The sequence below is a fragment of the Sphingobium sp. 15-1 genome (assembly GCF_013375535.1).
Taxonomy (GTDB): domain Bacteria; phylum Pseudomonadota; class Alphaproteobacteria; order Sphingomonadales; family Sphingomonadaceae; genus Sphingobium; species Sphingobium aromaticivastans.
In genome coordinates, this window is record NZ_JABXJG010000003.1 from 173,015 (window position 1) to 288,357 (window position 115,343).

Below are 115,343 nucleotides of genomic sequence, written 5' to 3' on the forward strand. Positions count from 1 at the left end.
GCGCATGCCTGCGCGTTCAATCGCGGTTATGTGCACGAAGGCGTCGCCGCCGCCGCTTTCCGGCGCGATGAAGCCATAGCCTTTGTCGGCATTGAAGAATTTGACTGTTCCGATGACCATATTGGGGCTCCTTGTCCAAATTTCATGGGTGCACGCGACAATGCGGGCATCCCGGCTTCGAGAGGCAAATGTGGGACAAGGGAGAGCCAAAGCGGCCCGATATCCGTCTAAGCGCGACGTTCAGCGAGGCGTTGATAGCACAAATCGATGGAAATACAAAAACCAATCCGGCGACCGAGCGACTATTTTTCCATCTGCCGGTAAATCCGTCTTCAGATTTCTTCGATTTCGCACCTGTGATACGACCAAATGTCGCGGCGCGCTAATCACTTCGAGCGCGCCGCCTCATCGCGCCTGGCTTGAGCAAGTACATCGTCCAAGGTCGAATATCGCCAGTCACGATAATGGTAGCGATATGCCGGCACCTTGATGATGCCATAGCGAGCCATGAGTTCCGTTTCGTCTGTCGGGACAACGGTCATCTTTTGTCCAATCTGGTGAGCACGGGTTGACGAGCAAGATTACTGCCGGCCGCCGGCTGCGGGGCGGGCAAGGAGCTGGACCGCACCTTCCACCCTTGAATATCCCGCTGCATCGGCAATTGCCAGATCGAGGGGCCGGGCGCCCAGCGAGGCATTGTGGGTGTTTAGAAAGCGGATTGCCTCCTCCTGCCCCAGAAGCACGAAAGCAAGATGGGTGATCAAACCCTGCCGTCTCGCCTGATCAGGAGAGATCCGTGGCTCGCGGCTAACGAACGCTCGTCTTCGCGGGCGCCCCGGTGTGGTCGCGTCCGCGGTCATGCCGACCCAACCAAGCCTGCTCCCAGGCGAGACTGATCCGTCCAGGGCAGCCAGTTCACCGATGCAGCCGCTTCTTTCGAGGAAAGCAGGTCGAAGATCTTACCGCCGATAATGCCCGCTGCCGCCAAATGCTGGCGGCGTGCTGGCTCACTGATCGCATCGGCGGCGTGCATGAGCGAAATCTGATGCTCGGAATAAAGCTGATTGATATCCATGTACGACTCCCTTGGTAAGCGGGAGCGCGATGGTCTCTCAGTCAAGAACGCCTACATTGCTGTGCACTTGATGATTTGTTATATAGGCTTAATCGACAATCATACAACATTGCCGCGTCCTCAAAAATTCGAGAGAAAAAATATCCTCACGTGAGTGCCTGTTATTCCACCTTCGACACACCATTTCCGCTCATGGCCTGCAACGGGGCCACCCCGTTCTAAGGGATCGTTGATCGGCACCGACATATTGCGTCCAGCTTGTCTTTGGTTGCCGCAGAGCGCATATCAGGTTCATCGGCGGTCCGTTCTAGGACTGCCAGCTCGCAATTTGGCAGCGCTGGCTTCCGCTTGTGAAAGCGACATTCCGTCGCAGACCAGCGCCAGGAAAATCGGACCCAAACCATGACTGCCAAGGACCTGAAATTCGCGCACGAGGCCCGCGAAGGCATTGCGCGCGGCGTCGATATTCTCGCCAACGCCGTGCGCGTGACCTTGGGTCCCAAGGGGCGCAATGTCCTCATTGACAGGAGCTTTGGGGCGCCCCGGATCACAAAAGACGGCGTCACCGTCGCAAGGGAAATCGAATTCAAGGACAAGTTCGAGAATATGGGCGCGCAGATGATCCGCGCGGTAGCGTCCAGAGCGCATGATCACGCCGGAGACGGCACCACTACGGCGACCGTCCTTGCGCAGGCGATCGTTCGGGAAGGGATGAAGTCGGTATCGGCGGGCATCGATCCGATGGATCTCAAGCGCGGCATCGACCTCGCCGTTGCCGCCGTGGTCACCGAACTTAAGGCACGGTCCAAGCCGGTATCGAACAATCAGGAAATAGCCCAGGTCGGTATCGTTTCGTCCAATGGTGACGAGGTGGTGGGCAACCGGATCGCCGAGGCGATGGAGAAGGTTGGCAAAGAAGGCGTCATCACCATCGAGGAGGGAGCGAGCGTCGAGTTCGAGCTGGAGTTGGTCGAGGGCATGCAGTTCGATCGCGGCTATCTGTCGCCCTATTTCGTCACGGACAGCGAGAAGATGACGGTCGAGTTGGAGGACCCGGTCATCCTGATCCATGAGAAGAAGATGGGCAATGTGCAGGCCATGCTACCCTTATTGGAAGCGGTCGCCAAAGCGCACCGTTCGCTGCTCATCATCGCCGAAGATATCGAGGGGGACGCGCTGTCGACGCTGGTCGTCAACAAGCTGCGCGGCGGGCTGAAGGTCGCCGCCGTGAAGGCACCGGGCTTTGGTGATCGCCGCAAGGCGATGCTGGAGGATATCGCCATATTGACGGCAAGCGATGTCGTTACGGAGGATCTTGGCATCAAATTGGAGGATGTCACGCTGGACAGGCTCGGCACCGCCAAGCGCGTGACGATCACGAAGGACAATAGCACGATTATCCACGGTGCCGGCATCGCGGAAGCCATCAAGGCGCGCATCGCGGAGCTCCAGGCGCAGATCGAGGCCAGCAGCAGCGACTATGATCGCGAGAAGCTCCAGGAACGTCGTGCCAAGCTATCCGGCGGCGTAGCCGTCATCAAGGTCGGCGGATCTTCGGAGCTGGAGGTCAAGGAACGCAAGGATCGGGTGGAGGACGCTCTCCATGCGACCCGGGCGGCGGTGGAGGAAGGCATCCTGCCGGGCGGCGGCACGGCCCTTCTTTATGCGTCGAAGGCGCTGGATAGCCTTGATCCCGTCAAGGACGACCAGCGGCGCGGCATCGACATCGTCCGCCGGGCACTTCAGGCGCCTCTCCGCCAGATCGCGGAGAATGCAGGATATGATGGTGCCGTGGTTGCCGGTCGTTTGTTGGACGAGAGAGACGAAAATCTGGGATTTAACGCGCAGAACGGGCAATATGAAAACCTCTTCCAGTCCGGCGTCATCGATCCTACCAAGGTTGTCCGCGCGGCTTTGCAGGATGCGGCCTCCATCGCCGGGTTGCTGATTACGACCGAAGTGGCAGTTGCAGAATGGGTCGCCAACAGCGACGGCCCGCGGATGAAAGCTTCCGGCGGAGGATTTTGAGGACTTCTCAAGCCCGGTCGCTCACCGTTCACCATGCTTGACGAATTGATGCATGTGTCCGGGCGTTTCGTGTTACACTCCCTCATCACCCCGATCATACCGCAGGCATGTTGTGACAGAGAGACCATCGTGCTCCCGCCTGCAATCGGGAGCAGCCTATGCCTGACCACCTGACCCGAAGCCACCCCGCCAGTGCGAAGCTGTCGTGACCATACGCTCGACACGGAAGCCGGTGACATTTTCGGCCCCTTTCCGCCTGACTGGTTTCCAGAAGCTTCTGTCTGCGGGCACCTATATGGTGGAAACGGAGGAAGAAGCTCTGGAAGCTCAATCCCATACAGGCTTCCGTCGGATTGCGACGACCATAGGTATCCGAACAGGCGCGATCATCGAGCATCACCAGATCGATCCTCGGGAATTAGAGGCCGCATTGCAGCGGGATCAGGATGCGGCTCGAGACAGGCCCGGTCGATTTGAACAGCCAGCTGAGCCGTCCGGACGCTCCGATGATCGCCCGACGACCGATTGGCGTTGGGTGCCTTTGTGGGTCCGCAACACGCCCTCCCACCGCCGTCGCTAGACCAGCCATGTTCAACAGCTCAGCCATGTGCAGGCAACAGGCAGCTCATCATCGGCAGGTGGCTGCCGTCTCTGACCTTGAAAAGGTACGGAGGATCGCGCTCGCGGCGGCGAAGGCATGGGACATTCAGGCCAGGGAGGCTGAGGCACGCGAAGCGGGAAAGCGGCGCATCCTCAGCGCCGAAGACGCAGCGATCGCTCGGGAATTTACGCGGGAGGATGAGGAGGAGACGCAGATGCTTGCCGGCGACAAGTCCGACCCAGTCGATTCCGCCCGCGATGAACCATTGTGATGGATCAACATATGGAGTTTCAGATCGAACAATTTGGCAGTTGGTTAATAGGTCAGCAAAGCCGACCGGGATGGGTTGGATATCTTGCGCGGGCAGCGGCGGCCGATCGGACATTTCCTCGCTCAGGAAATCCCGAGGCAGTGCGTGGTCATCTCAATCGGATGCACGCGGAAGCAGACATGTTCGAGGCATTGGAGGACGCCGAATCTCTCTGGTTTGGATTTGGGCGGAACTGATCGCAGCCCCAGCGGCTTCGGCCAATCCGGATTGATGCACATGCCCTGTAGTGCACAACCCATGTAGCGTCACAAAATCACAGCGAATTTATTCGAAGGAATATTCAAATGGCTAAAAGTCAGAAAAGATCCAACCGCGAATTTCGTAAGCCCAAGGCGGAAAAGCCGAAAAAGCAAAATGTCTCCAATCCTTCACAAAAGCCTGGAGGAGTGAACCTGGCCACTTTGAAGAGCTGAATACTTGAATGATCTTACAAGTGAAAACAATCATGGTAGCTCGAATTTTCAACTCTATTCGCATGCCCCATCGCACTAGCTGGTAGCAGCCCTATAATGAGAGCCTGAGCACCCTTGCTCGCGGAGAGTCCCGCGTCCCCGACAGGACGCGGGGCTGTTCCTATGTTCACCCAAGGGGCTGACATTTAGAGCGGTTAGCGATTAGTTGGACGCATATCCGGCAGCCTTGAGGTATGCGGGGCATTTCTCTGGGGAGTAGAGGTCGCATATGTGTCCGAGAGCCATCCACAGCTCGTCGATTGTCCGAGCTCCGATGCGCGGCAGGTGCGATTTCAATTTGGCAAAGGCCATTTCAATCGGATTGATATCGGGCGAATAAGGGGGAAGGAAAAGGATCCATGCGCCCCGCTCCTTAAGGCAGGCTTTGACATTTTCGCTCTTATGGCTGGGCAGGTTGTCGAGGATAACGACATCACCCGGGCTGAGCGTCGGCGCCAACTGGGTTTCGATGTAGGTCTCGCACAGGAGGCGATTCATTGGCTGGTCGATCACCCAAGGGGCGACCAGGCGATCGCAACGCAGACGCGCAGGAGCAACGTCATCGCGTCCGCACTCGCTGGCCAGCAGCGTTTTTTTTGTCCGGTATCCGGCTAGGATCAGCACCCGAGAGAGCGATGCCGGGTGGGCGACTATACCCATCTTCGCTGCAAGCTTGCTCGACAACTCCGACATCGTGATGTCGGCTTCCCTATCCACCCAGGCCGTCAGTTGAGCCATATAAGGCGCCAACTTCCCGGCGCCACGTGGCCATCCGATTTGTGACGGAGCAGCGGAACCCGTGCGCTTCACCCGCTGCAACAACTTCACCGCGCAACTCGCGCTAACGCCAAAATGACGGGCCGCCGCCCGGTGTGAATGTCCGGCCGCTACGTGCGCCGATATCCGTTCCCGCAAATCACCCGAATATGCTCTGCCCATGGTCCACCTCCACAAGAAGGCGAATCATAAATTTCAGCCAAAGGGAAGCGTACACGATTCCTTCTTCGCGCTCACCGCTCTAGCCCTGCCGCTCGCGGAAGTCGGGCGCCGGCTGGCCTGACGAGCTGGGCCTGGGACTTTCTGCTCTGTCTGCTTGGGAGGAGGCAACTGGCTGTAGCTACTTGCCTTGAGTTTTTCGTGAGCGGCATAGCTGGTCGTTTTCGGTGGGGGTTTGCGTAACCCGAAACCGGTCATTTCAGGTTGCTCGAACGATGCGAACTCGGTCCACCCTGTTGGGGGTGAGCCGAGTTCCTGTAATCAGATTTCCACTCCCTCAGCCATATCGAAGCACTTTTTGGTCGTCGACTTAGGCATTGGGGAATCGTGTCAGTTAAACGGAAACGTTATGGATCGCTGCCGGAATATAATCAGAACTTCATCGTAACTTCGGCGCCGAAGGTCTGAGGTTCACCAGGGATGACTGTGTTCATGCCACCCGAGGCGCCGAGGACATAGCCTGACTGATAATATTGACGATCGAATAGGTTCTTCGCATAGATGCCCAAGGAAAGTGGGCTGCCCATGATTTCGTTCCAGCTCAGGCGCGCGGCAATGGTCGTATATCCCTTGATCTTGGTGCCCGGCGTGATCGAATAATTATTATTCGAGAAATAAGATGAGGTTTGGGAGAAACTGTCGACCCGGAAATGCATCTCGCCCCACTGTGCCGGTGCCGGCAGGGTCAGATCGGCATAGAGAGACCCCGACCATTTGGGTGCATCGGGATAGGAATCGAACGGGACGACGAAGCCCGGTGTGCCGGTCTGCACAGACAGGTCGACAATGTTCTTGGTGTATTTCGCGTCCGTATAGGCGCCAGAGAAGCCCAGTTTCAACCAATCGGCCGGCATGATGTCGCCGTCCATTTCGACGCCCTTCACTTGCGCTTCGGGCACGTTGACGGTGAAGGCGGACGGCGCGCCGGCCACCACGGCGTAGAGCGAATGCTGCGCATTCTTCACGATCTGCTTATAGGCGGCCACGTTGAAATGAGCACGCTGACCGAGCAGCATCCCGCTGAACTTGTAGCCCAGTTCGAAATCATGGGTATATTCATTCTTGAAGAAATTCGCGAGACCATAGGGCACCACGGCGCCGTTGAAGTTGCCGGCCCGGAAGCTGCCGCGTTGCGTGAAGTAGAATTGGCTCGCCGGACTGGCCTGCCATTGCAGGGTGCCGACCCAGCTTGGCGCTTTAAGTGTCGCCTTTTCACGGGGGAAGCCGACGAAGAAAGCATGATCGTCATAGGAAGTCATGCCGACCGTTTCCCAGGTGTAGCGGGCGCCAGCCGTGAACTTCAGCCCTTCCAGCACGGCGTCCGACAGGTCGTAGGTAGCCTGTCCGTAAACCGCGCGCGAACGCGTGGTGCCGTGGGTATGGTACAGAACCTCGCCTGCCGGGGTCGGGAGTTCGGCCCCGACGATGACGGGGATGGCTTCTTCCTTCGTGGCGTAATTGTAGAAGCCGCCGATGATATATTCGAGCTTGCCGTCGGCTGATTTTCCCTGAAGCTGGAGTTCTTCGGAAATGCTCTTGTTGCGGAAAACCTGCCCGCCCGGAGGGCCGGTATAGTTACCAGAGCTGTTATAGAGGTCGAGCGAGGCGAAGGGCGATCCGCTCAATATGCCTGCGGTCCGGGCGAAGGTCTTCTGAAAGCCGAAGATATTCTTGACCGTGAGATTGTCGTTCAACTCGAACGTTGTGGTGTTCGACAGGAAATAGCTGCTCGCCTTGTGGGGCAGGTCGTAGGACAGATAGGTTTCGTAGGGATGGGCCTTCTGCCAGGCGAGATAGCCGGCGACCGCGCCGGGAAATGTGCCGGGTCCGGGCGGGCCGTCGCCTACGCCGGGGAAGAAGCCGTTGCCGTAGAGTGCGTCCAGCGTCGCCGTCAGATTATAGGTGATGCCGGTCTGGCTGGAAGTGTTGGTCGAGCCGAGCGGATAATAGGAATAGAGCTGGCCGTTGGATTCCGTACCGCGAAACCGGCTATATTGGAAGACGGTCGTGTTCTCGATCGTGTCGGTCGGGCGCAGGACTGCCGTGATGCGGCCTGAACGGTTGTCGACGTCGCCCAGCGTATTGCCCGTCAACAGGTTGTGGACATAGCCGTCCTGCTTCTGATAATCGCCGGCGACACGGAGCAGAATCTTGCCCGGTATGACCGGAATGTCGACCGCGCCCTGCAGCTGGATGAGATCGCGTTCGCCCGCGCGGATTGTGCCGAAACCGCCGAAATCCTCGCCCGGCTTGGCCGATGCATAGAGAACCGCGCCCCCGGTCGCGTTGCGGCCGAACAGCGTGCCTTGCGGCCCCTTGAGCACCTGCACCGACGAGAAGTCGTAAAAAGCCGTAGCCGAATTGCCGCCGGTGAAGGGGACTTCGTTCAGATAGGTGAGCACGGCCGGGCTGGCGCCGGAGAAGGGGTCCAGCGTCTGGCCCCGCATGGTGAAGCTCAACTGGTTCTGGTTCTGGCCGTTCTTGACGATCAGGCCGGGGACGAGCGCCGCCAGATCCTGCTCCTTCGTGACCACCCGGTTCTGCAAGGTTTCGGAGCTGAGCGCCGCGACGGAGAGCGGGACCTTCGACAGCGATTCCTCGCGCCGTTGCGCGGTCACGACGATGTCGGACATGTCGGCGGGCTGTGGTGCACTTTCGGTTACCTGCGGGGCGCTGGATGCGGACTGGGCAATGGCGACATTGCCGGCCAGTCCGAACAGGGCGATGGCGGCCGATCCCGCCGATGCCATCAATATCCGACGATAGAGAGGGGAAACGGCCTGGCCGACATCATAGGCCCGAAGTTCGTCTTGCCTCATATTCTACTCCTCACCTGATTATTGTTCGTTGATCGCCGCTGGGCGCGATGATTGCCGTGGACAGGATGGGCATGGTGCAAAGATGTCGTGATTTTCATTCATCCTTATCTCCATGGCCGCGATTGTCTCGACAGGTTCATCGACCGGCGCTCTGCGACGCCTACAGGCTTTGCCTAATCTAAATTAGGGCAGTGTGCAAGAGGGATAATGCGGCACATGTTGCGTTCGTTCCGCTGTTCCTTTTTGTCGCAATCGGAGCGGAATGCGCTGATCTATGCGAAAGAATTACTGGAAACATGGCATTATTAGGGAATTATCCGCCCGGCGCACATAATGCTGACCGCGATAGGAAAATTGGGGACCGCACTTTTTCAGGAAAGGATTTTCTGCTTTTAGCAAAAAATTTCGAATTTAAATTAGGATTCCGATTCTATCGCCCAAGCCATTGGGGCGCCCGCCGTTCCTTCCATGCGACCGCCGCTTCTGCACGATCCTGTGTCGCCTGATAGCTTTTGATCTGAGGGTAGGAAGCGGACAAAGCGTCAGGCAGTGAATGCCTCAGCCCGTCCAGCGCTGCCTCTTTGCCCGCTTGTGACACCAGTGGCGAGCATTCCAGCAGTCTTGCGATCCAGCGGCTTGTCTCTGCGGGCAATGCGTTGCGGTCGACGCAGGCATTGATCAGGCCAAATCGCAACGCCTCCTGCGCGGTCAGCGGTTCGCTGGCGATGATCATGGCCATGGCGACATGATGCGGAAGCTGCCGGATGGCGCGGTGGACGACGCCGCAATGGTCGATGATGCCGGCTCGCGCCTCGGGCAGACGGAACACAGCATCCTCGGCGGCGATGATGATGTCCGCGCACATCGCCAGCTCGAAACCGAGTCCGAGGACATGGCCCTGGACTGTGCAGACCAGGGGTTTGCGCAAGGGGTTGAGCCGCCCCCCTATGCCCGTCAGTCCGCCGCCGAAGGAAAGGCCGTCATGGCCCAGCGGTGGGTTCGCCATGTCTGCCCCGGCGCAAAAGGCCCTGTCGCCGGTGCCGGAGAGAACAGCGACCCGGATATCCGGATCGCCGTCCACCCGTTCCCAGGCATCCGCGAGCGCCCGGTCCATCTCATCGTCAATGGCGTTGAGCGAGGCAGGCCGGTTGAGCCGTATCTCGGCAACATGGCCGCTGCGGTGAAACTCGACCGTTGGCACGGCGCCTCCCTCCCGGTCAGTGCGCCAGCATGCCCGCGTCGACCAGATGTTCCGATGCGGTGATGTAGGATGATTCATCCGAAGCCAGGAACAGCACGAGGTTCGACACCTCGGACGGATCGGCGATGCGGCCCAACGGGATTTGGGCCAGCGCCTCGCCGCCGACCTCGTCGGTCGCCTCGACCATCATCGGGGTCTGGATGAAGCCGGGATGCACGGAGTTCACACGGATATTATTCTTCCCATATTCCATGGCCGTGGCCTTGGTCATGCCGCGCACGGCGAACTTGCTCGCGACATAGGCCAGGCTTGGGAAGCCATAGTTCGCCGCCATGCCGGCGATGGAGGAGATGTTCACGATCGAGCCCTTATTGGCCTTGACCATGGTCGGCAGCACGGCCTGCATGCCGTAAAAGACCGAATGCTGGTTGACCGCGCAGACGAGCTGATAACCCTCTTCCGTCAGGTCGACCGTATTGGCCATCGGGCCGAGGATGCCGGCATTGTTGACGAGGATGTCGATCGTTCCGAAGGTTTCGACCGCCTTGGCGACGATGCGCGCCCAGTCGTCGGCCTTGGTCACATCATGCGCCAGGAATATCGCCGCTTCGCCGATTTCCTTGGCCAAGGCCGCGCCCTTTTCGACGTTGAGGTCGGTGAGGACGAGTTTGGCGCCTTCACGCGCGAACATGCGGGCGTGGGATTCCCCCATGCCGCGAGCGGCCCCTGTGATGATGGCCACTTTGCCTGCCAGACGACCCATATGCTCTCCTTCGCGATTCTGCATTTGCCTAATTTTGGTTATTGAATATTTCTGGCGCGTGAATGTCAATAGGGTGGGCTTAAGGCGGCTGCCTGAGCGCCCGCGACTCAATTCAAATACTCGGAAAATATCATGTAAAAACAGATATTTGAGAAGAAATACATGGTATCTTTGCGGGTTGTCACTTGATGCCGCCTGCAATCGGCTCTTGCATCGATGGGCTAATTTTGATTAGTTTAATTTCAATAGCGGGGACGTCGACCCCGCAAGTGAGTTAAAGTCGTTCGAACGCCGGAGCGACGGCTACGAAGGTAAAGCTGAGAGGATGAGGGATGCAGGGCAGAGCTGCGGTGATGGTGGAGAAGAACCGCCTCGAAACGTGGGACGTGGATATCCATGCGCCCGAAGCGGGCGGCGCGCTGGTGCGCACGATATTGGGCGGCGTGTGCGGCAGCGACGTCCACATATTGAGCGGAGAGGCGGGCGAGATGCCCTTTCCGATCATCCTGGGCCATGAGGGCGTCGGGCAGATCGAGCAGCTCGGCGCCGGTGTGTCGACCGACTATGCGGGCGTGCCGGTCAAGCCCGGCGACCTTGTCATCTGGTCGCCCATTGCGCTCTGCCATCGCTGCTATTCCTGCACCGTCCTTGAACAGACGCCGTGCGAGAACAGCCAATATTTCGAGGATGCGGCCAAGCCCAATTGGGGCAGCTATGCCGATTATGCCTGGTTGCCCAATAACATGCCCTTCTATCGCCTGCCGGACCATGCGCGGCCGGAGGCGGTCGCGGCGCTGGGATGCGCCTTGCCGACGGTATTGCGCGGCTTCGACCGCTGCGGTCCGGTGCGGTTCGGTGACTCCGTCGTCGTTCAGGGGGCAGGACCGGTGGGCCTGTCCGCCGTGCTGGTGGCGGCGCAGGCGGGGGCGCGCGAAGTGATCGTGATCGACGGCGCCCCGGCACGGCTGGAGGCCGCCAAGTCGCTCGGCGCGACGGCGACGGTGTCGCTCGACCTGCCCGCCGAGGAGCGCAAGCGGATGATTTACGACCGTGTCGGCCGTCAGGGTCCGGACATCGTCATCGAAGCGGCCGGCGCCCTGCCCGCCTTTCCCGAAGGCGTCGATCTTAGCGGCATTCACAGCCGCTACATCATATTGGGCCTGTGGGGCGCGATCGGCACGCAGCCGATTTCCCCGCGCGATCTGACGCTGAAGAACCTGACGGTCGGCGGCGCGTCCTTCCCGGCGCCCAAAAATTATTATCAGGCGATGCAGTTTGCGGCGCGCGTTCAGGATGCGGTGCCGCTGGGTCAGCTCGTCAGCCATCGCTTCGGCATCCATCAGGCGGCCGAGGCTCTCCATGTCACGAAAACCGGCGTCGCCACCAAAGCGGTGATCGACCCGACCATCCGTTGAAAAGGAATGCGGCCATGAACACCGATCTGCTGACCCCGGCCCCCGCGAAACCACGCGTTCCCATGCCCGACCATGTGCCGTCGGCACTGGTCCGGGACATCGATATTTACGGACTGGACGGTATAGAGGAAGGCTTTCACGAGGCATGGAAGCGCGTGCAGCAGCCCGGCACGCCGCCGCTGGTCTGGACGCCGCTGACCGGTGGCCATTGGGTCGCGACGCGCGGTGTAGTGATCGACGAGGTCTATCGCAGCCCCGACCGCTTCTCCAGCCGCGTCATCTGGGTGCCGCGTGAGGCGGGCGAGGCCTATGAGATGGTCCCGACCAAGATGGACCCGCCCGAGCATACGCCCTATCGCAAGGCGATCGACAAGGGGCTGAACCTGGCCCAGATTCGCAAGCTGGAGGCGGATGTGCGCGCCGTCGCGGTCGACCTGATCGAAGGGTTCGCAGACAAGGGCGAGTGCGATTTCGCGCGGGATTATGCCGGGGTCTTTCCGGTCAAGGTGTTCCTGGCGCTTGCTGGCCTGCCGATGGACGATGCACCGATGCTGAACGCCCTGGCCAAGGAGATGACGCGTCCTTCGGGCAACACGCCCGAGGAGCAGGGCCGGTCGCTGGAGGCCGCGAACAAGGGCTTTTTCGCCTATGTCGCGCCGATCATCGAGGAACGGCGCGGCGGCACCGGGACCGACCTCATCACCATGATGGTGAATAGCGAGATCAACGGCCAGCCGATGCCGGAGGACAAGATGCTGGGTCTTGTCTCGCTGCTGCTGCTGGGCGGTCTCGACACGGTGGTCAATCTCCTCAGCTTCATGATGATCTATCTGGCTCGCCATCCCGAGACGGTGGAGGAATTGCGGTCCGACCCGATGAAGCTGCAACGCGGCGTCGAGGAGATGTTCCGCCGTTTCGCCGTCGTTTCCGACGCGCGCTATGTCGTGTCCGACATGGAATTTCACGGAACCCGATTGAAGGCCGGCGACCTGATCCTGCTGCCCACTGCGCTGCACGGGCTGGATGACAGCGAGCATGCCGATCCGATGAAGGTCGACCTGTCGCGCCGCAACGTCGGCGCGCATTCCACCTTCGCCCAGGGACCGCATCGCTGCGCCGGCATGCATCTGGCCCGGATGGAGGTGATCGTGACCTTGCAGGAATGGCTGGCCCGGGTTCCAAGCTTCTCGATGAAGGATGGAGCGAATCCGACCTATCATGCAGGGATTGTCGCTGCTGTCGAAAACATCCCTCTCGTCTGGAAAGTCTGATTCTCCATGACCGTCACGATCGACCCGCACGACTTTCGTCGCATATTGGGCCACTATCCGACCGGCGTCTGCGCTATCACCGCGGTTCAGCCGGACGGCGTTCCCGCCGCCATGATCGTCGGCTCCTTCACCTCGGTATCGCTCGATCCGCCGCTGGTCGCCTTCTTTCCTGACAAGGGATCGTCGAGCTGGCCCAAGATCGAAGCGGCGGGGGGCTTCTGCGTCAATGTGCTGGGGGACGGGCAGGAGGGACTCTGCCGTATCCTTGCGTCCAAGGACCCGAACAAGTTCGAGGGCGTGCCGCATCACCTCTCGGTGCTCGGATCACCGGTGCTGGACGGCGCGCTCGCCTGGATCGATTGCACCATCCAGGCCGTGCATGAAGCGGGCGACCATTATATCGTGCTCGGCGCGGTCCATTCACTCGACGCCCACCATCCCGGCGCACCCTTGTTGTTCCACAAGGGCGCCTATGGCCGGGTCATGCCGCTTTGAGCGGATCTGCGAGCAGGGACTGACGCAAAATATGGCGAATTTGATTATAGTCGACCGCCTCGGTCGCGAACATGCGCTTGAGGTTCAGGGAGGGCTCTCGGTTATGGAGGCCATCCGCGACCACGGGTTGGACGAGCTGCTTGCCCTTTGCGGGGGATGCTGTTCGTGCGCGACCTGTCATGTCTATGTCGCGGAGGAACATGCCGATCTCTTTCCGCCGCTGACGGAAGATGAAAACGACCTGCTGGACAGTTCGGATCACCGCACGCCGGCAAGCCGGCTGTCGTGCCAGCTCGTCGTCGATGGCTCGGCTCAAAATATCAGGATCGCCATCGCGCCAGAAGATTGAAGGATAGGGCGGAGCTTGCGCGCCGCCCTTTCACTTCATGCTTGCGAGGCTGAGTCCCGCAGCGGAACGCGTCCCACAACCGTCAGTCCGAATCCCTCCAGTGCCGCCAGTTTTGCCTTGCTGGATGTCAGCAGGGTCATCTGACACACGCCCAGATCAAGCAAGATTTGGGCGCCAATCCCATAATCCCGCGTTGCGTTGGTATCATGATAGGTCTTGCGGCCCCCCTCGATCCGCTTGGAGATGGAATCGGGGCTTGGGTCGCGAACGAAGACCGCTACGGCCTGTCCTTCATGGGCGGCGATGGTCTGGAGCGCCTGGGGTACATATTCCGGATGGGCTTGCGACCAGCCCAGCAGGTCAGCCGTCAGGTCCACCTGATGCACGCGGACCAAAGTCTCGCGATCGGATCGTATTTCTCCCTTTACCAGCGCGACATGTTCCCCGCCGTCGATCTGGTTGCGATAGACATGGATGGTGAGGTTGCCGCCGTAGAAACTGTGGAACGGAGCGCTGGCGACGCATTGCACCAGCTTTTCCGACCGGCGGCGATAGGCGATGAGGTCTGCGATGGTGCCGACCTTGAGGCCATGCTCTTTCGCAAAAACCAACAGCTCCGGCAGGCGCGCCATGGTTCCATCGTCGTTCATCACCTCGCAGATGACGCCTGCTGGCGTGAGGCCCGCGAGGCGCGAGATGTCGACCGCCGCCTCCGTGTGGCCAGCCCTGACCAGCACGCCGCCGTCGCGCGCCGTCAGCGGGAAGATATGGCCGGGCGAGACGATGTCGGCGGCGGTCTTGGTGGGATCGACGGCGACGGCGACGGTGTGGGCGCGATCCTGCGCCGAAATGCCGGTGGTCACGCCTTCGCGGGCTTCGATCGATACGGTGAAGGCCGTGCCATGGCCGGACTGGTTGTTGACCGTCATCGGCGGCAGTTTCAGATGCTCCGCCCGCGCCTGCGTCATGGCGAGGCAGATGAGGCCGCGCGCATGTTTCGCCATGAAATTGATTTGGCGCGGCGTCGCGAACTGGGCCGGGATGATGACGTCGCCCTCATTTTCGCGGTCGTCGGCGTCAACCAATATATAGGGGAGTCCGTCGATGGCATCCTGGATGATGTCTTCGATCGATGAGATGCCTTCGGTGCTCATTGCTTTTCTTTCCATTTGCCTGTCGGTTCAGGCTGCGCCCTTCGCCGCAGCGAGCTGTGCCAATGCCATGTCCTTGAGGATATTCTTCTGCACCTTGCCAGTGCCGGTCTTGGGCAGTTCATTGTCGGCAATGAACCATATGTCGCGCGGCAGCTTGTAGCCCGCCACTTGCGGAGCGAGCCAGGCGAGCAGTTCTTCGGCGGTGAAGGACTGGCCGTCGGCCAGCACGATCCACGCACAACCGCATTCGCCCCATCGGTCATCGGGCATGCCGATGAAAAAGGCCTGTGCGATGGCTGGATGGGCAGTGACGAGTTGCTCCAGCTCCTTGGGGGAAACCAGTTCGCCCTTGCTCTTGTAGAGTTCCTTCGACCGCCCGGTGAGGAACAGATTGCCGTCGGGCCTGAATTGTCCAAGGTCGCCCGTGCGAATCCAGCCACCCGGAAGGAACAGCTTCGCGCTTTCCTCCGGACGGCGGAAATAGCCGAGGCTGTTCATCGGCCCGCGGGTGCAGAGTTCGCCCGCCGCGCCGTGCGGCAGATCCTCCCCGGTTTCCGGGTCGATCGTCTTGAACTCGCAAATCCTGCCGCCCAGCGCGGGGATTCCGGCAATACCGGCCTCGACGATGCAGCCCTGCGTTTCCGCGACGATCTCGATCGGATCGCCCGGCTTTGTGCACACGATGGTCGCGGTCACTTCGGTCTGGCCGTAGCTGGTGAAAATCTCCTCGCAGCCGAAGACCCGCTGTATCTCGCGCCAGACCCAGCTCGGCGTCGGCGCTGCGGCGCTGTGCACGGCGGTCAGGGAGGACAGATCGTAACTTTGCGTCTTCGCCTGCTCCATCATGGCGATCGTCATGGTCGGAACGCCCATGAGGTAAGTCGCGCTGTGGCGCTCGGTCGCGCTCAGCAGGGCGTGCGGATCGAAGCGGAGCAGGGGGATGATGGCGCCGCCCACGATCATCCCCGACAGCAGGCCCACGACAAGGCCGAAGGAATGATAGAGCGGCAGCGAGAAGACCGCGCGCCGACCGTCCTTGAACGCCTGATGATAGGCGCCGGCATAAGCGGCCCGCAGCAGATTGTCATGGGTCTGCATCACCCCCTTGGGCGATCCGGTCGTGCCGGAGGTGAACATGATGACGGCCGGATCATGGGCTTCGGCGCCCTGTTCGGGCAGTTCCCCGGCCGGTAGCGCATCGAAAAAATGCTGGGGCGCGTTGATGTCGTACACCAAGCCCCGGCGCAATTCCGGCAGGGGGGCATAGTCGCCGGTCCGCCATCCCGGCATGCGCTCGTCCAGTTCCCGATCGAAGCGGCGGGAACCGAAGCCGGCCATGCTGACGAGCAGCGCGCATCCGGCTTCGCGGATGACATATTCCAGCTCCTTGGGGCCGTAGAGCGTGTTGATCGCCACGGCCACGGCCCCGGTGCGCCAGATCGCGAAGAGCAGGGACACAGTGACGGGATAATTGGCCATCATCAGGCCCACCCGTTCGCCGCGCTGGATGCCGAGGGCCACGAGGCCCGCCGCGATCTGCCGGGATTGCGCCTCCACCGTGGCATAATCGAGCGTTTCGCCATCGGTGATGACGAGCGGGCGCGTGCCATAATCTTCGGCGGCGCGTCTGAGATAAGCGTCCAGCGTCATCTCCTGCCAGACAGGATGCCGGTCTGCCATGGCCTGGCGCCGCGCTGCGATGGACTCACTCACAGGTCGAAATCTCCTCTGCCTAATTTCTGTTATGATGCAAATTTACGCCATGTTCGTCAAGGGCGACAGTTTTTCGCTGTCGTTTCCTGTCTCTGCCTTCGATTTTTAAGGGAAAGAGAAATATCATTTAAATAACAGAAATATATGGATAAAATTATGGCAGAAAACCGAGTTTCGAGCTTTTTCAATGGCTGAAAATGGCCGCGTGGGCAGCTTTGCCGTGCGAAGGGGCTTGCCAAATCAACCTAATTGTAATTAGTTTAATTCCAAGAGATGCGATTTGGAGGCGAATATGGAAGTGGGATTGGGGCTGACGTTCCAGAATCTGAACGACAAGGTCAGCGATATCGACGTGTTCCGTCACGAACTCTCGCTGGCGGCGCGCGCCGAAGATCAGGGCTTCGATTCCGTCTGGACGCCGGAGCATCATTTCACCGGCTATATGATGACGCCCAACGTGCCCCAGTTCCTGTCCTGGGTGGCGGGCCAGACCAAGCGGATCAAGCTCGGCACGACCGTCACCGTGCTGCCGTGGCAGAACCCGGTTCGCATCGCGGAAAGCTTCCTCCTGCTCGACCAGTTCTCCGAAGGGCGCGCGATCCTGGGTATCGGCCGGGGTCTGGGCAAGGAGGAGTTTGACGGCTTCGGCGTGCCCATGGGCGAGGCGCGCAAGCGTTTCCGCGAATATGCCGAGGCGTTGCTGGAAGCGCTGGAAACCGGCGTCATGGAATATGACGGCGACTATCTGAAGCAGCCCCGCGTCGAGCTGCGCCCGCGCCCCTATGCCAGCTATCGGGGTCGTGTGTTCGCCTCCGCCGTGTCGCCGGAATCGGTCAAGCTGATGGCCAATCTGGACGTCGGGTTGATGATCATCGCGCAGAAGCCCTGGGACCGGGTCCAGGAGGATATCACCAGCTATCGCGAGCGTTTTTTCGCGATGCAGGGGCGTCCTGCACCCAAGCCGGTGGTCGTCGCTTTCGTCGCCGTCAATGAGGATGCGGCGAAGGCGCAGGAAATGCGCGACAAATATCTGCTTGAATATGCCCGCTCGACTTCCTCCTTCTATCAGTTCGGCAACAAGGAATTCGCCTCGATCGAAGGCTATGAATATTATGGCGCGCTGGCGGCCAGCGTGGAGAAGAACGGCATCGAGAAATTCAACAACTTCCTCGCCGATCTCCAGATATGGGGCCGCCCGGAAGAGGTGCTGGAGAAGCTGAAGGCGATGGTCGATCGCTTCGACGTGGGCAGCTTCATCATCTATACCCAGTTCGGCGACATGCCCTTTGAGGTGGGCCGGGAGAATTACGAGCTTTTCGCGCGCAAGGTTCTGCCCCATCTCAAGGACATCGATGTGTCCGCGCCGGTCGCTCCGGTCGGCGTGCAGACTTTGGCGTGATGCGGCGGCCGATCAGGATCGGCGCCTTTTGAGAGGATGAGGACAGGATGAGCGAGCCATTGCTCCTGTACGATGTGCGTGACGGCACCGCGTGGATCACGCTGAACCGGCCAGAAAAGCGCAACGCGCTAAGTGAGGAGTTGCAGGAGCAGCTGAATGCGATGCTGTGGGACGCCGATGAGGATGTTCGCGTCCATGCGGTGGTCCTCAAGGCGGCGGGTCCGGATTTCTGTTCGGGTTATGACCTTCAGAAATATGACCAGCCGATCCCCGGACAGGTGGATCACCGGCGCGGCCGGGCGAAGTTCGACGATGACAGTTGGCATCAGGAACGCGCCCAGCGGCTGCGCATGGCGCTGTTCGACATGCACAAGCCGGTGATCGCGCAGGTCCATGGCCGTTGTCTGGCGGGAGGGACCGATCTGGCCCTGCTCTGCGACATGGTGATCTGCGCGGACGATGCGATCTTTGGCTTTCCGCCCGCGCGGTCGCAGGGGTCGCTGCCGAGTCATATGTGGCTCTATCTGGCCGGGCCGCAATGGGCGAAGCGGCTGCTGCTGACCGGGGATTCCATTCGGGGCGAGGATGCGGCCCGGATCGGCCTGGCGCTCAAGGCCGTTCCCGCCGACCAGTTGGAGGCGGAGGTCAAAGCGCTCGCGGCACGGCTGGCGCTGATCGACCCCGATCTGCTGAGCGCCAACAAGCGGATCGTCAATATCGGCCTCGAACTGATGGGCGCGCGGACCTTGCAGCGCATGGCGGCGGAAATGGACGCGCGCGGGCATCTGGCGGCCAGCCGGACGCGCTTCAACGAAACCGTGCGGACGCAGGGCCTCAAGGAAGCCGTGCGGCAACGCGACGAACCCTTTGGCGATCCGATCGTAAAGCTCTGATAGAAGGACGGGATGAGGCTATGATGGAAGGCGAAGGCTGGCGCTGCCTGTGGGACGCGAAGGCGATCCTGGGTGAAAGCACCATCTGGGACGATCGGGACGGCTGCATCTATTGGGTCGACATCGAAGCGCCGAGCGTCAACTGGTATCATCTGGAGAGCGGCGAGAAGGGCCGGTGGGACGCGCCAGCCTGGATCAGCGCCATCGCGCCGCGGGCCAGCGGCGGCTTCGTCGCCTCCTGCGCCGACGGTTTCGCCCATGTCGATCCCCGGCGGGGGATTTACCAGCCCTTCATCCATCCCATCCCCAATCCGAAAGTTGCGCGCCTGAATGACGGCGTCACCGATCGCAAGGGGCGCTACTGGTCAGGGTCCTGCGATTCCAGCCAGTGGGATGAAAGCACCACGGCTGAGGACAAGGAAAGCACGCTCGGCAATTTCGAGGTCCGCAGCACCGGCGAACTCTACCGGCTCGATGCCGATGGAACGGTTAGCACGCAGGAACGGAATATCGTCACCGCCAATGGCCCGGCCTTCAGCCCCGATGGCAGGATCGCTTATGTGAACGATTCCATGCCGCTGGTAAGCTGGGCCTATGATGTGGCGGAGGATGGCACCCTGTCCAACCGCCGCGATTTCCTGACGTTCAAGCCCGAGGATGGCTATCCCGACGGCATGGCCGTCGATGTCGAAGGCTGCATCTGGATGGCCTTTTACGAAAGCTGGATGTTGCGTCGCTTTGCGCCGGATGCCACCTTGCTGGAGGAACGGCGCCTGCCGATCCGGCGCGGTCTTCGCCCGGCCTTTGGCGGTACAGATTATAGTCGGCTGTTCCTGATCACCGGCTCGCAGGGCTTCACGCCCGAAATCTTCGCGGAGCAGCCGCTCGCGGGCGGTCTGTTCGAGATTCTCGATCCGCCGGCCGCAGGCGTCCCCAACACGCCTTTCGCCGGATAGGCTCGCCATAGGCGAAAGGGCTGTATTTCGCTGAAATAGCGGTTAAGAGGGCGCATGGCACAAGCAGATAATGGCCGAACGCGCATTCTGGATTCCGCCGCCGCGATCCTGCGGCAAAAGGGGCTGGCCGGCGCCAAGCTGAGCGACATTGCAAAGGGGGCCGGCATGCTGGCCCCCAGCATCTATCATCATTTTCCGTCCAAGGACCATCTGGTCGAGGAAGTGATGATGGAGGGCATCTATCATAACAACCGCCACATCATGGCGCGCGTCGAGGGGCTGGGGTCGGGGGCATCGCCCATGGTGCGGCTGCGCGCGGCCATCGTCGCGCATGTCGACTTCCTGTTGACCGGAGACGATTATTCGTCCGCCGTCTCCCGCGTGTTCGATGACTTGCCCGATGAGATGCGTCAGCGCGTGCTGGCGGCCTATTCCAGCTTCGACAATTATTGGCGCGATTTGATCGTCGCGGCTCAGGCCGACGGTAGCGGCGCCAAGGCTCTGGACGCCACTGTCGTTCGCAAGTTCCTGATTGCGATGCTCGATTCCTGTTCGTCCTGGTATCGACCGGGAAAGCTGGGGCCTGCGCAGATTGCCGAACAGGCGGCCGATCTGCTTCTCTACGGGTTCGCGGTCGAACATCCCTGATCTTTAGTGGTGCGCACGGCGCGTATCACGCTTTCGGACATAAAAAAGGGGTGAGAGATCGATGATCTCCCACCCCTTTTTGCGTTGCGATCCGAAGATCAGGCGACCGCCGCCTCACTCACCGCTTCGCGCGTGCCCGGCAGCTTCACGCGGGGGGCGACTTCCTTGGCGAGCAGTTCGAGCGAATAGAACCAGGGCGACGGATCGTCATAATAGTCATGGGCTTCGACCTGGAGCGTGCCCCAACCGCCACATTGTTCGAACAGGGTGTTGAGTTTGTCGACGACGGTGTCGGGCGAGCCGACGACGAAGACATTGTCGACCAGAAATTCGAGGTCGGCGTCCTTGGGATCGATGCCGGCGTCCTTGGCGAAGCCATCCATCATGCCGAAGCGGTGCCAGATCGGGATCAGATATTTGTTGAAGCAATAACCGATCGGCCCCTCCATCACGAGCCGCTTGGCCTCTGCGTCGGTGTCCGCGCAGAAGACGGTCTGCGAGACGGCATGGCGCTGGCGGTTCGGCGTGAAGCCCGCCTTGATATTGGCTTCGGAATAGATTTCCCAGTGACGCTTGAGCGCGTCGAGGCCGGAGAAGATCGATACCGGCTTGAAGTTGCGCTCACCTGCGAGCTTCATCGATGGCGAATTCTGGCTGAACCCGGTGACGGCGAATTCGGGAAAGGCGCCGTTCCAGGGCGAGAAATCGGCGAGCATATGCTGTTCGTCTTCCTCGGTTTCCGCCGGGGTTTCCTCGGGGAAGCCAGCGTCCCAATATTTGCCCTCGTAGAAAAAGGGCTCGCGCTTCCAGATCTTCTCCATGATGGTGAGGGATTCACGCACCATGTCGTTCAGCATCTGCGGCTCCGCTTCCCTGATGCCGTGCATGTAGGACGCCTGCGGATAGGCGCCGGCGCCGATGCCCATGAAATAGCGGCCTTCCAGAATCTGCGACAGCCAGCCGACCATGATGGCGAGCTTGGCGGGATGCTGGTGGGGCAGGATGTGCGCCATCGGAGCGAATTTGATCTGGCTGGTCTGCAACGCGGCGGCGGCCATGATGAGTTCGGGGTTGGGGATATTCTCCCAGATCTGCGAGGCATGCTCGGAGATCATCATCGAGGTGAAGCCTGCCTTGTCGCAGGCCACGCTGTTCTGAACGCCCCATTCGAAGGTCTGCCGCGCCGTTCGGCCCGGGCGCATATAGGGGTGGAAGATGAGGCCGGTTTCCATCGCCATGAAAGTCTCTCCTTGAGCGTAATCGCAACGAGCCGATGGCTGCCGTCTTTGGGCGGCATATGGGCCAGGGCTGTCTAACGGTGATTAGGGATAATCCAGCGCGGGAATTTAAGTCAAGTGTAATTTCGCGTCTGGGCTAGGGTTTTGGCCCAGCGCGCAGAGGTTGTGAGCGCGGTGCGTCGACATATTGTGCCGAAATACCGCTAAAATTCTTGCAATATGCCCACTTTTCTGCGATCGGTTTCGGCGGTTGGGAAGAGGTGGTTTCTGGAAATATATTTTTCGGCTCGCCTTCAATGCCGGGTATTTCTAAAACAGATGTAATAAGGAATGTGGGTGGCGGGCATGGATAACCAGCTGGAGGATGGGGCGGCGACCGAAAGTCTCGACGGCAAGACCCGCCTCATCCTCGCCGGTGAGCGGCTGTTTGCGAAGGGCGGCATCCATGGTGCCTCGATGCGCGAGATTGCCGCACAGGCCGGGCAGGGCAATCACGCGGCGGTGCAATATCATTTCGGATCGCGTGAGGGTCTGGTGCGCGCCATCTTCGACTTTCGCATGGATCAGATGGAGGACGCGCGCGGCGCCCTGTTGCGCCGGGCAGAAGCAAGCGGGCGGCTGAAGGATGCGCGCACCATATTGGAGATCATCCTGCTGCCGCAGCTCGACCTTCAGGACGCCGATGGCAACCATAGCTATGCCAGCTTCCTCAGCCAGTATCTGCTGCAAAGCCGGTCTCCGGAATTTGGCGATTTCAGCGGATCGGAGCCGCCCCATCTGACCCGCGCGCTCCATCTGCTGCGCGATCGGGTCGATTATCTGCCGCCGCATGTGGCCCAACGGCGGCTCATCAGCATCAGCCTCATGTTCCTCAACATACTGGTCCGCCATCATGGCACGGACGGGGAGATGTTCGGGGAGACGTTCGAGGAAGCGCTGGAGGACACGATGGAGCAGATCGTGGCCGTCATGTGCATGCCGCTGAGGCTTGGGCCGGCACAGGCCTGAAGCCATATCCACAGGAGAGAGAAAATGCGGATCAAGGACTTGCCCGCCGTCGTGACCGGCGGAGCATCGGGATTGGGTGAGGCGACGGCGCGGGCGCTGCGGGGCGCCGGGGCAAGAGTCGCGATCTTCGACGTGAATGTCGAGCGCGGCGAAGCGCTGGCGGCCGAGATTGGCGCCCTGTTTTGCGCCGTCGATGTGACCGACGAGGCATCGGTCGACGCTGCCTTTGCCAAGGCGCGGGATGCGCAGGGGCAGGAGCGCATTCTCGTCAACTGCGCGGGCATCGCGTCGGGCGAAAAGACGGCCAGCCGCGACAGGGAAAGCGGCGCGCCCGTCGCCCATCGCATCGCGGCCTTCATGCGCACTGTGAACATCAATCTGGTGGGAACCTTCGCCTGCATCGCCAAATCGGCGGCGGGCATGCTGACGCTCGATCCGCTGGAGGATGGCGAGCGGGGCGTCATCATCAACACCGCTTCGGTCGCCGCCGAAGATGGGCAGATCGGACAGGCGGCCTATGCCGCCTCGAAGGCCGGGGTGAAGGGCATGACCCTGCCGATCGCCCGCGATCTCATGGGCGACGGTATTCGCTGCAACGTCATCCTGCCGGGGATATTGGGCACCCCGATGCTGGCCGGGCTACCGCAGAATGTACAGGATTCGCTGGCCGCGACGGTGCCCTTTCCCAAGCGTCTGGGAAAGCCGGAGGAATATGCCGAAACAGTGCTGTTCCTGATCGGCAATGGCTACATGAACGGCGCTTCGGTGCGCCTTGACGGCGCGCTGCGCATGGCGCCGCGGTGAAAGGAGAGACTATGGAACCGATTTACATATTGTCAGGTGTTCGTACCGCCATCGGCGATTTCGGCGGCAGCCTGAAGGACATTCCGCCCGCTCGCCTCGGCACACTGGTCATTGCAGAGGCCGTGCGGCGCGCCGGACTGGCGCCCGATGCCGTGCAGCATGTCGTCATGGGCAATGTCATTCTCAGTGAGCCCAAGGACGCCTATCTCGCCCGCGTCGCTGCGGTCGAGGCGGGCGTGCCTGTCGAAGCGCCCGCGCTGACGCTCAATCGGCTGTGCGGATCGGGTGTTCAGGCCATTATTTCCGCCGCGCAGATGATCGCGCTTGGGGAATGCGGCATTGCCGTGGCGGGGGGCGCCGAATCGATGACGCGTTCGCCCTATCATGTGGCTGCGGCGCGCTTTGGGCAGAAAATGGGCGATGCTGTCATGGTCGACGCGCTGACGGCTGTGCTGTCCGACCCGTTCGAAGGCATGCATATGGGCGTGACGGCGGAGAATGTAGCGGCCGACCATCACATCACGCGCGAGATGCAGGATGAACTGGCGGTGCTGAGCCACCAGCGCGCGGCGACCGCGCAGGTGGAAGGTCGCTTCAAGGAGCAGATCCTGCCCGTCGAGATCAGGAGCCGCAAGGGCGTGCAACTGTTCGATACGGACGAGCATGTCCGCGCCGAAGCGAATGTGGAGGATATGGGCAAGCTTCGCGCCGTGTTCCAGAAGGACGGCACGGTGACGGCAGGCAATGCGTCCGGCATCAATGACGGTGCGGCGGCGCTGGTCCTTGCCTCACAGGCGGCGGTCAGGGAAAAGGGGCTGATGCCCAGGGCCAGAATATTGGGTTGGGGCCATGCCGGGGTCCAGCCCGATCGCATGGGCATCGGGCCGGTCAAGGCCGTGCCGATCGCGCTGGAGCGGGCTGGCGTGACGCTCGATCAGGTCGATGTCATCGAATCGAACGAAGCCTTCGCGGCGCAGGCCTGCGCCGTCGCCAATTTGCTGGGCTTCGATCCGGAGAAGGTCAATCCCAACGGGTCCGGCATTGCGCTCGGCCATCCGGTTGGTGCGACGGGCGCGATATTGACGGTCAAGACCCTCTATGAGCTGGAACGGATTGCGGGGCGCTATGGCCTTATCACCATGTGCATCGGCGGCGGGCAGGGGATCGCCTTGGTCATCGAGCGAGTGGACGACTAAGACGGTTTGGAATATTTTCGGACAATAGGTTTAGCAGGTCAATGGCGTGGCGGGAATCCGCCATGCCTGATCTGCCCCAACCGAGTGGACCGATAAGTTTGTTAGTGGATTAAGCCCTTGAAGCGCTTGGGATTGGTGGACCAGGCCCAGCGTTAGTTTCCGGCTTGGCCTGCCCCGCTCGGGGCAGGCCAAATTCCTGATCCGGCAAGATATTCCGCCGGCGTCAGATTGCCAAGAGCCGAGTGAGGACGGCTCTCATTATACAACACGGCGACGCAACGCCCACGGGACCGATATCCGGGAAGTTATCTATCCATGGCACCCCTGGAGGGGTCGGCAGATCCACGTGCATCAAGCCGTGGAACGCGCCGGGGCGATTGTTTTTCGGTGCAACCTCACAGGTACGACGTCCGATCGCTTGCTTGAGATTCCGGCGTGGATGTTTGACCGCGCTGTTTGCACCATGACGTGCCTTGAAGCTGCATCTCGCGTGGATATCGGCGCGCTGAGCGCGCTGTCCAGACTCCTGCAGGTGGCAGCCAAGAAGATTTCGGCTTCATCGGTTTCGAGCGCAGCATTCAGCCCTCACGACTCGTATTCGGGAGGTCTTGATGGCACGCAAGCCGATGACAGTGCAGCTCGATCTGTTCTCCAGCCCCAGCGGTTCCGGGATCGCGCAGCTTCCGCGATGGCAGACCCTGCCGCCGCCGACACGCCAAGCGTTGATGCCGCTGATCGTACGCCTGCTACTCGAGCATATCGACAGCGATCCCGTCGCGGAACCACGGGAGACGTACGATGAACTTTGAGAAGATCGGCCCGCAGCATCTCGAGCGCAAGGCGATCCTGTATGTGCGGCAGTCCTCCCCCATCAGGTGCTTCACAACCGGGAGAGCAGCGCTCTGCAATACGCAATGCGCGATCGCCTGGTCACTCTGGGATGGTCTCGCATCGAGACCGTCGACGAAGATCTTGGCCGATCAGCCGCAGGAGGTGTGACACGCGCCGGTTTCGACCGGATGGTTGCCGAGGTCTGCCTTGGCAAAGTCGGTGCAGTCGCTGCACGGGAAGTTTCGCGCTTCGCCCGCAACAGCCGTGACTGGCAACAGCTTATCGAGATGTGCCGGGTCGTCGACACGGTGTTGATCGACCAAGAGACCGTGTACGCCCCGCGCCAGGGCAATGACCGACTGCTGCTGGGCCTGAAGGGCAGCCTCAAAGAGTATGAACTGGATCTTCTGCGCCAGCGTTCGCTCTCGGCCCGCTACGAGAAGGCTCGACGCGGCGAACTGATCGTTGCGGCCCCGGTCGGCTTCGTGAAGGTCGGCGACCGGATCGAGAAGGATCCTGATCGTCGGGTCCAAGAAGCCATTGCCCTGGTGTTTGACAAGGTCGCCGAGCTCGGCAGTGCACGGCAAGCGCTGCTCTGGTTTATCGAGCATGGGCTGGACCTTCCCGCCAAGCGCAACAACGGCGATGTCGAGTGGCGCAAGCCGAACTACGGTAAGCGCCGACGGAAGCTTTCAATTACCCACAAGTGCGCCCGGCGAGATCGATTCCAAGTTTCATGTCCATCAGGCGGGACCAGCCGCGCCATATGACGGTGTTGCCGGGAGGCGGGTCGCGCTCGCGACTGCACCAATTCCAAATGCGCCGAGCAGAAGGTCGAACACGATTGGTCCTCCTTCGAGCAGGCGCGCCAGAAGCTCATGGGGAAAGCGAGATGGGTAACAAGCCTCTGCCTCGGCATTCGCGAACAGCAGGGTCCAACTAACGCGGAACATCCCTCCAGCCTTGGTTCTGGAGTGATATGAGCTCGTCAAGCTGTTTGCCCCCCATCTACGACGAGTTCCGATCCGCTCATGAACGCCGCCTTGTCGGATGCCAGGAATACCACGGCGTGCGCGATGTCGGCTGGCGATCCGGCGCCGGCCAGTGGTTCACCTGCATTGATCTGGGCAGAGATGCCGAGGTCGCCGCCGTCGCGCTGTGCAACTTCGGATACAAGCTGTCGCCCCATGGCGGTTTCGATCAGGCCGGGATGGACCGAGTTCACCCGGATCCTGCGATCCGCAAGTTCCAACGCAAGACACTTTGTCATCAGGCGCACAGCGCCTTTGGACGCCGCATAAGCGGTAAACCCCGGGCTCCCTCGCAAGCCTCCTATCGAGGACATGTTGACGATCGAGGCACCCCCATCCCAGCGGGTGGCGCCCTCAGACAGCAGCGGCACGGCGTGCTTGCACCCCAAGAAGACGCCTTCCACATTGACGGCTTGCATCTGCCTCCAGTTCCCGAGTGTCATCTCGATGACGGGGCTAATCGCAAAAACGCCCGCATTGTTGACAAGTATGTCGAGCCTTCCGGCCTCTTCTCGGGCAAAGATCATCACTTCGATCCAGGCGCTTTCCTGCGTCACGTCGAGCGCCCTCGACAGGCCACCGATCTCCGCCGCCAGCGCATCAGGCGCCACGATATCGGTGGCAATAACTCTGGCACCGGCGGCGGCAAGCGCGCGCGCCGTAGCGAACCCGATGCCACGTGCGCTGCCCGTAACGAGAGCCACCCGTCCTTTGAGCTTGGCCATCAGACGTCCTCTTCGCGGGCGAGAACGAAGTTCCAGTCGACCCTCCAAAAAGGTGTGGCGAAGCCAAGCTGTTCGGCTTCTACTGGATCGTCGACTTGGCGGAAATCGGCGATGAGTGAGTCCTTGACGCCGAACACAGTATCTTCCGCCAGGTACTGGCAGTCAGGCGTGAATATGTGGGTGACGACCGTGTCGTAGCCGGGCGCCTTCACGATGAAGTGGAGGTGGGCGGCACGGTTGGGATGGCGGCCAAGCGAAGCCAGGAGTTTGCCAACCGTGCCATCGTCAGGGATGGGGTAGTAGCGGGGCTTCACCGTTCGGAACCAATATTCGCCGTTGCTGTCCGTGGTGAAGACGCCACGGAGATTGTGGTCCGGCTGGATCCCCCGTTGCTGCACATCGTAGAAACCGTCGTCGTTCGTCGCCCAGACATCGACGATCGCGCCAGCGACCGGACTGCCCTCATTATCGGTCACGCATCCGCGAACGACCAGCGGTTCGCCCTTGCCATCGAGACAGATATTCGCGCCGTTCTCGTAACGCGGCGCGCCCGCCACATAGAAAGGCCCGAGCACCGTATTCTCAGTCGAACCTTCTGGACGATCGTGGTTGAGTGCGTCGACGAGCATCGACACGCCAAGCACGTCTGAGAGAAGAATGAACTCTTGGCGCCAGTCGGAGCACATCTGCCCGGTTTTGGTCAGAAATTCTATGCCAGCCATCCATTCTTCGGAGGTCAGCCCCGCCTCTTTTACGGCCGCGTGGAGATGGTTGACGATGATCGTCATGATCTCGCGGAAGCGTGGGGAGATATCCGGACCCGCGCGGGCGTTCACGACGTCCGCCGATCGCTCGGCGTCAAAAAAGGCGAGGTGGCGTTCCGATCCCATGATCTCGATCATATCTTTGCTCTCCATCCTGTCTTGTCGGTACGTCAGCGGTCTCGCGGCGGACCGCCTGCCCATGCCGCAGCGATACAGGCCCGCACGGCCTCACGTTCGAGCGGGCGGGGGTTCCAGTAAGCATTGGACAGCGCCAGGTCGGTCGCCCGGTCGATCCCATTCTCCGGCATACCGAGGTCTTTCAGCGCGCGAGGTGCGCCAAGGGCGCCGCCAAGATCGTAGAGAGCTCGGGCTGGATCGTGATCGTCAAACACGCGCGCGAGTGCGGCTATCGCGCTTGGCACCGCCGGCGCATTGTACCGCAGCGCGTGAGGCAGAACGATCGTGTGCGTCTCCGCATGCGGAAGGTTGAATGTGCCGGCCAAGGTATGGCACAGCTTGTGGTGGAGCGACATGCCGACCGATCCCAGGCAAGTCCCGCATAGCCAAGCGCCGTATTGCGCAGCGGATCTGGCCTCCAAAATGCCGGGGTCTTCGAAGATCTGCGGCAGGCTGTGGATGAGGGCCCTCACTCCCTCCTCCGCCATCATGTCGATTATCGGGTTGCCGTCCTTGGCATAGAGCGCCTCGACAGCATGAGCGATAGCGTTGAACCCGCTCGTAATCGACAATCCGACGGGCAAGCCGAGGGTCAGGTCGACATCGTAAATCACGACTTCGGGCAGAACTTTGTGCGTTGTTTGCGTGGTCTTCAACCCATCCCTGGTCTCGCCGATGATGGGTGTAACTTCCGATCCCGCATAGGTCGTCGGAATGACCATCTGTGGCATGTCGCTGCGCAATGCTATCGCCTTGCCTAAGCCGATGGTCGAACCGCCGCCGATCGAGACGATGCCGTCGATGTTCTTGACGGCCACAACCCCCATCGCTTCTTCGGTCACGGCGACCGGGGTGTGCATCACCGCGTCGGCAAACACATCGGCGCACAGCCCGCCGAGCAAGTCTGCGGCACGCTCCGCAGATCGCCTCTGCCCGGGTGTCGAGAGCACCAGAACGCGTTTCATGCCAAGGCGCTGCGCTTCATCCTGAACACGACCAAACGAGCCGGGGCCGAAGATCACGCGGGCAGGTTGTGCAGTGTAAACGAACTCACGCATTGCCTGCGTCTCCATGCATGATCTGATGGCATCTGGCCAATAACTCGGCATCATGTTCGTCCGTCCTGCCGATGACACCCCAAGATGGAGCCATTTGCCGCGACTTCGGGCGAAATGCTTTGACAGGCCTAAGCTTCGCAAGCGACACGAGTAGCGAGTAATCTTCGAGATGGTGCAGGGGCACGTCGTCGGCTGAGGCAGCGAGAGCGGTCACGGGCTGAGCCCAACAAGCGCAAGCCTCAGCTCATCTTGCTCGGCGTCCGATTTTTGGCGGACAGCCTCAAGTATTCCCACCGCATCGTCTCCTATCGGAGCCAAACTGGCCGGAGGGTCTTCCTCGGCAGCTTTGACAACTGCGCGCGCGGCGCTGAGAGAGTCAAGGCCGTTCCCTTGCATACTATTGAGAACACGTGTGAAAGTGGCGAATTCGTCGCCATACAAAGCACGTTCTGCAGCGCTCATGCCGTCGGCCACATGCGCGAGCGCCGCTGCGGTCTTGGCCGGGCCTCCAGTCTGCATATTACCGGCCGGCACGAGCACGACATCGATACCGAACTTTTTCAACTCGGCCCGATAGACCATGGCGAACACATCCATTGCCGCCTTCGACGCGCCGGACGGCCCATTGAAAGGCAAAGGCAGTCGCGCCGACCAGGTGCTGATGTGCATGATACGGCCGCGCGCATTTCGCAGCGCTGGCAGGAAGCCATTGATAACAGATAGTGGACCGAACGTGTTCACTTCGAATTCGTGCCGGATAGCATCGAGCGGCACAACTTCCAGCGGTCCCGGCGTCAGGATTCCGGCGTTGCTGACAAGAAGATCAAGGCCATGATCGCCCAGCGCCTGAGATACACTCGAAGTCCAGCTCTTTACAGCCTGCTCATCAGTGATGTCACAAACCGTCAGGATTATATGCCCGTTCGATTGCTCTGTCAGCGCCGCACAAGTGGACTCGGACATCGCGGTGCCGAAGACGGTGTAACCCTTGGCTGCTAGTTCGAGTGCAATATCACGCCCGAGGCCTTCCGCCGCGCCCGTGATTGCCGCCGAGCGTGAATGATGGGACGATGGAGCGATCATATCGAGTTTCCCTTAGACGGACGCTTCTCTGCATGTTCCTTCGGTAGCCTCGAGGGCACGACCGCCTGCCAACAGGTCCCTGGTCGCGCATCGCAAGTCCCGCTCGTTTCCGATCCGCATAATAAAGCATCACGTGTGGTCGTTCGGCTATTATTCTCATCCAAGGCTAGAGTGGCCGTAGCCGCGCGAAATCGCCGTCGATCCAACCCAATGGGTCTGCGGGCCGATCGCTGCCCCGAACATCGAACACCTCTGTTATGAATATTTCATGTGTCCCGAACATCACTGTCGTGCGGGTCCGACAGAAGATATTGCTGCATGAAGACAGCAAATATGGTATACCCTCACTATCCGACCAGAGCGTTCCGGAGAACCTCTGATCCCTTTGAAGAGGATCAGTGAATAATTTAACGAGCTCGGCCTGTTCGATCGACAGAAGATTGATGCAAAGCTTTCCAGCCCGCGCTATGAATTGGTGAGCGCTGGCGCTGCGATTGATCGAGATCAGCATTGATGGTGGATCCATCGCAACGGGAATGACGGCTGATGCTATCAACCCCGCAGAGAGCCCCGTGCCTGGATCGCGTGTGCTGATCAGTGCGACGGCGCTTGGCATTCGTCGCATGGCGCTTTTGAGGCAATCGGCCATTTGCAACGTGCCCGCGGGCATGGTGGCGTCGCTATCACATGCGACATCAGGTGCTTGGCGTATCATCGTGTGACTGGCTCGTCACGGTTGTTTTCGACATGAACACGGATGGCTCCCATACTATCTACCCAACCCTTTCCGCTGGCATAATCCTTCATTCCTTGGAACAAGTTCAGCCATTCAGTGGCGTCGGCACATGGCTGCGCCAGGAACCACGACTCCCTAACCCACACATGGTCGCCTTCGACCCGGCCAAGCTGATCTTCAACCGTGCTATTTGGCAGGGGCGCCCCCGCGACCAGCTTCATCTCTCTGAAGTTGTTCGGATCGACCAGTTCGAACCGCTCGTCGGCCAACATTATAATCACTCTACCGATCCTTTCGATACATGGACGGCGGCAACTTCTATCCCACGCTGCTATCCGCAACCGGCGCATTGGATCACCGGATCTCACTCTACCTGCCTCTGCCTAGACCAGTATGGCGCGGCACGCTCCGAATCTCAGTGCAGGATCATTTCGATTTTCGAAAACCCTCGAAGCCCCAAGTTATTGCTACGATCGACGGACACCAGTTCGAGACGGTCGATTTGCTTCACGAGCTCTTCAAGGACGGTCGCGAGTTCCAGCATCGCAAGATTACCGCCGGCGCAGCGGTGAATGCCTGCGCCAAATGCCAAGTGGTCCCGCGCGTCGCGCTGAATATCGAAAAGATCGGGATTTTCGTACCGTCGTTCATCCCGATTAGCCGCTCCGAGTAGCACCATCAGCCGCGCGCCCTCGGGAATGGCGATGCCGCTGACTTCCACATCTCGCGTTGCTTGCCTTACAAATCCCAGCACAGGCGACTCGAGACGCAATGCTTCATTGATGCAGCGCGGCACAAGGGCAGGCTGCGATTTCAGCAGCGACCACTGGTCAGGATTACTTGCGAGCAACCAGATGAGGTTTCCCATACCGTAAATGGTCGTGTCGAGCGAGGGCATGACATAGGCTTGGACGACGGATGAGTAGTCATCGGGGCTAATCTCGCCCCTTTCTACCTCAGACCATAGAGCGGCTGCCCAGCTTCCCGGCCTTAACTTGCTCGGCAGTGACGGATCGGTCAGATATTTCACCATCCCTTGGATAACCGAAAATGCGGCATCTGCTTGGGGGTGTCCCACGGGCGCTACTGTGTTGAAGGAGGCGGCAGCCCAGTCGAGCATGCTTTCGCGGCCCTCTTCGGGAAGGCCGACCAGCTCCGATACCACACTTACCGGCAGCAAGGTCGTCAGGTGGCGAACTGCGTCTACTGGCCCCTTGCCCTTTAGCTGCGAAATCCGCTCGCGCGTAAGTTCGGTAAGCCGCCCTCTCAGGCCACTCAGTTGCGTTGGCGCCAGGGGCCGCATGACGACCTTGCGCATTTTGGTATGAACTGGCGGATCACTCTGAAGCAACGACCCCTTCATCACGTCATTCGTGATGCTGTTCATGGTAACACCACTTGCGGAACTGAAGTCCGCCCAGTTCTCCAAGACTGATTTCGCCTCGGCATGCCGCGCCACGCAGAACACGCCATGGCGCGTCAGGGCGCAGAGTGGGCCGCTGTCCCGGATCTCTTGGTAAATTGGAAACGGGTCCGCTCGTATAGCGTCATCGAATATGTCGTAATCGACCGGCGTAACGCCTAGGGGGTTTCCGGCCGATAAGGTATCGAGGTCGGTCATTGGAATTTCTCCAAAGGAGCCTGTGAAAGGATCGAAGGCCGGCGTGCCGCACTTCCTGGGCGGTCCCCACCGTTGCAAATGGATTGTTCGAGGGCCACGTCGTTAGCTCCCAAGTTTCGGCACTTGATCATCAGTAGCGGTAGCTTAGCGTGATGCCGTACGTTGCCGGCATGCCGGTGGTCCGGGCGACGGTGTCGATCACGCGCGATACGTGAATCAGGTGAAACTTGTCGAAGACGTTCCTGCCCCAGATCTGGGCCCGCCAATTCTTGTCGGCGCTTTCAATGCCGGCGCGCAGATCGACGATCGCATAACCGGGAATATCAAACGCCTGCACCCTGCCAAAGGCGGCCGTCGATTTCGACCGATAGCGCGCATTGCCTCCGAGAAACGCATTAACGCTGCCGGAAAGCGCAAACTCATATCCCGCGTCGCCAGAAATCTGGAATTTCGGTGTGCTGGGAAATGCTTCTCCCTTCACATCGATGACCGCGCCAAGAGGGTCGTTCGTCGCAAAGCTGCTGTCCACCCGCGATTTGATGTAGGTCGCGCCGCCATTGAACGTGAAGCCGGCCACCGGTCGCCAGTTGATGCCGATTTCGGCGCCGCGCACACTCGACTTCGGGATGTTCACAAGCCCTGGCAAATTACCGAAGGCGCTCGGGATATAGCCGAGAATCTGCTTGTTCTTATAATCGTAATAAAATGCGGCTCCGGTTAGCTGCATGGCGCGGTCAAACAACGATATTTTGAAACCCGCTTCATATGCGACCACCGATTCCTGCGGAGCGGGATCAAACTGGATCGGTGTAAGGCCAGGTACCGTCGGGAAACTCCCCGCCTTATAGCCCTTGGTGACGTTCGCATAGATCAAGGTGTCGCGGTCAGGCTTCCAGTTCAGCCCGGCGCGCCAGGAGACATTGTCCTCCTTCAAACTCTTCTGGACGATGGGCACAGGCACACCGAGCGCGCCTGTTGTGCCATCGCCGAGGGTGACGCACGAGCCAGGAGCCAGCGCCACGACCGGTGGCGTGAAGCCGCGCGAAACATTTGACAGGAAGCTGAAGGCGTTCGCCAAGGCGCCATCGCCCGGATCATAGAGACATCCGGTAAAGTCCCGGGTCTCCTTGTTGTACCGAATAGATCCTTGCGCCGTAATGGTATCGGTCAAGCCATAATCTAAACTGGCGAAGATCGCTTTGCCTTCGATTTTTTGATGATTGCTGTTGAGGAATGCGTTCCACCGGAACGGGCCAATCCCATTATTTGAGGAGGTATAACGACCTAGCTGATCGTCTTTGCTGTTATAATGGCTATAGTTCCCTCCAACCATCCATTTGATCCTGTCGTCCCCCGATTGTCCGGCCAGCCGGAGTTCCTGCGAAACGCCGTCGATCTTGGCATCGACCGTATAGAGGAGGTTGTTCTCATCGACGCCGTCACTGTCCGTCGGGGCAAGCTGCTTGAGACGCGAATAGGCGCTGATCGACGTCAGCGTGACGGCATCTGAGAGATCGAGGTCTGCCCGCAGCGAAAGCTGATAGAAATTGTCGTCGCGACGTAGACTGGTGTTCGGATCCCAGTCCGCAGCCCTGTTGTTGCTTGGTGCCGGCCTGTCGGCCAATATCGCAGCCTGCAAATCGGTATAACCACCATCCGCCGGCAGCTTCGTCGGAGCATAGGACACATATTGCGCCGCTTGGGTGTCGCTCTTGTCGATCCAGCCATTAGCATTGAATTCGAAGCGCAATGTGTCGCTCGGTTCCCAATCAAGGAGCAGGCGCCCGGAGGTGAAGTCGCGTGTTCCGAGCCGATCGTTCGGGCGGGACTGGTTGACCTGCCAGCCGTCCCGATATTCATGGCGTACCGCTACTCGACCGGTCAGTGTGTTGGTGATCGGACCGCTTACATAGGCTTGCCCGTCGATTTGGTTGAAGCGACCGTAGGTCAAGTCGAAGCCCATTTTGGGGTCTTTGGTGGGCTTGGCCGCGATATAGTTGATGGCGCCACCAGTCGAGTTCTGCCCGAACAACGTGCCCTGCGGGCCTTTGAGCGCTTCCACGCGCTCAACGTCGAGTGACGCTCCGGGCGTCATCGCGAGGAAGGGCAGTGGCACCTGATCGACATAGACGCTCACGGCTGGAGCCACGGCCACGGCCGTGTCGAAGAACCCAATTCCACGGATCGTGAAGACCGGCGTGCCGTAGGTGCTTGGTTGATAGGTGAAGCCCGGCACGATCTTTTCGAGATCGGCCGGACCGTTGACGCCAGCCTTGGCCAGTTGCTCTCCCGTCGCTGCGGTTATTGATAGTGGCACGTCGTTCAGTCGCTCGCTGCGCTTCTGCGCGGTGACAATGATATCCCCGAGTTCCGACGGCGCTGATGCCGAGCTGCTCGAGGAAGCCGCCTCCTGGCCATACGCCGCCGAAGAAACGATAGCCGAGGTTGTCATCAGCACTGATAGGATTGCGATGTTCTTCATAACCTCTCCCAGTATTTCGTATTATTGTATAAGTTGTGGATGCGTACTTCTTGAATGCCAGAATATACCAAAACAACTAGAGAGTTAACGCGGCGCCGCCGCCTCAGATACTTCGGCCGTCGCAAGCCGCGTGCCAATCCTTGAAATCGCACCGTTTCGTCTGACCCAGCTACCCTCAAAAAAACCTGGGCGGTTTTCGGACCCAGAGATAGCAACGTCTATGTTTCGTGTCAAATTAAACTTTACAAATGTGCTGAATAGATGGCTGAGAGGAATGTTGGCAGCTTAAACACTGTCCCAAAGTCGCGATGGGGGCGCCATGTTGGTACAAGAAACTATACGGGAATTAAGAAACGCGATCGCAACACTCCTCGCCGTCTGCAAAGCACTCTGGATGCTCTCCCGACTTTTCCACCCTATTGTGCGAGAAAGCCGCCATCGACGGCGACGATTGACCCGCACATGAAACTGGATGCCGACGAAGCCAGATAAATCACCGTTCCCCGCAATTCATCAGCGTCCGCAATGCGGCCGGCTGGCGTATGGCTGGTCATGAGCCGCGCAAATTCCGGGTCATCGAAATTGCCCAATCCTGTCCTGTGAAAGCCGGGACAGATGGCGTTGATCTGAATACCGTATGGCGCATATTCGAGTGCCATTTCACGCGTAAGATTGACCACCGCGCCTTTCGTGGTGGCGTATCCTGCCGCAGCGACGAAACCACCTCCTACGAGCCCCCAAATCGAGGAAATGTTGATGATTTTTCCTTTACGCCGCGCGACCATCTGCTTGAGCGCCTCGCGTGAGCAGTAGAAGACGCTATTCAAGTTGACGTCGATCAGCCTATGCCATTCACTCGAAGGGTATTCATGGATCATCCCTTGATAGGCCTGACCGACGCCGGCGTTGTTCACGAGAATGTCGATATGCTCCACGGTCTTTTCTAATTCGGCAAACGCGGCCACGACCTGAATTTCGTCCGCGACATCAACGGTATATGTATAGGCGTTGCGTCCCAGCGATCGGACATGCTCAGCCGTTTCATTCAATCCCCTCGCGTTGATGTCGAAAAGCGCGACATCCGTCCCGGCGCCGGCTAGTGCATAGGCGAAGACGCGACCCAAGCCGCCAGCGGCCCCTGTCACCACCGCGACCTGGTCCGCCAAACTGAAGACATCTTCCAGTACCGGCATGACCATCTTTCCTTCTAAGGCAATTTGACGAGTGAATTGATGCCCCAGACTTCATCGGTCGCGAGGCCCGCTAACTGGCGGCCGCAGGATTGCATGACAGTCGCCGAAGATGTGATATGCTGGCTACCGGAATGTATGTCCCGATAAACGCGTTGCATCGTGCTTTGCCGCAATGATTCACCGCCCGCGATGCGGTAGGCAAACTCACCGGCCTCGACAGCGGCATAAGTCATATTGCTGAGTGCCAGTCGAATCATCGTGATATCGCGCGTAGACAGAGGCTCGAGCGAAGCTCTTTTGGCTTCGATATCCGCCCATATCTTGTAGAGAAATGCGCGCGCCGAAAGAGTCCGAGCTTGCGCCTCTCCAAACCGTTCGGCGAACGAGTCGCTCGACGCAAGCGATCCCGCGCGCATCCCCTTCGTCCGAACGTAGTTGGCGAGTTCATCGAGGATGCGGCGAGCAACACCGGCTGCCCAAGCGGCATGCCCGATCGTTACAATCGGCATCATTCCGATCCCGAAAATCTCGGGTCGACTTGCTATAGTGGGATTCGATGGCGAATATGTATGCGCATGTGGCACAAAGACGTCCGAAATTGCGTAGTCGACGCTTCCAGTCGCCCGCAGCCCGAGAACGTCCCAGTTTCCACTCAGCTCAACATCGGCAATCGGCACATGGAGTATGATGTGTTCAGGCCCACCATTTTGATCAAGGCGCATCTTGCCGTTTTCATGCACAAACGCGCCTGAGTGGGACCAGTCCGCATGCAACAAGCCGCTGCCGTAACTCCATTTTCCGGTCAGCAAATAGCCACCGTCCACCACTGTAGCTACGCCGGTCGGGCCCCCCGCGCCCGCGACGAACCCGCGTGCGTCTGAAGCAAGGATATGATTTGCCGCAGTCGTGCTCAGATATCCGGCAGCTGTCGCGGTTGAGACCCCGCTGGCAAATACGACCCATCCCGTCGAAGCATCGGCATAAGACAATTTTTCGATGATATCGATATGCTCCGTAATCGAGGCCCCGATCCCGCCTAAGCTTTTTGGCACTAGTAGTTTATGCAGGCGAAGTTGTTCGATCTTTTCGAACACCTCTGGAATAAGCATGCGCGCCTTCTCGTTTTCGGCGCCCTTCTCCATGAAGAACGGTAGAAGGTCATCAACCTTCATATTTATTTCTGAAAGAGTCGGTGCTTCTTTCGGTATGACCTGAAATTCAGCTGAGACATTGTGTTGCACCATGTCACTCCCCATAGGATCTAGATTGATAGCCTAGTGCGGCACTTCGGCCTTCTCATCCAGTTGGCCGGCTGCGAGTGCGCGGACACGCCCTGGCATGTTCCATGCAGCGGAAAGCCCCGCACTCCGCCCATTGACCTCAGTCCTGTGAGCTTGGTGGTGACTTGATTACGCTCGACCGGTACGGCCCGCGTGCCACGTGCCTGCAACTGAAGGGCGGTCACAAGACCGGCCAGCCCTTCACCGACTACTATGCTCGGTACGTCCACCAATGCACCTCTCCGGAAGCGTTAGCCTGCGCCATCTTGTTAAGTGGAGCGGTATCACCTCGATCGGAGGCTGTCCATAAAAACTCCACGTTCGTAGAACTTATTCCCAAAATTGGTTGGCCCGAGGACTGATATGGGCTTATGCCGCGAGTAAAGCCGCATGAGCTTCGCGGCTGGCGGTCGTCAGCGTCGGCATGATCTCGCGTGTGAAAAGAGCTATGGAAGATCGCGCTTCGTCGAGCGACATATCCCCATAGACAAATGTCGCGCTGAGGAAGTTGGCACCGCTGATCTGAATTTGCTCAGTGAGCTTGGCGCAAACGGTGTCCGGCGATCCAACTACGGCTGCGCCGGCAGCCAGCATCTGATGGAAATCTTCAGGTAGCTTATTATCCGGCGTTCCCCCGTGGCGGCGCCACAGCTTGATGAAGTTGGCGTAGAATATGGTCCAGGCTCTGTGCGCGATCGCCTCCGCCTCCGCGTCGGTCTCCGCCACGACGATCCAGCGATTGAGACCCATCAGGGGCGTGGCATTGCCATGATCGGGCGCCCTGACGCGCTCATTCAAATAATGTTGAAACACCGCGCGTGCCGGGGTGGCGGGCGCTCCGCAGATGATGTTCGCCCCATGGCGGGCCGGCCAAGTGGCCGATTGCGGCGATCCGCCCATCGCCACCCACAAGCGCGGGTAGGGAGCCTGAATCGGACGAACCGAAAGCTCCACTCCGGAATAGCGCCAATACTGCCCTTGATAGTCGAGCGTTCCTTCAGAAAGCCCGGAAAGAATTATATCAAGCGCTTCCTGGTACATAGGCTGCATGTCTTCAGGCGCGATACCTAGATAGCCCATCTCGTGCGGAGAGGCGCCGCGCCCAGCTCCGAACTCGAAGCGTCCGCGACTCAGATTGTCGAGCATCGCGATCTCTTCGATCAGGCGCAGTGGATTATAGCCCGGGAGCAGGTAAACCAATGGCCCGAAACGCAAACGCGTTGTCCGCTGCGACATCGCCGCCAGGAACACACTCGGAGACGGGGTGGTGCTGAGCGGCGTGCCATGATGCTCGCTCATATGATAGCAATAGAAACCGCTTTCCTCATAAAGAGCGGCCAAACTGAGCCGTTCTTCATATTGCTCTACAATGGGTCGACCACTCCAGTCGTTTTGATCGAACGCGCCAAACTGCATAGTCTTTCTCCCATAGGTCGAAGGCACGTCTTTTTTCTCGCTTGAGCGATGGAGCAGAGCTGCGTGCCGACCGGTGGCAGCGTGCGAAGGTCCGCCGCCACCCGCAGCCAATCAACCATCGAATAGCGCTGGAGTCAATATTAAACCATACGGATGTGCTGATTTATTTCAGCGGCTCGCTACCGAAGATGAGCCGGGAGAAGATATCCTCATAATCCTTTGCGACCGCGGGTGTTTCCGCGAGAAAGTTGGTCATGATATTCAGCTGGGGTCGCAGGGTGGATAATGCCGATGTGGCGCCGATCAGCATAAAAACAATCAGAATGGGGCTCCCTTCAGGCAGATCCCCCGCTTGCTGCGCGGCACGGATCTGGTTCAGCAGACGGGAGACTATAGGCGAGACTACGGCCTCGACCAGCCACGGCAACCGCGGGTTGTTCGGCCTGTTCTCGCGCAACATGAAATTATGAAAGTCCGGATGTTCCATCGTAAATCGAAAGAAGGCACGAAATTCCTCGTGGACCCTTTCCTTGGCACTCATTTGGCACGTGTCTGGAATGTTCCGATCCCATTTGTCCTGTATCTCTGCGAAAAAGTGTTCCGCAACCGCGCGCCACAGCACCTCCTTGTTTCGATAATGATAAGTGATCCGCGGATGCTGGATATTCGCACGTTGAGCTATGCCACGGGTGGTGGCAGCGTCGAATCCCTTTTCCGCGAACTCGCTGAGCGCGGCCTGAAGAATGACTTCGCGGGTCTCGATGGCGCGCTGCTGCTCCTTACGTTTCTGAAATTCGCGGCGCGGTTTTTTATCGCCGGGTACCCGACCAGAGGAAGAAGATTTCGGAGCGGGGATCATTTCCTTAGACATATCCTGCCCATAACATATGCGCTGCCACAATCCATAGCGTCGATAGGGATGACGGCGGTCAGCACGGCATCGCAATTGATTAATTGCCCGCATGGGCGCCAAAGACGGATTGAGGCCCGCATGCCTTGTCAGGTCGGCCGCCCATTACTTTGTGACGGTGGGCGACAGTTCTTTCACCATGGCATCGCGCATCGCGAACTTCTGTATTTTACCGGTAACGGTCATCGGAAAATCAGTCACGAACCGAATGTGACGCGGAATTTTATAGTGGGCGATTCGTCCGCGGCAGAACATCCGCAATTCCTCTTCGTCAAGCGAAGCGCCGTCATGACACCTGATCCACGCGCACACCTCTTCCCCATAGTGATCGTCGGGAACACCGATCACCTGCACGTCCTGGATAGCCGGATGAGTGTAGAGGAACTCTTCGATCTCGCGCGGGTAGACATTCTCACCGCCACGGATGATCATGTCTTTCGACCGACCGACGATTTGACAGTAACCCTCTTCGTCCAGAATGGCGGTGTCGCCCGAGTGCATCCACCCCTCTGCATCGATCGCGGCGGCTGTTTGCTCGGGATCACCCCAGTAACCGATCATGACGGAATAGCCCCGGGTGCACAGTTCGCCCGGCTGTCCTCGCGGTACGATCTTCCCGGTTTCATCGATGATCTTGGATTCCAGATGCGGCTGTATCCGCCCGACCGTGCTTACGCGGCGCTCGATCGTGTCGGCGGTGTCGCTCTGGAAGCTTACCGGGCTGGTTTCCGTCATGCCGTAGGCGATGGTGATCCCGGTCATGTGCATTCTCTCGATTGCCTCGCGCATAACCTCGACCGGACAGGGCGAGCCGGCCATGATTCCGCCGCGCAACGTGCTGAGGTCAAATCGCGCGAATTCCGGATGGCCGAGAGCGGCGATGAACATCGTCGGCACGCCATAGAGGAAATTACAGCGCTCGGCCTCGATCGACGATAGCACCGCGCCAGGATCGAAAGCCTCGCTGGGGTAGACCATGGTGGCCTGGTGGGTGAGGCAAGCCATGTTACCCATCACCATGCCGAAACAATGATAAAGCGGCACCGGAATGCACACCCGATCGCCTGCTCCGATACCGGCCGCCCGGCCGACTTCATAGCCGTTATTCGTGATGTTTCGGTGGGAAAGGGTCGCCGCCTTTGGCAATCCCGTCGTGCCGCTGGTGAACTGAATATTGACTGGATCGCTCGCACGCGCCGCGTCCTGCGCCTGACGCACGAGACGGCGATGCTCCGCAGTCCCGAGCGTCGCCACCTCGGCGAACGGCAAGCAACCAGGATGCCTGGCGTCGCCGATTGTGATGATCGTTCGCAACTCCGGCAACCGCTCCAAACGCAAGCGTCCGGCTGGCTGTTCGCCGAGTGTCGGCTCGATGATTTGCAACATGGCGACATAGTCGCTGGACTTGAAGTGCTGGGCGGTGATCAGGGCAACGCAGCCAACCTTGTTGAGCGCATGTTCGAGTTCGGAGGTCCGGTAGGCGGGATTTACGTTGACGAGGACCAGCCCGGCCTTTGCGGCAGCAAGCTGGGTGATCGTCCACTCGGCATTATTAGGTGACCAGATGGCAATACGGTCTCCGGGTCGTATGCCGAGCGCGAAGAGGCCTGCGGCAAAGGCCTCCGCCTGATCCCTCAGTTCCGCGAAGCTGAGGCGAACGCCCTGATCACAGACGACGAGTGCCTCGCGCTCGCCGGCCTGCTTCGCTGCCTGGTCAAGCAGCGCGCCGATCGTTTCCTCGATCAGCGGACGATCGGTCGCACCTTTTACGATACTCAGCATTGTCATGCCGCGGCCTTTGGCGCGGTGCTATTCAGGGTTGTATCCAAAAACCGGCTGAAGTCAGCGATTAGCTCACGAGAATGTCGGAGACCGCCATCAAGTTCGAAAAACCCGTGAAAGGTGCCGAGATAGCGCTTGGCCTCGCTGGAAACCCCGGCTGCGGCGAGCCGCTCCGCATATTGCTCCCCCTGATCGCGCAGCGCGTCGTACTCGGCCGTCGCGACGAAAGCAGGCGGCAGACCTCCCAAATCTTTCTGCTCAAGCGGCGCAAAGCGCGGGTCGGATCGCATTTTCTGATCGGGAACATACTGATCGAAAAACCAGCCAATCGCTCCCGGCGGCGGAAAAGGAGACTCGATACTGCGCATGGATGGTGAATCGGTATAGGATGCCACGCAGGGGCAGGCCAGCAGCTGCGCCGATATATCGAGTCCAACGCTCCGCGCCAGCTGACTGACCACCGCTGCCAGATTACCGCCCGCGCTCTCTCCGCCTACCAGCAGGGGAGCGTCCCAGCCGGCAAGCTCCTCGCGGTGCCCCGATGCCCAGCGCGCGGCAGCGAGCGCGTCCTCTACGGCAGCCGGGAAGACGTGTTCGGGTGCGAGCCGGTAATCAACCGACAATACTGCCAGGCCGCTTTCTTTGACGAGGCGCCGTATCGCGCCGTCGATGAGGGCGATTCCGCCGAGCGTCCAGCCTCCGCCGTGATAGTAGACCATGAGCGCGCGTGGCTTGGGGCTGTCGCGGTAGAGACGAGCTGCAATAGGGGCAGCGTCGGATGGGATCGCGATGTCGCGCACGACCTCCAACGTGGGACCTGACGGCATCTGCTCGGCCATCGCGGCCTCAACGGCACGTATCTCCGCGGCGGAGACCTCTCCTAGCCGAGGCCCGGGGACCGCAGCCATCGCGGCGAGTAGCTTTTCAACTTCATTATCAAGCGGCATCGTCTCTCTCCGGCGATCTTATAACTTCGGGCGGCTGCTTAGGATCAATATAAACGGTACATTTGTAAAGTGTTTTATTCGCTTCCTGGAGGCAATCGGCGGCCACCTCGCGAAAACGAACCACTGCGCCGAACGAAGGCGCTCGACCGCACCCCGGCCGGACGAAATCTGGGGCAAAGCGACTTGCGCTCAAGCCTTATAACTGCGGCGATGTGCAGCCTTGTAATGCCGTAAGAGCCGCGAGAGAGCGTGAAAGGAAGGAGACGAGACGCGCGCCGCCGTCGGGTTCGTTACAGCCGGGCAGCTTCTCTAGCGGCGAAAGGTCCTTCGCCCACGCTCCGGAAACGGGCAACCATTGTGCATCGGTGCACCTCTGGGGGACGGAACTGCTAGGGCTCGAACCCGCCGATCGTCAGCCCGCCATCTACGACGACCATCTGCCCTGTGACATAGCTCGCGGCGGGCGAGCACAACCAAACCGCGGCAGCAGCCACCTCATCGGGTTGCGCCGCCCGCTTCATCGGAACCGCCGTCCGCGCCATATTATCGAAAGCCGCATTTTCGACGCGGGTCGTAGCCACCATCGGCGTGTCAGTCAGCCCAGGCGCCAGCGCGTTTACGCGAACACCCTTGGAAGCATTCTCCATGGCGGCAACCCTGGTCAGTCCATGAACGCCGCTTTTGGATGCCGCATATGCTGACAAGCCGCCAGGACCTGTCAGCGCGGCGACGGAGGCTGTGTTGCAGATTGCGCCTCCGTTTCTGCGCATCAACGGTATCTGATGTTTCATACATAAAAAGATGCTGAAAAGATTTATCGAAATCACCTGTGCGAACAGGTCCGAAGGATAGTCCTCCAGGCGATGGTTGCCACCAGCAATTCCCGCATTGTTGAATGCCGCATCGAGGCGGCCCGCCTTGTTGTCGATCGTCTGCATGAGTTCGGCAATGGCAGACTCGTTGGACACATCGACTTTCACCGCATCGAAGCGATGGCCGGATGCGGACACCGCCTCGCTCGTCTCGGTCAGGCCGGCTTCGTCGCGGTCAGCCCCGAACACCCAGCCGCCCTCTTTGGCGAAATGTATCGCTGCAGCTCGTCCGATACCCGACCCTGCCCCCGTGACCAGGATCACCTTATCGTCAAACAACATCTTTCACCTCATTTTCTTGTTGGAGGGCATCAACTCACGCCATCTGCCTCTAGCGGTTATATCCTTTACTATTGTAAAGGTTATTTGCCTTCTTGCAAAAGGTTTGAGCGGCCTATCGCGGGTCGCGCCTACTGGCCCGCGTCCTGCCCGGACGCTATGGAAGCCCGGCCACGAAAGATCGCAACGCGCCATCGGCCCTGCGCTTAGAAAGCGACGTTGTCGCCGCCCTTAAGTGCGAGGAGCTCGCGTGCTTCTGCGGGCGTGGCGATTTCCAGTGACAGCGGCTCGAGGATCGATCGGATCAGGCGCACCTGCTCGGCATTAGAGGCGGCGAGGCGCCCCTTGCCGGCGAACAGCGAGTCCTCCAACCCGACGCGGACATTGGCGCCATTGATCGCGCCCAATGTAATAAAGGGCATCTGATGTTTGCCGGCTGCCATCACCGACCAGCTATATTGATCGCCAAACAGCTTATCGGCGATCCGCTTGGCGTGAAGCAGGTTCTCGGTGTCTGCGCCGGCTCCGCCCAAAATGCCGAAGATCGATTGCACGAAAAGCGGCGGTGTCACCAGTTTGCGATCGAGGAAATGCGCCAGTGTGTAGAGATGGGCGGTGTCATAGCACTCAAATTCGAATTTTGTGCCATGGCCCTTGCCTAACCGTTCGAGGATTTCCTCAATATCCTTGAAAGTGTTACGGAAAATCCAGTCGCGCGACACCTCCAGATGTTCGGCCTCCCACGAATGCTGGAAGCTCTTATACTTGTTCAGCATCGGATACATACCGAAGTTCATCGATCCCATATTCAGCGAGCACAGCTCGGGCGATGCGCGGAGGGGAGCCGCGAGCCGTTCGTCGATCGACATACCCTGCCCGCCGCCCGTGGTGATGTTCACGATCGCATCGGTCGACTGTTTGATACGGGGAAGGAACTGCATGAACACGTCGGGATCGGGCGTCGGCCTGCCCGTTTCCGGATCGCGTGCATGGAGGTGCAATATCGATGCGCCAGCCTCCGCGGCCTCGATCGCCTGCATGGCGATCTGGTCCGGCGTTATCGGTAGGTGCGGGCTCATCGTAGGCGTGTGAACTGCGCCTGTGACCGCGCAACTGATGATAACCTTCGACATGGGATCAATCCTGTGCTGCGGGAAGGCGGATAAGGAGCTTGCCCGTGCTCTTACCCGAGTAGAGGTAGGCGATTGCGCCAGGGACCGAGCCGAGCCCATCGAGGATGTCTTCGCGGTAACGCAGGCTGCCCTCGTCCACCCAGGCAGATAGCCTACTGACGATCTCTGCATGGCGGTCGTGGTAGTCGGTGGCGAGGAAGCCGCGCATCATTGCCCGCTTGATGAGCAGGTGACGGTTCGGTCGTTCGCCAAGGGGCCACGGGGTCCAGCTCTCTATCGCCGCCGTGCCACAGATCGCGATCCGAGCGCCGATGCGGATATGCCGCAGCACCGCATCGCTAATCCCGCCCGACGTATTGTCGAAATAAACGTCGACCCCGTCTGTACAGGCGCGCGTGATCGCGGCGTCGAGATCCCCTTCGCTCCGATAATCGATCGCCACATCATAGCCGAACTCGTCGATGCATTGGCGCGTCTTCTCCGGGCCGCCCGCGATGCCAATCGTGCGACCACCGAACCGCTTGGCGATCCGGCCGACACAAGAACCGACCGATCCCGCTGCCGTTGAGACAACGACGGTGTCGCCGCGCTGGGTCCGGCACACGTCTGTCGTCCCGAAATAAGCGGTGATGCCGTTGAGCCCAAGGACGCCCAGATAGGGCGACAGGCACCGCGCGTCAGCGTCGATGCGCAGCATCACGGCCTCGGGTACGACGATCGCCTCCTCCTGCCAGCCGAAGAGGCCCATCACGGGGTCACCCTCGTGGAAGGCAGGCGCGCGCGAACGGACGACCACGCCCACGGCGAACGCGCGTATCACGTCGCCGATCCCGATCCGGTCGGCATAGCCTTTGGCATCGCTCAGCCAGCGGCGCATCGCCGGATCGACAGAGAGATAGTGGTTGCGGACGTGGATCTGCACCTCGGCAAGGTCCGGCAATGTCACCGTGCGAACGGCAAAATCCTCCGCCTGCGGGATCGCGACCGGACGCCGGGCGACCGTCACCGCGAGATGTGTCGACTGGCTCAAGCCGAGATGATCCGCGAATATTGTCCGCCCAGATCGCTATCTGCGCCCGCATCCCTCATTCGCAGGCTCAGGACCTCGCCGGGCTGCAGGAAATTGGCGAGCCGCTTCATCTCGAACCGCATCTCATCGCGGCGGCGGATATCATCGAGCAGGAACGTTTTCAGCGATTCGATCAGCTTCGGCGTTCCTTGCACCACGACGCCGCCCGGCGTGCCGGTGAGTACCATGTCGCCGGGCTTCAGATCCATGATCTGGCCCAGCTGGGTCAATGTTTCGGCAGGGCCATAGATGAGATCCGCCGTGCTGGCCGACTGACGGACCTTTCCTTCGTAGGTCAGCTTGATCTCCAACTGGCGGAGCGCCGCCGCTGCGTCCGCAGCGTCGAACAAATAGAGAACCGGGCCGGTCGGGCAGAAGCCGCGATAACTCTTGCCCTGATACCATTGCATGAAGGACGCGCCGAACATGATGTCGCGTGCCGAGATGTCGTTGCACAGCACCGCACCGGCGACATAGGAGCCGATCGTCTCGGACGTCACCACCTCGCCGGCCTTGATGGCCCGGCGCAACACGATGCCGACCTCGATCTCATAGTCGAGCAGTTCGACGCCAGCGGGGCGGACGATGTCGGCATAAGGGCCGGTCAGGCTCGAGCTGGCCTTGGCGAAGAACAGATTGGCCTTGCGCTCGTGATGGCCGGCCTCGGCGGCATGTTCGCGATAGTTGAGACCCTGGCAAACCAGGGTGGCGTCGCTGGTCACCGGGCTCAGCAGGGTGGCGGCTGCGATACGGACGGGCTCTTCGCGCGTAGGCAGGGCGGGATCGGCGTCGATGGCGGCGATCAGGCCGGCTGTCGTCGTCGCATCGGTCGCGATCGGTACGACCTCGATGATGTCCTCCGGTCGGCCAGGCGCGGTTGATGTCAGCGCTCCCCAGCGGGGAGCGGCGGCATCCTGGAAGCGGACGATGAGGTTGGGCATGGATTATCCTTTTTGCGCAGTTCGATGTCAGGAAAGCCAGGGGCGGGCTGGAACGAGCAGCGCGTCCACTATGCCGCGGGCTGTTAGCGGCGCATCGACAGGCAACGGGCCTGGCGGACGCATCGAATCCGGAAGATCATCACCCCACACCCAGAGACCGGCACGCGACAGGCGGTCGTGGCCGGTCGGATAATCGGCGGTCATCAGGTCGCCATCGGCGTAATGCTCCCACTCGTCGCCGACGGGGTCTTTCCAATAATCGAAGATCTGGCTGCCCAGCAGATGGCGACCTATGCCCCAATGATGAGCCCAGCCACGCGCCCGAAGATATTGGTGCCCCTGTCCAATGGCGTCCAGATCGATCGTCTCGGTCGAAATGTGGAGCATCGCCGGGCTGGAGCCGGCGAGGAGGGCGAGGCTGTGATGATCGGTGGGTTCCTGCCCTCGATCGAGCCGGAAGAAACCGAGGGCCGGGCTGCCGTCCTCGATCGATAGGACATCCGTCCGCAGCAAACCCAAGTGATGTGCATACCAGGATGATGTCGTTTCAAAGCTGGTTGATTGCAGCACCACATGGCCGATCCTGAACACCGGCGCGGGCGCGAGCTCGGTGCGCAACGGCGCGTTGACGCGCCGGGCGGTCGTCGGCGTATTCACCGCAGACAGAGCCTCCCGCACAGGGAGGGGCGCGACCGGCGCGGCACCGTGTATGACGTCAACGCGGACGCCATCCGGATCGTGGAGCAGAACCCGCTGCCCCCCGCCCGGCGCGTCCACCGGCTCGATGGCAGCACCCGTCGCCTCTGCCAAGCGCTCGAGATCATCCGCAGAATGCGCGGCGAACCCGAAGCCGATGAACCTGTCCCGTCCAGCCGCGATCAGTTCGACACAATAGGGGCGGCTGCCATGCCCGCGGAAGAACCGCCGCCGATCGAGCGAGATGCCCGTATCAACGAAGCCGAAATCCTCAAGGTACTGCGCCATCGCCTCAATTTCGCGCCGTTCGAAGACAACATGGGTGATGGCATCGGCCCGGATGATCGGTTCAGTCATGGTCAGGCTCCCCGGATTCGATCGATGACCGCAAGCGGATCGGCGGGCATATCATTGCCGCGCCAGGCGACGTGCTGGTCCGGGCGGACGAGCACGAAGTCGCGCTCGTAGATGGCGCGGGCATGAGGGTCGTCGATCCGTACTACTGTCAGCGGGACACCGCGCTGACGCGCTGCGTCGACTAAGGGCTGATCCTCGGCGTCGGTAAAAGCGAGCAGTGTGAACCATGGGCCAAGGCGATCGAAGATCGCAATGCCGTCAGCTAAGAAGAGGTGCGGCGCACGCACCCCCGGCCATGTGCTTGGTACATATTCCAACAGCCGCCATTCGGGCTCGTCGTCCTCGTGGCAGATGATCGGCGAGTCGCGATAGCGATAGCCGAGCTCGATGCCCTGCGCCTCGTTCTCAGCATTGCCGAGGTCGCGGATCAGCTTGCCATAGACCGCCCTAGCCTCCGCTCCAGCGGGGCTGTCCTCGTGGATGATCGGGTCATAGGCGGCAACGATCTTGAAGCGCACGTCCATGTGTGTGCCCGACGCCTCGACGACGCGCGCCGCGACCGGACGGCGTTCGGCCTCGATACTGGGCAGCAGGCGGGGACCACCCCAGCCTTGCAGCACTGCGGCAAACTTCCAGCTCAGGTCGGCAGCGTCCCCGATTCCTGTGTTCATGCCGTAGCCGCCTGTGGGAATGACCTGATGCACCGAATCTCCGGCCATCCAGACGCGCCCTCGGCCATAGCCGGTCGCCAGCACCAAATGGGGCGACCACGGATTGGCCTCGATCACCTCAATCGGAAACTCGCGGCCAAGCGCGTCGAACACAAGGCGCTCGGGGTCGATCGTGGCGGCGTCGGTCTCGGGCGCCACAAGGCAATGCAGGGTCCACGTCTTTTCATCGTCCTGCGCGATCAGGGTACTGCCGGCTGGCGACTGATAGTGCCAGGCGATGCCAAATCGTTCGAGGAACTCCTTCGCCGTCGACTGAAAGTGGACCATGTAGTGACGCACAACGTCGTAGTTTCCTTCACAGCGATAACCCAGGATGTGGCGAACGAGGCTGCCGCCGCCGTCGCAACCGGCCATCAAGGTGCAGGTCTTACGCTCGATATTGCCGGTGGCAACTTCGCGAAGCACGACTGTGACCTTGTCCTGGTTCTGCTCAAAGCCTTCGAAGGACCAGCCGAAGCGGACATCGACCAGCGGCGATTGTTCCAGGATTGCGCGCAGCGTTGGCTCGAGCACCACTTGGCTCATCCGCATGTTCGGCTCGAGCGGCTGAGTGCCGTCGTTCTTTGCCCGGATGCGTGCGCGCCATTCATCCACGTTCGGATAGCGGAAGCGGGCAAGCTCCCATTCGTTCAGCCGTGATACCCAGGACACGTCCATCGGGCTGGTCCGCGGCACCGCGACGTCGCGCAGGACCTCGGCGACATTCCAGCGACGGAAGAGTTCCATGCTGCGGCCATTGGTGACGTCCATTTTGGGATGGCGGGTGGTCGTCGGCTTGCGCTCAACCAGCAGAGTTTCGATGCCGCGCGCCTGCAGCTCAAATGCGGTCGCGAGGCCCACGGGCGCACCACCCACAACTATGACCGGTACGTCGACCAGTGTTCCCCTCCCTCAACGGCGCACAGCGCTATCTTGTTGAGCGGAGAGGTATCACTTCGACCGAAGGTTGTCCATTAAAACTCCACATGCGTAGAGTTTATTTGAAGATAGATCGCTCAATCAGTTGCCAGTATTCCTCGATGCGGTCTGCATCCATCAGGGAAAACCCGATCGTCCTGGCCATTTCGCCGTGCAGCGAGGATGGGGCGGAGGTCATGCCGATCAACATGTAATAGACCAAATCGGGATCGGCCTGGATCAACTCACCGTCCGCCTGTGCCGCGCGGATGTGCGGCATGACCCGGTCGCGGGTCAGCGAAACGACGTTTTCTATCAGCCACCCAAGGCGCGGGCTGTTCACCTGATTCTCGCGCAGCATGAAATGGTGAAAGGCGCTGTGATTGGTGGTGAATTGCAGAAAGGCCCGAAACTCGGCGCGTAACCGCTGCGCCGGCGTCATGTTCGCTTCAGGCCGCACCGCGTCCTCCCAGGCCGCCATGATCTGGTCGAACGCATATTCCGCGACCGCGCGCCAGAGCGCATCCTTGTTGCGATAATGATAGGTGATCAGGGTATATTCGAGTCCAGCGCGTTCGCCGATGCGGCGGGTGCTGGCGCCGTCGAAGCCGCGTTCGGCAAATTCGATCAGCGCGGCTTCCAAGATGGTGCGGCGCGTCTCAATCGCACGCTGCTGCTCTCGGCGATTGGTCTTGCGCCGCTTGCCTAGCTGGGAAGGAACGGAAGGCTCGTCGCCCAATGCTGATACGTTCATGCTGTCGGTCATCGCTATGTGCTAAAAGCTCATGCCGTCCATATCACGTAGTTTTGTTGGAAATAACAAAATAACACGGTCGTGGAGTTTTATTGGCCGACGCGATCGCTACGTGATAGCCGAATTGTGGGGCCTGCCCCCGACATCGGCAAAAGGCTCGGAATATGCTCGATAAACTTCTCGTGCGGACCGAAGAGTTCATCCGCGAACAGGTTATCCCCTATGCCCCCTAAGACGCATCTCGTTCAATATGGGGTGCAGCAATGTCGCCACCCGCGACGCCAATGCGTGACCGAGCGAAATGCCCGAACTCCGGGTTACGCCCGACCTCGCTGCACACAACGCAGGGCTTCACCCACAACGCTCCGCTCAATCTCGATATGAGGCTCTCTCTTCAATGCCGATATGGGGTCCGGTTTGCGCACCGTTTGATAAGCTACCGGCCCGATACTGAGCGAGATGCTCGGCGAACCATTGGTCGAGCACTGACCTGAGTATGTCGAGGGACTCGCCGAGCTCAGTGAGCCGATATTCCACATGCGGCGGCACCGTCTGCATGTCGTGCCTGACCACGATGCCTTCGGCAGCGAGCCGTTGAAGCGTTCGCGTCAGCATCTTTTGCGAAATCCCCTCAACGAGGCGCAAAAGCTCCCCGTTACGCCGCGGGCCGGAATGCAATGCCCATAGCACCAGCATTGTCCATTTATCTCCGATGAGTTCTATCAGCTGCCGTGAGCCACAGTCGCGTCGCAAAGGGTTTGGGCCGTCCGGATGCATAAATACCTATAGGGACAAAAAGGTGCGTACTGTTCATTCTGCAACCAGTCGCTACCACTGATTCGGCAAATGGCCAACAAACAGGAGGAACGACATGGCAACCATCGGAATCATTGGAAGCGGCATGCTCGGGTCGGCGCTTGCCGAGACATTAACGCGAGCGGGGCACAGTGTGATCATCGCGAACAGCCGGGGACCACAGTCGCTTGCGGATCTTACGGCGGCCATCGGGGCGAACGCTGCTGGGGGATCGCTCGAGCAGGCGGCCAGCCATGATATCGTTATCTACGCCTCGCGGTGGGTAAACCGCGAAGAGATCCTTGGCGCGTTCCCATCATGGGGCCGTCGCATCTTTGTTGATGCGAGCAACCACTACCTCACTCATGCGCCCGATTTCATTAAGGACGATCTAGGCGGAGAGACGTCCAGCGAGATCATGTCGCGGCTCGTCCCTGGGGCCCGAGTTGTAAAGGCGTTCAACAGCGTCTTTTCCGGGACGTTGCGAGCGGGAGGAACGGTTGAGGCTGGCAGGCGGGTGCTCTTCATGTCGGGGGACGATGCCGACGCCAAGGCCACGGTTGGCTCCTTAATCGCCGACATCGGCTTTCATGCGATGGATCTAGGCTCCTTGAGAGATGGCGGGCGTATGCAACAGCTCGGGAGCCCGATAGTTGGGATGTCTGTCGATCTTGTACAGGTGGGCTGAGCGATCTGCGAGCCTGCGCTAAACGTTTCCGGTGAAGCGCTGACGGAGGTCCGCTGGCGTCGCCAACATCGACGGCGAGGTGCTCGGCGAACTGCTGGCGTGCGCGGACTGCTAGGCGGTCGATTTTAGTCGTCGACCGCGCTCGCGCAAACCGTCTTTCGGGCCGTTTCAGAGCCGCGCGCTGCACCGGTTCGCCGCTACATCGTCGATATGCTGGGCCTCGAGATCGAGTAAGCCTCGGGCACGTTCTTGCTATGCTGTCGCGCTACATCGCTGCCGCTGGCTTTACGGGGTAGCCCTCAACGTGCGACTTTTTATCTCAACACGAAATAGTTGGTCGGATCGACGGTCGTAACACGAACTGCAATCTTGACGTCGGCGACTGTCATCGGTCCTGCAATTCTCCGCAAAAGTGGGCTTTGAAAATTCCCTATTTGGTGGCCCCTTCATCTCATTCTGCCGGGGCTAGTGGATTGACCGGAACAAAAGAGTCCGATGGGGGATTCCCATCGGCTTGCTGGCGTGCGAGTCTGAGAGGATGCGCGATGGCATCACTTTCACCCTGTCCGCCGCCGACCGTCAGCGATTGTGCGACATTACAGCGGCCCCGCAGAGCCCGCAGAAGCACGTTTGGCGGGCCCGTATTGTGCTGCTGAGCGGCGATGGTCTGGGTACCTCGGCGATCATGGCCGCGACGGGCAAGTCCAAGACCTGCGTCTGGCGATGGCAGGAACGCTTCATGAACGAAGGCGTCGAGGGTCTGCTTCGCGATAAATCCCGTCCGCCCGGCAAGGCGCCGATCCCGCCCACGCATGTCGCCGAGATCGTCCGCCTGACGCATGAGCCGCCCCCGCACGAGGCGACCCACTGGACGTTGCGCGCCATGGCGAAGGTGGCTGGCGTTGCCGCCTCGACGGTGCAGGCGATCTGGAAGGCGCACGGTCTCAGCCCGCACCGCTGGCGCAGCTTCAAACTGTCGAACGACCCGGCGTTTGCCGAGAAGCTCACCGAAATCGTCGGCCTCTATGTCGATCCGCCGGCTCATGCGGTGGTGCTGTCCGTCGATGAGAAGTCGCAAATCCAGGCGCTCGACCGCACCCAGCCCGGCCTGCCGATGAAGAAGGGCCGCGCAGGCACCATGACCCATGATTACAAGCGGCACGGCACGACCACGCTGTTTGCCGCTCTCAATGTGCTGGACGGAACGGTCATCGGGCAGAACATGCAGCGCCATCGTCATCAGGAGTTCATCCGTTTCCTCAACCGTATCGAGCGCGAAGTGCCGGCGGACAAAGCGATCCACGTGATCCTCGACAACTATGCGACACACAAAAAGGACAAGGTCCAGCAATGGCTCGCCCGCCATCCGCGCTGGACCTTCCATTTCACGCCAACCTCCAGCTCATGGCTCAATGCCGTCGAGGGCTTCTTCGCCAAGCTGACCCGACGCCGGCTCAAACACGGGGTCTTCCATTCCCTCGTCGATCTCCAGGCCGCCATCAATCGCTTCATCCGCGAATACAACGCCGCAAACCCCAAACCCTTCATCTGGAAAGCCAATCCCGACGACATCATCGCAGCCCGAAACCGAGGGTTCCAAACGTTGGAATCAATCCACTAGCCCCGGCAGAATGAGATGGGCCGACATCGTCCTCATCTCCTTTGCAGACTCGGAGACGGGGCCGATGATCCGACTTGGAGAATTGATGATGATCCTCGAGCTACATCGGCAGGGCGTATCGATATCCGCCATTGCCCGACGCACTGGCCGCGACCCCAAGACCATCCGCAAATATATTGAGCGGGGTATCGAGGCCCCGGTTTACGGCCCGCGTATGTTGGGGCGGCCGAATAAGCTGGCGCCCTATCTGGAATTTCTGCGCGAGCGGGTGACAGCCTTTCCCGATCTGACAGCGGCGCGCCTGACGCGGGAAATCCGTGAGCTGGGTTATATGGGCGCCTATACCGCCGTGAAGCGGTTCCTGGCGGCGATCCGACCGGAAAACGGCCCCAAGCCCTTCGAGGTGCGGTTCGAGACGCCGCCTGGTGTGCAGGCGCAGGTCGACTTCGCCCGGTTCGTCGTCGATTTTACCGATGAGCCCGGCGTCAGCCGGATCGTCTGGCTGTTCAGCCTGGTGCTGGGGCATTCGCGCTTCCTGTTTGCACGCTATGTCATGCACCAGGATCTCCAAACCCTGTTGCGCTGTCATATGCAGGCCTTCGAAGCGATCGGCGGCGTCCCGATCGAGATCCTCTACGATCGCATGAAAACCGCCGTGACGGGGGAGGATGATCAGGGCCATATCATCTACAATCGATCATTGCTGGCCCTGGCGCGGCATTACCGCTTCGTACCACGCGCCTGCCGCCCCTATCGGGCCAAGACCAAGGGAAAGGTGGAGCGCCCCTTCAGCTATATCCGCAAGGACTTCTTCCTGGGCCGGAGTTTCCGCAATCTGCAAGATCTCAATGTCCAGCTGATCGACTGGCTCGATACCGTCGCCAACGTCCGTGTCCACGGCACGACGCAGCGGATCATTATCGAAGCCTTTGCCGCCGAGCAGCCTGAGTTGCAAATGCTCCCAGCAGGGCGCTTCGATGCCGTGCTGAAGCTGGAGCGCCGCGTCAGCCACGACGGCATGGTCTCCGTCGGCGGCAATTACTACAGCGTTCCCGATCGCACCCGCCGCGTCGTCGAAATCCAGCAGTTGCCCGACAAGATCCGGATCATCGACCTGGGCAATGTCATTGCCGAGCATCCTGTCCTGGAGGGGCGCCGACAGTACAGGATCGATCCTGCGCATCGAACCGGAGGCAGCGGCGCCAAACGACGTCACCATGGGAAAGAGGATATCGCCATTGGTCGTATCGGCGAGCATGTCGCTGTGCGCTCCCTGGCGATCTATCAAGCGATCGGCAGCCAACTGGCCCGAGGAGAACGGCCATGAGCCATGGGGGTACCGCGTCTCGCGTTGATAATATCCGCCGCAGTCTGGTCCATCTCAAAATGCCGCGCGCCCTGGAAATGCTCGACGCCACCCTGCGCGGGATCGAGCAGGGCAAGATCGATGGCGTTGAGGCGATCGACATTTTGCTGAACGAAGAACTGTCGCTGCGGGAGAACCGCAGGATCAAGGCGGCCCTGCGCATGGCCAGGCTGCCGATCATCAAGACGCTGGACGGATATGACTTCTCCTTCCAGCCATCGCTCGACCGCAACCGGATCCTGGCGCTGGCCGGCCTCGACTTCATCAACCGGGCCGAGGTCGTGCATCTGCTGGGACCGCCGGGCACCGGGAAAAGCCACATCGCGACCGCCCTCGCAGTCGAAGCCGTGAAGGCAGGCAAGAGCGTCTACTTCATCCCGCTTGCCGATCTGATCGCTGCGCTGGCCAAGGCTGAACGCGAGGGCACGTTGCGCGAAAGGATCCGCTTCCTGTGCCGCTCCTCCCTGCTCGTCGTCGACGAGATCGGATATCTCCCTGTCACGCCGGGCGGCGGCAACCTGTTCTTCCAGCTCGTCAACGCCCGATACGAAAAGGGTGCCATGATCCTTACATCCAACCGCGGCTTTGCCGAATGGGGCGAGGTCTTTGGCGATCCTGTAGTGGCGACCGCCTTGTTGGACCGCCTCCTTCACCATGCTGTAGTCGTCCAGATCGAGGGTTCCAGCTATCGCATGCGACAGCACGCCGACTTGCTGCCTGAGCATGCCCGCGCTGCTCCGTCCATCAATCCGCCGCCCTTGCCGAAACGGCGCGGTCGCCCACCAGCAAAGGAAAAGCTTGATCTTCATCACGGCTGATCACCGGCAAAAACCGTCCCGCCAAACTAGGGAATTTTAGATGCCCACTTTTGCGGAAACTTCGGTGCCCGTTGACAGCGACCGCCTGCAAGGCCTCGCGAAGGGCTTCGCACACGGTAACCAGATGCTCTCGTGTCCGTTCCGGCTTGGGCAGGATTTGCATTTCGACGGCAAGGAGCGCCTGATCGGCTAGCCGCCGGTGAACCCGCGCTCGTCACGAAGCCGATCAAACACCCGTTTGGCCGTATGGCGCTGCTTGCGCGGCACCTTCAATCGTCGCCGCACTCATTGTCCTCAGCTTTGTCTTCACCTCCAAGTCCAGGTTCAGATGCCCATGGCGCTCCATGGCCTCCAGGAGAATGGGGATGAGTGGTCGGAGCCGTTTGCCGCACAACCGATCAGACGATTCCCATAAGATGATCAGGGCCATGCGGACCGCTTCGTCATATACGCCAAGATGCTGCGCGCGCTGTCGCGCGCATCTTTGCTCATTATAGATGACTGGGGCCCTGAAGCCCTCAACGCCGACCGCCGCCAAATCGTCGAGGACCGCTATGATCGCGGCTCTATCCTCATCACGAGCCAAATCCCCGTGGACCGCTGGTATGAAATAATTGGAAATCCCACTCTGGCCGATGCCATCTTGGATCGCGTCGTTCACAACGCATACCGCATCGATCTGACCGGCGAGAGCCTCCGCAAAAGGCGTGCCGCCTCATTCGACACTTGACCAAATAAGACAGATCAGGACATCAACAAACAAGATCCACACGAGCCACTCAAATGGCCGACATCAGATCGGAATGGTGGCCGGCTTCGTCGGAATACGCACCCAAACAGGCGCGGAAATGCCCAAAGCGGCACTTCAGTGCCTCATCCTTGCGAGGCGGGATCGTTTGACGCAGGCTGATCACTGGCGGGCAGACCTTCACGATTTGAAGGAATTGCCATGAACGAATCGACCTGAACCATTTGCCCGGTCGCTCGAATCGCGACCTCGGGAAACGTTGAGCGCTGTGTCCTTGGGACGCGGTGGGAAAAAATCTGCGTCGGCCGCAGGGCGCGGTTGGTCTTACGCCGATTTCCACCCTGTTCCGCCAAGGACCGCCGAAGCCCGCCAGCGTTTGCCGTCCTGTACCCCAGGGATCCCAATTGATCCGTTCAGCCCTCTTGCCGGGAGAACGGAGCCGTTCAATGCTGATCTTTGGGAGCGTGTGCAGCAACATGAATTGAAAGAACTGCCCCATGAACAATCCTGATCGTATCATTCGTATGAAGACCGTTCTGGCCCGCACCGTTCCACCCTCTATCGCAAGATCGCGGAGGGGACATTCCCCAGGCAGATACTGATCAGCGTCCACGGCGCTGGCTGGCACGAATCTGTCGTCAATCGCTGGATCGCCAATCCGGTCGCCTACCGGGAGGAGGGCTGTACCTCGGGATGATTGGTCTGAAATCTCGACAACTCGCACGCGTCCGACGGACGATCGCCGATCCGCGTCGCATCGCCGCGGCTACCGCCGTCGTAAATTTCCGCCAATGCCAGGAGCCGACATTCCTGGTTCGCACTGTTCGTCGTCCGCGCCAGTGGCCTTAATTCGCTGCGTTGGAAATCCGCCGTGTGATTCAGCATCACTGGAAATTTATCACAATATATAACTAAAGACATGCATCGATTATATCTTTAAGGATGAGTAATTTTGCGAATTAATAAACAGAAAAGTTCAACTGAAATCGAATTCAAGTTGGCAGAATCACTTTTTTGGTTCAGAATAGGGAGCATAGCGTATGTGGGTTTTTTATTACCTAGATGGCTATTAGGTTAGCATCGCTTAGAAAAATTTCATTAAAAATGCATGCCTGTGATGGGAATGGTTGTTAATAACAAAAGTCGGAGTCGCACTCTGGCGAGAGTGCCTAATAAATAGGCGCGATGGCCAAAATTTCACCGGCGTATGTGCGCCCAGTGGAGAGGAAGTGCCATGGTAGAACCTCTGGAAAAACTGTCCTCTGGTGAGGATGATCGTCGGGACTTTCTGAAATCTTGTGGACGTTTCGCACTGACAGTGCCGCCCGCGATGACTATTCTTTTGTCCACGTCGCTCAGTTCGCCAGCGATCGCCAAATCGACAGGTGGCCGGATCAAGGGCAATAACGGGGTCGGCAATGGCCTTGATCCACAGCCCCCAGGCAATCCGCCGATCAATGATGGGCTGGGCAGTGGGCCTGGCCATCCGGGCAACCGCGACGGAGCGCACAAAAAACCGTAGCGGGGCGCGCGGGGGGATGATCAACGGACAGGACATAGGCTTGCCCTCCTCGCCCGTCATGCCGGTTTGGAATGAAGCGCCGTCCATGGCGGACGATCTGGCTGTGTGCCTTTGCCTGGCTGACGACGCGGCGCTTGTTTCGATCGGCGGACGCGTGGCTGCCTTTTCTGGCAAGAGGCAGAGGCTCTTCGAGTTCAACGAGACCGCTGTCTGGCTCGCGCGCCGGCTCGAAGCAGGGACGCGCTGGCCAGCGCTGCGCGACAAGCTCGTCGATCAAGGCCTACCTCCCGTGATCGCTGGAACCTATGCGCGGGATTCGCTGCTGATGTGGTCGCGAGAAGGAATCGTCGCCGCGACACTCGTCGCGGCACCTGGGCAGGAGGCGGCGCGTCAGACCATAGAGATTGCGGGTCTCCGCCGCACGCTCTGCTACGGCACTCATGCGCTGATGGAGCGGATAGCACCGGTTTTCGCACATCTGGAGACCGGGGATGACAGAGGATCGACGTGCTACGATATCGTCGACGGATGCGACCTCGTCTTTATCGGCAGGCGTGGTCAGCCCATGCTGATCGTCACCCCGTTGCAAGCCGCGCCTTCGCTCAAGGGCCTACTGATAGAGGAAATCCTCAACGTGCCAAGCGTGTCCGTCGCGCTTCATACTGCTTGCCTGATACGCGACGGCGGGGCGTTGCTGCTCGCCGGATCGCCGGGCGCGGGCAAGAGTACAATAACGGTGGCTCTGATGGCGGCGGGCTTTGGTTATGGAGGCGACGACATTGCGCTCGTCGACCATGCTGGGCGCGTACAGGGCCTGCGTTTCGCGCCAGCGATCAAGACCGGAGCATGGCGGCTGATCACGGATCTCCGCGACGATCTGGCATGTGCGCGCGTGCACCACCGGCTCGACGGCAAGCGTATTCGCTTCCTCTCACCGGGGCGCGGCTGCGACGGTGCGTTGCCCGTGCGCTGGATTATATCATTGCAGCGGCGCAAGAGCGCGCCGGCAATGCTCGTTCGCGAGGATCCTGCGGATGCGCTCGCGGCACTGATCCGTGAGGCTTATTCGAGCCGGGGAGGGGCCTCTGCAGCGGATATCCGAATGCTGGTCGACCTCGTTTCAGGCGCGGAGTGCCACACGCTCGTCTATTCCGAACTCGATGAAGCAGTGCGGACGCTCGCCGGACTCCGCGGTGATGCATAGCGGTGTGCCATTCGCGCAACTCATGGCGTGCCTGGACGGCCGTCCGCCAGTGAATGTTGACTGGGCCGGGGTCATCGCCGCTGCGAACCAAACACTGACCACGGGGACGCTCGCTCAGCGCCAGCGGATCAGCGGATCGATCGCGCTTCCAGAGGATGTCAGAAGCTTCCTCGCAGCGGTCCAGGCACGTGCACTCGAGCGCGACCGGCGTATGCGCGACCAACTCGCCGAGGCAGTCACCTGCCTCAATCGCGTGGATATCATGCCGATGCTCATCAAGGGCGCTGCGCTCCTCGCCATGCCCGGCGTCGACTCGCGAGGCCGACTACTTTCGGATCTGGATCTCATAGTGCCAGCTTCGGCTTTGGCTTATGCGGGCGAAGCGCTAGTTACGATTGGTTATGTCCAGCAGACTGGGTCGAGCGATCCAACGGTGGCCCATATATTTGCACGTTCGTGCGATGCTGGGACGATCGACCTGCACTGCCGCCTCAAAACATCGCGTCCGCGCTTCGACTTCGCGCGGCTTGCCGCGAACTGCGTCCGCGTTGGCGTTGGCTCGGGTGAGGCTTTGCTGCCCTCGCCAACCGCCCAAGCGCTGATACTGATCCTCCATGATCAACTTAAGGACCGCGATTATTGGCGGGGGCTTGTCGATTTGCGGCACGTACTCGACATCGTTGCACTTGCCCGGACGCCCGAGGGCATCGACTGGGACTTGCTTAGCTCATGGTTCCCTGAGCGCCAGCCACAGACGGCGCTCCGGACCCAGCTTGTAACGATCGAGGCGCTGCTAGGTATCGGGGTGCCGCCCCGGCTGATCAGGGGCTGGTGGCCGCGTCTGCAGCATCGGCGCAGGATGGTGCAGGCGAACTGGTCTGTGCTTGGACCCGTATTCACTTTGCTCACGCTTGCCCTCGATCCGCCACGATACTGCTGGGAGGCTGCGGACGGAAATGCACATGCCCTGCGGGGATGGGGGCTGGGACCTGGCATCTTTACGCGCGCCTTCTCGGGGCTGCAGCGAATTCATCGGCGCAAGGCACCGGGCAAGCTCTAGGCGGCACCTTTATGGTCCGACCACTTTGGAGGAGGCAACGGGCTATAGCTGCCGTTGCCGGATGCGATGGGATTTTGCCTTTCCGGGTAACGATCGAGCATGAAATTACTTTGCCTTGATGTAGCGGCTCCAAATATATGCCACTGAAAGACATAGAAGCGTGCTCAGATATACCGGCAGCCAGACGATCGTCAGCAGCCTATCGAAAATCGTGACTGTGACCATGTCTCTCGACTTTGACTGCAGGTGCCAGAACCAAGGTATGCAAACGATCCACAGGAGCATTATGGCTGCCAATAGCAAAGGAAGCATAAATCCGTCTATCTGGTTCACTGGAGACCTCGTCGGTTCAGTGGGCTGCTAAAAGATATTGGGTTGATCGCCCCGAAAACTGAGCCGGGCTCTTCAACGAGAAGTTTCCCGTCTGACAATTATGTTTCGAATGTCATAGACGGGTCAAGACGGGTTTCCTCCTTCCGGTTTCGGCCGGTCGGGCCAAGCAGATTTGGACTGGAAGCTATCGTTGCCAGTCTGAGTTTCCGTTCTAGAGCTCGCTGCGTTGGATCAGGCGCAGATCGCGCGCTCCAACTTTTATTGTCGCATCATTTTAAGCGGAAATCCAGTTCCCACTTTTCCGCACGATGCTCTAAACCCTAATAGTCGTTTTCGCTAAGTTGCTGGACTGAAAAGCCATTGATCGTCTTGACCTTGGCTAATCTTAATATCTAGATCATCGCTTCTGACACCTCAATTTGGTAGAATATAAGTGGACCCAGCCACACGATTCTCTGCCAATGCGGGGATGGAAAATGGTAAGTGCGGACGCGCCTCGTCTACGAGCAGATGACCAGTCCTGGCGGATTGCTTGCGAGCGCGAGCCGGTAATCCGCGCGCTATCCGAGCTGCCGACGCTCAATCGAGCAGCGGTCATGGAGGCTTCCAACCGATTGGGCATCAGTCGCGCTTGGGTATTCAAGCTGGTGACCCGCTATCGAGCAGATCCGGTCACCAGTTCGCTACTGGGCAGGCCCACCGGATTTCCCAAGGGCCGCCATCGGCTAAACCCCGATGTGGAAGCGGTGGTCACGTCAGAAATCGAGCAGTTCTTTTTGACACGCCCGAAGGCGAAATTTTCCCAGCTCACACGCAGGATAAAACTGGCCTGCGCGGACCAAGGGCTTGCCCCGCCTGCATTTCAAACAATCCGGAGCCGCGTGGGTGAAATGAAGCGTGATCGCGTCGCTGCCCGCGAAGGAAAGAAAGCTGCAAATTGATCGGTAGGATCCCGTAACGCGCGCCCCCATCCCAGATTGCTACTGGTCAAAAAGTTTCGACGGGCGCATGATGCGGCTTGATCGACCGCTTTGGGAAAAGGGGGCGTTTGTGCGGTCAAAGCCCATTTTTCGGTTCGGAAAAGGCCGCCTCCTCTGCGCGTTGGCTACGTTGGCGGCTGGTGGAGCAACGACCGCGTTGCTTCCTGCTTCGATGCGCAAAATGTCCGGCTATCGCGATGACACGCACGGTGCTCTCCAATCAGCACGTCGGATCGTCAGTCTTCGTGGTGAACAACCACTTGAGCGGTTGAAATTCATGCCGCCGGCTGGAGTGAGCGGCGCGGCTCTCGATGCCCGGCGCGCCAGCTTCATGGTCGCCAATAGTCGCAATCCGAAGCCAACCGCTGACCAGGATTGTAACCATGGAAACTTGCCGCTCAACAAATATCCCCTGCTGATAGAGCAGCAAGACCGGACCGCTATCGTAGGCGGCCTGTTTCTTAGTCGCGTGCCGCAATCGGCGGAATGGCGGGCCACCTACTGCAACAGCTCGGTGATCACGTTCGAGGGAGCGCCCAACGGCGTCGTCGATGGAGTACGGATTACCGGCGCGTGGGATGCGATCCGCATGGGCCGCGGCTCCCCCGGACTATTGATCGACAACAGTTGGATCAGCGATGCACGCGACGATGCGGTCGAGAACGACTTTCTCCAGGCTGGGACGGTCCGCGATACTCTGATCGATGGCGCGTTCCAGGGCATCAGCGTCAAGCCGCGAAAAGACAGTGCCATGGGTGATGCGAGCAACCAGACGGTGACGCTTTCAGGAGTCCTGCTTCGCCTGCAGGAATATTCCTACAAGGAGGGACGCCGGTTTGGCGCGTTGACGAAGAGCGATCAGCGCGCTCCGCGGTTCCGGGTGGTCAATTCGGTTGTCGCGGTGGATTATGCCGGTGGCACTTCCTACCCGCAATTCTGGTCGACCAGTTGGTCGAAGCTGACAGAATCGTCCAATAACCTGTTCCTGTGGCTTTCGGACGCGCCAATCCCCGATTTCGTTCCACTCCCGCCGTCCAGCTTCCACCTGCTCAAAGGGCAGGCCGCGAGAGACGCCTGGACCCGCGCGAAGAACAACTGGATCAATTGCCATCCGAAGCTTACCCGGTTGCCAACCGATCCGCGCTCGAACCCCGATGCATGCGTTCCGAACAGTTGGGGCGGCTTTACAAACTGATGGCTGCCGAATGCTGGCTGAGCCTCGCCTGATTTACCAATTGAAAAACCAGTCATTGCCCAGGTGGATTTCGTACAATCGGCCGTCATTCTGTTGGTCGGAACCATAGTCGGACACATACAGGCTTAAGGCGTTGCCATCGTTCGGATCGCTGCTGGGCGCCAGTTCCATGCCCTTGATCTTGGCGGTCGGGCTATAGGAAGACAGCACGTCTATGGTCCCCAGTATGTTGGCTTGCGGATCGATGGCCCAGATCTTGGATGAGGCTCCCGAGGCGACAAAATATACATCATGCGTGGGATCATAGGCGAGCGCCTCCGCATCCTTCATCACGGATGGGAGAGAAACCGAGTTCACGAACACACCTTGGTCGGTAAGTTCGATCATCTGCTTCAATACGCCGTCGAGCATATGGATATGCCCTGTCACTGGATCGACCTTCAGGTCCTCCGTGTCGAGAAGGCCGAGATAGCCAGTATCGAAGGAGCCGAGCTTGACTGACGGATTCGCAGGCGAGACCCAGAACACCTCCTGTTGGTCGTCGTCCGGGATGTACAGATAACCGTTGTTCGAGTTGTAAGCGAGGCCGGTAGGCTCCTTTGAGAAGGAAGTGAGGCTGTAGTTGCCGACGTAAGACCCGTCGAGTTGCAGGGAGAACAGGTTGATGTTGCTGTTAAACGGGCTCTCGTCATGTTCGGAGTCCGCTATCAGGAGCTTGCCCAGGCTTGGAATATAGGCAATCCCTGATGGATCGCTTATCCCGTAACCAGGGCCTCCATTATATTGGGTAGCGTCTGAAATATTATGTACGGAGACTACGCTTGCATTGATGGCCGGCATGGGCGGAACAGTGACATCGTCATCGGTGATCTTGCCAGTGGCGACGGCCTTGTCGATCGTGGCGTTGGTCGCAGAGTTGATCTGGACCTTGAAGGATTCCAGCCGTTCGGCGGCGGCATCGTTCAATAGGCTGACATCGAACGTCTTGGTCAATTCCCCCGGCGAGAAGGTTATGGAACTGGTTGCGGCAATATAGTCGGCCCCCGACTTCGCCGTGAAATCGCTGGTGCCGAGGTTGATCGTGATATCCTGTGTCGAAGCCTGGCTGAGGGACAGGCTGAACGTGATTGTGCCGTCATTCTCGTGCGCCGTAGCGACTGTCCCGATCGAAACTGCCGGCAGGGCTGGGGGAGGAACCCCGGCCAGCGTGTAGGTTACGGACAGCACCGGCTTTACGGCGCCTTGCGCCGAATTGAAGTCCCAACTGTCGATGTTCGTCGGCTTGAATACCCAGCCGAAGTTCGCCGCGTTCTGCCCGGCGGAAGTCGAAGCCGAATCATTCCAGGCGGCGAGGCTTTCCGTCACGTTGAATGCATGGCTGCCCTTCGAAATCGATCCGACGTTGATGGCGCCGGTCGACGTCGCCTCGATCCCATTGATCTGCACGCCGCTGCCCAGGCTGTTCCAGGTCGATGCGGAATTCCAACCCACCAGCATGCGGTTGATCGAACCGCCGGAGGCGGACCCGTCAGTGACCTCCAGGGTGAGAGACGCCGAGATGATCGTCGCGCCAAGCGGAATCTGCCCCGGCCCGGATCCGAACACATTGCCGAACTTCAGAAGCGGCTGCGATTCCTTTCCCGATTCCAGGATCGATCGGAAAAAAGGCGCGTCGGCGAAGGGGATAGATGACCTGTTCTGCCTCAGCATCGTATCGATGGCATCGCTGTATCCGTTGGCGCCTTGGCTGAAGGTGACGCTGACAGCGGTGGGACCGCCTGACTGATTAGGAGCGATGGTAACATTCACATTCCCCTGATCAAAGCCGCCGAAACCGTCCGAAACGGTGTAGGTGAACGCGTCGGTGCCGGTATAGCCCGCCGTGGGTGTGTAAAGGACCTTCCCGTTCTGGACTTGAACGGTTCCGTGACCGGCGCTGCCCAGGGCCGAAATGGACAAGGGATCGCCATCGATGTCCGTATCGTTCGCCAGGACGTCGATCAGGACCGGCGTGTCTGCATAGGTGCCCGCACTATCGGTGTGGGCGACAGGCGGCCCGTCGTTGACCGAAGCGATGGCGATTGTGACCGTGGCTGGGGCGGAGGTCAGGCTCCCATCGCTGGCGGTGAATTTGAAGGAAGCCGTGCCGTTGAAGTTGGCGGCGGGGGTGAAGCTGTAATTGCCGGTCGTCGCATCGACCGTCACCGATCCGCCGACCGCGGAATTCGCCACAAGCTTATAAGTCAGCGTGCTGCTGTCGACGTCGGTGGCCGTTACCTGGCCGGTGACAGGCGGACCATCTTCAGTGCCCGAAGCGTTGGAGGCCTGAGCGACCGGCGCGTCGTTGACGTCGGTGACGGTGATGGAGGCCGTCGCGGTGCCGGTGGAGAAGGCGGTCTGGCCGCCATTGGTTGACGCATCGACCTTGGCGCCTGCCGATCCGCTCGTCTGGTCCCAGGCATGATAGGTGAAGTTCGCCGTCGTACCGTTGGAGCCATTCGGGACAAAGCGGATATAGTCCGATGAGCGCAGAAGTAGCGCGGAGCCATCGTTGACCGTGCCTATGTTGGACCAGGTCGCGCGGCTATCGGTCGAATATTGCCACTGGCCATTGCCGGATGCGAGGTCCGTGATCGCAATCCCTCGCAGGGCACTGGAATCGATATCGGTCGAACTCAGAAACGACGATACCGAATGGCCGCTATTGGTGACCTGATCTTCGGTGATCGTGTTCAAGGTTACGGGAGTTGAAGACAGTACAGGTGCATCGTTGACGCCCGTCACGGTGAATTTCAGAGTGGTGGTGCCGGAACCGGTGCTGCCTATGGCAGCGTAGGTAAAGGTATCGCTGGCGGTCGAGCCTGCCTTGAGTCGCTCCGCAGCGTCGGTCGATGCGGTGTAGGAATAGCTGCCGTCGGGCATGATGGTGAGGAATCCGTAGATGCCCTGAATTGTAATGCCTCCGACCGGAACTGTCTCAAAAATGCCGCTGCCGGCCTTGATCTGCGTCACCTGATCGGCAAGGCTATCATTCAGAAGAACATTACCGGCAGTGCCGCTGTTCTCACGGACGGTATTGGTGTCGGACCGTAATTTGAAGGTCGCCATGGTATCGCTCCGTCCCTTTCGGGTAATCGGACTGACGGGGAATCTTGTGGCCTTGGAGCCGTTGGAAAACCAGATTCCGGGCTGTGGCCGGTCAAGTCAAATTAACCATGGGTGTAGACCGTTTTAGAGAATCGCGCAGAAAAGCGGGCGCCGATTTTCTACAAAAATGATCCAATAACAAATAATTATATCGCGACCCCTGCGTCAGATCTAACGCAGTGCGTTCTAGACCTCCAAGCCGCGTGATCAGGGCTGGTACAGCATCGTTCATGGAGTAAGATGCAAGTCGATCACGACACTTGCTTTTTACGCGGAGAGGCATGGGAGGGCTGATGCGGTGGGGCACAAAGGTTATTCCTCCAGCGATCGTGCGCCAGCCGAAAATCTGGTCGCTCATGGCGCAACCCTTCTATTGGCGCCGACGACCGGCAGGGACGGAACCGATCTGCAACCCAGTTCGATCGGGCTGATGCTGTTCGCCGCATTGGAGCGTGACGGCATCCGTTACTGCCATTGGAAGAGCAATATACGACTGGACAAGACGCTGTGCGGGCGGGAGGACATCGACCTTCTGGTTCATCCTTCCGATGCGGATGCCTTTCAGCGCGTCATTAACGAGTGCGGGTTCAAGCTTGCCGTTTCCCGCATGGGCGCTGGACATGCCGGCGTTTTTCATGCCTTGGCCTGGGACCCGGACGCCGGCCGCCTGCTGGATCTGCACGCCTATCATCAACTGGTGAGCGGCGACAGCTTCGTGAAGTCATTCAGATTTCCGGTCGAGGAAGAGCTCCTCGCACGGACCTCCTCCCTGATGGATGTACGAATCCCTGATCCCACGTCGGAACTGGTGCTGTTTCTACTCAGGATGTTGCTGAAGCACATCAGCATCGTCGAAATCCTCAAGGTGAATGCTCATTATGACGAGTGTCGGGAAGAGCTTTCCTGGCTCCTTCAAAGGAGCGACGTGAACGAGGCGGCTGCTCTCTGCGAGGACTGGTTCCCATCGGTTCGGATTCCCGTGCGGCAAATGATAGATTGCATCGCAAAGGGTACGGTGCCTATGCGAGTGGCAATGGGAATGCGCGTGGCCTGGGCGCTGCGACATCACAGACGGCTCGGCCATGTCGCTGCCGGATTTTCGCGCATCATGCGCGTCGGCAAGCACTTCGGCATGCGCGTGCGTTCCAGACGCAATCTGTCGCTGCTGACGGGGGGGGCGTGGATCGCGCTGGTCGGCCCAAAAGGGACGGGGAAATCCACGCTGGCAAAACTCGTGGCTGAGAAGCTGGGGAAAAATCTCGACGTGAAGACGATTCACCTCGGCAAGCCACCGGCGAGTTGGCTGTCTTTTCTGCCCAGATTGTTCGTGCCCACTGTTCGGAAGGCGTTGCCGGATGAACGCCTTAGCGAGTATGAAAAGCCGGAACGACGTGCCGAACGACGATATTCTACCGTTTTTGTCATTGGCAAGTTGCTCGTCGCCCATGATCGCCGGCGACTTCTGACCCGCAGCATGCGGGAGATGTCATCGGGAACGATCGTGATTTCGGATCGGTGCCCGGCAACCAATGCAACGGGTCTGGATGGCAGCGCTTTCGACGATCTTGCAATCACCCAAGCGCGTTCGCCGTTTCAACGCTGGCTGATGGAGCAGGAACGTTCAATCTATCGACGTCTCCCTAAGCCCAGACTCGTCCTTAAACTGAGTGTGCCGATCGCGACGGCGCTCAAGCGGGATCTCGCACGATGCAAGCCCGGGGGACCAGATCCCGATGCCGTCCTGCGCCGGTGGACACTCGAAAGCGAAGCCGAGTTCGCAAAATCTATCGTTTGCCCGATCGACACCGACGGTGAACTCGAGGAAACCGTGCGGAAAGCAGCTACGCGCGTGTGGCAATCGATCTGACAGAATATCGAACTGCTATCCTCGTCTCAGAATTTCTACACCTATCGCCATAGATGATTCCTACAGGTGTAAAAGCGATTGGGAGTTGGAGGATGTCGAGGACAAAGCAGGTCTTGATCGAATTATCGCGCGACGAAAGGGAAGCACTTGAACGGCTGGTGCGGCGTCAGAGCATCGCTCGGCGCGATGCGCAACGCGCAGAAATCGTGCTGAGGGCTGCCGGTGGCGCGAACAATTGCGAAATTGCCGCAGCCCTTGGCGTCACGCGTAAGACGGTTCGGGCATGGCGCACGCGCTTTGTCGAACAACGCTTGGATGGCCTTTCGGACGAGCCACGTTGCGGCGCGCACCGCATTGACGATGATCGGATCGCGGCGATCATCGCAAAGATGCTCGAAGACACGCCAATCAACGCTACGCAGAGGAACATTCGCGAAATTGCTAAGGCTGTGGGCGTTTCCACTTCCTCCGTATATCGCATTTGGCGAGCGTTTTCGCCCCAGCCCCATCCGGCAAAAACGTTCAACTTGTCCAGCGACCCGCAATTCATCGAGAAGGTGCGCGACATTGTCGGCCTCTATCTCGATCCGCCTGACAAGGCGCTGGCGATCTGCGTCGATGAAAGGGGCCAAATTCAGGCTCTCGATCATAAACAACCGATGTTACCCATTCGGCCGGGACAAATTGCACGGCACACCCGCGATTATGAACGTCGGGAAACGGCGACGCTGTTCGCCGGCTTCAAAGCCTCGGTAAGAGTCCAGGCGATGGACCGTCCCGACGAAGTGAGGGATATTTGCGGCTCTCGCGATCAATCGAGCGATTTTCTCGACTTTCTCGAAGATGTCGAACGCAATGTTCCGACCGATTTTGATATCTATGTCGTTATGGATAATATTGTAAGTCAAAAGACAAAATTGATTGGGAACCAGTTTGCCAAACGGTCGCGCTGGCATATGCGCTTCACGCCGAAATCATCACCATGGATCAAAAATGTCGAGCGCTTCTTCGACTTATTGTACGAAAAACAGATCAAACGCGGTGATCATAGGTCGATGAAGGACTTGATTGAGGTCATCGAAATCTTCATCGATAACCATAACACCAATCCCAAACCGCTGCGCTGGGCCAAATCTGCCAATGCTATCCTCGGATCCGTCGGACGTTTCCATCGCCATCCTCGCGATGCTCGGCCCAAAGGTGGATAGACCCTTACGAAGCAGCCACTATCTAGCCCCCGAGCTATCTCCAATCAATGCTCCTTGAACGAGCGTTCGATAGCACCCATGAGCGGTTCGAACGCGTATTGCAGCGCGGTGCGCTTGCGCAGCGGTATTTCGATGCTGACCGGTATTCCGGCTTTGAGAGCGCCGGGTCCGCGGAGTTCCTCTATCTTATGGAGTTCGGATAGCGGTATCTGCACCGAAGCCGTGTAGTAGGCCTCGCCCGTCCGCTGCTCCGTGAATGCATCCGCGGATATGCGTGTGACGCTGCCTTCCAGCGCCGGAAGCGACCGATCATGGAGCGTGTAAAAGCGAACGAAGGCTAGTTGTCCCGCTTCCACGTCGTCGGCGTCGTTGGGCGACACCCGCGCTTCGATGGTCAGCGGCATGCGATCCGGAATGATGTCCATGAGCTTCTCGCCGGCCCCAATCACTCCTCCGGGGGTGAACACAGTCAACCCCACCACCGTTCCCGTAGCGGGCGCTCGGATGTCGGCGCGGTTTAGCTGGTCTCGTGCCGCCTCCCATTTCGGTAGAACGTCAGCCAAGGAGTTATTGACGTCGCGAATTTCCGAGGCGACCCGTTCCTGGTAGCTACTCTTCGCTTGCAGTATCTCCAGTCGGCTCTGCCCGACCTGGCTGCGGCTTGCGGTCGCCGTCGCGCGATCCTGGGCAAGCTGCCCCTGGAGGTCGGCCCTGGCCCGTTCGAGGGCCCGGATCCGGGTCTTCGGCACGAAGCCCTTTTCCGCGAGTCCGCGAAGGCCCGAAAGCTCTTCGTTCAAAAGGTCGATCTGTTCCTGGATGGTCCCGGCGCGCTGGTTGTAGCCACGGCCCTGGCTGGTCGCCTGGCTTGCTTGTTCGCCAAGCACGCGCTGCTGGGTGGAAAGCACCGCCGAGCGAGTACGGATTTGAGTCGACTGGATGCTCAAGGCGCGATCCGCATCGATCCGGTCCTGACCCTTCAGCCGGGCGAACTCGGGCGGCGGAATGATGGTTGGCGAACCCGCTTCCTCAGCCTGCAGCCTTGCCCGTTGCGCGAGCAGGGAGATGGCCTGGCCTGCAAGTGCGCGCTCCTGCCCGCGGGCTTCCGCCGCGGAAAGGCTGATCAATATATCGCCGCGTTGCACCTTGGCGCCTTCGCGGACATGGATGCTGGCGACGACCCCGCCCGTCGGGTGCTGCACCGACTGGCGTTGTCCGGAGACGACCAGGTGCCCTTGCGCTACTGCGGCTGCATCGAGCGGCGCCACGGCCGTCCAGCCGAGAAACAGCAGGAAGAAAAGGATCAGAAGAGCCAGCCCGACCCGGATGTCAAAGTCCGGGTTCGAGGCACGTCCCGGCTCTGATCCAGGCAGTGCCAATGCTGATCTCCCGGTCGGCAACCAGGGCGGCATGATTCGCTGCAATATATTCATTGGATTATCCATTGGATGCCGTCCGGGGCGCATGCGGTGCGACCTTGCGCATCACCTCGTCGCGCGGACCGATCCAGGCGAGCTGGCCCTCGCGGATGACCATGATCCGGTCGACCACAGGCAGTACGCTCAGCCGATGCGCGGCCACTAGGATCGTTTTTCCCGCAGCCTTGAGCTGCTCCAGCGTGCGGATGAGCTGCGTGTCGCCTTCTGCATCCAGGCTGGCGTTCGGCTCGTCCAATATGATGTAGCGCGGTGACCGGAACAGGGCTCGCGCAAGGGCGATACGTTGCGCCTGGCCGGCCGACAGGCCACGGCCGCCAAGCTGGAGCGGGTGGTCGTATCCGTCGTCCAGCGACAGGATCATCTCGTGCGCACCGGCCAGTTTGGCTGCGGCGATCGCGTCTTTGTCGATGCGATCGGCACTCTCACCATTCCAGGCCCGGAAGCGGGAGATGTTGTCCTTGATCGTTCCGGCAAGAAGCACGGTTTCCTGGGGCATGAAGCCAATGTGCGCCGCCAGTTGCTCCGGGTCCCAGTGCCGTTGGTCGGCACTATCGAATCTGACCTCACCGACCGTCGGGCGTACCGCTCCGGCAAGCGCGCGGACGAGGGTCGACTTGCCCGCGCCGCTGGGACCGACAATGGCGACCACTTCCCCTGGTTCGATGCGGAAATTGATGTTGGCTAGGATCACTTTTTTGTCGGGCGCAGCGACGCCCAGATTGTGAACCTCGAGGCGGCCCTGCGGTTCGGGCAGTTGGGTGCGGACCATCTCTGGCGGCGTGCCGGCGAGGAGTTCGTCGAGCAGGGTGATCGCACCCCGCGCCTGGACGATCGAGCGCCAGCCGTTGACCAACTGGTCGATTGGCGAAAGGGCGCGGCCCACAATGAACATGGACGCAAAGATCGAGCCGGGGCTGATAGAGGCCGTGATCGCCAGCAGAGCGGCCACGCCCAGAGCCAGGGACTGTAGCAGCAGGCGGACGAATTTGGATTCCGCGCCCAGCCGCGCCGACGCGATGCCCGCCTCGGTTTGCAGCGCCAACGCATGCTCCCGGTCGGTGCTCTGGCCATGAATCAGGGCTTCGCGCAATCCGAGCGCGCGGACAATGTCGGATGAGGACACGGCCGTATCATAATTGGCATATGCCCGGGCAGAGGCAATGTTCGCCTGCTGCAGCGGCTCCCGCGTGGCATTTTCGTTGCGCCAGGCAAGAAAGGTGATCAGCGCCGCACCAACGACGGTCAGCACCCCGACCCAGAAGTGGATCAGGAAAGCGAGCAGGACGTAGATCGGGATCCAGGGCGCATCGAGCACACCAAGCATGGCTGGACCGGTCAGCAGGTTGCGCAACTGGTCGAATTCGCGCAGCGCCTGGCGGGCAAGCCGCGGACGAGCTTCCCCCTGTAGGAAGGTGGCCCGCATGATTCGGCCGGCCATATTCTCATTGAGGCACGCACCGGCCCGGACCAGCAGCCGCGACCGGATGGCATCAAGGGCCGCCAGGGTCACCAGCGCAAAAATCAGAACCACGGTCAGGAACAGGAGGGTGATCCGTCCCTTCGTGGGCACGACCCGGTCGTAGACCTGCAGCATGTACAGCATGGGTGCGATGAACAGCAGGTTGGTTCCGGCGCTGAACAAAGCCGCATAGGTGAAATGACGGCGGCAGGAGGACAGGGCCGCCTTGACGGTCAGGCTGTTTCGAAGGGCCTGGGGCAGGATCAGCACAGTAGTTTCCCTCATATAGGGAGGGCTCTGGAGCGCAGCAGTTCGCAGGCTCACACGCCTTGAAGAACAGGGCACCCGGAAACTAGAGTCTGTTTCGATTAGATTGAATCGAAACAGACTCTGGTTTCCTTTGTTTTCCGTGATTTCCCAGCCGTGAAATGTTCCATTTCACTCGAAATCACTCTGGGAGCACCCTGCACCTTACGCCTAATTGAAATCAACTGCCACCGATGGACTAAGTCCAGCGGAGAACAGCCGTCACAATGTCAGACAACGAAAATGTCGTATTTGGTGAGGTCCAAATGAGCCGACAGATGCGCGATGGGAATGGGCGCGCCCGAACCATTGCCGTCGGCATCGTAAGACAGAATGCCGGTGTGGCTGTCGTACAGGACATGATCGTTCGAGTCGTTGGCCACCACGCCGTCCCCATGCTCGAAATAGGCGCCGGACAGACGCACCGGGCTGCCCAGCGATCCGGAGCCGAGCTTCGTGAAGACTGCATTGTCGAGATAGACGGAGTCCTCGGACGTATTGAAGTCGGTTATCGTGGCGGCGCCGCCGCCGAGCGACGTGTCGAAGACGAACTTGTCATGCCCGCGGCCGCCGGTCAGCATGTCGGCGCCACCCTTGCCGAAGATCGTGTCGGTTCCGGCAAGCCCGTCAATGTGGTCTACGCCCGCGGTGCCGGTCAGCTTTTCGCCGCTGCTGGTGCCGGTGATCGTGTTGAAGGAGCCCGAACTGGTTGTTGTGGTCGGCGTCGTCGGCGTTGGGCTCGATGTCGTCGGTGCCGGGCTCGAAGTGGACGGGGCTGTGATCGATGAGGACGTGCCACCACCCGGAAGCGGCGGAAGCGGCGTCACCTCCGCATAGGGCGTGCCGTCATGATTATCGAGCCACGCCGCCTTGCTCGCTGCCCAATAATCGCGAGCCTCCTGACCTTGCAATATGGTGAAGCCGGCCGGGGGCTTCGGATAGGTGGACGGCAATGGCGTGTCCGACAGGTTCAGGAAGACATTGCCGTGCGATTCGACAACATGGTCCCACGCGATCTTGAGCCGGGCCTGACTTTCGTGGTTGGGGTCCTCGATCGCGATCACCGTGTTGACGATCCGGATGTCGGGCGTCGTCTGCGGCGCGCCCGTATCCGTCTTGAACGGGGAAACGTGCGTCATTTCGCCATGGAAAAGGTAGGACTCCATGCGCATGAACACGCCATCGAGCTTAATCGTGTTCATCGAACCATCATAATGGTCGCTGTCGCCAAGGCTGATGCCCGAAAAGACGCCGTCGAACAGAGTGTCGCGAATGGTTCCGCCCATCACATAGTCATTCTCGACGGCATCGTCGCGCGCGTTGCTGACGTAAGTATCATCGATCAGGAAGTTGCTGCTGCCGTTGGCGATCCGGATCGCATCCCATGTCTTGTCGAGGCGCCAGTCCTCGATGACCACGTTCGGTGCGTTCTCGACACGGATCGCGGCCGAATTGGTATAGGTATATTCCCAGTCGGACTGCTGCGGCACCTGACCCCAGATTTCGCCGCCCTTGATCACCAGGCCCGTACCGGCATTGGTGACCTTGAACGGGTAGGTATTCAGCGCGCCCGTACCCCATGTCGAGAGGTGCGTGGCGTCGGGATTATCATTGCGACTATTGTCGACGATCCAGGAGGCGTTGGTTGCATCGATCACCGAGCCTGCGGCAAGATTCGAAACGCTGTAAGGAGTATAGCCGTAATCCTGTGAAAGAGTGATGTACGTCATCTATTAAATTCCTTTTTGCGACCCAAACACTTCTTGCACATGTTCTCTTTTTATTGTTGAGTAACAGTTGCCGAAGTGTTTTTATTATATTTACAAAACTGCCTTATTCACCGTAAATAAATCTAGTAATTCCGAAAATATTTCGGCATTATCAGTGGCTTGCGATCAAGGTGATGCAGGACGCATCGACTTGATCGCACGTGGACCGACACCACATGGGGGGTAGTTGCCCAACACGAAGCGAGCGGTCCCCGAGCCGCTGTTCGCACCTGGATGATCATCGGTGCGGAGCCACCGGGAGATCATTGAAGATGGACTGTTTCTATTTGTCACATGACAGCATGACAAGGTAAGTGGGCGCTGCTACAGCACCGTTCGTCTTATAATGGCGCGTGATTGGATGATTCAATTCAACTTATACTTTCAACAAATTCAACAGGTTATTTGCAACGATTGATCTTGTGCTTTGAAAGATAAAGGGATTCTTCGACGAATCGAAGCTGTGTTGATCGCCGCTGAGAGTTGATCGGGGATTTTCGCCGGGAAATGACCCGCTTTATTGTTATGTTCTGGGTGTCATTTGGCAGGTCAAGATGCGGATTTCTTTCTGCTTTTAGAGTCCGTTTGAGAAATCGCGGAAGAGCGATTTCCGAGGCTGGTGCCGCAATGCGCCAATAGGCGCATTCTCAAACAGGCTTTTAGCCTGCCGAGCCAGCGGTCGGCACGCGCGGCAGACGATTGCCGCACAGATCATCGCTATGAATAATGCGGTTTGAGCCGGGGGAGAACCAACGGACGGACCACGATCGCATAGGCTGAGACGGCCAGGACCAGGACGATGAGCGAGTGCCAGGAGCCGACCAGCAACGCGATGGCGGTCATCAGGCCACTGCCCAGCAGGGGGCGCTGCAGGGCGCGGAACAGATCAGCCAAGGGAAGGTGGATCAGCCGCCAGAGGGCCACTCCATAGGCGATGCGTGACACGCAATAATGGCCAAGGACAGCCAATGCCGCGCCGGGCAGGCCGGCCCAGGTGATCCCGATCCACAGCGCCGGCAGGGCGACCAGAATGGAAACGGCCAGGTTGATGCGGAAATCGAGGTCGGGCCGACCGATCCCCCTTAACACCTCGCCCGGCGTGCCTGCCGAGGCGGCGACCATGCTCGCCGCCGCAAGTATCTGGATCGGGACGATGGCGGCGTCCCATTTGGGGGTGAACAGGGCCGGGACGATGTAGTTCGCGAACAGGATCAATACCGTGGCTGCCGGAAATATCGTTACCGACATGTACCGAACCGTTCCCAGATAAACCGTGCGAATATCCGCGTCCCGTCCGATCGCCCTGCTGTAGAAGGGAAAAACGGCCTTGCTGACCAGCCAGTAAGCCTTGCCCCGCAGTGTTTCCGTCAGCAGAAATGCGATGGAATAGATGCCGAGCGCATGAGCGCCTACAAGCTTGCCGATCAGCAGATAATCGAGATTCTGCTGAAAGGAGATCAGCACCCGGGAACCGACGATGAATTTGCTGTAGGAACCGAGATCGCGCAGAATGGCCAGGTTCAGCCGGACGTGCGGACGCCATCCGGAAAAGGCGAAGGTGATGACACATGTGCCGGCGGTGGCGACCAGCGTTTGCGCCACCAGACTCCACACATTCGCGCCGGCAAGTGCAAGCAGGAGGGCGGCGGCGCATCCGGCCAGCGTGCCTAATATATCGGCCAGGGCGATCTGCTTGAACCGCATGCTGCGCGCCAGCCGCGCTTCTGGCACCACCTGCAGATTCTGGAACACGATCCCCGCGCTCATTGCCAGCGCGATCGGGGCGAGGCGCGGTTCCCCGTAGAACCAGACCAGAAATGGAACGCCGATCAGCCACATGACCACGATCATCACGAATGACGACAGGAACAGCAGCCAGAACGCGCTATCGTACAGCAATTTGGTGCGGTGATCCCGCTGGCGCTGAATGAGGCCAAGGCGAAAGCCAAGATCGGCAACGATCGCGATGATGGCGGAGAACACCAGCACCATGTTGTAGAAGCCGAAATGTTCGGGCAGCAGGAGCCGGGCGAGAACCACTTTGGCAAGGATGCTCGAACCCTTGCCGATCATCATCCCGACCGCGTTCCAGGCAACGCCTTTGCGGATCAGCCGCTTTTCCGACTGCAATCGCCGTTGGGGAGCAGGTGTGTCGGTGGAGGCCAAGGCGTTCAGTACCCGGTGCCGAGAAGAACCACCGGAATGGTCCGCAGGATGATCAGAACATCCTGGCTGACGGATTTGGTACGCGCATATTCGCAATCCAGTTGCGCCCGGCCCTCGAAGCTGATCTGGTTGCGGCCGCTGACTTGCCATGGGCCAGTGATGCCGGGCTTCAAAGAGCAATAAATGGGAAAGGCATCCGCGTAGAAATGGGCTTCGTCCGTGGCGAGTGGCCGTGGTCCGACAATGCTCATCTCACCCCTTACCACGTTGAAAAGCTGCGGTAACTCGTCAATACTGTAACGCCGGAGAAATCGTCCGAAATATGTGATGCGCGGATCGTCGAGAAGCTTTCGGTCCCGCTGCCAGATCGCGCTGATGGCGGGGGAGGATTCCAGTAGTTCGCGAAGCCGCCGATCGGCATCGGCCTGCATCGTCCGGAATTTGAAACAGCGGAAAATCTTGCCGTCATGGCCGAACCGGCGCTGACTGTAGAAGACAGGGCCTGAGCCACTGAACAGCACGAGGATGGTGGCGACCAGCATCACCGGCCACAGAACCAACAGGCACAGCATGGCAAGTGTGAGGTCCATGCAGCGTTGTAGCACCAATGCGGAGGCGTGTCGCGGAGTGGATTCGGTTGTGCGCGCCGCCGCGACAGGCGGTTCCCCACGGGCCGGACCGATCGGCCGGGCTGGGGAGGGAAGCACAGTCGTGCCAGCGAGATTTGCGGCGGCCCGGGTCCGTTGCCGCCGTCTGCGTTGCAGCGGTTTTGGCTTTAGCGGTCTGGGTGCCATTTCATCGATGCGAGTAGCCATGCTCAACTCTCCGACAGCAAGCCGCATCGTCGGTTTTGGACCGGCGATGGGCCACGCAAAGCCGATCGCCGGTCACGTTGTGATCCGGCGTCGAAATCTGCCATCAACTTCTGGTGCCGTCCGAAACATCTGATTAGCCGCACGAAAACGGCAAATATCAAAAGCAACGGACAAGGACCGAACAGCGCCCGCAACGTGTGAGGATGGACAACTGATCCCGACTTTTGAATTCTGTTTTCGGGCTAGCCCTTGGGGTCTAGACCTTCGCAAAGATTGTTTAAATACAAGCGTGCGAGCACAACTTTGGCTGCGGCGGGCAGTACGAGACCCGCTGGCCTGCCTGTTCGTGCGCCCCGGCAGCGCGAGCGTGCAGCTCAAGTTGAGAGGTGTGCGGCATGAACAAGCGTTTCCTGCTGATCCTTCCGGCGCTGAGCGTCGTCGCCGCTTGCGCAAGCAACCATGTAGGCGCTGGCCTGCCCCGTGGCGGAACGGCATATAGCCTCGTCCCTGCGGTGAGCAGCAATGTCGCGCCCGAAGAATATCGCATCGGACCGCTGGACGCCCTCGACATCACCGTATTGCAGGAGCCGGATCTTTCACCCAAAGCGGCGCCCGTCGACGCGTTCGGCAATGTCAACCTGACACTGATCGGCGATGTTCGGGCGAGTGGCAAGACCGCCAGCGAACTGGCGAAGGAAATCGCCGACCGTTACGGCCGGAAATACCTCAAGAACCCCCAGGTTTCTGTCGTCGTCGCCAAGCCGGTGGCGCAGAAGGTTGCGGTGCAGGGCGAGGTAGCCCAGCCCGGTGTTTATCCGATCGAAGGGCCGACGACCTTGCTTGGCGCACTTTCGCTGGCGAAGGGCGAAACGGAGTACGCCGCGCTCAATGACGTGGTCGTGCTCCGTCAGGTCAACGGACAGCGGACGGGCGCGGTTTTCGACATCCGCCAGATTCGCAATGGCCAGGCGGCTGACCCCCAGATCAGGTCCAACGACACGATCATCGTCGGTTATTCGGGAGGCCGGAGAGCATGGCGTGACCTCATGAGCGGGTTCCCGATTTTCAACATCTTCCGGGCCTTCTAGCGACAGGGGATACCTATGCACGGCCAAAATTTCGCGCTGACGCCCCAAGGCGACCGGTTGGTCAGGGTGGACGATGATCGGCTGGTGCAGGGCTATGCCGAGTATGATCTAGAAGTTCCCACGCGTGGGATCGACCTTCAGGCTCTTTGGTGGATGCTTGTCCGCAATCGCGTGATGATGCTCGCCATCTTGCTGGTTGCGCTTGTCATCGGCGCGGCAAGCATCTGGCTGCCCAAACCGGTCTATACCGCGCAGGCAACCATCCAGATCGAACCGCAGACCGCACGGATTCTGGGCACGGAGAATATCACTCCCGACCCTGGAAGTACGGAGAACAACAGGATCCTCCAGACCCAGGTGGACCTGCTGGGCAGCCGCTCCACCGCGCAGCACGTCGCGCAACAACTCAAACTGGCCAACGACCCGCAATTTCTTCGGGACGCGGGACTGGAGAATGAACCGGCCGGCGATCTCCGCACCGCAATGGTGGCGAGCGCGCTGCAGGAAAAGCTGAACCTTTCCTCACCGCGGGACACCCGGCTGATCGCCGTGCAATATGACAGTCACGATCCGGCGCTTGCCGCACGTATCGCCAACAGCTTCGCTGAGATGTTCATCAACGACACCCTGCAACGGCGACTCGACACCTTCACCTATTCGCGCAACTTCCTTCACCGGCAGTTGGGCGAGACCAAGGGGCGGCTCGAGAAGTCGGAGAGCAAGCTTGTCAGCTACGCCCTGTCCGCGGGACTCGTCGATGCCGGCAATGCTGCGGGATTAGCCGGGGGTGATGGCGAGCGGCGGTCAATCACCACCGCGAGCCTGGTAGACCTCAATACCGCTTATTCGCAGGCGCAGACAAACCGGATGCAGGCGCAGCAGCGCTGGGAGCAGGCAATGGCGACTCCAGTCATGAGCCTTCCGGAAGTGCTCAGCAACCCCGCGATCCAGAACCTTACCCGTCAACGTGCCGAACTGGAAGCGACGCTGCAGCAGGAGCGGGAACGTCGCCAGGACAATCATCCGGGGATCATCCAGGCCAGAGCGCAGATTACCGAGCTGGACCGCCAGATCGGCGCCATCGCCTCTGGTGTCCGCGCGTCCATCGGCAATCAATTTCGCGTGGCCGCCGGACAAGAGGCGGCGCTCAGGGGCAGCGTCAGCGCGCTGAAAGCCGCGACCTTCGCCGAGCAGGGCAAGGATGTGCGCTACAATATCCTGAAGCGCGAGGTGGATACCAACCGCAATCTCTACAACACCTTGCTGCAACGGTATAACGAGGTGAGCACGCAGGTGGCGAATACGACCAATCCGATCTCGATCATCGACCGGGCGCAGATGCCGGTGTCGCCATCCTATCCGCGGCCGGCGCTGAACATGGCGCTAGCGAGCCTGGCCGGTGTCGCGTTGGCGCTCATGGCGGGCTTCGTGCGCACCCGGATGGACGACAAGGTGCACGGTCCGACAGATGTGGAAGGCGACTTCCATACGCCTCTGCTGGGCGTCATACCGTTGATCAAGGGTGGCGAGACCATCGCCGAAGCGATGGATGATCCGCTTTCCTCAGTGACGGAGGCGCATCACGCCATTTGCCTCGCGCTCGATCCTGTCGTCCAGACTCCCGAGCGTAGCGTGTTGTTGTTGACCAGCAGCAGTTCGAACGAGGGCAAATCGACCATTGCCGTCAAGATTGCGTCGAGTCTTGCCGCCACTGGCAAGAATGTGCTGGTCATCGACGGCGATATGCGCCGCGGGTCCCTTCACCGCCTACTCGGCCTTTCCAATGATTTTGGCCTTGCCGACCTGCTATCGAAGGGGAGTGGCGAAGGTTTGATGGACGCGGTGCAATATTGCGAGCATCACGGCTTCTCGGTGCTGTCGCGCGGCGGCCGGTCGTCGGCCAATCCCGCCGAGCTTCTGGCGAACAGCCGTTTTGCGGCCCTGCTGGATGAAGCTGTCGGCCTGTTCGACGCGATAGTCCTTGACGGTCCGCCGGTCCTGGGCCTTGCCGATGCCCCGCGCATCAGCGGGATGGCAGATGCGACACTGTTCATCGTCGAGGCCAACCGCACATCCAAGGCGGATGTAAAGATTGCGTTGAAACGGCTGGGTGACGCCGGTGCCGGCCAGATCGGTCTGGTCATCAGCAAATATGATCCGGCCAAGGACACCGGAGCGTACGGCTACGCCTATCGCTACGACTATCCCTTGGATGGAGATGGGATCGCTGGCGAGATGCCGCCTCGTCAACTGCAACAGGAGGTGTGACGACAATGTCGCCGAACGAACGGCGCTCGTCGAGGCGATCTCCACAGATTTCGGCGCCTATCCTTGCAGGCCCGTCGGCACATCTGCCGGCACAGACAAAGAGCTGCTTTGGCGTTCTGGCCGCGGTGACGATATTCCTGCCGCTTTGGATTCCCCGACCGCTGATGATCGGCGAATTGTCATTTGCCTTCATCGTGCCGTTCATACTCGCGTTCTGGGCTTTGACACAGCTCGCATGGCCCGGAAGTTTCCGGCGGGCATTACACGGTCGCTATGGCCGCGGGCTGTGGCTGGAAGCGCTCTGCGTTGGCGTGGTCATGCTGATGGCTTTCATGTCCATGTTGGTTTCTCCGGATCCGCTACGGGCATTTCGAGTCATACTGCCGATGACCTACGGGCTCTTCGCGCTGATCCTCCTTTCCCGGATGCCGTCGCGCCTGCAGCGTCGAATTGTCTTCGCCCTGCTATACTCTGGGGTACTGATTTTCGGCCTTGCCATCGGTCTTTCGCAGACCGGCTGGGGCCGTGCGATCGTGATGCGCGACTATCGCTTCCTCGCATTTTTCGAAAAGCCAAATCAGTTGGGTGTCGCGGTGTTGGCAGTCTGGCCCTTGGCCGTCGCGTTGCTCCTGAACGCCCGAACGACTGTTCTTCGCCTGTCGTCCGCACTGATGGTCCTGGTCCTGGCAACCGCGATCTTCATGAGCGGAACCAAGACCGCGTTGGCACTGGGGTTCGTCTCAGCGGCGCTGATCTGGCTCTATCATGGAAGTCGCAGCGGCAGCGTTGACAAGACGCTATTCAAATTGTCCGTCATTCTGTGCGGGATCGCGTTAGCCGTGCCTGTGACACTGTGGGTGCTGAGCTGGGCAAGCCCGGATTTCTTCAGGCGGGTAAACAGCATCTTGACCTATGGCATGTGGGAATTTCCCAGCATGCAAACGCGCGACGTCGTATGGAAGGAGTCGATCCGGATCGGCCTGGACCATCCACTGCTCGGGGAGGGGGCTGGGACGCGCGTTTACCGCTACGCCCACTCGCACAATATGTTTCTCGATTATTTTCGTGGAATGGGTGTCTTTGGCCTGGCGGCTGCCGTTGGGCTGGTGCTGAGTGCCGTCGGCCGCGGAGCCAACTTCCTTCTTTCCACCTTACCCAAGGGGCAGGTCGATCGGACGTCGGATACAATCGTGGCCGGCATGTATTTGGGTGCGATCTTTTACTTGATTGGGAATCAACTCAGCGATTCTTTCTCGCCTACGACGGCGTTTCTGTTCTGGATCATGTACCTCGGTGCTTATTTTACCGCCCCGCCCCTGAATTCGGTCGCGCGAAGGTCCATGACTTCGGTCGCGCGCCCGGTTGGTCCGCCGTCGACCTCGGCTTGGGTGCCCCGCACGCAGCGCGTCAGTTCGAAGCCGAAGACGGCTGTCCATGCGATCTGAGAAACGTTCCAAGGGTGCGTGCCGGGTTGAGTTATGATCTCAACCCATTGCGATCTTCTCGCTCGAGCTGGCAGAGATAGTCGCTGATATGTTGGGCGCGGTCCAACGGCGTATCACCGCCGTCGCCCGAAATGCGAAGCAGTCGGCCCGGAAGGTGTCGGCGCTCGAGTTCACCTTCGATCTCATCGGCAATATGCTCGATGGCCTCCTCACCGCGTGCCCAGAGAGCGAGGTTCGCGATGGATTCTGCGTTCTGGAAACGCGATGTGTGCCGCCGCCGACGCGCAAGCCGTTGCCGTGCCACGGCGGTAGGGGCCTCAACATGGATGAAAAGGGTCTCGCCTATCCAGCCGTCCAATTGATTGAACACCGGTTCAGCCGGGGCGGCGTCGCGCCCATGGTGGATGCGCGCCGTCCAGATCGCTTGCGCTAATCCCTGATCCGCGATCAGAAGGCCGTTATGTCCTTGTCGCAAGTGCATCGCCAACACCGACAGGAAGTTCCACCGAGTCTTCACTGCATCCTTGCCGCCGCGCTGATGGGGGGTAAGCCCCTGCGAGGCGAGGAACATTGCATGAGGGCTGCGAAGAAAGGCCCGGGTGAGGAGGGCGAGGCGTCGCAACGACCTGCGCAGGAAGGGCAGTTCATCGCCCATCGCATCACGGCTGAAGCGCACCGGCGCCCGTTGCTCACGTAACAGGCAGAGGAGCTTACGCGCGACCGTCGTCTTGCCCGACCCCGGAAGCCCGAGAAACTCGACGGTCGTGATGGGTCGCTGCTGTGCGACACTGCTCGCCAACGCACTGGCATAGGCGCGGTCGATCCGCTCTCCCATCATCTCCTCGCGCCAGGACGAAACGTTCGTTGATCGGGCACCGTGCTGTAGTTGGGCAAGGCGGTGGGGCGAGTCCAAAAGGGCGAATATCTGTGCCGCAGTCACCGCGAGGTCATCGGCATCGGTGATGATCCCGTTGATATTGTCTGCAACGATCTCCTCGATTCCCGGCAGCCGTGCCACCACCAGCGGCTTGCCCCCTGCGATTGCCTGAACGGCCGTGCGCGGCAGCCCCTCTCGCTCGGCCGCATGTACGCACAGGTCAGCGAGCGCGATCAGTTCCCACGGCGCAGGATCGTGGCCGAGGAAGCGGACCTTGTCCGCAATCCCGAGGACGCGAACCTCTTCCTCGCACCGGAGGCGTTCCGGCCCATCGCCGGCAAAAAGCAGACATGCATTGCTACGCTCGCGCAGGCCTGCCGCCATTGCGCGAAGCAACGGCAGTTGACGCTTCCGCTCCTCAAATGCGGCTATCTTGAGAATGAAATGTGGCCGTTCCTTTCCGTTCCAACCGCCGATGCGGTTTCGCCAGTCGAGAGGAGGCACTGCGGACGTAAAGCGATCGAGCGGCATTCCGCTGTGGATTACCTGAATTGGGACATCCCCGCCGATGCCCGCATCGAGATAGGCTTGCTGCATCCCACGACTGACGGCGATCAGCAGGTGGGTGAAGTGCGCGCAGGCCCGCTCCGCATCGACATAGAGCAGACGTTGCCCGCCGCTCACCGCAACGAACGGGGCAATGTGAATGGTGTGCACGATCAGCGGTACTCGGGCAGCGGCGGCGGCCACCCTTCCGACGATTCCCGCCTTGCTCTCGTGCGTGTGCACAATGTCCGGCTGAAGTTGTCGGTAGAGCTGGCGCAAGTCACGTAATGCCACAAGGTCTGCAACAGGGCTTATGGGGTGGACGAGGGCGTCCATACTGATAAGCCGGAAACGGTCGCCGATGCGCTCGGCCCAGATCGGATTAGCGCCAGGGCCATGGATCAGGGTCACGTGGTGGCCGCACGCCGCCTGGTGAAGACAGGTTGCGATCGTATTCTCCTCTGCCCCGCCAAGAACGAGCCGAGTGATGACGTGGACGATGTTGAGAGGCCGAACCGTGGGTTCCCCTGCTGGGCAGGGCATAAGAGCGGGTTGGATTGCGCTCCAATTGGCCGCTTCGTGCGATCGAAGAAACAGCATGGCGGAGAATCCTGCTGATCATGCTTCGGTTGAGGTGCTCCGCGTGAGGCGAAGCGCCGCCAAGGCGGCGAGCCGGCTGTGGACCCCAAGTGTGCGGAACGCCGCATGAACATGCACCTTGACGGTGCTCGGCGAAATCCCGAGTTCGCGCGCTATCACCTTGTTGGTGTGACCTGCCAAGAGGAGTCTGATCACCTGCTGCTCCCTCTCTGTCAGCATGGCAAGCGCCTGGAGGTTTAGCGACACATCATCCGGCTTCTCGTCCTCCCTCAAGAACTGCGATTCGAACAGGTCGGAGGGAACAAAGATGCCATCTTCCTCCACGGTTTGAAGTGCTCGGAGCAGTTCCGCGCCGTGCCCGATCTGCTTGGGGATAAAGCCGTGTGCGCCAGCGGAAAGAATGGATAGAGCCTCACGCAGATCTTTGCGTTCGGAAAAGACCGCCATGCGCATCGCTGGTCGTGCCTTGTGAAGTTCGCGGATCGTGTCCAGTCCCGAAGATCCTGGTAAGTCAAAATCGAGCGCAAGAAAATCTACTGCGGATTCCATGGATAGTATTTCTGTAAGACCGCTGTGGTCATGAACGCGGATTACTTTAGAAAATCCGACATCCCGCTGGAGCATCGCTGCGAGACCTGCATTATAAAACACATGGCGTTCCGCAACGACGGCGATCGTTCCAGTCTCGCGATGGGGCAGCTCAACCCTCTCGTTGCCGACGAGAAACATATCCAACCTCCACTATGAATCTACAGTATACATAAAAATCCTATGGTTAAAATTGGCGCATTGTACTTATCACATTTGCTATAATCAAAAGATATATTCAAAATATTGATTGATATAACTTACTGCCTATCACTAAAATGGCGTCAATAAATTATGACGTAGAATCAATATCATCTGCCAACATTTATGATGAATTTAGCTGAATTTGAGTCATGGATCTAATATCTGAAATCGAAATTCGCCTCATGCGCCGATGATAATATTTACTCCGAATGAAAGGCGGTAATTTCTGGCTGGTTCGCTGCCTGGGCTGTAGATATCCGTCCATGAAACGCAGGTCATTGTTAAATTTAGAATCGGACGGCTATATTCCGAAGTATAAAGATCTTAATGTTTCACCTGATCTAACGAAAATCTTGCGATTGCGCGCGCAAATGATCAGCTCAAGATCGTCGTTCCCGACACGCTAACCGTCGCCTCCCGTTGTATCTTAAAATTCCGGCGCCTCGATGAAGCGATGTTCATCATGCGCACCATGGCTTTCGCGCGCACCGGTGGTTTCTGGATTCTTTTCCGACTGGACTATCGTTAGGTTTCGTGCACAAAGGGCGGCCATAGCAATGTTGATGCGATGCTGATGAAGCCGGCGAGGAGCGCACGGTTTTGTCATAGCGTAGGGCGATGCGTCAGAACTGCTTGGGCTTTCCGAACATGTGCGTAGCTGGGGTGCGTCCCTCTGTAATAGAGGACATAGATGCTCGCGCCCTCGAACGATTGAATATCGGCGAGTGGCTGAACCGGCCGCGCCAGTGGCGCGTCCGCCACTGATTTACCGATATTGACCTTGTCTAGCGGGTTATAGACTTCCGTCATCAGGCCCGACCGACCTTGCTTGCCACCGCTTTAAGGTGGGGCACGACAGATTGGGCTATGGCGTGGGACAAATCGACGGGTGCGGCGTTGCCCAATTGGCGCGTCGTTTCCCACCAGGAGCCATGGAAGACGATTCATTCGGGAAAGTCTGGAATCTGGTGCTTTCGCGGATCGTGAAGTAGCGGACCGAGCCACGTTACATCGCCGATATGCCGCCGTCGAGTTTGAGCTCCGCGCCCGTTACCATCCGACTTTCGTCCGAGGCGAGATATAGCACGGCGTAGGCCACATCGTCGGGTGTCGCGATCCGGCCGAGGGGAATTTGCCGCGACAGCTTCTGGTCACGCTCGTCACTTGCGCCAGGGACTAACCCTTCCAGGAGCGGCGTGTCGGCGAATGTGGGATGGACGGAATTGCACCGTATATCCCAGCCTTGCTTCGCACAGTGCAGGGCTATCGACTTGGTGAGCATCCACAATGCTGCCTTCGACGTGTTGTAGGCCGCGAAGGCGTGGCTGGCTATCAAGCCCGCGATCGACGAGATGTTGACGATGGAGCCGGGCTGGCTCTCTCGCATAAGGGCGAGCGCCGCGCGCGTCCCATGGAACGCGCCGTCGACGTTAATCGCCATGGTCCGCTGCCAGGTTTCGAAATCGAGGCTCTCAACTGTCCCGATCGGCGCAATTCCCGCGTTGTTCACCAGTATGGACAGCCCACCCATCGCTGCGCCCGCTTGCGCGATTCCGGTTGCCCACTCGTCCGGTCGGGTGACGTCGAGCCGGAGTGCGACGGTTTTGGCGTAGGGGAATTCGGCCGCAATCGTCTCCGCCACGAGGCTGGCGCCTTCGAGATTGATGTCGGCGATCGCGACGCTCGCCCCGTGCTGCGCCAGCATGCGGGCCATAGCCGCGCCAAGCCCCTGGGCACCGCCGGTGACGAGCGCCTTCTTGCCCTCAAGCCGCATGGTCACGCCTTATCTCCGCATCTCCGCTCGCCACGATTGCCGCACGGACATGATCGACATGCGAAGCCGCGGCCGCTTCAGCTTGGCGGGCATCGCGACCTTTCACGGCAGCAGCGATCTCGGCATAATCGCGCTGCCTGATCTCGCGTAAAGACTGCAGGGGATATTGTGCGTGGATCACATGCATTCCGATCGCTGGGAATAAGCGCTGCAATTCGCGGTTGCCACCGATCAGCAGGAGCGTCCGGTAAAACCGCCGGCGCGCACTGGAGAAGTCGACGGTTTCGCGTGCCGCCCAGAGCGCACTCACCGCCGCGTCCAGATCCGATGCATGTTCTTCACGATAGGCCTTGGCCGCACCCCCCGCGGCCATTCCCAGCATAGCGGATGCAACGTCAAGGACCTCATGCGCCTCGGAAAGGTCCAGCTTGCGAATTGCAGGTGATTTGTTGCGTGAGAAATCAACGACGCCGCGCGTGGCGAGAACCTGGAGCGCCTCGCGCACGGCGTTGCGACCTACGGCGTAATGGGTCGCGAGTTCGGTTTCCACAATCCGCTGGCCGGGGACAAGGCGTCCGGCTTCGAGCTCTCCGAGCATGCCGAGATAGACGCGCCGACCGGCGCCATGTGGCTCCGGACCCAGCCAATGCAGCTCGCTGCTCGGATCGATCATGTTCATGGCTCTTGATTGTTCCACAATCTTGTATCAAAGACAAGAGCCAGGAGGTGCCTCTTGTTCGATCTCAAAGGAAAAACCGCGCTCGTTACCGGCGCCTCGAGCGGCCTTGGCCGCCACTTCGCGCGAACACTGGCTCGTCAGGGTGCGACGGTCATTCTCGCTGCCCGCCGAGTCGATATGCTGGAAGACTTGGTCGCCGAGATCGGTGGAGGCGCTTCCCTGCGTCTCGATGTCGCTGACCCGGCAAGCATTGCGTCCGCCGCCGCCACGCTCGAAAAGGTCGATATCCTTGTCAACAATGCCGGCATCACGCGCGAGGCGCCTTTTCTGGCCATGTCGGAACCGGACTGGAACGCGGTGATCGACACCAATGTCAAAGGCATGTTCCTGCTGACGCAACAGGTCGCGGGATGCCTGCGCGCCCGCGGCAAAAGTGGGTCGGTTATCAACGTGGCGTCGATTCTCGGCCTTCGACAGGCCGGCGGGATTGCCTCCTACGTCGTTTCAAAGGCTGCAGTGATTCAGCTCACCAAGGTTGCGGCGCTCGAGCTCGCGCGCTTCAACATTCGCGTCAACGCTCTGGCACCCGGTTACATTGCGACCGACATCAACGCTGATTTCTTTGCAAGCGAACCTGGCAAGGCGCTGATCAGGCGCATTCCGCAACGCCGGCTGGGCCAGCCGGGCGATCTCGACGGACCATTGCTGCTGCTCGCCTCGGATGCCTCCGCTTATATGACGGGCTCCGTAATCGCGGTCGACGGCGGCCACCTTGTCAGCAGCCTTTGAGGAACCCCATGACCGTTCATGAACTCGCAACACGTATAGAGAGCTTCGTCCGGGAAGTCGTCATACCTTTCGAAACCGATCCCCGTTACCCGGTACATGGTCATGGACCAGACGAGAGTCTCGTCACGGAATTGAGGGCCCTGGCGCGTGCAGCGGGTCTGCTCACGCCCCACATTCGCGACGACGGTTCGCATCTTACTCAAAGGGAGACGGCGCTCCTCCTGCGCAAGTCGGGTCTGTCGCCGCTCGGCCCGCTCGCCCTCAACACAAACGCACCCGATGAAGGCAATATGTTCCTGATCGGCAAGACCGGTACGGCCGAGCAGAAGGCGCGCTTTTTAGCGCCGCTCGTCGCCGGCAACGCCCGATCAGCCTTCTTCATGACGGAGCCGTCTGCCGAAGGGGGTGCTGGGTCTGATCCATCCATGCTGCAAACGACCTGCCGCCGCGACGGCGATAGCTGGGTGATTAATGGGCGAAAGGCTTTCATCACGGGTGCAGAAGGCGCGAAAATCGGCATCCTGATGGCCAAGTCCATCGACGGCGCATGCATGTTCCTCGTCGACCTGCCGGATCCTGCCATTCGCATCGAGCGCGTGCTCGACACGATCGACAGTTCCATGCCGGGCGGCCATGCGGTCATCGCGATCGATGGTCTTCGCGTACCGGACGGGCAGCTTCTGGGAGCGAGCGGTGACGGCTTCAAATATGCGCAGGTGCGTCTCAGCCCGGCGCGCCTTTCGCATTGCATGCGTTGGCTTGGCGCCTGCATCCGGGCGCAGGAGATCGCGACCCAATATGCCTGCCGCCGCCATGCCTTCGGCAAGCCTCTGATCGATCATGAGGGGGTCGGCTTCATGCTTGCCGAGAACGCCATCGACCTCAAGCAGGCGGAGTTGATGATCGACTGGTGCGCCGATGTCCTCGACAGCGGGTCGCTCGGGACGTCTGAGAGCTCCATGACGAAGGTCGCGGTATCGGAGGCATTGATGCGGGTCATCGACCGCTGTGTGCAGACGATGGGAGGGAAGGGGGTTTCCGGGGACACGATTGTCGAACGGATCTTTCGCGACATACGCGCTTTCCGGATTTATGACGGCCCCACAGAGGTGCATAAATGGAGCCTCGCCAAGAAGATCAAACGCGACGCTTCTGCGCAGGTTTCGGCATGACCCGAAACGCGCCCGACAATTCGACGACATAACGGAGCCTGGGTTGATCCCACCGATATCGATCAACGGTTCGAAGTGGAAATCCAGTCCCGTATCCTGCGATCAGGCCGGAGCAATGTCAGCCGGGTAGTATCGGATCGTGTCCGGGCTGGACTCCTGTACCGGCATTATCAGGAGTACCGCGTCGATCATCCTAATCGTGGCGCGCAAAGGGAGGCGGTTTATACAATCACGCCCGAAGTCAAACGTGCCCTTCAACGCCATTGAGGGGCGTTGGATTGGACTCCGTTGCGAAGCGGCTCCGCGGCCGCGTGGTCAGTGAAAATTGGAGGGCGGGCGCATGGTGGCCATGGCGCGCGCAACGGCGGATGACCAAATCTCTTTGGATGGTGATGGAATCCGGGCTTTCCCGAACCAGGGTGTCGATCGCGGTTCGCGTCTCGTGTGGCGGCGGTAGTAGATAGCCGGCGTCGTCGGATGTTCTCATTACGACCTCTCTTGCGAGTCGTTGGGCAGCCAACCTACCTTTCCGCAAGCGCACTGGGAAGAAAATGTGATGAAGGATGTCAATCGGAACCGGATATTCACCCTCGATTGGAGTGGGCCCCTGGGGTCGGACAGGTATCAGGCCGCGGATTTGACCATAGTTTTGGCGTGTAACGCCTCGACCTTGAGCGTTTTCATGAAGCTTTCCGCCTTGGCGTTATCGTAAGGATTTCCGCGCCGGCTCATCGATCCGGTAATGCCATTGGCTGCCAGCAGCGCACGGTAGGAAGCGGCTGCGTACTGGGATCCACGGTCCGAATGATGAATGAGGCCCGGTGAGGGCTGCCGACTTGCGATAGCAGTTTCAAGCGCGGCAATGGCGAGGCGGGCATCGATCGACCGACCGATGGCATAGCCAACCACCCGCCTTGACCATGCGTCGAGGATGATCGCCACATAAGCAAAGCCACTCGCGATCGCGACATAGGTCAGGTCTGCGACCCAGAGCTGATCCGCACCTGTCAGAGCGACGTCCTTCGCCAGGTCCGGGAAGATCGGCAGATCGTGATCACTGTCCGTCGTTGCGACATATCTCCGCCGTCTCCGCGGCTGAAGGCTGTGTTCGCGCATCAAACGCTTGATGCGCTTATGATTTGCGCAGATGCCCTGGTGCTGAAGGGCCGCCCGTACGCGCCGCCAGCCATAAGCCTCAAACTCATCGCAGATCGCCATGATTGCGGCCAGCAGATCTGCTTCGTCAACCCGCTTCACCCGCCCATGATAATAGGTTGAACGTGCGATACCCATCAGTCTGCACCCCTGGGAGACGGAGATGCCAAGGGGCCGGTGATGACGGATGTAGTCCCGTTTCTCGGCCGCGGTGCGCTTTGCAGAGCCCCCTTTAGAAACTCCAGTTCGAGGGCCTGCTTGCCGACCAGGCGTTCCAGCGCGGCGATGCGGGCCTCATATTGCTGGATGAGATCAGCCGCTTGCGCGTCATCGTCGAACTCGCCCGCCTCATACTTCTCAATCCAGACCCGGATCAATTGGCGAGAAACGTCATGACGCTTGGCCAGCCCATGCGATGTTTCGCCGCCCAGATATTCCTGAACGACCTGACGTTTGAACTCCATGCTGTGGGAACGGTGTCGCATTGGCTTTTCTCCAAAAGCCAAACCCACGGTCAATCATTATGGTCCCACCTGTCCGACCCCAGGGGCCCACTCCAGATAAGCGCCCAACATTGACCCCCATGCCGATGGAGTTTCTTCCGGGGTTTCAGGCAGCTTCGCGGTTCTTGAGCGCCAGCTCTCATTGCCAGTTTCGATGATGTCGCAATGGTGCGTGAGCCGGTCGAGCAGCGCAGTGGTCATTTTGGCGTCGCCGAACGTTTCATGATGCCTTCCTCCTCGATGGGCTGATACGCGGATCTGCGACCCGGTACTGTGTGATTTGTTCCTCTGTAAGATAGATCTGCCAAGGTTGGCCCTTCGTGAGCTGTCGCCCTTGGAGCCGGCCTTTCTTAAGCCATTTGAATACCGTTTGGGCAGTAATTCCGAGCTCAACGGCTGCCCCTTGGATCGAGTAGGTTCCGTCGGTCCAACGATTTGGGTTGTAATCGACCCCATTGATCTTGACGGTTTTGATTTTCCACCGCTGCCTGAGCAAGTGGATGGTTTGGTTCGTGAATGCTTCGCCGCGACAGTTGGCGAGACCTTCAGCATTGAGCATTCTGGCGATCTGGGCATCCATGAAGCCGGCGGCATTGAGTTCGCGAATGCGCTGCTCGATTAGTTGGACTTGGGCGGCTTCGGTGTAAGATGCCGTTCGCCGCCTGATCCAATGCTCTGTCGTAGCGCCAGTTTGCCATATGACCCGCATCCATACCATTCCTTTGACACGGCGCTGGTCGAGTACCACCTGATCTATTACCAGTCGTAGCATCCCCTTGCGATCGGCGTTTCCAAGGGTTGTCCATAATTCGGGCAGGTCGATGCCCATTTCGGTGATGCGGGCGCGATCATCCGCACTCAGCGTGACGACCTGTCCGGCCTTCCAACGTTCATGCTCTTGCTCGACCTTCTCGGCTTCGCGCAGCTTATCTTCCCATAAAGCCTCAAGTGAGCGTGCAACCAAACGGTTCTCAGGCTCGACAGCGTTATACTGGCGCCGAGCGCGCTCGACTTCATATGCAGCACGTTCCCGCTTCAGAGCCCATTGCCGGTCAAGCGAACGAACGTCGGCGTTTATCTCATCCAGTGCAGCGAGCGTCAGCGCTAGCTGATCGGGCGCAAGGGCGGCTAGGAACAGGCGCTCGATCTCGTCCTCGACGGCCGGGGCGCGAACTTCCTGGCAATATTGCTTGGTGCACGAGACTGTTTCGGAGTGACAGCGGTAGAGCGGATATTCGCTTTTGTGGCCTGAATAATTCAGCGCCATGCGCCTCCCACACGTACCACAAATGGCGATTCCTTGAAGAAGCCCTTGGCCGCGGCGGGGCGCCCCGCGATGACCAGCGCGGAAGTTCCCGACATTATCCGCAAGACGGTCGCTGATCTCCATGTACTCCTCCCAGCTGACGTAGCCCGGATGTGCATCTCTGATGCATACTTCCCATTCCTCGGGTGGAACTGCCCGGGTCGGATTACGACTTTGCGGTCCTCGTTGCTCAGGGGCCGCGCGACGCCGTCCATAGACATAGGCGCCAGCATATGCCGGATTCTTGAGAATGGAACGAACTCTTGCATCACTGGCTTCACGCCACAACGTCTCATGGGGAGTTGGTCCTCGCAATGGCCGAACTGGCAGCAGGAGATTGGATCGCCGCAGATAACGCACAACCGCCTTTGCGCTGCCCAAAGTGGCAAACCGCTCGAACACAAGGCTAAGGCGAGCCTGTACCTCTGCATCGGGATTGAGCATGATTCCCCCACCAGGCACCGCGGCGAGCCCTGCCGGGAGCGGAATGCGCAATTCTCCACGTGCCGCTTTCTGCCGCTCGGCTTGATGCTGGCGGACTCGGATTTGATGGAGTTCCGCTTCGCTCATGATCCCTGATAGTCCCAGCAGCAGCCGGTCGTGGTACAACCCTGGATCGTAGAGCCGCTCGCAATCTGCAAGCAAAACGCCGAACATCGAGCACAGCTGGAGGAGTTGATGCCAATCGGCGTTGTTACGGGCCAGACGAGACGCATCAAAGCGCAGGACCAAGCCAGCATGCCCCAAGCCGACCTCTGCGATCAGCCGCTGGAAGCCGAAGCGCAAATGGGATTCGGCACCCGGTTTACCAAGGTCTTCGTCGATGATCGTGACACGCTCGCGAGGCCAACCCAGCGCCAGCGCACGCTCGACCAGACGATACTGAAGCGCTGTGCTTTCCCGGTGATGAAGAAGTTGGCCTGGGCTGGACTGACGAATGTAAACGTAGGCGAGCTTCGCCCGATGGCGCGTACTGACCTGTTCGTCAGCAGGCAGTTTGGCCAGAATCGACATCATTTTCGCCTCGACCGCGCAGCCTTGCGCGCAGAGCGGGAACAAGATGTATCGCTAATTGTCGTCGGGTTTGTTCCGGCAGCTTCGACCACAGTAATGGCGGACTGACTGGCTTTATCTGAACCATGCTCCTGCTCATTCCTGCTCTCCTCTTCGGTGCGTCGCGAGAGCATGGTTATAAAGCATGCGACTCGCAGCAAAACGGACGCTGAGACGATCAGGGTAGAATTTGAGTCGGGCAGAGGGCTTGCCAGATCCGTCGACCCACGCTTGATGTTGCGGCGAGTTCCGTTGGGAATACGAACAGTAACCCAGTTCGCGCCGCGATCCGATACCAGCTGAATGACTTCAAGCTGTTGGCCAAAAAGCGCGTCTCGAGGTGCGGTCACGGTGACGTACCGTATGAGCCCTTCTATCTCTGGGGTATTGCCCGATGTGGGGCTCGCCGAACACGGTGGGCCATTCCCCGAACGCCAGGTTGGTCGTGATGATGACGCTGGTTTGCTCATAAAGTTTGCTGACCAGATGGAAGCGCAACTGCCCGCCTATTGTACATAATAGGCTGCGCCCTCAATTTTGGCTGTATTCCCCGCTGGCGGGCTTGGCCGTTGACGTGAACTCTGGCAGCCGACGTGTGTCCGGTCACAACACCCCGTTTTCAGGCCACGTCTCACCATCGCCTGGCCGCGCACAGACCCCATTAGTAACGAATGGTTGACTTTTGCGCAGAACAAATCACGAAATCGTTATTATCCTATGTAGCAAGGCACGGCCTCGTTTCTTGTCTCCATAACCGAACAGCAGGTTGCCATGACGAAACGAACCACAGGCGAATATGAAAACGTGATAGCGGGCGGGGAGGAGGTCCTGGCGTTTTTGCCTTACGCGTTGCCGCCACGCGATCCAGCTTTTGACATGTCCAAGGCACTCAGCAGGCGTCTGCGGGCCGCAGATCAAGCCTTGGTGCGGCTTGATCTCGCAACCGAAATGGTCCCATCGCTCGATTGGTTTCTGTACGGGTTCGTCCGGAAGGAAGCCGTGATCTCATCACAGATAGAGGGAACGCAGGCGACGCTGCTCGATCTGCTAAGCTTTGAGGCGGAAGAGGTAAAAGCACCCGATGCCGATGTGGAGGAGGTCTGCAATTATCTCGACGCCTTGAACCACGTCCAGCAGGAGTTGGCGGACCCGTCGGGTATTCCAATTTCCATACGTCTCCTGAATGACGCGCATCGCCGTTTGATGGATGGGGTTATGGACCACCCCTACCATGCAAGGCTTTTCGACAAAGATTGACGAGCTCGGATCTTGCGGTCGTGTATCCGGCCTTGTCGCGCGGCTTCACACGCCGCAGGCCCCTATGGTTTCCGCGGATCGACGGCCAGACAAATGGACGATCTCAATCGGATCGCATCGTTCGATGACCTTTGTCGAACCCCGGTGTGACCGGTTCGCCATACTCTGTCGTTCGCCTCGCAAATCAGCCCTTGAGTGGGCTGAACCGATTAGGCCGCCATCAACTGGGCTGGATGCCGGCGATATAGCTCCTCTCTGGTGAGCATTGCCCAAAGCGAACGCGCAGTCTTATGCGCGACCGCCGTCGCTGCGACGTTCGTTGGCCTTCTGGCAACCAGCGCTGCGAGCCATGGCCCAAGTTGAACACCTGATGCGGAACGGATGCCGAACGATCATCGGCAAGTCATTGAAATACAGTAGGCCGCATTTCCGCGCGAAAAATATGTGGTGCTAAATAATTTTGCCATATGTCCTTATTTTGTTGACTCTGTGCCGATAATTGCGGTGCTATTCGCTCATGTTCGTGCGCGAGAAGACCATCAAGGGCTACACCTATCTCTACCTGGTGGAGAATGTCCGCGAAGGCGGGCGCACGAAGCAACATATCATCCGCAACCTTGGTCGCAAGGACGCCGTCCTTGCCGCTGGTGATCTCGATCGCCTGATTGCCTCGATCGGCCGTTTCAGCGAGCGGGCCATGGTCCTGAGCGCGCTCGACAACAATCCTACGGATCTTGACGCCCGACGTATTGGCGGTCCGCTCCTGTTTGGCCGACTGTGGGAGCGGCTTGGGATTGCGGAGGTGCTGGAGGATCTGCTCCAGGACCGCCAGTTCGGCTTTGCTGTCGAACGGGCGGTGTTCGTGGCGACGCTGCACCAGCTGTTCGTCTCGGGTTCGGACCGCTCCTGTCTCGACTGGATGCAGAGTTACCAGATCGATGGCGCACAAGGTCTTGCCCTGCACCAGTTCTACCGCGCCATGGCCTGGCTGGGCGAGGAACTCGAGGAGAAGGCGCAAGGCGCGCTGGCACCGCGCTGCGTGAAGGATGAGATCGAGGAGAGGCTGTTCGCTCGGCGGCGCGATCTGTTCACCGACCTCAGCCTCGTCTTCATGGACACCACCTCGCTGTCCTTCTACGGCGTTGGTGGCGAGACGCTGGGCAAGCGAGGCTATTCCAAAGACTATCGGCCTGACCTGGCGCAGATGATCCTGGCGCTGGTGGTCGATGCGCAAGGCTGCCCGATCTGCACGGAGATGGTGCCCGGCAACACCGCCGACGTGACCGTGCTGCTGCCCATTGTCGAGCGTCTGCGCTCCCGCTTTGGTGTCACGCGTGCCTGCGTCGTTGCTGACCGGGGCATGATCAGCAAGGAGACCATTGCCGCGCTCGAGGCGCAGGGCATGGAATATATCCTGGGCGCCCGTGAGCGGTCGGACAGCATGGTGCGCGACATCGTTCTCAATGACGCCGCGCCGATGGTGCCGCTGGCGCTCGACCGGCAGGCTGGCGAGACACAACTTCTGATCAAGGAAGTGCGCATCGGGAAAGGGAGCGACGCTCCGCGCTACATCGTCACCCTCAACGAAAAAGAGGCGAAGAAAGACAAGGCCGATCGACAGGCGATCATCGATGCCCTCCAGGTCCAGCTCAAGAAGGGGGACAAGGCGCTGGTCGGAAACTCGGCCTACCGCCGGTATCTGCGCAAAAGCGGCAAGGACAAGGGCGCCAGCTTCGAGGTCGATGTCGGCAAGCTGGCCGATGAGGCGCGCTTCGACGGCATCAGCGTGATCCGCACCAATACCAAAATCACGCCCTTGCAGGCGGTGATCCGCTATCGTGACCTGCTTCAGGTCGAAAACCTGTTCTACAAGGCCAAGGCTACCTACGACACGCGGCCCGTGTTCCATCAATCCGACGCAGCCATCCGCGGCCATGTCTTCTGCTCGTTCATGGCCTTGCTACTATCCCATGAATTGTCCCGGCTCTGCGCGGCCCGCGACCTGAAGCCGGAATGGCAGCCGCTGCTCAACGATCTCGACCGTCTGCAGAAAGTGACCCTCCACAAGGACGGCAAGGACATCACAATCCGGACACCTACGGCCGGCATGGTCGGCGCGGTGTTCCAGGCCGCCGGCGTCGCTCTGCCAGCCAACATCCACGAAAATCCAACCGCATAAGCTGCCCTCACGCGCAAAGCTCCCATGTGGTGCTAAGGACCGCGCGCGACCGCACAACATATTGATTAAAAATATCTTTTTGAAATGCGGTGTTCAAGTTGGGCATGGCCGAGGCGCCACATCCTTCCAGAATGTCGTCCCCACGACGGCGCGGGCGCTATGGATGAGCAGCGTTCGGAGATAGCTGTCGACCGACAGACGCACGCCGCTGGGCAGGTCGATCCCGATCTCGCCGGGGCGTGCACCGGGATGTGGGCGGGCCAACTCTTCCATCACCGGCATCGTCGGAACAGGATCAGGACGTACCGGCGGCTGTGCAGCAGGAACAGTGGCGATGGCCCCTCTGGCACGGTTCCATATGAGATGAAGGTCAGCGGTTCGCTGGCGATCTTCTCGGCCTGACGCCGCGCCGTCCGCCAGCTGTAGATCAGGCTCTCGGCTATATCGTGCCGCTTCGCCACCTCGCGCACAGTGACATCCGGCGCATCCGCCTCCCGCATGATGGCATCCCGCTCGGCAGGAGAATATTTACGGCGGCGCTCCGTGCGGGTGATGACCTCGATCCGGCCCATCTCCTGATCTCCTTATGGAGTCCAGAAGGAGACTCCTATCGATCACTCCCTCGCCAACGGGGCAGAACTACGCAACACGCCGAAGACCGGACGCTTACGAACAAATTGGATTTCCGGCCGCCGCCGGAATGACCGACCGTGCGCGCTCACGCGCGGCTAAACCCCTATTAGAAAATGGTTTTCTTAACAAGAACATCGAGTTTCTGACCGCCTCCGAAGTGCCCAAAAACGCTGTCTATTGACAGCACCCCCCAAGCATCAAAAAGTAGATACAATGTTGACACAGGCTCGCGCCATGATAATGTATTATTGATGTCGATACATTGGAGGTGGTCATGCGTGTGCAAGTGAAAAAGTGGGGCAACAGTGCTTCGGTCAGGATTCCTACCTCGATTATGGCCGCTGCTGCGCTGCATATCGATCAGGAGGTGGACGTTAGGGAAGAAGAGGGCCGGGTCATCATCGAGCCGATCACCGCGCCTGCCTTCACCCTTGAGGGGCTGCTGGCTGGGATGAAGCCTGAAAACTTTCCTGAAAACGTAGATTTTGGCGCGCCTGTTGGGAATGAGGTTTGGTAATGGCGAAATATATCCCCAATATGGGCGATATCGTCTGGCTAAACTTTGATCCTCAAGCGGGACATGAGCAAGCCGGTCATCGACCCGCCCTTGTCCTGTCACCAGCAGCCTACAATCGCGTGCGCGGGATGATGATTTGTTGTCCTATGACTAGCAAAATCAAAGGCTATCCCTTTGAGGTATTAATCAGTCAAAATCCGCCAAGTGCGGTATTGGCAGATCAGCTTAAAAGCGTTGACTGGATAGCACGGAAGGCAGCAAAAAAAGGAACGGTATCGCAAGTAGCGTTGCTAGAAGTTCAGGCAAAAATCCGCGCTCTATTAGTGGTTTAAGGTAAGTCGATTCGCGCGCTTTTTCAGCCCGATCGGCAGCGTTCCCCCGCAAAATCTCGGGGGGGGGTTAGCTTTTTGTTAAGCCGAAGCCGTCTCCCATAAATTATATTGAGCGTATGCAAGAGGGGCCTTCTTCGAGCAATGTCAAGGGTTCGAACCCTTCGAGCATGTTGAACCGCCCCGGGATTGCCGGAGGCCCTAACTCCTGAGAGGAAGGGTCTACGATGAGCAAGACGACGAACAAGTTTGCACCGGAGGTTCGTGAGCGGGCCGTCCGCATGGTGCTGGACCACGAAGGCGACCATCCGTCCCGCTGGGCGGCGATCATATCCATTGCCGAGAAGATCGGCTGTTCGGGGCACACGCTGCTAGAGTGGGTAAAGAAGGCTGAGGTGAACAGCGGCAAACGTCCTGGCGTTCCCACCGAACTGGCAGACCGTTTGAAGGCGCTGGAGCGCGAGAACCGTGAGCTTCGCCAGGCCAACGAGATTCTGCGCAAGGCGTCGGCATATTTTGCCCAGGCGGAGCTCGACCGCCCGTTCAAGCGATGACTGCCTTCATTGACGAGCATCGGGATGAGTATGGGGTCGAGCCGATCTGCCGGGTTCTGCCGATCGCCCCATCCACCTATCATGAACGTGTGGCATCGCGACGCGATCCCTCGCGCCTGTCACCACGTGTCCAGCGTGATGAGGCCATGAAGCCCGAGGTTCGGCGCGTGTTCGATGCCAACTTCAAGGTCTACGGCGTGCGCAAGGTGTGGCGGCAGATGCAGCGGGAGGGCTTTGATATTGCCCGCTGCACAGTGGAGCGGTTGATGCGTGATTTGGGCCTGCAGGGCGTGATCCGGGGCAAGCCGGTGAAGACGACGATCAGCGACAAGGCGGCTCCGTGTCCGCTCGATCAGGTCAACCGTCAGTTCCATGCGCCGGCACCGAACATGCTGTGGGTGTCGGACTTCACCTATGTCGCGACGTGGTCGGGGTTCGTCTACGTGGCCTTCGTGATCGACGTATACGCCCGCTATATTGTGGGCTGGCGGGTGAGCAGGACGGCCCATGCCAGCTTTGTGCTCGACGCCCTGGAGCAGGCAATCCATGATCGGCGACCAGTTCATCATGGCGGCCTGATCCACCACAGCGACCGCGGCAGCCAATATGTCTCGATCAAGTATACCGAGCGCCTTGCCGAGGCTGGGATCGAGCCATCGGTCGGGAGTGTGGGCGACAGTTATGACAACGCCTTGGCGGAGACCATCAACGGCCTTTACAAGGCCGAGGTGATCCACCGGCGAGGACCGTGGCGATCCTTTGAAGCCGTTGAATACGCCACTCTCGAATGGGTAGACTGGTTCAACAACCGGCGGTTGCTCGCGCCCATTGGCAACATCCCGCCTGCCGAAGCCGAGGAGCGCTACTACGCCATGCTGGACGAAACACCCATGGCCGCATAATTTAAACCAAATGGCCTCCGGCAATCCCGGGGCGGTTCATGTCTGAACAGAACCGCTGGACCACAATGGGCGCGCGGATACTCATTTCACTCCCATCGGACGACGGATCACGTATCTTCCATAAGCGCAGGTTATGGCATTAACAGAGGGCTAAAATCGACAGGGCAGGGGGCGCTTTCGGTGGTGTCGGTTTTACCAATCTACTAACTCTCTGAGGGTTTCTGCGGTTTCTGCGGCGCCGCCATCACCAAACCCGTAGACTCCCGACAGAATACCAGTGGACTCGTTCCCACACCCGCAAAGCGGCTGAATTCCGCCATTCCGGCAACATATGGCGCAGCAAATCAGTTGACCGCCGGCTGTTCGGGCGCCGCCGCCACCCAGGTCAGTCTCGGAGCCGTAGAGCGTTGACGTAATGCGATTCCCGTTGCCTTCGACGCCGTAACAGCGACCATTGAGATTTTGATTGTACGGGGGCAACCGCCAGTGTCAGCGTCTGTCGCGGCGCGGGCATCGGCAATCAACAGACTGGCCAGGTCGCGCGTCTTGCAATGGCCGACGGAAGCGGGCGATGCTCAGCGCGGGCGGGCCGCAGCGCGGGAGTCATGGATCGGCGAAACGAGGCCGGTAAAGGTCACGGTGCCTTCATAGATTGCACGCACGGCGTCGATCTCCCCGGCCCGCTTCGCACCACCGATGATCTCATAGCCGATCTTCACCCGATCCAGCTCGGCTGCCAGAGCGAGGTTCGATTCCTGCCCCGCGCACAGCACGATCGTATCGGCGGGAATGATCCGCTGCTCTCCTGCAACGCTGACATGCAGCCCTTGATCGTCGATCCTATCATAGCTGACGTCGGACCACATATGGACACCGCGCTCCTTCATGAGTTCGCGTCTGATCCATCCTGTGGTCCGTGCCAGCGACATTCCAAGCGTCGCGGTCGATCGCTGCAGCAGCCATACCTCACACTCCGTCCTTGACGGCCTGCGTTGCGTCAGCCCGCCCGAACTTTCCCCGCTGATGTCCACGCCCCATTCTTCGTAGAAGCGTGAAGTCTTTGTCTCGCCCGGATCCAACGCCCGCGAAGTCACGAATTTTGCGACGTCGAAACCGATGCCGCCCGCTCCTATGATGGCGATGCGTCGACCAGGGAGGCGCTTGCGGGCGATCAGTTCCGCGTAGGTCATGACTGAGCCGTGTCCGATCCCCGCGATGTCGGGGATCCTGGGGATCACTCCTGCAGCAATGAGGATCCTGTCATAGGCCTCGCTCTGGATTTGGTCGACCGAAGCGCGCGTGTTCAACCGCAGATCGACCCCCAGCAACTCAATCTGCTTCTTGTAGTAGCGGATCGTCTGCGAGAACTCCTCTTTGCCGGGAATGGCACTTGCATAATTGAACTGTCCTCCAACGTCCGCGTCCGCTTCGAACAACGTCACACGATGGCCGCATTGTGCCGCGGTCACCGCCGCAGCGAGACCCGCAGGCCCCGCGCCGACAATGGCGACGCGCTGGGAAACAGCCTGAGGCCGGACCAGGATCTCACCTTCGCGGCAAGCGGCGGGATTGACCAGGCATGACGCGTGACGACCGGCAAGAGCCTCGTCCAGGCATGCCTGATTGCATGCGATGCACGTATTGATCTGATCGGCCTGCCCTGCGGCAGCCTTGTTGACGAAGTCCGCGTCAGCCAGAAATGGCCTGGCCATGGAAATCAGATCAACGGCCCCTGAAGCGAGTACCTCTTCGGCGACCGTCGGGTCATTGATGCGATTGCTTCCGATCACTGGAATGTTGACGAATTCCTTCAGCCGGGCGGCGACGGAAATCCAGGCTCCGCGCGGTACAAGGGTCGCGATCGTCGGTACACGCGCCTCGTGCCATCCCACATAGACGTTCAACGCAGTGGCGCCCGCTGCCTCGACCGCTTTGGCCAGGCGGATGACCTCCCGCCACTCACTCCCCCCCTCAACCAGGTCCAGACCGGAAATGCGATAGATGATCGGATAGCCCGGTCCCACGGCTTTGCGGACACGCTCGACCAGTTCGATCGCGAACCGTTGTCGGTTCTCGACAGTGCCGCCCCACCGGTCGCTTCTCTGATTGCTGCGCAGGGCCGAGAACTGGTTTGGAAGATAGCCTTCCGCACCCATTAGCTCGACGGCATCGTAGCCAGCTTCAACACCCAGCAAGGTCGCATTCGCATAATCCTGCAACGTGCGCTGGATATCCTCCTCGCTCATTTCGCGAGAGACGACCGGTGAGATACGCGACTTCAACGCGGATGGTGCGAGTGCGGCGTCATGGCGAGCATAGCGCCCGGCGTGCAACAACTGCAACGCAATGCGCGAGCGGGCGTCGTGAACGGCGTTCGTCACCGCAAGGTGCTCGGGGATATGATCCCTCGAGTTGAGAAAGCCCGTATGCCTGCCGCTGTGCATCATTCCCTCGGGATTGGGGGAGATGCCGCCGGCAACGATCAAGCCGACGCCGCCGCGCGCTCGCGCGGCGTAGAAGGCAGCCAGCCCCTGCCGCCCTGACGGGGAGTCCTCGAGACCGGTGTGCATGGACCCCATGATGACGCGGTTCGCCAGCTCGAGTGAGCCCAGCTTGATCGGTGAAAGCATATTCGGAAAATGGACGGCCATCGATAATCCCTCTGCTGCCGGAAATCGGGCGGCAGCAAAGCGGTACAAATCCGCGACAGGGATCACGCCCTTCTTTAGGAGGGTCGCAAGTCAGGCAGGGTGCTCGCGCGCGAATTGCTCGCGCAAGAAGGGCTTTGCCACTTTTCCGGATGCGGTCAGCGGCAAGGCATCCACTATTCGAACGAAGCCTGAACGCTTGAAACGGGCCAGCCGCCCTTCACAATAAGACAGGATCGCATCTTCCGCGATCACAGATCCCGGCTTGGTGCGCCCCTTAACGGTGATTTCGGGGCCGGAGCGGCGACGGGCGTGGACTGCGGAGCAGAAGGAAGCGCTGGTGTTGGCGGCTTGTGCTCCCGGGGCGGTGGTAGCGGATATTGCGCGGGCGGCGGACGTGCACCCGAGGCTGATCCACCGCTGGCGGCGGGAGGTAACGCAGAGGGTTGGTCCGTCGGGATCCGGAACGAACTTTGTGCCGGTGGTGATGAAGGATGATGCCTCCGCTAAGGATTGCCGATGGTCATCGCCATCGCATGCTCGACGGCCGTGTCCAGGCCATGCTAGGTGATGAGGTCTGGCTTGCTGGAGAGCGACGTTCGACCGGTGAGCAAAAATACTACGTCTCAAATTTACCCGCTGACGCCACCCTCAAAATGCTAGCTGCGACGATCAAGCGAGATGGATCTGCGAGCAAACACATCAGCAGCTCAAGGAAGAACTGGGCCTCGATCATTTCGAACGCCGCTCCTGGATTGGATTACATCGACACGCATTGATGACAATGATTGCCTACGCCTTCCTTCAATCCCGCCGCCTCAAAGCAGCGGGGCGGAAAAAAGAGTCGGGGGACCGCCCCCACAACCAAGCATGCCAGCGATCCGACAGGCGATTTTGGACATCTTCGTAAGACCTCCGCCTCTGCGGTGCCCCCATTGTGAGAAGCTCCTCGTGGAAAAGCCCGAGCAAAAAATGCCAAAGTAGTTCGGCACCAGCCTTTGGCTGACCCCCTTAACTGAAACTGGTCGGGCTGCGCTCCGCGCGATATTATGTCGACGTCGTCAGCACGGAGGTTGCTTTTTGCTATGGTGCTGGAGAGCCCGTAAAGTAGTTTGGACCCGGGGCGCCTCGATCACCCCCATTGGCGCCAGGGAGCAGCCATGTTCCTGGAGCGCGTTCCTTAGAGTTCTTTTCGGTGAGGTCCCCACGCTGGCGGCACTGGTGAGAGGAGAGTCTCGATGGAGATCATGCACGAACGTGTCGCTGGTCTGGATGTACACAAAGCGATGATCGTGGGCTGTGTACGCCTGGCGTCGGAGGGCAAGACAAGCCGGGAATGCCAGTCCTTCGAGACCACGACGGCGGGCCTGTCGTCCTTGCTGGCGTGGCTGACGGACTCAGGCTGTAGCCATGTCGCGATGGAGGCGACCGGGGTCTACTGGAAGCCGGTGTGGAATATCCTGAGCGAGGGCCCCTTCGATCTGATCCTGGCCAATGCCGCGCACATCAAGAATGTTCCGGGCCGCAAGACCGACGTCAATGACGCGACCTGGATTGCCGATCTGGTCGCCTGTGGCCTGATCCGGGCGAGCTTCGTTCCCGACCAGGCGACGCAGGAGCTGCGTTCGCTGATGCGCATGCGCAAGCAGCTGATCCAGGAGCAGACCCGCCACACCCAGCGGATCCAGAAGACGTTGGAAGAGGCCAATATCAAACTGGATTCGGTAATCAGCGACATCATGGGCGTGTCGGGCCGCCGGATGATCGAAGCGATGATCGCCGGGATCCGCAATCCGGCCAGGCTGGCGGCCCTGGCCGATGGACGGGTCAAGGCCACTCCCAAACATCTGTATGATGCGCTGCATGGGCGGCTGACCGATCATCACTGTTTCATGCTCAGGCTCTACCTCGAGCAGTATGACGCGCTGGACAAGGCGATCATCGAGATCGATCGGGCAGTTGATGCCGCAATCGCTGCCATGGACCAGCAGGTGGCGCCCGGGCGAGCCACCTTTCGATCCCTGATCCATCTTCTCAACACGATGCCGGGCATCAGCACCCTGTCGGCCACCAGCATCCTGGCGGAAACCGGCACCGACATGAGCCGCTTTGCCACCGCCGGGCATTTTGTCGCCTGGGCCGGGCTGTGTCCGGGGCAGAATGAGAGCGCCGGCAAGCGCAAATCCTCGCACCTGCGCAAGGGCGGGCGCTGGCTCAAGACCGTGCTGGTCCAATGCGCCTGGTCTGCCGTGAAAAAGAAAGACAGCTATTACAAGGCGCAGTTCAACCGCTTGCGCAGCCGGCGGGGTCCCAAGAAAGCGATCTGTGCGGTCGCCGCCGCCATGCTCACCGCGATCTGGCACATGCTCACAAACGGCGTCGTACATCAGGATCTTGGCATCGACCACTTCGACCGTCGCTCCGCCGAATGCAAAGCCAGGCGTCTGGTCGCCCAGCTCACCAAGCTTGGCTTCCAGGTCGAGCTTCAACCAATCGCAGAGGCCCCATGATCCACAGACAATCGGTTTTGTTTCTCCTTAGTGTTAGCTGCTTCACGCGCCGCAACTCGCCGACGCCCAGCCCGCCGTACACCTTTTTCCAACGGTTGAGCGTCTGCTCCAATATACCCATCGGAGGATCACCTTCGCCACCGGCGTGCCCGTCTCCGCCTGCTTCAATGCGAAGGCGACCTGCTCCTGAATGTACCTCGGCTTCTTCATGTCCCAACTCCTCGCCCGCAAGCTTTATAGCCCGCATTATTCGCGACGCGGGCTTTTCCGGCGATCCTCGATCTCGAGCCTCCACTTCGGCGTCATGAGGACGAGCGATCGCGGTGCGTCTTTTGCATCGCGGTAGTTCGATAGGTTTGCGAGATTGAAGGACGGGGTTGATCGGCTCAGCGGCACGGCCGCAACGGTTATGTTGGGGCTTGTCTGAATGCGGCTGCGACGGCCCGGAACGTGTTGGCATCAGGGCAGGCTGACGCAAAGGCGATGCGGATGCGGGTGGTGGTCTCGATGACGCGGGCGGCGACCTTGAGAAGCCGCAGGCGCAGCGTGGCGAACTCGGCGACGGCGAGCGCGCTTGTCTTGGGGATGGCCTGCTGCATCCGCCAAATGAGCCAGTAGGCAGCGGTGTGGAGGATGAGCCGCATCTGATTGGCGTTGGCCGATCGGCACGAGGTGCGATCGCTGCTGAGCTGGGTCTTGTGCCGTTTGATCAGATTCTCGGCCTGGCCGCGGGCGCAGTAGAGCGTGTCGTAGATGTGCTCGGCGGAGCCCCCCGGCAGGGACGTGACGACATAGCGGATATCCATGCCCATGGTACTGGCTTCGATCCGGGCGACGACGCGGCGCTTACACTTCCAGCTTTTCGCCCCATAGCGAATCTCGGCATAGCTGCGCAGGATAACCCGGTCTTGCTCGGCGCGCTTGACGGCGCAGGCATCAGCGGCAGCGACAATGTCCGTATTGGCGCGCGCAGGGCGGCATTGGTGGGAAGGCCAAAGACATAATCGATGCCATGCGCCTCGCAGAAGGCCATGACCTCGGGCCGGCCATAATGCCCGTCGCCCCGGATGGTGATGTGCGTTTCGGGCCAATGGCGGCGGATATGCCGCACGAGACGCCGGATGTGCTCCGCAGCCTCCGCACCCGACGGCGTTTTGCCGGTGCGCAGCAGCATGGCGACCGGGCGTCCCGTTGCCGTATCGTAGACATGGATCGGCAGGAAACAGCGCTCGCCATGATGACCATTCCAGAAGGATATTTGCTGATAGCCATGCACGACATCACATGTGTCGTCTATGTCCAGCGTCACCGCCGCGGGCACCTCAGCATACGCACGGGTTTCCACGGACGAACAGAATACTGCGGCACAGAAGGATTCGCTGCGCGCTGCTGGCTGCGTCACCATTTTCGAGGGCAAGGCGAGCGGAGCGAGTCGGGAGCGACCACAGCTTGCGCGGGCGATTGCGCGGGCAGGGGAGGGCGACACGCTTCTGGTAGTCCGGATTGATCGCCTCGCGCGTTCGCTATCCCATCTGCTTGAGATTGTGGAGACGCTGCGAAAGAAGGGAGCCTATTTCCGTTCAATCAATGATCCGATCGACACCGCCAGCGCGCAAGGGATGCTCATGACACAGATGCTCGGTGCCTTCGCCGAGTTTGAGCGCGCGCTCGTCAGAGAGCGCACCCGAGCTGGCCTGAAGGCCGCGGTTGCCCGGGGAGCCAAGCTGGGTAATCCCAGAAAGCGCGCCCGTGATGCTCGCGCCATCGCTGATATTCGCTATGGCCACCGCGAACGCTACCTTAATGAACTGCTTGATGGCCGTCATCGCTGGCTACCAACGGTCGAGCGCCTGCGCCCGCATTTGCCCTGGAAGCTGGTGGTGCGGCAGTTGCAGGCGCTGCCGCCGCCAATGCGGTCCTTTTCCGAGCGGACGCTGGTGAAGGCGTGCCGGACCTTGGTGAAGGTCGGCTATGCCGATGCGGCCATCCTCGACAAGGCGGGCCGATTGCCGCCGGACACGCGGGTGGCGAGGCTGATCGAGGACCGGGTTCGCACGCATCCCGATGCGACTTTGCGGGAACTCGCGACATGGCTTTCGCGCGATCTCCGGGAGCCCACGGCCCGCGGTGGTCTGTCATGGGCACCCGAAGGCGTACGCCGGGAGAAGGAACGCGCGCGGCTCCTTGGGCTGTTGGAGTAGCGATAGAAACGGTGGGTCTGATGAGAGCGAAGTTACAGGAGGGGAGGGAAGATGCCTTCTTATCGTTTGCTTTCACGATCAGTCCCGGTCTGTGGTGGAGTGTCAGCAATTGCTTGGAGACCAATTGGCAGAGCCGGCCAAGGGATCGGCCAAAAGACCGGCCAAATTTTTCTTACCCTATAGCTGTAACTACGGAAAATCAGATGATTGCGTAAATGTGTTTTTGCGCTAAGATCGGCCAATGAAGGCCAGAATTGAAGAAATGCCATCCCGCATTGAACCAGCCCGTATCGACACGCTGGGTGGTGATTTACCTGATCTCGTCGCAGAGGTTGCGGCAAAGGCTGAGCGACTGGGGCATTCGTTGCATCCAAAAACCGCGGCGAACCTGTCGGATCTCGTTCGACTGATGAATACTTATTACAGTAATCTCATCGAAGGCCACAATACGAGGCCGCGCGACATAGAGCGGGCGCTTGCCGGCGCTAGAGACGAGGGGCAGCGAGACCTGCAGCAGGAAGCGGTGGCGCATTATCGATTACAGGAACGCATCGATCGGCAGGCTGCGTCAGGTGAACTTCCCGATCCCGCTGACCCGGATTTTATCCGGCAATTGCATCGCGACTTCTATGCAGGCGCGTCGGTCGAGATGCTGACGATCAGAAGCGGTGATCGGTCTTTCACCATGCAACCGGGTGAATGGCGATCCGTCGCTGAGCAGGATGTGGAAGTTGGCAGGCATTTGCCCCCGACAAGTGCGTGCGTCCCTGCGTTCATGGACTATTTCCACCTTCGATTTGCGTTCGATCCTGCTCCCGGCCGCGTGCTTCAGGGAGTGGGAAAGGGCAAGGCAAAGCGTCTTCTTGCCACGGCGACTGCCCATCATCGCTTCAACTGGATCCATCCCTTTTCCGATGGCAACGGTCGTGTCAGTCGCTTGATGAGCCATGCGATGGCGCATGCCAGCGGCATAGGCGCGCATGGCCTTTGGTCGATATCTCGTGGACTGGCGCGCGGTCTTCAGCCTGGCCTAGACGGGCGTGGTGAGTATAAGCAGCATATGGCCTGGGCGGATGAAGTTAGACAGGGTGACCGCGATGGTCGCGGCCATTTGTCGCTCAAGGGGCTGGAACTTTTCACCGGCTGGTTCCTGCGCGTGTGCATCGATCAACTGACCTATATGTCGGACCTGTTCGAACTCGATGCCCTGTCCAAGCGTCTGGATCGCCATGTCGCCTTGAGCGAAACGCTGCCCAAGGAGAGCGCGCGCCTCCTTCAGGAAGCGTTGATGCGCGGCGAGATTGATCGTGGGGAAGCCGAACGGATCACGCAGATGCCGGAACGATCGGCCCGTCGTGTGCTCAAGCAACTGATCGACGAAGGACTTCTTGCCTCCGATACGCCGAAAGGGCCAGTTTCCCTAAGATTTCCCAGTGCGACCCTCGATACGTTGTTTCCGCGCCTGTACGCTTAGCGCCTTACGGACTAACGGCGGCAAGAGGATTTTGGGCAGATCAGCAGAACGCTTTCGCCAAAAGTGAAAGCACCTCTGCCGTCCGTTTTTCGTCAAGGATTGGGACTTTTGCGAAGGGCGGCTTGAGAATCGTCGACTCGAGAAAGCCGACATTCGTAGTACCCAGATCGACGTATATGCGGCGACGGCAACGCCACTTTTTGCCGTTCCAAAGACACAATGATGATCCTGAAACCTGATTGCCTGCTTTTTGAGGCGATGCCCAGGCGACATGGTAATTGGTCATAGAGACAGTAGTCAGGATGCAGATTGTGGCACGGTTCAACGGTAGTGCATCAATCGATACTGCGAATGACAAGGCCCCAAGTATGTGTTTATCGTCGGCGCTCATTCGCGGTTACATCACATACCAATCCTCGGCAAGTTCCCGTTTGTCAGGTGGGAATCCAGTTTGATGCTTTATGGTCAGTCCTCACCGTCGACGCAAGCTTGAGATATGCTAGAGACTCAAGCGATTTCCGACTATGATAGGCCGATGGGATATCGCGTCGCCGAAAAAACAAAGCTCAATCTGATCATTGCGGCGGAGGAATTGGTCGCCATTCATGGACTAGGTGGTGTTTCCGCCAGGGAGATAGCCAGACGCAGCGGCAAGAAGAATAATGTAGTTGTCCAGTATCATTTCAACTCAATCGACCAGCTTTACGACGAGGTCGTCAAGTTCAGAATGGCACAACTGGAGGCCATTCGAGCTGCCCGCGTGATCGGCTGCGATCTCGATGATCTTGGCATCGACGAGTTGGTCGCGCTGGTTTGCCTGCCCCATCTTCAGATCCGCGATAGCGATGGCCGTTATTCCTACGCGGCGTTCCTGTGCCATTATCTGAGTTTCAGCCAGCCCGCGGCGCCCGATCAGCGCCACACGCAGGTGTTCGAGATGATGCAGAATATGGGCATCTATCGTGATGGCTGGATGGCGGGCACCGCGCCCGCGGCGGCGCCATGGGACATCACCAAAGCGCAGAAGATTGACCTGACAAAGCGGAAATGGGAACTTTATCAGGTCTCAAAGGACTTTTCGCAGTCGAAGGATCTGGCGGCGGCCCAACCCGACAAGCTCAGGGAAATGCAGGCCCTGTTCTATGCAGAGGCGGAAAAGGCGAAGATCCTGCCGATCCATGGCATCATGGACGGTGCACAGGGCCGCCCCTCTCTGGCGGAAGGGCGGACCAGCTTCACCTATCATGCGGGGCTGACGAGGGTGCCGGAAAATACCGCGCCGCATGTCATCGGCCGGTCCTTCGACATTACCGCCGACATGGAGATTCCGGCGGGCGGCACGACCAACGGCGTCATCGTCACGCAGGGCGGCCGGTTCGGCGGCTACGCCCTCTATGTGAAGGATGGAAAGCCCGTATTCCACTATAACATGACCAATGACATGCAATATCGAATCGCGTCGCAGACCGACCTGACGCCGGGCAGGCATCAACTGGTCATGCACCTTGTGCTCGACAAACCCGAACGCGGATCGGGTGGCGTGGTGACGCTGCTGCTGGATGGTGAGGCGATCGGCAACGGCCGGGTGGAGCATACGCACCGCGCCTGGATATCGAACGCCGAAGGTTTCGATGTGGGTGAGGCCCAACTTGAACACCGCATTTCAAAAAGATATTTTTAATCAATATGTTGTGCGGTCGCGCGCGGTCCTTAGCACCACATGGGAGCTTTGCGCGTGAGGGCAGCTTATGCGGTTGGATTTTCGTGGATGTTGGCTGGCAGAGCGACGCCGGCGGCCTGGAACACCGCGCCGACCATGCCGGCCGTAGGTGTCCGGATTGTGATGTCCTTGCCGTCCTTGTGGAGGGTCACTTTCTGCAGACGGTCGAGATCGTTGAGCAGCGGCTGCCATTCCGGCTTCAGGTCGCGGGCCGCGCAGAGCCGGGACAATTCATGGGATAGTAGCAAGGCCATGAACGAGCAGAAGACATGGCCGCGGATGGCTGCGTCGGATTGATGGAACACGGGCCGCGTGTCGTAGGTAGCCTTGGCCTTGTAGAACAGGTTTTCGACCTGAAGCAGGTCACGATAGCGGATCACCGCCTGCAAGGGCGTGATTTTGGTATTGGTGCGGATCACGCTGATGCCGTCGAAGCGCGCCTCATCGGCCAGCTTGCCGACATCGACCTCGAAGCTGGCGCCCTTGTCCTTGCCGCTTTTGCGCAGATACCGGCGGTAGGCCGAGTTTCCGACCAGCGCCTTGTCCCCCTTCTTGAGCTGGACCTGGAGGGCATCGATGATCGCCTGTCGATCGGCCTTGTCTTTCTTCGCCTCTTTTTCGTTGAGGGTGACGATGTAGCGCGGAGCGTCGCTCCCTTTCCCGATGCGCACTTCCTTGATCAGAAGTTGTGTCTCGCCAGCCTGCCGGTCGAGCGCCAGCGGCACCATCGGCGCGGCGTCATTGAGAACGATGTCGCGCACCATGCTGTCCGACCGCTCACGGGCGCCCAGGATATATTCCATGCCCTGCGCCTCGAGCGCGGCAATGGTCTCCTTGCTGATCATGCCCCGGTCAGCAACGACGCAGGCACGCGTGACACCAAAGCGGGAGCGCAGACGCTCGACAATGGGCAGCAGCACGGTCACGTCGGCGGTGTTGCCGGGCACCATCTCCGTGCAGATCGGGCAGCCTTGCGCATCGACCACCAGCGCCAGGATCATCTGCGCCAGGTCAGGCCGATAGTCTTTGGAATAGCCTCGCTTGCCCAGCGTCTCGCCACCAACGCCGTAGAAGGACAGCGAGGTGGTGTCCATGAAGACGAGGCTGAGGTCGGTGAACAGATCGCGCCGCCGAGCGAACAGCCTCTCCTCGATCTCATCCTTCACGCAGCGCGGTGCCAGCGCGCCTTGCGCCTTCTCCTCGAGTTCCTCGCCCAGCCAGGCCATGGCGCGGTAGAACTGGTGCAGGGCAAGACCTTGTGCGCCATCGATCTGGTAACTCTGCATCCAGTCGAGACAGGAGCGGTCCGAACCCGAGACGAACAGCTGGTGCAGCGTCGCCACGAACACCGCCCGTTCGACAGCAAAGCCGAACTGGCGGTCCTGGAGCAGATCCTCCAGCACCTCCGCAATCCCAAGCCGCTCCCACAGTCGGCCAAACAGGAGCGGACCGCCAATACGTCGGGCGTCAAGATCCGTAGGATTGTTGTCGAGCGCGCTCAGGACCATGGCCCGCTCGCTGAAACGGCCGATCGAGGCAATCAGGCGATCGAGATCACCAGCGGCAAGGACGGCGTCCTTGCGACCAAGGTTGCGGATGATATGTTGCTTCGTGCGCCCGCCTTCGCGGACATTCTCCACCAGGTAGAGATAGGTGTAGCCCTTGATGGTCTTCTCGCGCACGAACATGAGCGAATAGCACCGCAATTATCGGCACAGAGTCAACAAAATAAGGACATATGGCAAAATTATTTAGCACCACATATTTTTCGCGCGGAAATGCGGCCTACTGTATTTCAATGACTTGCCGATGATCGTTCGGCATCCGTTCCGCATCAGGTGTTCAACTTGGGTGAGGATACGCTGACGCCGATAAACGACGACTACAAGATTTCGGAGAGTCGCTTCAACGCAAGGCTTGAAAGCGTGCGCATCGATCTCAAATGACCAATTGGGGGAGGGGCTTGCTTGAAGCAACGCCTCCCCCCTATAGATCTAATATATAGACCTAATATGAGGTGCTAATCTTCGGGGGCGATCGTAAACGATAATCCCTCCATATGCCTGTCCACGATCAATTGGCATGCGAGCCGTGACGCCGAAAGGCGGGATGAAGAACTCTCAAGCAATTCATCCTCGTCCGCAGATGGTGGCGTGAAATGATCCGACCAGTCGTCCTGGACATAGATGTGGCAGGTCGCGCAAGAACAGCATCCGCCGCACAGCGCGAGCAATTCATCGACGCCGGCGCTGGGGATGCCTTCCATAATGCTCAGCCCTTCCTCGACATTGATGGAAGAGATTCGGCCGTCGCGCAGCGCGATATGGATCATCGGCATGATCGCAACCTCACGCCGGCCAGACGAGGGGAACATTGTCGACGGCAGCGACAATACCGGAATGATAGGCCGGACTTTCCCCGTCCTTGAAGCCGAAACTCGGTATCCGCTCGAGCCATTCCTCAAGGGTCACGATCACCTCCATGCGGGCGAGATGCAGACCTGCGCAGCGATGGGGGCCGCCGCCGAACGTGCTGTGTGAAATGCCACGCCTTTCGAGATTGATCCGCCAGGGATCAGGATTTAGCGTTTCGTCCAGGCCGTGCAAGGCGGTGGGCAGCAGGATCATGTCCCCGCGCTTGAGGGAAAGTCCCTTATATTCCTGATCCTTCGCCACCATGCGCGCTTCCGACACGACCGGGAAGCGGCGGAACATCTCCTCCGCGCTGCGCATCAGGGCGAGACTGTCCTGGCGCAATTCATCCACCAACGCGGGGTTCTTCGCCAGGTGGATCATCATGAAGCTGAGGAAATTAACGACGGTGTCCAGCCCGCCCAGAAGAAGCAGCGAGATCAGTCCCAACGCCTTGTCATGGCTGATCGGTGCGCCGTTGATCTCGGCATTCACCATGATGGTGATGAGGTCTTCGCGGTCGCTTCCCCGTCGCGCATGGATGATCGGTTCGACATAGGCGAAGAAGCCGTCATTGCCCGCTTGCAGGTCCGTCGCCATTTCTTCGGGCGTATGGCCTTCGGGCCGCGTCATCATGCGGGCATAGCGGCTGAGTGTCGGCACATCCTCCATCGGAAGATCAGCGAGCGCCATGAACACCTTGACCGGAAAAACATTGGCATAGTCGGCCGCAAAGTCGCACTCGCCCTGCGCGACGAAGCCTTCGATCAGTTCGACCGCGATGGCGCGGACCTTGTCCTCCACCTTGCGAATCTGGGCCAGGCTGAGGCCCTTGTCGAGCGCCTTCCGATAAGGCGTGTGCTCGGGCGGGTCCATGCGGGTGGGCACCATCTGATATTTCTCGCCGGCTTCTTTCGGCAGGAAAATCACTTCGCTCGAAAAGCGTGAGGGATCGCTATAGACGTCACGCACAGTGTCGCCGTTGGTCGCGATCCAGTGGCCGCCGGTAAAAGGTGTCCAGACAAGGTCGGGGACGCGCGGCTTCTGGATGCTCTTCCAGGCCTCGTGATAGCCCTGCTCGATCCCGTCCAGCGCATACATGTCGATTTCATACACATGATCGTCGGGCACATGGGCCGGTTTTGCCGCGCGGCTGCGTGGGGGAGGGGCGGTGCGGTCGTCGGATATCGTTGCCAAGGCTGCTCTCCTGTCGCTGGCCGATATGGCAATATCAGCGTTGTGCGTGTAAGTTACACGCATGAACGGGCGCCTGCAATGATTCTTTCAACGCATACGTTGATATGCAATGGCGGTGTTGAGGGAGATGCTTTGCGGATGAAGATGCGCGAACTGGAAGAGCGGACGGGCGTGGACCGGGAGGTGATCCGCATACTCATCCGCGAAGGGCTGCTGCCGCAGCCGGAGCGCCCCGCCCGGAACGCGGCCGAATATGATGAAAACCATGTGAGAGGCATTGCCGCGGTCCGCGAGCTTCAGAAAGGCGCGCGGCTGACGATCAAGCAGATCAAGGCGCTAATGAATGGGGATGGGGGTCAGCCGCTTGCTCCAAGTTCGCCCTATGCGCATCTTGAACAACTGCTCTCACACCGCTTCGGACTCGATACTGCGCCGACCGTATCTCTGGCGTCGCTCCAGCAACGCCATTCCGCCGCCGAGCGTGACGCCCAGGCCTTTGCGCAGATGGATATGCTCGACATGCGGGAAGGAGCGGATGGCCCCGAACTCAGCCTGCCCGATGCGCGCCTTGTCGAGATATGGGGCCGCATCCGTGAAGCCGGTTTTGTGGATGAGAATGGCTTCCCGCCGGAGAATATTGCCTTCTACAAGGCGTTGGCCGAACAGGTCGCGGCGCATGAAGCAGCGATCTTCTTCAATGCCAGCGATGGCCGGATCGAAGAGGAGAAGGCGGCGGCGATGCTGCACACCGCTCTTCCCCTGATGCTCGATTTTTTCGGTCTGCTGCGTATCAAGGCGTTCATGCGGCTGGTCAATGCCGCAACCAGCCCCGATGCGGCGGCCTAGGACACCAGCCGCACGCCATTTTCAACCAGCGGGCGCTTGGCGACGACGGTCAGCCCGAACCCTTCGAGCGCGGTCAGCTTGCCGGTGCTGGAGGTCAGCAGCACCATCTCGCCGACGCCCAGATCCTGCAGGATTTGCGCGCCGATGCCATAGTCGCGATAGCCGTGCGTGTCGGCATAGGCCTTTCGGTTGCCCTTGATCCGTTCCGAGATCGAGGTCGGACTGGGATCCCGCACAAAGACGGCCACGGCCGGGCCATCATAATTGGCCAGTTCCCTGAGCGCGGCGGGCACATAGTCGCGATGAGCGGCCCGCCAGCCAAGGACGTCGGCGGTAAGGTCGAGTTGATGGACGCGCACCAGCGTGGGACGGTCTTTGCTGGGCGTGCCGCGCACCAGCGCGACATGCTCACCGCCATCGATGACGTTGCGATAGACGATGATGCGAAAGTCGCCATACCAGCTTTCGAACGGCGCTTCGGCGACCCGTTCGACCAGCGATTCGAACCGCCGCCGATAAGCGATGAGGTCGGCGATGGTGCCGATATTCAGATCATGTTCCTTGGCGAATGCGATCAACTCGGGCAGCCGGCTCATCGATCCGTCATCGTTCATGACCTCGCAAATGACGCCGGCCGGCGTCAGGCCCGCGAGGCGCGAGATGTCGACCGCCGCCTCCGTATGGCCCGCGCGCACCAACACGCCGCCGTCGCGCGCGGTCAGGGGAAAGACGTGGCCGGGCGACACCACGTCCCGCGCGCCCTTGGTGGGATCGACGGCGACCGCGATCGTGTGGGCGCGATCATGGGCGGAAATGCCGGTGGTCACGCCCTCGCGCGCTTCGAT

102 protein-coding genes, 7 pseudogenes and 1 other annotated feature (2 of these 110 running past the window's edge) are annotated in these 115,343 nt (G+C 59.8%); of the genes and pseudogenes, 48 read left to right on the forward strand and 61 right to left on the reverse strand.

The features are described from left to right. The 3 genes from HUK72_RS23825 to HUK72_RS23835 form a co-directional block, all read right to left on the reverse strand. Positions 1-120, reverse strand: the 5' portion of a protein-coding gene (locus tag HUK72_RS23825) for a cold-shock protein (protein WP_176599040.1). The gene continues 87 nt to the left of window position 1, outside the view; 120 of the gene's 207 nt are visible here — the first part of the coding sequence; it begins with the start codon at positions 118-120; its stop codon lies beyond the left edge, outside the window. A 266-nt stretch (positions 121-386) separates the two neighbouring features. Further along, positions 387-542 (reverse strand): hypothetical protein, encoded by a 156-nt coding sequence (locus tag HUK72_RS23830; protein WP_176599041.1) that lies wholly within the window; start codon positions 540-542, stop codon positions 387-389. A 314-nt stretch (positions 543-856) separates the two neighbouring features. Next, entirely contained in the window at positions 857-1,075 is a 219-nt protein-coding gene (locus HUK72_RS23835) for a hypothetical protein (RefSeq protein ID WP_176599042.1), read from the reverse strand. A gap of 402 nt (positions 1,076-1,477) precedes the next feature. On the opposite strand from HUK72_RS23835, the gene groL reads away from it, so the two are divergent. After that, a complete protein-coding gene (groL, locus tag HUK72_RS23840; protein ID WP_176599043.1) occupies positions 1,478-3,103 on the forward strand; it encodes a chaperonin GroEL in 1,626 nt (541 codons plus the stop codon). A gap of 599 nt (positions 3,104-3,702) precedes the next feature. Here groL and HUK72_RS23845 read toward each other — a convergent pair. Then, positions 3,703-4,089: a hypothetical protein gene (locus tag HUK72_RS23845; protein WP_176599044.1), complete on the reverse strand. Its 387-nt coding sequence runs from the start codon at positions 4,087-4,089 to the stop codon at positions 3,703-3,705. Between the two features lie 230 nt (positions 4,090-4,319). Here HUK72_RS23845 and HUK72_RS27440 point away from each other — a divergent pair, with 230 nt between their 5' ends. Then, positions 4,320-4,448: a hypothetical protein gene (locus HUK72_RS27440; RefSeq protein ID WP_255325982.1), complete on the forward strand. Its 129-nt coding sequence runs from the start codon at positions 4,320-4,322 to the stop codon at positions 4,446-4,448. Between the two features lie 201 nt (positions 4,449-4,649). Here HUK72_RS27440 and HUK72_RS23850 read toward each other — a convergent pair whose 3' ends face one another. From HUK72_RS23850 to HUK72_RS23865, 4 genes are all read right to left on the reverse strand, one after another. Continuing rightward, positions 4,650-5,426, reverse strand: a complete 777-nt coding sequence (locus tag HUK72_RS23850; RefSeq protein ID WP_176599045.1) for a transposase — start codon at positions 5,424-5,426, stop codon at positions 4,650-4,652. A gap of 428 nt (positions 5,427-5,854) precedes the next feature. Further along, positions 5,855-8,302 (reverse strand): TonB-dependent receptor, encoded by a 2,448-nt coding sequence (locus HUK72_RS23855; RefSeq protein ID WP_255325983.1) that lies wholly within the window; start codon positions 8,300-8,302, stop codon positions 5,855-5,857. Between the two features lie 430 nt (positions 8,303-8,732). Continuing rightward, positions 8,733-9,503 (reverse strand): enoyl-CoA hydratase-related protein, encoded by a 771-nt coding sequence (locus tag HUK72_RS23860; protein WP_176599046.1) that lies wholly within the window; start codon positions 9,501-9,503, stop codon positions 8,733-8,735. A gap of 16 nt (positions 9,504-9,519) precedes the next feature. Next, positions 9,520-10,266, reverse strand: coding sequence for an SDR family NAD(P)-dependent oxidoreductase (locus HUK72_RS23865; RefSeq protein WP_176599047.1), 747 nt, complete (start codon positions 10,264-10,266; stop codon positions 9,520-9,522). A gap of 332 nt (positions 10,267-10,598) precedes the next feature. On the opposite strand from HUK72_RS23865, the gene HUK72_RS23870 reads away from it, so the two are divergent. From HUK72_RS23870 to HUK72_RS23885, 4 genes are read left to right on the forward strand one after another with little or no spacing between them, the layout of a single operon-like run. After that, entirely contained in the window at positions 10,599-11,681 is a 1,083-nt protein-coding gene (locus tag HUK72_RS23870) for a zinc-binding dehydrogenase (RefSeq protein WP_176599048.1), read from the forward strand. 14 nt (positions 11,682-11,695) lie between these two features. Then, complete coding sequence (locus HUK72_RS23875) at positions 11,696-12,952, forward strand: cytochrome P450 (protein WP_176599049.1); 1,257 nt, start codon at positions 11,696-11,698, stop codon at positions 12,950-12,952. A gap of 6 nt (positions 12,953-12,958) precedes the next feature. Beyond that, positions 12,959-13,447, forward strand: a complete 489-nt coding sequence (locus tag HUK72_RS23880) for a flavin reductase family protein (RefSeq protein WP_176599050.1) — start codon at positions 12,959-12,961, stop codon at positions 13,445-13,447. A 31-nt stretch (positions 13,448-13,478) separates the two neighbouring features. Beyond that, positions 13,479-13,796, forward strand: coding sequence for a 2Fe-2S iron-sulfur cluster-binding protein (locus tag HUK72_RS23885; RefSeq protein WP_176599051.1), 318 nt, complete (start codon positions 13,479-13,481; stop codon positions 13,794-13,796). Between the two features lie 35 nt (positions 13,797-13,831). On the opposite strand, the gene ribB (HUK72_RS23890) is transcribed toward HUK72_RS23885, so the two are convergent. Beyond that, positions 13,832-14,950 carry a 3,4-dihydroxy-2-butanone-4-phosphate synthase gene (ribB, locus tag HUK72_RS23890; protein ID WP_176599052.1) on the reverse strand — a complete coding sequence of 373 codons (1,119 nt, stop codon included), beginning with the start codon at positions 14,948-14,950 and terminating at the stop codon, positions 13,832-13,834. Positions 14,951-14,977: 27 nt separating this feature from the next. Continuing rightward, a complete protein-coding gene (locus HUK72_RS23895) occupies positions 14,978-16,663 on the reverse strand; it encodes a class I adenylate-forming enzyme family protein (protein ID WP_336952949.1) in 1,686 nt (561 codons plus the stop codon). A gap of 292 nt (positions 16,664-16,955) precedes the next feature. Between HUK72_RS23895 and HUK72_RS23900 the strand changes: the two genes are divergently transcribed. From HUK72_RS23900 to HUK72_RS23915, 4 genes are read left to right on the forward strand one after another with little or no spacing between them, the layout of a single operon-like run. Further along, entirely contained in the window at positions 16,956-18,062 is a 1,107-nt protein-coding gene (locus HUK72_RS23900) for an LLM class flavin-dependent oxidoreductase (protein WP_176599053.1), read from the forward strand. Positions 18,063-18,109: 47 nt separating this feature from the next. Then, a complete protein-coding gene (locus HUK72_RS23905; RefSeq protein ID WP_176599054.1) occupies positions 18,110-18,955 on the forward strand; it encodes a crotonase/enoyl-CoA hydratase family protein in 846 nt (281 codons plus the stop codon). Between the two features lie 20 nt (positions 18,956-18,975). Beyond that, on the forward strand, positions 18,976-19,911 hold the full coding sequence (locus HUK72_RS23910; RefSeq protein WP_176599055.1) for an SMP-30/gluconolactonase/LRE family protein: 936 nt from the start codon (positions 18,976-18,978) through the stop codon (positions 19,909-19,911). Positions 19,912-19,965: 54 nt separating this feature from the next. Next, the gene (locus HUK72_RS23915; RefSeq protein WP_176599056.1) at positions 19,966-20,559 is read left to right on the forward strand and encodes a TetR/AcrR family transcriptional regulator; all 594 of its coding nucleotides are present in this window, start codon (positions 19,966-19,968) and stop codon (positions 20,557-20,559) included. A gap of 98 nt (positions 20,560-20,657) precedes the next feature. Here HUK72_RS23915 and HUK72_RS23920 read toward each other — a convergent pair whose 3' ends face one another. Next, positions 20,658-21,797 carry an LLM class flavin-dependent oxidoreductase gene (locus HUK72_RS23920; RefSeq protein WP_066562704.1) on the reverse strand — a complete coding sequence of 380 codons (1,140 nt, stop codon included), beginning with the start codon at positions 21,795-21,797 and terminating at the stop codon, positions 20,658-20,660. Between the two features lie 345 nt (positions 21,798-22,142). Here HUK72_RS23920 and HUK72_RS23925 point away from each other — a divergent pair, with 345 nt between their 5' ends. The 5 genes from HUK72_RS23925 to HUK72_RS23945 all read left to right on the forward strand — a co-directional run bounded on the left by HUK72_RS23925 (position 22,143) and on the right by HUK72_RS23945 (position 26,406). Continuing rightward, positions 22,143-22,805 carry a TetR/AcrR family transcriptional regulator gene (locus tag HUK72_RS23925; protein ID WP_176599057.1) on the forward strand — a complete coding sequence of 221 codons (663 nt, stop codon included), beginning with the start codon at positions 22,143-22,145 and terminating at the stop codon, positions 22,803-22,805. 24 nt (positions 22,806-22,829) lie between these two features. Continuing rightward, positions 22,830-23,609: an SDR family NAD(P)-dependent oxidoreductase gene (locus HUK72_RS23930; RefSeq protein WP_176599058.1), complete on the forward strand. Its 780-nt coding sequence runs from the start codon at positions 22,830-22,832 to the stop codon at positions 23,607-23,609. Positions 23,610-23,620: 11 nt separating this feature from the next. Continuing rightward, positions 23,621-24,805, forward strand: a complete 1,185-nt coding sequence (bktB, locus tag HUK72_RS23935; RefSeq protein ID WP_176599059.1) for a beta-ketothiolase BktB — start codon at positions 23,621-23,623, stop codon at positions 24,803-24,805. Positions 24,806-25,416: 611 nt separating this feature from the next. Continuing rightward, positions 25,417-25,614 (forward strand): hypothetical protein, encoded by a 198-nt coding sequence (locus tag HUK72_RS23940; protein ID WP_066562783.1) that lies wholly within the window; start codon positions 25,417-25,419, stop codon positions 25,612-25,614. A gap of 105 nt (positions 25,615-25,719) precedes the next feature. After that, positions 25,720-26,406, forward strand: a complete 687-nt coding sequence (locus HUK72_RS23945) for a recombinase family protein (RefSeq protein ID WP_255325985.1) — start codon at positions 25,720-25,722, stop codon at positions 26,404-26,406. A 218-nt stretch (positions 26,407-26,624) separates the two neighbouring features. Here the strand turns inward: HUK72_RS23945 and HUK72_RS23950 are convergent, their stop codons facing one another. From HUK72_RS23950 to HUK72_RS23970, 5 genes are all read right to left on the reverse strand, one after another. After that, entirely contained in the window at positions 26,625-27,392 is a 768-nt protein-coding gene (locus HUK72_RS23950; protein WP_176599060.1) for an SDR family NAD(P)-dependent oxidoreductase, read from the reverse strand. Beyond that, a complete protein-coding gene (locus tag HUK72_RS23955; RefSeq protein ID WP_218036267.1) occupies positions 27,392-28,294 on the reverse strand; it encodes an intradiol ring-cleavage dioxygenase in 903 nt (300 codons plus the stop codon). The genes HUK72_RS23950 and HUK72_RS23955 overlap by 1 nt, the downstream gene beginning before the upstream one ends. Before the next feature lie 32 nt (positions 28,295-28,326). Then, on the reverse strand, positions 28,327-29,391 hold the full coding sequence (locus HUK72_RS23960; RefSeq protein ID WP_176599061.1) for a maleylacetate reductase: 1,065 nt from the start codon (positions 29,389-29,391) through the stop codon (positions 28,327-28,329). 210 nt (positions 29,392-29,601) lie between these two features. Beyond that, positions 29,602-30,474, reverse strand: a complete 873-nt coding sequence (locus HUK72_RS23965) for an SDR family NAD(P)-dependent oxidoreductase (protein WP_176599062.1) — start codon at positions 30,472-30,474, stop codon at positions 29,602-29,604. A gap of 166 nt (positions 30,475-30,640) precedes the next feature. Continuing rightward, entirely contained in the window at positions 30,641-31,072 is a 432-nt protein-coding gene (locus HUK72_RS23970) for a flavin reductase family protein (RefSeq protein WP_255326045.1), read from the reverse strand. Here HUK72_RS23970 and HUK72_RS27445 point away from each other — a divergent pair. Next, complete coding sequence (locus HUK72_RS27445; protein ID WP_255326069.1) at positions 30,969-31,196, forward strand: hypothetical protein; 228 nt, start codon at positions 30,969-30,971, stop codon at positions 31,194-31,196. The genes HUK72_RS23970 and HUK72_RS27445 overlap by 104 nt on opposite strands. Here HUK72_RS27445 and HUK72_RS23975 read toward each other — a convergent pair. The 17 genes from HUK72_RS23975 to HUK72_RS24055 form a co-directional block, all read right to left on the reverse strand. Then, entirely contained in the window at positions 31,186-31,482 is a 297-nt protein-coding gene (locus HUK72_RS23975; RefSeq protein WP_176599064.1) for a hypothetical protein, read from the reverse strand. The genes HUK72_RS27445 and HUK72_RS23975 overlap by 11 nt on opposite strands. Before the next feature lie 143 nt (positions 31,483-31,625). Continuing rightward, positions 31,626-32,831 carry a cytochrome P450 gene (locus HUK72_RS23980; RefSeq protein ID WP_176599065.1) on the reverse strand — a complete coding sequence of 402 codons (1,206 nt, stop codon included), beginning with the start codon at positions 32,829-32,831 and terminating at the stop codon, positions 31,626-31,628. 130 nt (positions 32,832-32,961) lie between these two features. After that, positions 32,962-35,313 (reverse strand): TonB-dependent receptor, encoded by a 2,352-nt coding sequence (locus tag HUK72_RS23985; protein ID WP_255325986.1) that lies wholly within the window; start codon positions 35,311-35,313, stop codon positions 32,962-32,964. 416 nt (positions 35,314-35,729) lie between these two features. Then, entirely contained in the window at positions 35,730-36,506 is a 777-nt protein-coding gene (locus HUK72_RS23990) for an SDR family NAD(P)-dependent oxidoreductase (protein WP_176599066.1), read from the reverse strand. A 14-nt stretch (positions 36,507-36,520) separates the two neighbouring features. After that, on the reverse strand, positions 36,521-37,750 hold the full coding sequence (locus HUK72_RS23995; RefSeq protein ID WP_176599067.1) for an acyl-CoA dehydrogenase family protein: 1,230 nt from the start codon (positions 37,748-37,750) through the stop codon (positions 36,521-36,523). A gap of 405 nt (positions 37,751-38,155) precedes the next feature. After that, complete coding sequence (locus HUK72_RS24000) at positions 38,156-39,202, reverse strand: LLM class flavin-dependent oxidoreductase (RefSeq protein ID WP_176599068.1); 1,047 nt, start codon at positions 39,200-39,202, stop codon at positions 38,156-38,158. Between the two features lie 163 nt (positions 39,203-39,365). Beyond that, the gene (locus tag HUK72_RS24005; RefSeq protein WP_176599069.1) at positions 39,366-40,073 is read right to left on the reverse strand and encodes a TetR/AcrR family transcriptional regulator; all 708 of its coding nucleotides are present in this window, start codon (positions 40,071-40,073) and stop codon (positions 39,366-39,368) included. 144 nt (positions 40,074-40,217) lie between these two features. Further along, entirely contained in the window at positions 40,218-41,900 is a 1,683-nt protein-coding gene (locus tag HUK72_RS24010) for an AMP-binding protein (RefSeq protein ID WP_176599070.1), read from the reverse strand. Further along, complete coding sequence (locus HUK72_RS24015) at positions 41,897-42,841, reverse strand: alpha/beta hydrolase (RefSeq protein WP_176599071.1); 945 nt, start codon at positions 42,839-42,841, stop codon at positions 41,897-41,899. The genes HUK72_RS24010 and HUK72_RS24015 overlap by 4 nt, the downstream gene beginning before the upstream one ends. A 389-nt stretch (positions 42,842-43,230) precedes the next feature. Continuing rightward, positions 43,231-43,995 carry an SDR family NAD(P)-dependent oxidoreductase gene (locus tag HUK72_RS24020; protein WP_176599072.1) on the reverse strand — a complete coding sequence of 255 codons (765 nt, stop codon included), beginning with the start codon at positions 43,993-43,995 and terminating at the stop codon, positions 43,231-43,233. Positions 43,996-44,198: 203 nt separating this feature from the next. Further along, positions 44,199-45,125 carry a 3-keto-5-aminohexanoate cleavage protein gene (locus HUK72_RS24025; protein ID WP_176599073.1) on the reverse strand — a complete coding sequence of 309 codons (927 nt, stop codon included), beginning with the start codon at positions 45,123-45,125 and terminating at the stop codon, positions 44,199-44,201. Between the two features lie 4 nt (positions 45,126-45,129). Then, positions 45,130-46,155: an NADP-dependent oxidoreductase gene (locus HUK72_RS24030; RefSeq protein WP_176599074.1), complete on the reverse strand. Its 1,026-nt coding sequence runs from the start codon at positions 46,153-46,155 to the stop codon at positions 45,130-45,132. Continuing rightward, entirely contained in the window at positions 46,152-47,135 is a 984-nt protein-coding gene (locus tag HUK72_RS24035) for a fumarylacetoacetate hydrolase family protein (RefSeq protein WP_176599075.1), read from the reverse strand. Before HUK72_RS24035 ends, HUK72_RS24030 begins: the two co-directional genes overlap by 4 nt. A 27-nt stretch (positions 47,136-47,162) precedes the next feature. Beyond that, a complete protein-coding gene (locus HUK72_RS24040; RefSeq protein WP_176599076.1) occupies positions 47,163-48,188 on the reverse strand; it encodes a VOC family protein in 1,026 nt (341 codons plus the stop codon). A 2-nt stretch (positions 48,189-48,190) separates the two neighbouring features. Then, entirely contained in the window at positions 48,191-49,798 is a 1,608-nt protein-coding gene (locus HUK72_RS24045) for an FAD-dependent monooxygenase (RefSeq protein WP_176599446.1), read from the reverse strand. Positions 49,799-49,895: 97 nt separating this feature from the next. Next, the gene (locus HUK72_RS24050; protein ID WP_176599077.1) at positions 49,896-50,582 is read right to left on the reverse strand and encodes a TetR/AcrR family transcriptional regulator; all 687 of its coding nucleotides are present in this window, start codon (positions 50,580-50,582) and stop codon (positions 49,896-49,898) included. 357 nt (positions 50,583-50,939) lie between these two features. Continuing rightward, positions 50,940-51,347, reverse strand: a complete 408-nt coding sequence (locus HUK72_RS24055; RefSeq protein ID WP_176599078.1) for a helix-turn-helix domain-containing protein — start codon at positions 51,345-51,347, stop codon at positions 50,940-50,942. Between the two features lie 94 nt (positions 51,348-51,441). On the opposite strand from HUK72_RS24055, the gene HUK72_RS24060 reads away from it, so the two are divergent. From HUK72_RS24060 to HUK72_RS24085, 6 genes are all read left to right on the forward strand, one after another. Continuing rightward, on the forward strand, positions 51,442-52,053 hold the full coding sequence (locus tag HUK72_RS24060; protein WP_176599079.1) for an NADPH-dependent F420 reductase: 612 nt from the start codon (positions 51,442-51,444) through the stop codon (positions 52,051-52,053). A 538-nt stretch (positions 52,054-52,591) separates the two neighbouring features. Beyond that, positions 52,592-53,674 carry an IS630 family transposase gene (locus tag HUK72_RS24065; protein ID WP_176595971.1) on the forward strand — a complete coding sequence of 361 codons (1,083 nt, stop codon included), beginning with the start codon at positions 52,592-52,594 and terminating at the stop codon, positions 53,672-53,674. A 64-nt stretch (positions 53,675-53,738) separates the two neighbouring features. Beyond that, positions 53,739-55,001 carry an IS21 family transposase gene (istA, locus tag HUK72_RS24070; protein WP_176599080.1) on the forward strand — a complete coding sequence of 421 codons (1,263 nt, stop codon included), beginning with the start codon at positions 53,739-53,741 and terminating at the stop codon, positions 54,999-55,001. Continuing rightward, positions 54,998-55,858 carry an IS21-like element helper ATPase IstB gene (gene istB, locus HUK72_RS24075; RefSeq protein WP_176599081.1) on the forward strand — a complete coding sequence of 287 codons (861 nt, stop codon included), beginning with the start codon at positions 54,998-55,000 and terminating at the stop codon, positions 55,856-55,858. Before istA ends, istB begins: the two co-directional genes overlap by 4 nt. A gap of 40 nt (positions 55,859-55,898) precedes the next feature. Further along, positions 55,899-56,051: a hypothetical protein gene (locus HUK72_RS24080; RefSeq protein WP_176599082.1), complete on the forward strand. Its 153-nt coding sequence runs from the start codon at positions 55,899-55,901 to the stop codon at positions 56,049-56,051. 264 nt (positions 56,052-56,315) lie between these two features. Then, complete coding sequence (locus HUK72_RS24085) at positions 56,316-56,588, forward strand: ATP-binding protein (RefSeq protein ID WP_218036268.1); 273 nt, start codon at positions 56,316-56,318, stop codon at positions 56,586-56,588. Between the two features lie 49 nt (positions 56,589-56,637). Here the strand turns inward: HUK72_RS24085 and HUK72_RS24090 are convergent, their stop codons facing one another. Beyond that, entirely contained in the window at positions 56,638-57,105 is a 468-nt protein-coding gene (locus HUK72_RS24090) for a hypothetical protein (protein ID WP_176599083.1), read from the reverse strand. Between HUK72_RS24090 and HUK72_RS24095 the strand changes: the two are divergent. The 6 genes and pseudogenes from HUK72_RS24095 (at position 57,104) to HUK72_RS24120 (ending at position 62,900) form a co-directional block, all read left to right on the forward strand. Further along, positions 57,104-57,303: pseudogene (locus tag HUK72_RS24095) on the forward strand (helix-turn-helix transcriptional regulator). The gene HUK72_RS24090 and the pseudogene HUK72_RS24095 overlap by 2 nt on opposite strands. Positions 57,304-57,840: 537 nt before the next feature. Continuing rightward, positions 57,841-58,128: a hypothetical protein gene (locus HUK72_RS24100; protein ID WP_218036269.1), complete on the forward strand. Its 288-nt coding sequence runs from the start codon at positions 57,841-57,843 to the stop codon at positions 58,126-58,128. 85 nt (positions 58,129-58,213) lie between these two features. Next, positions 58,214-59,332, forward strand: a complete 1,119-nt coding sequence (locus HUK72_RS24105) for a hypothetical protein (RefSeq protein ID WP_176599084.1) — start codon at positions 58,214-58,216, stop codon at positions 59,330-59,332. 22 nt (positions 59,333-59,354) lie between these two features. After that, on the forward strand, positions 59,355-60,392 hold the full coding sequence (locus tag HUK72_RS24110; protein WP_218036270.1) for a nucleotidyltransferase family protein: 1,038 nt from the start codon (positions 59,355-59,357) through the stop codon (positions 60,390-60,392). Between the two features lie 809 nt (positions 60,393-61,201). After that, positions 61,202-61,666, forward strand: coding sequence for a hypothetical protein (locus tag HUK72_RS24115; protein WP_176599086.1), 465 nt, complete (start codon positions 61,202-61,204; stop codon positions 61,664-61,666). Between the two features lie 220 nt (positions 61,667-61,886). Then, the gene (locus tag HUK72_RS24120) at positions 61,887-62,900 is read left to right on the forward strand and encodes a hypothetical protein (protein ID WP_176599087.1); all 1,014 of its coding nucleotides are present in this window, start codon (positions 61,887-61,889) and stop codon (positions 62,898-62,900) included. Between the two features lie 33 nt (positions 62,901-62,933). Here the strand turns inward: HUK72_RS24120 and HUK72_RS24125 are convergent, their stop codons facing one another. After that, positions 62,934-66,008, reverse strand: a complete 3,075-nt coding sequence (locus HUK72_RS24125) for an Ig-like domain-containing protein (RefSeq protein WP_176599088.1) — start codon at positions 66,006-66,008, stop codon at positions 62,934-62,936. 337 nt (positions 66,009-66,345) lie between these two features. Between HUK72_RS24125 and HUK72_RS24130 the strand changes: the two genes are divergently transcribed. Further along, the gene (locus tag HUK72_RS24130) at positions 66,346-67,914 is read left to right on the forward strand and encodes a hypothetical protein (RefSeq protein WP_176599089.1); all 1,569 of its coding nucleotides are present in this window, start codon (positions 66,346-66,348) and stop codon (positions 67,912-67,914) included. Between the two features lie 92 nt (positions 67,915-68,006). Next, positions 68,007-69,122: an IS630 family transposase gene (locus tag HUK72_RS24135; RefSeq protein ID WP_176599090.1), complete on the forward strand. Its 1,116-nt coding sequence runs from the start codon at positions 68,007-68,009 to the stop codon at positions 69,120-69,122. A gap of 44 nt (positions 69,123-69,166) precedes the next feature. Here the strand turns inward: HUK72_RS24135 and HUK72_RS24140 are convergent, their stop codons facing one another. From HUK72_RS24140 to HUK72_RS24160, 5 genes are all read right to left on the reverse strand, one after another. Beyond that, a complete protein-coding gene (locus HUK72_RS24140; RefSeq protein WP_255325989.1) occupies positions 69,167-70,552 on the reverse strand; it encodes an HlyD family type I secretion periplasmic adaptor subunit in 1,386 nt (461 codons plus the stop codon). 4 nt (positions 70,553-70,556) lie between these two features. Then, the gene (locus tag HUK72_RS24145) at positions 70,557-72,302 is read right to left on the reverse strand and encodes a type I secretion system permease/ATPase (RefSeq protein WP_176599091.1); all 1,746 of its coding nucleotides are present in this window, start codon (positions 72,300-72,302) and stop codon (positions 70,557-70,559) included. 251 nt (positions 72,303-72,553) lie between these two features. Then, positions 72,554-74,053, reverse strand: a complete 1,500-nt coding sequence (locus HUK72_RS24150; RefSeq protein ID WP_176599092.1) for a calcium-binding protein — start codon at positions 74,051-74,053, stop codon at positions 72,554-72,556. A 756-nt stretch (positions 74,054-74,809) separates the two neighbouring features. Beyond that, complete coding sequence (locus HUK72_RS24155; protein ID WP_176599093.1) at positions 74,810-76,258, reverse strand: lipopolysaccharide biosynthesis protein; 1,449 nt, start codon at positions 76,256-76,258, stop codon at positions 74,810-74,812. Positions 76,259-76,263: 5 nt separating this feature from the next. Continuing rightward, positions 76,264-76,848, reverse strand: a complete 585-nt coding sequence (locus HUK72_RS24160) for a sugar transferase (protein WP_176599094.1) — start codon at positions 76,846-76,848, stop codon at positions 76,264-76,266. 620 nt (positions 76,849-77,468) lie between these two features. Between HUK72_RS24160 and HUK72_RS24165 the strand changes: the two genes are divergently transcribed. The 3 genes from HUK72_RS24165 to HUK72_RS24175 all read left to right on the forward strand — a co-directional run bounded on the left by HUK72_RS24165 (position 77,469) and on the right by HUK72_RS24175 (position 81,874). Next, the gene (locus tag HUK72_RS24165) at positions 77,469-78,161 is read left to right on the forward strand and encodes a polysaccharide biosynthesis/export family protein (protein WP_176599095.1); all 693 of its coding nucleotides are present in this window, start codon (positions 77,469-77,471) and stop codon (positions 78,159-78,161) included. 84 nt (positions 78,162-78,245) lie between these two features. After that, a complete protein-coding gene (locus tag HUK72_RS24170) occupies positions 78,246-80,429 on the forward strand; it encodes a polysaccharide biosynthesis tyrosine autokinase (RefSeq protein ID WP_176599096.1) in 2,184 nt (727 codons plus the stop codon). Between the two features lie 5 nt (positions 80,430-80,434). Next, the gene (locus HUK72_RS24175) at positions 80,435-81,874 is read left to right on the forward strand and encodes an O-antigen ligase (protein ID WP_176599097.1); all 1,440 of its coding nucleotides are present in this window, start codon (positions 80,435-80,437) and stop codon (positions 81,872-81,874) included. Between the two features lie 31 nt (positions 81,875-81,905). Here HUK72_RS24175 and HUK72_RS24180 read toward each other — a convergent pair whose 3' ends face one another. The 5 genes from HUK72_RS24180 to HUK72_RS24195 form a co-directional block, all read right to left on the reverse strand. Continuing rightward, positions 81,906-83,897: a glycosyltransferase gene (locus tag HUK72_RS24180; RefSeq protein WP_176599098.1), complete on the reverse strand. Its 1,992-nt coding sequence runs from the start codon at positions 83,895-83,897 to the stop codon at positions 81,906-81,908. Positions 83,898-83,915: 18 nt separating this feature from the next. Then, on the reverse strand, positions 83,916-84,626 hold the full coding sequence (locus HUK72_RS24185) for a response regulator transcription factor (RefSeq protein WP_176599099.1): 711 nt from the start codon (positions 84,624-84,626) through the stop codon (positions 83,916-83,918). Between the two features lie 666 nt (positions 84,627-85,292). Next, positions 85,293-85,499: a hypothetical protein gene (locus HUK72_RS27070; RefSeq protein WP_218036271.1), complete on the reverse strand. Its 207-nt coding sequence runs from the start codon at positions 85,497-85,499 to the stop codon at positions 85,293-85,295. A 196-nt stretch (positions 85,500-85,695) separates the two neighbouring features. Beyond that, on the reverse strand, positions 85,696-86,463 hold the full coding sequence (locus HUK72_RS24190) for an SDR family oxidoreductase (RefSeq protein ID WP_176599448.1): 768 nt from the start codon (positions 86,461-86,463) through the stop codon (positions 85,696-85,698). Then, the gene (locus HUK72_RS24195; RefSeq protein ID WP_255325991.1) at positions 86,453-87,142 is read right to left on the reverse strand and encodes a GntR family transcriptional regulator; all 690 of its coding nucleotides are present in this window, start codon (positions 87,140-87,142) and stop codon (positions 86,453-86,455) included. The genes HUK72_RS24190 and HUK72_RS24195 overlap by 11 nt, the downstream gene beginning before the upstream one ends. Before the next feature lie 54 nt (positions 87,143-87,196). On the opposite strand from HUK72_RS24195, the gene HUK72_RS24200 reads away from it, so the two are divergent. The 3 genes and pseudogenes from HUK72_RS24200 to HUK72_RS27455 all read left to right on the forward strand — a co-directional run. Further along, positions 87,197-87,931 carry an SDR family NAD(P)-dependent oxidoreductase gene (locus HUK72_RS24200; protein WP_176599100.1) on the forward strand — a complete coding sequence of 245 codons (735 nt, stop codon included), beginning with the start codon at positions 87,197-87,199 and terminating at the stop codon, positions 87,929-87,931. Positions 87,932-87,939: 8 nt separating this feature from the next. After that, complete coding sequence (locus HUK72_RS24205) at positions 87,940-89,103, forward strand: acyl-CoA dehydrogenase family protein (protein WP_176599101.1); 1,164 nt, start codon at positions 87,940-87,942, stop codon at positions 89,101-89,103. 78 nt (positions 89,104-89,181) lie between these two features. Continuing rightward, positions 89,182-89,370: pseudogene (locus HUK72_RS27455) on the forward strand (hypothetical protein); the annotation flags it as partial. 357 nt (positions 89,371-89,727) lie between these two features. Here HUK72_RS27455 and HUK72_RS24210 read toward each other — a convergent pair. The 5 genes and pseudogenes from HUK72_RS24210 to HUK72_RS27465 form a co-directional block, all read right to left on the reverse strand. Continuing rightward, entirely contained in the window at positions 89,728-90,447 is a 720-nt protein-coding gene (locus HUK72_RS24210; protein WP_176599450.1) for an IS3 family transposase, read from the reverse strand. Then, entirely contained in the window at positions 90,396-90,743 is a 348-nt protein-coding gene (locus HUK72_RS24215) for a transposase (protein WP_176599102.1), read from the reverse strand. The genes HUK72_RS24210 and HUK72_RS24215 overlap by 52 nt, the downstream gene beginning before the upstream one ends. Positions 90,744-90,779: 36 nt before the next feature. Continuing rightward, positions 90,780-90,974 (reverse strand): annotated as a pseudogene (locus HUK72_RS27460) (ATP-binding protein); the annotation flags it as partial. Between the two features lie 7 nt (positions 90,975-90,981). Next, positions 90,982-93,084 carry a recombinase family protein gene (locus HUK72_RS24225; RefSeq protein WP_176599103.1) on the reverse strand — a complete coding sequence of 701 codons (2,103 nt, stop codon included), beginning with the start codon at positions 93,082-93,084 and terminating at the stop codon, positions 90,982-90,984. A 345-nt stretch (positions 93,085-93,429) separates the two neighbouring features. Then, positions 93,430-93,627: pseudogene (locus HUK72_RS27465) on the reverse strand (ATP-binding protein); the annotation flags it as partial. Positions 93,628-93,891: 264 nt separating this feature from the next. Between HUK72_RS27465 and HUK72_RS24235 the strand changes: the two are divergent. After that, positions 93,892-94,377, forward strand: a complete 486-nt coding sequence (locus tag HUK72_RS24235; RefSeq protein ID WP_176599104.1) for a Fic/DOC family N-terminal domain-containing protein — start codon at positions 93,892-93,894, stop codon at positions 94,375-94,377. Positions 94,378-94,894: 517 nt separating this feature from the next. After that, a complete protein-coding gene (locus HUK72_RS24240; protein ID WP_176599105.1) occupies positions 94,895-96,556 on the forward strand; it encodes an IS1634 family transposase in 1,662 nt (553 codons plus the stop codon). A gap of 93 nt (positions 96,557-96,649) precedes the next feature. Here HUK72_RS24240 and HUK72_RS27475 read toward each other — a convergent pair whose 3' ends face one another. Both HUK72_RS27475 and HUK72_RS24245 read right to left on the reverse strand, forming a co-directional pair. Further along, positions 96,650-96,829 (reverse strand): hypothetical protein, encoded by a 180-nt coding sequence (locus HUK72_RS27475; RefSeq protein WP_255325992.1) that lies wholly within the window; start codon positions 96,827-96,829, stop codon positions 96,650-96,652. Beyond that, positions 96,829-97,128, reverse strand: coding sequence for a transposase (locus HUK72_RS24245; protein WP_255325993.1), 300 nt, complete (start codon positions 97,126-97,128; stop codon positions 96,829-96,831). Before HUK72_RS24245 ends, HUK72_RS27475 begins: the two co-directional genes overlap by 1 nt. Before the next feature lie 335 nt (positions 97,129-97,463). Here HUK72_RS24245 and HUK72_RS24250 point away from each other — a divergent pair, with 335 nt between their 5' ends. The 3 genes from HUK72_RS24250 to HUK72_RS24260 all read left to right on the forward strand — a co-directional run bounded on the left by HUK72_RS24250 (position 97,464) and on the right by HUK72_RS24260 (position 99,491). Beyond that, positions 97,464-97,706, forward strand: coding sequence for an AbrB/MazE/SpoVT family DNA-binding domain-containing protein (locus HUK72_RS24250; RefSeq protein WP_176599106.1), 243 nt, complete (start codon positions 97,464-97,466; stop codon positions 97,704-97,706). Beyond that, positions 97,706-98,038 (forward strand): endoribonuclease MazF, encoded by a 333-nt coding sequence (gene mazF, locus HUK72_RS24255; RefSeq protein WP_176599107.1) that lies wholly within the window; start codon positions 97,706-97,708, stop codon positions 98,036-98,038. Before HUK72_RS24250 ends, mazF begins: the two co-directional genes overlap by 1 nt. 224 nt (positions 98,039-98,262) lie before the next feature. Continuing rightward, positions 98,263-99,491 (forward strand): IS3 family transposase gene (locus HUK72_RS24260; RefSeq protein WP_169576924.1). Its coding sequence is split into 2 segments (ribosomal slippage): positions 98,263-98,551 and positions 98,551-99,491, totalling 1,230 coding nucleotides; the frame shifts between segments, so codons are not numbered across the junction. Beyond that, positions 98,544-98,660: a sequence feature (AL1L pseudoknot), on the forward strand. (Overlaps the previous gene by 117 nt.) A 575-nt stretch (positions 99,492-100,066) precedes the next feature. Here the strand turns inward: HUK72_RS24260 and HUK72_RS24265 are convergent. Together HUK72_RS24265 and HUK72_RS24270 are read right to left on the reverse strand one after the other, a co-directional pair. Beyond that, on the reverse strand, positions 100,067-102,142 hold the full coding sequence (locus tag HUK72_RS24265; RefSeq protein WP_176599108.1) for an NADPH-dependent 2,4-dienoyl-CoA reductase: 2,076 nt from the start codon (positions 102,140-102,142) through the stop codon (positions 100,067-100,069). A gap of 90 nt (positions 102,143-102,232) precedes the next feature. Beyond that, positions 102,233-102,394, reverse strand: coding sequence for a hypothetical protein (locus HUK72_RS24270; protein ID WP_176599109.1), 162 nt, complete (start codon positions 102,392-102,394; stop codon positions 102,233-102,235). Positions 102,395-102,422: 28 nt separating this feature from the next. Between HUK72_RS24270 and HUK72_RS27715 the strand changes: the two genes are divergently transcribed. The 3 genes and pseudogenes from HUK72_RS27715 (at position 102,423) to HUK72_RS24285 (ending at position 104,649) form a co-directional block, all read left to right on the forward strand. Further along, the gene (locus HUK72_RS27715; RefSeq protein WP_369806082.1) at positions 102,423-102,710 is read left to right on the forward strand and encodes a transposase; all 288 of its coding nucleotides are present in this window, start codon (positions 102,423-102,425) and stop codon (positions 102,708-102,710) included. Beyond that, positions 102,646-102,986: pseudogene (locus HUK72_RS27075) on the forward strand (transposase); the annotation flags it as partial. The gene HUK72_RS27715 and the pseudogene HUK72_RS27075, both read left to right, overlap by 65 nt. A 391-nt stretch (positions 102,987-103,377) precedes the next feature. Then, entirely contained in the window at positions 103,378-104,649 is a 1,272-nt protein-coding gene (locus tag HUK72_RS24285; protein ID WP_176591635.1) for an IS110 family transposase, read from the forward strand. 34 nt (positions 104,650-104,683) lie between these two features. Here the strand turns inward: HUK72_RS24285 and HUK72_RS24290 are convergent. Together HUK72_RS24290 and HUK72_RS24295 are read right to left on the reverse strand one after the other, a co-directional pair. Continuing rightward, a pseudogene (locus HUK72_RS24290) lies at positions 104,684-104,859 on the reverse strand (transposase); the annotation flags it as partial. 197 nt (positions 104,860-105,056) lie between these two features. Continuing rightward, positions 105,057-106,009: pseudogene (locus tag HUK72_RS24295) on the reverse strand (IS1380 family transposase); the annotation flags it as partial. On the opposite strand from HUK72_RS24295, the gene HUK72_RS24300 reads away from it, so the two are divergent. After that, positions 105,945-106,850 carry a recombinase family protein gene (locus tag HUK72_RS24300; protein WP_176599110.1) on the forward strand — a complete coding sequence of 302 codons (906 nt, stop codon included), beginning with the start codon at positions 105,945-105,947 and terminating at the stop codon, positions 106,848-106,850. The pseudogene HUK72_RS24295 and the gene HUK72_RS24300 overlap by 65 nt on opposite strands. A gap of 241 nt (positions 106,851-107,091) precedes the next feature. Then, on the forward strand, positions 107,092-108,324 hold the full coding sequence (locus HUK72_RS24305) for a Fic family protein (protein ID WP_176599111.1): 1,233 nt from the start codon (positions 107,092-107,094) through the stop codon (positions 108,322-108,324). A 40-nt stretch (positions 108,325-108,364) separates the two neighbouring features. On the opposite strand, the gene HUK72_RS24310 is transcribed toward HUK72_RS24305, so the two are convergent. Then, on the reverse strand, positions 108,365-108,715 hold the full coding sequence (locus HUK72_RS24310) for a hypothetical protein (RefSeq protein WP_176599112.1): 351 nt from the start codon (positions 108,713-108,715) through the stop codon (positions 108,365-108,367). A 144-nt stretch (positions 108,716-108,859) separates the two neighbouring features. On the opposite strand from HUK72_RS24310, the gene HUK72_RS24315 reads away from it, so the two are divergent. Then, on the forward strand, positions 108,860-110,005 hold the full coding sequence (locus HUK72_RS24315; RefSeq protein ID WP_176599113.1) for a TetR/AcrR family transcriptional regulator: 1,146 nt from the start codon (positions 108,860-108,862) through the stop codon (positions 110,003-110,005). Positions 110,006-110,070: 65 nt separating this feature from the next. Here the strand turns inward: HUK72_RS24315 and HUK72_RS24320 are convergent, their stop codons facing one another. From HUK72_RS24320 to HUK72_RS24330, 3 genes are all read right to left on the reverse strand, one after another. Then, a complete protein-coding gene (locus HUK72_RS24320) occupies positions 110,071-111,732 on the reverse strand; it encodes an IS1634 family transposase (protein ID WP_176599105.1) in 1,662 nt (553 codons plus the stop codon). 332 nt (positions 111,733-112,064) lie between these two features. After that, entirely contained in the window at positions 112,065-112,382 is a 318-nt protein-coding gene (locus HUK72_RS24325) for a 2Fe-2S iron-sulfur cluster-binding protein (RefSeq protein ID WP_176599114.1), read from the reverse strand. Positions 112,383-112,392: 10 nt separating this feature from the next. Beyond that, complete coding sequence (locus tag HUK72_RS24330; protein WP_176599452.1) at positions 112,393-113,556, reverse strand: cytochrome P450; 1,164 nt, start codon at positions 113,554-113,556, stop codon at positions 112,393-112,395. Between the two features lie 234 nt (positions 113,557-113,790). On the opposite strand from HUK72_RS24330, the gene HUK72_RS24335 reads away from it, so the two are divergent. Further along, positions 113,791-114,498, forward strand: coding sequence for a MerR family transcriptional regulator (locus HUK72_RS24335; protein WP_176590679.1), 708 nt, complete (start codon positions 113,791-113,793; stop codon positions 114,496-114,498). Here HUK72_RS24335 and ribB (HUK72_RS24340) read toward each other — a convergent pair. Then, on the reverse strand, positions 114,495-115,343 hold the 3' portion of the coding sequence (gene ribB, locus HUK72_RS24340) for a 3,4-dihydroxy-2-butanone-4-phosphate synthase (protein ID WP_176590680.1). It continues 276 nt past the right edge of the window; 849 of the gene's 1,125 nt are visible here — the last part of the coding sequence; the start codon falls outside the window, past its right edge; its stop codon occupies positions 114,495-114,497. The two genes, HUK72_RS24335 and ribB (HUK72_RS24340), sit on opposite strands and share 4 nt — an antisense overlap.

Excerpts from the sequence above, each read along its gene's own strand:
- HUK72_RS23830 (WP_176599041.1), bottom strand. The coding sequence starts at position 542 with ATGACCGTTGTCCCGACAGACGAAACGGAACTCATGGCTCGCTATGGC.
- HUK72_RS23835 (WP_176599042.1), bottom strand. The coding sequence starts at position 1,075 with ATGGATATCAATCAGCTTTATTCCGAGCATCAGATTTCGCTCATGCAC.
- groL (WP_176599043.1), top strand. The coding sequence starts at position 1,478 with ATGACTGCCAAGGACCTGAAATTCGCGCACGAGGCCCGCGAAGGCATT.
- HUK72_RS23845 (WP_176599044.1), bottom strand. The coding sequence starts at position 4,089 with ATGTCCGATCGGCCGCCGCTGCCCGCGCAAGATATCCAACCCATCCCG.
- HUK72_RS27440 (WP_255325982.1), top strand. The coding sequence starts at position 4,320 with ATGGCTAAAAGTCAGAAAAGATCCAACCGCGAATTTCGTAAGCCCAAG.
- HUK72_RS23850 (WP_176599045.1), bottom strand. The coding sequence starts at position 5,426 with ATGGGCAGAGCATATTCGGGTGATTTGCGGGAACGGATATCGGCGCAC.
- HUK72_RS23855 (WP_255325983.1), bottom strand. The coding sequence starts at position 8,302 with ATGAGGCAAGACGAACTTCGGGCCTATGATGTCGGCCAGGCCGTTTCC.
- HUK72_RS23865 (WP_176599047.1), bottom strand. The coding sequence starts at position 10,266 with ATGGGTCGTCTGGCAGGCAAAGTGGCCATCATCACAGGGGCCGCTCGC.
- HUK72_RS23870 (WP_176599048.1), top strand. The coding sequence starts at position 10,599 with ATGCAGGGCAGAGCTGCGGTGATGGTGGAGAAGAACCGCCTCGAAACG.
- HUK72_RS23875 (WP_176599049.1), top strand. The coding sequence starts at position 11,696 with ATGAACACCGATCTGCTGACCCCGGCCCCCGCGAAACCACGCGTTCCC.
- HUK72_RS23880 (WP_176599050.1), top strand. The coding sequence starts at position 12,959 with ATGACCGTCACGATCGACCCGCACGACTTTCGTCGCATATTGGGCCAC.
- HUK72_RS23885 (WP_176599051.1), top strand. The coding sequence starts at position 13,479 with ATGGCGAATTTGATTATAGTCGACCGCCTCGGTCGCGAACATGCGCTT.
- ribB (WP_176599052.1), bottom strand. The coding sequence starts at position 14,950 with ATGAGCACCGAAGGCATCTCATCGATCGAAGACATCATCCAGGATGCC.
- HUK72_RS23900 (WP_176599053.1), top strand. The coding sequence starts at position 16,956 with ATGGAAGTGGGATTGGGGCTGACGTTCCAGAATCTGAACGACAAGGTC.
- HUK72_RS23905 (WP_176599054.1), top strand. The coding sequence starts at position 18,110 with ATGAGCGAGCCATTGCTCCTGTACGATGTGCGTGACGGCACCGCGTGG.
- HUK72_RS23910 (WP_176599055.1), top strand. The coding sequence starts at position 18,976 with ATGATGGAAGGCGAAGGCTGGCGCTGCCTGTGGGACGCGAAGGCGATC.
- HUK72_RS23915 (WP_176599056.1), top strand. The coding sequence starts at position 19,966 with ATGGCACAAGCAGATAATGGCCGAACGCGCATTCTGGATTCCGCCGCC.
- HUK72_RS23920 (WP_066562704.1), bottom strand. The coding sequence starts at position 21,797 with ATGGCGATGGAAACCGGCCTCATCTTCCACCCCTATATGCGCCCGGGC.
- HUK72_RS23925 (WP_176599057.1), top strand. The coding sequence starts at position 22,143 with ATGGATAACCAGCTGGAGGATGGGGCGGCGACCGAAAGTCTCGACGGC.
- HUK72_RS23930 (WP_176599058.1), top strand. The coding sequence starts at position 22,830 with ATGCGGATCAAGGACTTGCCCGCCGTCGTGACCGGCGGAGCATCGGGA.
- bktB (WP_176599059.1), top strand. The coding sequence starts at position 23,621 with ATGGAACCGATTTACATATTGTCAGGTGTTCGTACCGCCATCGGCGAT.
- HUK72_RS23940 (WP_066562783.1), top strand. The coding sequence starts at position 25,417 with ATGGCACGCAAGCCGATGACAGTGCAGCTCGATCTGTTCTCCAGCCCC.
- HUK72_RS23945 (WP_255325985.1), top strand. The coding sequence starts at position 25,720 with ATGCGCGATCGCCTGGTCACTCTGGGATGGTCTCGCATCGAGACCGTC.
- HUK72_RS23950 (WP_176599060.1), bottom strand. The coding sequence starts at position 27,392 with ATGGCCAAGCTCAAAGGACGGGTGGCTCTCGTTACGGGCAGCGCACGT.
- HUK72_RS23955 (WP_218036267.1), bottom strand. The coding sequence starts at position 28,294 with ATGATCGAGATCATGGGATCGGAACGCCACCTCGCCTTTTTTGACGCC.
- HUK72_RS23960 (WP_176599061.1), bottom strand. The coding sequence starts at position 29,391 with ATGCGTGAGTTCGTTTACACTGCACAACCTGCCCGCGTGATCTTCGGC.
- HUK72_RS23965 (WP_176599062.1), bottom strand. The coding sequence starts at position 30,474 with ATGATCGCTCCATCGTCCCATCATTCACGCTCGGCGGCAATCACGGGC.
- HUK72_RS23975 (WP_176599064.1), bottom strand. The coding sequence starts at position 31,482 with ATGTTGGCCGACGAGCGGTTCGAACTGGTCGATCCGAACAACTTCAGA.
- HUK72_RS23980 (WP_176599065.1), bottom strand. The coding sequence starts at position 32,831 with ATGACCGACCTCGATACCTTATCGGCCGGAAACCCCCTAGGCGTTACG.
- HUK72_RS23985 (WP_255325986.1), bottom strand. The coding sequence starts at position 35,313 with ATGAAGAACATCGCAATCCTATCAGTGCTGATGACAACCTCGGCTATC.
- HUK72_RS23990 (WP_176599066.1), bottom strand. The coding sequence starts at position 36,506 with ATGCCGGTACTGGAAGATGTCTTCAGTTTGGCGGACCAGGTCGCGGTG.
- HUK72_RS23995 (WP_176599067.1), bottom strand. The coding sequence starts at position 37,750 with ATGGTGCAACACAATGTCTCAGCTGAATTTCAGGTCATACCGAAAGAA.
- HUK72_RS24000 (WP_176599068.1), bottom strand. The coding sequence starts at position 39,202 with ATGCAGTTTGGCGCGTTCGATCAAAACGACTGGAGTGGTCGACCCATT.
- HUK72_RS24005 (WP_176599069.1), bottom strand. The coding sequence starts at position 40,073 with ATGTCTAAGGAAATGATCCCCGCTCCGAAATCTTCTTCCTCTGGTCGG.
- HUK72_RS24010 (WP_176599070.1), bottom strand. The coding sequence starts at position 41,900 with ATGACAATGCTGAGTATCGTAAAAGGTGCGACCGATCGTCCGCTGATC.
- HUK72_RS24015 (WP_176599071.1), bottom strand. The coding sequence starts at position 42,841 with ATGCCGCTTGATAATGAAGTTGAAAAGCTACTCGCCGCGATGGCTGCG.
- HUK72_RS24020 (WP_176599072.1), bottom strand. The coding sequence starts at position 43,995 with ATGTTGTTTGACGATAAGGTGATCCTGGTCACGGGGGCAGGGTCGGGT.
- HUK72_RS24025 (WP_176599073.1), bottom strand. The coding sequence starts at position 45,125 with ATGTCGAAGGTTATCATCAGTTGCGCGGTCACAGGCGCAGTTCACACG.
- HUK72_RS24035 (WP_176599075.1), bottom strand. The coding sequence starts at position 47,135 with ATGCCCAACCTCATCGTCCGCTTCCAGGATGCCGCCGCTCCCCGCTGG.
- HUK72_RS24040 (WP_176599076.1), bottom strand. The coding sequence starts at position 48,188 with ATGACTGAACCGATCATCCGGGCCGATGCCATCACCCATGTTGTCTTC.
- HUK72_RS24050 (WP_176599077.1), bottom strand. The coding sequence starts at position 50,582 with ATGACCGACAGCATGAACGTATCAGCATTGGGCGACGAGCCTTCCGTT.
- HUK72_RS24055 (WP_176599078.1), bottom strand. The coding sequence starts at position 51,347 with ATGCATCCGGACGGCCCAAACCCTTTGCGACGCGACTGTGGCTCACGG.
- HUK72_RS24060 (WP_176599079.1), top strand. The coding sequence starts at position 51,442 with ATGGCAACCATCGGAATCATTGGAAGCGGCATGCTCGGGTCGGCGCTT.
- HUK72_RS24065 (WP_176595971.1), top strand. The coding sequence starts at position 52,592 with ATGCGCGATGGCATCACTTTCACCCTGTCCGCCGCCGACCGTCAGCGA.
- istA (WP_176599080.1), top strand. The coding sequence starts at position 53,739 with ATGATCCGACTTGGAGAATTGATGATGATCCTCGAGCTACATCGGCAG.
- istB (WP_176599081.1), top strand. The coding sequence starts at position 54,998 with ATGAGCCATGGGGGTACCGCGTCTCGCGTTGATAATATCCGCCGCAGT.
- HUK72_RS24080 (WP_176599082.1), top strand. The coding sequence starts at position 55,899 with ATGCCCACTTTTGCGGAAACTTCGGTGCCCGTTGACAGCGACCGCCTG.
- HUK72_RS24085 (WP_218036268.1), top strand. The coding sequence starts at position 56,316 with ATGCTGCGCGCGCTGTCGCGCGCATCTTTGCTCATTATAGATGACTGG.
- HUK72_RS24090 (WP_176599083.1), bottom strand. The coding sequence starts at position 57,105 with ATGGGGCAGTTCTTTCAATTCATGTTGCTGCACACGCTCCCAAAGATC.
- HUK72_RS24100 (WP_218036269.1), top strand. The coding sequence starts at position 57,841 with ATGGTAGAACCTCTGGAAAAACTGTCCTCTGGTGAGGATGATCGTCGG.
- HUK72_RS24105 (WP_176599084.1), top strand. The coding sequence starts at position 58,214 with ATGGCGGACGATCTGGCTGTGTGCCTTTGCCTGGCTGACGACGCGGCG.
- HUK72_RS24110 (WP_218036270.1), top strand. The coding sequence starts at position 59,355 with ATGGCGTGCCTGGACGGCCGTCCGCCAGTGAATGTTGACTGGGCCGGG.
- HUK72_RS24115 (WP_176599086.1), top strand. The coding sequence starts at position 61,202 with ATGGTAAGTGCGGACGCGCCTCGTCTACGAGCAGATGACCAGTCCTGG.
- HUK72_RS24120 (WP_176599087.1), top strand. The coding sequence starts at position 61,887 with ATGTCCGGCTATCGCGATGACACGCACGGTGCTCTCCAATCAGCACGT.
- HUK72_RS24125 (WP_176599088.1), bottom strand. The coding sequence starts at position 66,008 with ATGGCGACCTTCAAATTACGGTCCGACACCAATACCGTCCGTGAGAAC.
- HUK72_RS24135 (WP_176599090.1), top strand. The coding sequence starts at position 68,007 with ATGTCGAGGACAAAGCAGGTCTTGATCGAATTATCGCGCGACGAAAGG.
- HUK72_RS24140 (WP_255325989.1), bottom strand. The coding sequence starts at position 70,552 with ATGAATATATTGCAGCGAATCATGCCGCCCTGGTTGCCGACCGGGAGA.
- HUK72_RS24145 (WP_176599091.1), bottom strand. The coding sequence starts at position 72,302 with ATGAGGGAAACTACTGTGCTGATCCTGCCCCAGGCCCTTCGAAACAGC.
- HUK72_RS24150 (WP_176599092.1), bottom strand. The coding sequence starts at position 74,053 with ATGACGTACATCACTCTTTCACAGGATTACGGCTATACTCCTTACAGC.
- HUK72_RS24160 (WP_176599094.1), bottom strand. The coding sequence starts at position 76,848 with ATGGACCTCACACTTGCCATGCTGTGCCTGTTGGTTCTGTGGCCGGTG.
- HUK72_RS24165 (WP_176599095.1), top strand. The coding sequence starts at position 77,469 with ATGAACAAGCGTTTCCTGCTGATCCTTCCGGCGCTGAGCGTCGTCGCC.
- HUK72_RS24175 (WP_176599097.1), top strand. The coding sequence starts at position 80,435 with ATGTCGCCGAACGAACGGCGCTCGTCGAGGCGATCTCCACAGATTTCG.
- HUK72_RS24180 (WP_176599098.1), bottom strand. The coding sequence starts at position 83,897 with ATGCTGTTTCTTCGATCGCACGAAGCGGCCAATTGGAGCGCAATCCAA.
- HUK72_RS24185 (WP_176599099.1), bottom strand. The coding sequence starts at position 84,626 with ATGTTTCTCGTCGGCAACGAGAGGGTTGAGCTGCCCCATCGCGAGACT.
- HUK72_RS27070 (WP_218036271.1), bottom strand. The coding sequence starts at position 85,499 with ATGACGGAAGTCTATAACCCGCTAGACAAGGTCAATATCGGTAAATCA.
- HUK72_RS24190 (WP_176599448.1), bottom strand. The coding sequence starts at position 86,463 with ATGCGGCTTGAGGGCAAGAAGGCGCTCGTCACCGGCGGTGCCCAGGGG.
- HUK72_RS24195 (WP_255325991.1), bottom strand. The coding sequence starts at position 87,142 with ATGAACATGATCGATCCGAGCAGCGAGCTGCATTGGCTGGGTCCGGAG.
- HUK72_RS24205 (WP_176599101.1), top strand. The coding sequence starts at position 87,940 with ATGACCGTTCATGAACTCGCAACACGTATAGAGAGCTTCGTCCGGGAA.
- HUK72_RS24215 (WP_176599102.1), bottom strand. The coding sequence starts at position 90,743 with ATGCGACACCGTTCCCACAGCATGGAGTTCAAACGTCAGGTCGTTCAG.
- HUK72_RS24225 (WP_176599103.1), bottom strand. The coding sequence starts at position 93,084 with ATGATGTCGATTCTGGCCAAACTGCCTGCTGACGAACAGGTCAGTACG.
- HUK72_RS24235 (WP_176599104.1), top strand. The coding sequence starts at position 93,892 with ATGACGAAACGAACCACAGGCGAATATGAAAACGTGATAGCGGGCGGG.
- HUK72_RS24240 (WP_176599105.1), top strand. The coding sequence starts at position 94,895 with ATGTTCGTGCGCGAGAAGACCATCAAGGGCTACACCTATCTCTACCTG.
- HUK72_RS27475 (WP_255325992.1), bottom strand. The coding sequence starts at position 96,829 with ATGGAAGAGTTGGCCCGCCCACATCCCGGTGCACGCCCCGGCGAGATC.
- HUK72_RS24245 (WP_255325993.1), bottom strand. The coding sequence starts at position 97,128 with ATGGGCCGGATCGAGGTCATCACCCGCACGGAGCGCCGCCGTAAATAT.
- HUK72_RS24250 (WP_176599106.1), top strand. The coding sequence starts at position 97,464 with ATGCGTGTGCAAGTGAAAAAGTGGGGCAACAGTGCTTCGGTCAGGATT.
- mazF (WP_176599107.1), top strand. The coding sequence starts at position 97,706 with ATGGCGAAATATATCCCCAATATGGGCGATATCGTCTGGCTAAACTTT.
- HUK72_RS24265 (WP_176599108.1), bottom strand. The coding sequence starts at position 102,142 with ATGGCCGTCCATTTTCCGAATATGCTTTCACCGATCAAGCTGGGCTCA.
- HUK72_RS24285 (WP_176591635.1), top strand. The coding sequence starts at position 103,378 with ATGGAGATCATGCACGAACGTGTCGCTGGTCTGGATGTACACAAAGCG.
- HUK72_RS24300 (WP_176599110.1), top strand. The coding sequence starts at position 105,945 with ATGTCCAGCGTCACCGCCGCGGGCACCTCAGCATACGCACGGGTTTCC.
- HUK72_RS24305 (WP_176599111.1), top strand. The coding sequence starts at position 107,092 with ATGAAGGCCAGAATTGAAGAAATGCCATCCCGCATTGAACCAGCCCGT.
- HUK72_RS24310 (WP_176599112.1), bottom strand. The coding sequence starts at position 108,715 with ATGAGCGCCGACGATAAACACATACTTGGGGCCTTGTCATTCGCAGTA.
- HUK72_RS24315 (WP_176599113.1), top strand. The coding sequence starts at position 108,860 with ATGGGATATCGCGTCGCCGAAAAAACAAAGCTCAATCTGATCATTGCG.
- HUK72_RS24320 (WP_176599105.1), bottom strand. The coding sequence starts at position 111,732 with ATGTTCGTGCGCGAGAAGACCATCAAGGGCTACACCTATCTCTACCTG.
- HUK72_RS24325 (WP_176599114.1), bottom strand. The coding sequence starts at position 112,382 with ATGCCGATGATCCATATCGCGCTGCGCGACGGCCGAATCTCTTCCATC.
- HUK72_RS24330 (WP_176599452.1), bottom strand. The coding sequence starts at position 113,556 with ATGTATGCGCTGGACGGGATCGAGCAGGGCTATCACGAGGCCTGGAAG.
- HUK72_RS24335 (WP_176590679.1), top strand. The coding sequence starts at position 113,791 with ATGAAGATGCGCGAACTGGAAGAGCGGACGGGCGTGGACCGGGAGGTG.